The sequence below is a fragment of the Paraburkholderia sp. 22099 genome (genome assembly GCF_052045835.1).
In the GTDB taxonomy this organism is placed as follows: domain Bacteria; phylum Pseudomonadota; class Gammaproteobacteria; order Burkholderiales; family Burkholderiaceae; genus Paraburkholderia; species Paraburkholderia terricola.
Genome location: NZ_JBQEPU010000001.1, coordinates 172,060 through 287,402, shown reverse-complemented (window position 1 = coordinate 287,402; position 115,343 = coordinate 172,060). Strand labels below are relative to the sequence as shown.

Genomic DNA, 115,343 nt, shown 5'->3' with positions numbered 1-115,343 from the left:
GCGTGGTGTTGCCGTCGGTGTTTCCGGCCTTGCTGACGGGCTTCGCGCTGGCGTTCGCGCGTGCGCTCGGCGAATACGGCTCGGTGATTTTCATCGCCGGCAATGTGCCGATGAAGTCTGAAATCACCTCGCTGCTGATCATCACCAAGCTCGAGCAATACGACTACGCGGGCGCCACGGCATTGGCCGTGGTGATGCTGGTCGTGTCCTTCCTGATGCTGCTGTTCATCAATACCTTGCAGTGGTACTTGCAGCGCCGCACCGGGCGCGGCGGCGCGGGCCCGGCGCCGGCCTCGGCAAGCGTCGCGGCGATCGGCGGAGGTGTGCGATGAGCCGCCATTCCGCCGACGGCGCGCATCGTGTGAAGCGCGCGGATGGGACGGATCGGGCCGCCGTCGCCGTCGCGCCGCGCGCGCCGCTCAACGTCGCGCGCCGGCCCGATCCGGTGACCGAACCGCCGGTGGTGCGCTGGATCCTGACCGGCGTCGCACTGCTGTTTCTCGCGCTGTTTCTCGTCGTGCCGCTCGTCGCCGTGTTCTATCAGGCGTTGAACAAGGGGCTCGGCTTCTATCTGGAATCGCTCGCCGATCCCGATGCGCTGTCGGCGATCAAGCTCACCGTGATCACCGCGGCGATTGCCGTGCCGCTGAACCTCGTGTTCGGTCTCGCGGCTTCCTGGTGCATCGCCAAGTTCGAATTCCGCGGCAAGGCGCTGTTGACCACGCTGATCGATCTGCCGTTCTCGGTTTCGCCGGTGATCTCGGGCTTGATCTACGTGCTGCTGTTCGGCGCGCAAGGCTGGTTCGGCCCGTGGCTGCAAGCCCATGACGTGCAGATCATCTTCGCGGTGCCGGGCATCGTGCTGGCGACGATCTTCGTCACGTTCCCGTTCGTCGCGCGCGAACTGATTCCGCTGATGCAGGCGCAAGGCAACGACGAGGAAGAAGCCGCTCACGTGCTCGGCGCCTCGGGCTGGCAGATTTTCCGCCGCGTCACGCTGCCGAACGTCAAATGGGGTCTGCTGTACGGCGTGATCCTGTGCAACGCGCGGGCGATGGGCGAGTTCGGCGCGGTGTCGGTGGTGTCGGGCCATATTCGCGGCCAGACCGATACGATGCCGCTGCACGTCGAAATTCTCTACAACGAATACAACTTCTCGGCGGCGTTCGCGGTGGCGTCGGTGCTCGCGTTGCTCGCGCTCGTCACGCTGGCGCTCAAGCTGCTCGCCGAGCGGCATATGTCGGCGGAACTGTCGGCGGCGCGCGACGTGCCCGCGTATGCGGGGCCCGTCACGCCGGCGCCGGCTTCACAGCCTGCTTCACAGCCTGGTCCACAGCCTGGTTCACAGCCTGGTGCTGAGCCTGGCTCGCGGACCGCTTCACAGACCACCTCGCAATCCGTCAATGCATCGCAGCCACACCCGCTCAAGCAAGGAGAGCTGTAATGGGTATCACCGTTCGTAACCTGCAGAAGCGCTTCGGCGATTTCGTCGCGCTCGATAACGTCTCGCTCGATTTCCCGCCGGGCGAACTGGTTGCGCTGCTCGGGCCCTCGGGTTGCGGCAAGACGACCTTGTTGCGGGTGATCGCCGGGCTCGAATACGCGGACGGCGGCCAGGTGATGCTGCAAGGCCAGGACGTCGCGACGGTCGGCGCGCGCGAACGCGAAGTCGGCTTCGTGTTCCAGCATTACGCGCTGTTCCGTCACATGACGGTGTTCGAGAACGTCGCGTTCGGTCTGCGCGTGAAACCGCGCAAGGAGCGTCCCTCGGAAGCGGTGATTCGCGAGAAGGTGCACGAACTGCTGAAGCTCGTGCAACTCGACTGGCTCGCGCAACGGTATCCGTCGGAGCTGTCGGGCGGCCAGCGGCAGCGGATCGCGCTGGCGCGCGCGTTGGCCGTCGAGCCGAAGGTGCTGCTGCTCGACGAACCGTTCGGCGCGCTCGATGCGAAGGTGCGCAAGGAATTGCGTAGCTGGCTGCGGCGTCTGCATGACGATCTGCATATCTCGACCATTTTCGTCACGCACGATCAGGAAGAGGCGCTCGAAGTGGCCGACCGCATCGTCGTGCTCAATCGCGGGCACGTGGAGCAGGTGGGCAGTCCGCAGGACGTGTACGACCATCCGCAAACCTCGTTCGTCTACGAGTTTCTCGGCGCGGCGAACCGCCTGCACGGCAACGTCGATTCGAGCGGCTTCGTGGTCGACGGCGCGGCGCTGCCGGTCGCGATCACCGCGGGATTCAGCGGGCCGGCCTTCGCTTATGTGCGTCCGCACGATCTGCAGTTGTACCCGCAGGCGGCCGGTCATCGCGAAGGCATCGTCGTCGACGTGCGGCGCGTGGTGACGCTGGGCGGCTCGGTGCGGGTCGAACTCGCGGGCCGCGAAGGCAACCTGCTCGAAGCCGAACTCGATCGCGAAGCGTGGCGCGATCTGCAACTGGCGGTCGGCGATGGCGTGACCGCCGTGCCGCGCGCATTGCGCGTGTTTCCGGCGCAGTGAATGACGCCGTGAAGCCCGCGGTGAAGCGGGCAACGACCCCAGGCGTTTCGATCGAACTCAAATAGCTCACTCTGGCTGAACCGGAGACATACAGATGAACTTCCAGCAATTGCGCTTCGTGCGCGAGGCCGTGCGTCAGAACATGAATCTGACCGAGGTGGCGAACGTGTTGTACACGTCGCAGTCGGGCGTATCGAAACAGATCAAGGATCTCGAGGACGAACTCGGCGTCGACATTTTCATTCGGCGCGGCAAGCGTCTGACGGGGCTCACGGAGCCGGGCAAGGCGGTGCATCAACTGATCGAGCGGATGTTGCTCGACGCGGAGAATCTGCGCCGCGTCGCGCGCCAGTTCGCCGATCAGGACAGCGGCCACCTGGTCGTGGCGACCACGCACACGCAGGCGCGCTATGCGCTGCCGAAGGTGATCCGTCAATTCACCGAGGTGTTCCCGAAAGTGCACCTGGCGCTGCGCCAGGGCAGCCCGCAGCAGATCGCGCAGATGATCATCAACGGCGAGGCGGATATCGGCATCTCGACCGAGGCGCTCGACCGCTTTCCGGACATCGTCACGTTTCCGTGCTACTCGTGGCATCACGTGGTGGTCGTGCCGAAGGATCATCCGCTCGTGGGCCGTGAAAATCTGACGCTCGACGAAATCGCCGAATTCCCGATCGTCACGTATGACCAGGACTTCACGGGCCGCTCGCACATCGACCAGGCGTTCGCCAAGGCAGGCGCGTTGCCCGACGTCGTGCTGACCGCGATCGACGCGGACGTGATCAAGACCTACGTCGAACTCGGCATGGGCATCGGCGTGGTGGCGGCGATGGCCTACGATCCCAGGCGCGATACCGAACTGGTGGCGCTGGATACCCAGCATTTGTTCGAGGCGAGCACGACGCGGGTCGGTCTGCGCAAGGGTGCGTTCCTGCGCGCGTATGCGTATCGGCTGATCGAGATGTTCGCGCCGCAGTTGAACGAAGCGGAGATCGCCGCGCAATTGCGCGAGGCGGTGTGAGGTTGGCGCCGGATCCTTGAGGTCCGGCGCGAAGTGGCGCTGAATCGTTCGCGGGCGATGCGCGAGCGTTGGCGCCCAGCATCGCTAATCCAAAACGAACGGCCATCCGTTTTTTCACGCATCGCGGCGCGCGGCGCATCGCTTACAATCGCCGCCATGAATACTCCGACTTCCTCTTCCGCGACGCCTTCAAACCAGGGCGTCACACCGACGCTGCCGCGCATCGCCGTGCTCGCCACCGGCGGCACGATCGCCGGGGCCGCGGCGGACGCCGCCAACACTTCCGGCTACCAGGCGGGCGTGGTCGGCGTCGATCAATTGCTGGCGGCGGTGCCGGCTTTGTCCACGGTGGCGCGCATCGCGCCCGAGCAGATTGCCAGCATCGACAGCAAGGACATGGCGCTGCCGCTCTGGACCACGCTCGCGCAACGCATCAACGCGCTCCTCGCCGAAGACGACATCGACGGCATAGTCGTCACGCACGGCACCGACACACTCGAGGAAACCGCCTATCTGCTGCATCTGACCGTCAAGTCGGACAAGCCGGTCGTGCTGAGCGCGGCGATGCGTCCGGCGTCCGCGCTCTCCGCCGATGGTCCGCTGAATCTGCTGAACGCCGTGACGGTCGCGGCGCACGCGGGCTCGCGCGGGCAGGGTGTGCTGGTGGCCTTCAACAACAAGATTCACAGCGCGCGCGACGTGGTGAAGACGAGCACGTATGCCGTCGACGCATTCCACTCGCCGGAGATCGGCGCGCTCGGCTGGGTGCAGGACGGGCGGGTCGAATTCCAGCGCGGCGTGGTGCGTCCGCATACGCTCGCGACCGAGTTCGTGATCGGCGCGAAGTGGCCGCATGTGGAGGTCGTCGCGAGCTATGCCGGCGTCTCACGGATTGCCGTGGATGCGCTCGTTGCCGCCGGCGTGCGCGGCATCGTGGTGGCCGGCACGGGCAACGGCTCGATCCACGCGTCGCTGCAACAGGCGTTGGCCGATGCGGTCTCGCAAGGCGTCGCAGTGGTGCGCTCCTCGCGGGTGGGTTCGGGGCACGTGATGCGCAACGGCGCCGCCGCCGACGACGCGCTTGGTTTCGTCAGCGCGGGCTCGCTGAACCCGTACAAGGCCCGTGTGCTGCTGATGCTGGCATTGGCCGCGGGTGGCACGGGGCCGGTTGCGCTGCAAAAGGTCTTCGATACGTATTGATGCGGTAACGGTCACGGCCACACGCATGATCGTCCAATGAAAACGCGGCGCTCGAGTTGATGACTCGAGCGCCGCGTTTTTCGTTTTTACCGCTGCTTTTACCGCTGTTATTACCGCTTGCTGCAATGCTTACCGCAACCGCGGGTTACTGCGGCGGAATCACCAATACCTGACCCGGATAGATCTTGTCCGGGCTCTTCAGCATCGGCGTGTTGGCCTGGAAGATCACGTCGTTCTTCGCGCCGCTGCCGTAGTACTTCTCGGCGATCTTCCACAGATTGTCGCCGGGCACGACGGTATGAAACTGCGTGGGCGCCGCCGCGGGCGTGGTGACGGTCAGTTGGTCGTCCACCTTGTCGACGTTCTGCACGTTGCCGGCCGCGACGAGAATCTTGTCCTTGGTCGGCTGGTCGGCCGCCTCGCCGGATACGGTGACGGTGTGGCTCGTGCCGTCGTATGCGACTTGCAGGTTGGTGGCGTCCAGACCCTGGGTGCGGATATACGCGGCGATCGCGTCGCCCGCTGTTTTATTCAACGCCGCAAGGTCGGGCGCGGCAGGCGCGGCTTGTGCCGAGGTCGAGGCGGCGCCGAACAGTTTTTCGCCGGCTTCCTTGATGAAACTGAGAATACCCATGGATCACACTCCTAACGTGGCGGCGCAAGAATACTTTGCGCACGGGTTGTGCACTGGTTGCGAATCGGGCGAATGAAGCGGAAGACGCGCGCTGCGAAGAGCGGCACGGGATGCCTGAAACGCAAGCAGGCGGACTCAAGGAGTGTAGGAGAAAAGCGCGAAGCGATGTGTCAAAAAAGGTGCGCCGGGGTGCTTGCAGTTGCAAGCAAATGCAAGCAAGCGTGCAAGCGAATGCACAAGCGAGCGCACAAGCGGACGTGCAGCAAGCGGCGTGCATGATGCACCCCGCCGCGAGACATTGGCGGAAAAAGCATGACGATGATCCGACAGCCGGACACCCGACGACGACGTCTGACCGACCAAGGCTTCCCCGGCGCCGCCGGGTGCCGCTGCGGACCCCACTGTGCCGCTCTCAGCCCAGAGCGACACGCTTTGTCCGCTGCGCCGCGCATGTCGCGCGACGCAACGGACGCCCCACCTGCGATTGCCGTGACGACGAAGGCCAAGCCGACGAAGCCGCGGTCAAGGCAACCCGCGTGACGACTCAAGCAGCCTTCGCCGCGCTATCCGGCGCTTGCGCGACTTCGTAGTTCGCCATGATTTCCAGAGCGCGCACCATCGCCGAGTGATCCCATGCCTTGCCGCCGTTCGCCGCGCACACGCTGAAGAGTTGCTGCGCGCTCGCCGTATGCGGCAAGGCGATGCCGAGCTTGCGCGCGCCGTCGAGCGCGAGGTTCAAGTCCTTCTGATGCAGTTCGATGCGAAAGCCGGGATTGAACGTGCGTTTGGTCATGCGTTCGCCATGCACTTCGAGAATGCGCGACGAAGCGAAGCCGCCCATCAACGCCTTGCGCACGCGTTCCGGATCGGCGCCCGAGCGCGATGCGAACAGCAGCGCTTCGGCCACCGCTTCGATGTTCAGCGCGACGATGATCTGATTGGCGACCTTGCAGGTTTGACCCGCGCCGTTCTCGCCGATCAGCGAAATGTTCTTGCCCATCAGTTCGAACAAGGGCTTGGCCTGCGCGAACGCTTGTTCCGGACCGCCCACCATGATCGTCAGCGTTGCTTCGCGCGCGCCGACTTCGCCGCCGGACACCGGGGCGTCGAGGTAATCGACGCCGAGCGCATTGATCTTCTTCGCGAACGCCTGCGTATCGAGCGGGGAGATCGAGCTCATGTCGATCACCAGCTTGCCCTTCGTGAGACCGGCGGCGACGCCGTCGTCGGCGAACAGCACGTTGGCGACGTCAGGCGTGTCCGGCACCATGATGATGACGATGTCGGCGGCTTGCGCGACAGCGGTCGAATCGGCGACCACGGTGGTCGTTTTGCCCAGATCTTCCGGCACCGGGTACGCGCCGTTCACGAACAGCGAATGACCGCCCTTGATGAGGTTGCGCGCCATGTGCGCGCCCATGATGCCGAGGCCGATGAAACCGATCTTTGCCATGTGTCTGAATCTCCAGTGTTGTTGGGTCGCCCGGGGACTTCCTTCCGGGCGCGACGCGCCTGATCGTTCGATCAGACAGCGGCGTGGGCCGCGCCGCGCGCCTGCCCGGCCACGCTGCGCACCCAGCCGAGGCCGGCCGCCGTGGTGGTGCGCGGCTTGTATTCGCAACCGACGTAGCCGTCGTAGCCGAGCGAATCGAGCAGATCGAACAGGAACGGGTAGTTGATTTCGCCGGTGCCCGGTTCGTTGCGCCCCGGGTTGTCGGCGAGCTGGATGTGCGCGATGCGCGCCAGGTTCTTCGTGATCGTCGCCGCGAGTTCGCCTTCCATCCGTTGCATGTGATAGATGTCGTATTGCAGGAACAGATTGTCCGAAGCCACGGCGTGGATCACGTCGAGGCCTTCGGCGGAACGGTTCAACGCGAAGCCGGGGATGTCGTAGGAATTGCACGGCTCGACCAGCAGCCTGATGCCGGCCTTCTTCAATTCACCCGCGGCAAAGCGCAGGTTCTCGACGATGGTCGAGCGCGCCTTGTCCGCGTCCACGCCGGCGCTCGGAATGCCGACGAGGCAGTTCAGTTGCGGCACCTTCAAGGCACGTGCGTATTCGATCGCGCGGCCGACGCCTTCCTGGAACTCGCTCACGCGATCCGGCAGACACGCAATGCCGCGTTCGCCGGCTTCCCAGTTGCCCGCGGGCAGGTTGTGCAAGACGAGTTTCAGGCTGTTCTGCTGTAGACGTTCGCTCAGCTCAGCGATCTGATACGGATAGGGGAACAGGAATTCGACGGCGTCAAAGCCCGCGTCCGCGGCGGCCGCGAAGCGGTCGAGGAACGGGACTTCGTTGAAGAGCATGGTTAGATTCGCTGCGAATTTCGGCATGATGCGGGGGTCTCGCTGGTCGGTCAGTGGAATGACTTCGTGAGGCGCTTTCACAGCGTCGGGTCGCTACGCTGCGAAAGCCCTCATGTGATGCAAAGTCGGGAAACTCAGTCGGCGATGCTGATCGCGGTCGGTGCGTCCTCGCGCGTCGCGGCCAGTTCCTCGAACTCGTTGATCGCGTCGATCTCGGTGCCCATCGAAATGTTGGTCACGCGTTCCAGAATCACTTCGACGATTACCGGCACGTTGAACTCGGAGAGCATCGCCTGGGCCCTTTGCAAGGCGGGCTTCAGTTCTTCGGGCTTGAACACGCGGATCGCCTTGCAACCCAGGCCTTCGGCCACCGCGACGTGGTCCACGCCGTAGCCGTTGGTCTCTGGCGAATTGATGTTCTCGAAACCGAGCTGCACGCAGAAATCCATGTCGAATGCGCGCTGCGCCTGGCGGATCAGGCCGAGGTAGGAGTTGTTCACCACCACGTGTACATAGGGCAGATTGAATTGCGCGCCGGCGGCCAGTTCCTCGATCATGAACTGGAAGTCGTAGTCGCCCGAGAGCGCGACGATCGGACGTTGCGGGTCCGCCGCGCGCACGCCGAGCGCGGCCGGAATCGTCCAGCCGAGCGGACCGGCCTGGCCGCAGTTGATCCAGTTGCGCGCCTTGTAGACGTGCAGGAATTGCGCGCCCGCAATCTGCGACAAACCGATCGTGCTCACGTAGCAGGTGTCGCGGCCGAACACCTGGTTCATCTCTTCGTACACGCGCTGCGGTTTCATCGGCACGTTGTCGAAGTGGGTCTTGCGATGCATCGTGCGCTTGCGTTGCTGGCAATCGGCAACCCACGCGCCGCGGTCCTTCAGTTTGCCGGCCGCCTTCCATTCCTTCGCGACTTCGACGAACAGTTCGAGCGCGGCCTTCGCGTCCGACACGATGCCGAGGTCCGGGCCGAATACGCGGCCGATCTGCGTCGGCTCGATATCCACGTGCACGAACTTGCGGCCTTTCGTATAGACCTCGATGCTGCCGGTGTGACGATTCGCCCAGCGGTTGCCGATGCCGAGCACGAAGTCGGAGGCGAGCATGGTCGCGTTGCCGTAGCGGTGCGAGGTTTGCAGGCCGACCATGCCGGCCATCAGCGGATGATCGTCGGGTATCGCGCCCCACGACATCAGCGTGGGGATCACCGGCACGCCGATGGTTTCGGCGAACTCGACCAGCAGATCCTCGGCGGCCGCGTTCAGCACGCCGCCGCCCGAGACGATCAGCGGCTTGTCCGAGTCGTTCAGCAAGGTGAGGGCGGCTTCGATCTGCTTGCGCGTCGCCTTGGGCTTGTAGACCGGCAGCGGCTCGTAGGTGTCGATGTCGAATTCGATTTCGGCGAGCTGCACGTCGATCGGCAGATCGACCAGCACCGGGCCGGGACGGCCCGAGCGCATCAGGTGAAACGCCTGCTGGAACACGCGCGGCACCAGCGCCGGCTCGCGCACGGTGACGGCCCATTTGGTGACGGGCTTGGCGATCGATTCGATGTCGACGGCCTGAAAATCTTCCTTGTACAGACGCGCGCGCGGCGCCTGGCCGGTGATGGCCAGGATAGGAATGGAGTCGGCCTGAGCGGAGTACAAACCGGTGATCATGTCGGTGCCGGCGGGGCCCGACGTGCCGATGCACACGCCGATGTTGCCGGGCTGGGCGCGCGTATAGCCCTCGGCCATGTGCGACGCGCCTTCGACGTGACGCGCCAGCACGTGGCTGATATTGCCTGCCTTGCGCATGGCCGAGTAGAACGGGTTGATCGCAGCGCCCGGAACGCCGAATGCGGTGTCGATGCCTTCTTTCTCGAGCACCAGCACGGCTGCGTCGACGGCTCTCATCTTGGCCATGAATGTCTCCTGAATGTCTGTGGTCTGTGGCGGGCGCAATTCGCGGATGAAGCTGCAACGAATTTGCGAATCAAGCGTTGTCGAATGCACTTTAGGCCTGACCAAAAGGTTTGATAAGATCAGTTCGGGTCGCTTATTTCGAAACAAAAAGTATGGAATGGCGCGAGGCCGGCAGGAGACAGACATGGACCGCTTCAAGCAGATCGAAACCTTCGTGCGCGTGGCGGATGCGGGCAGCCTGGCCGCCGCCGCGCTGGAAGAGGGCGTGTCGCCGGTGATTCTCGGCCGCCGGATCGACGCGTTGGAAAAGCGCCTCGGCGTGAAGCTGATGTACCGCTCGACGCGCCGTCTGGTGGTCAGCGAGGAAGGCGCCGCGTTTCTGGAGCGCTGCCGCGGCCTTCTCACCGAATGGGACCAGGCGGAAAACGAGCTGAGCGCCGGACGGCGCGCGGTGAACGGCCATCTGATCGTGTCGGCGCCGGCCGCGTTCGGGCGCAAGCACGTCGCGCCGCTCGCCCCGGCCTTTATCGCCGACAAGCCGGAATTGCAGGTGTCGTTCAACCTGACCGACCGTGTCGTGGATCTGGTGCGCGAGGGCTACGACCTGTCGATCCGGATCGGCGGGGCGGTGGATCCGAACTTCGTCGCGGTGAAGCTGGCGTCGAACCGGCGCGTGGTGTGCGGCACGCCGGAATATTTCCGCCAGCACGGCAAGCCGAAAACGCTCGAGGATCTGCCGCGCCACAACTGCCTCGCCTTCAATCTGCAAGGGGGACAGAACCGCGGCTGGTACTTTCGCCGCAACGGCAAGCTGGTGACCGTGCGGGTAGGCGGCTCGCTCGACTGTAACGACGGCGAGCTGCTGCATCGCTGGGTCTCGGAAGGGCTCGGGCTCGGCTGGCGCTCGACGTGGGAGATCCAGCAGCAACTCGCGCGCGGCGAACTGGAAACCGTGCTGGACGAATTCGCGCTGCCCGATTACGACATCCTCGCGGTGTATCCGCAGCAGCGTTATGTGCCGGCGAGGGTGCGCTATTTCATCGATTATCTGAAAGAGGTGTACGCGAGCGAGGATTACTGGAACCGTCCGGCCTATTGACGGATGGCTCCTGCCTCGGGTTTGCGGCGCTAAACCGTTGAAAACACACCTGATTCGCGCGCCACAATAACGGGATATCTTGCAGCCCGGCCCCATTCGGGTTACACTCTTCGGCTTCTCACTTGCCACACCGGTTCCGACGCCCGGGTGGCTTTAATCCACAAGTCCACAGGAGTGTGTATGCGTCATTATGAAATCGTCTTTATCGTGCACCCCGATCAGAGCGAGCAAGTGCCCGCCATGATCGAGCGCTACAAGACCACGATCACCTCGCACGGTGGCCAGATCCACCGTATCGAAGACTGGGGCCGTCGCCAACTGGCCTACATGATCGAGAAACTCGCGAAGGCTCACTACGTCTGCATGAACATCGAATGCGACCAAACCACGCTCGACGAGCTGGAGCACGCATTCAAGTTCAACGACGCCGTTCTGCGTCACCTGATCGTCAAGATGAAGAAGGCCGAAACCGGCCCGTCGCCGATGATGAAGGAAGTGCAGCGCGAAGAAGCCAAGAAGTCGGCTGCCACGCAACCGTCCGAAGCGCAGGCTTAAGACACACTATTTAAGCTACCAGAACAAGCGTCGCTCTCGTCAAAGGGCTCATGAACCGGCTGCAACTCACGGCCAGCGTCGTCGAACGCGAACCGGTGCGGTACACCCCCGCCGGCGTTCCGATTGCAGGCTGCACGTTGCACCACCGCGCGGAAGTCGTCGAAGCCGGCATCACCCGGCAAGTCGAACTGACCATGCAGGCGGTAGCCGCGGGCGAGGCGAGCGGTAAGCTGGAAAGCTGCCAGATGGGCGTGGAAACGCTCTTCACAGGCTTTCTGGCGAAAAAGCACCGCAACGCAAGAACTCTGGTATTTCACATCACAGCATTACAGGACATTGGAAAGGACTGAACATGGCCCGCCCGACTGGTAAGAAATTCGACAAACGTCGTCAGCAACAAAATCCGCTCTTCAAGCGCAAGAAGTTCTGCCGTTTCACGGCAGCCGGTGTCGATCACATCGACTACAAGGACCTCGAAACGCTGAAGGACTTCATCGGCGAAAACGGCAAGATCACGCCGGCGCGTCTCACGGGTACGAAGTCGCACTATCAACGCCAGCTGGACACGGCAATCAAGCGCGCACGTTTTCTCGCGCTGGTGCCGTACACCGACCAGCACAAGGCCTAACCCGACGACGCGATAAGGAGCATCCGCATGCAAATCATTCTTCTGGAAAAAGTCGTCAATCTGGGCAACCTGGGCGATATCGTGAAGGTCAAGGACGGTTACGCACGTAACTTCCTGATCCCGAACAAGCAAGCTCGCCGTGCAACGAAGGAAGCCCTGGCTGAATTCGAAGTGCGCCGCGCCGAACTGGAAAAGACCGCCGCTGAAAAGCTGGCTGCCGCTCAGGCTCAAGGCGAAAAGCTGGCAGGCTCGACGATCCAGATCGGCCAGAAAGCCGGCGTGGACGGCCGTCTGTTCGGCTCGGTGACGAACGCGGACATCGCCGAGGCGCTCGGCAAGCAAGGCTTCGCGGTGGAAAAGGCGCAAGTGCGTCTGCCGGAAGGCCCGCTGAAGATGGTCGGCGACCATCCGGTCCAGATCTCGCTGCACACCGACGTTGTCGTCGATGTGACGGTGTCGGTTCTGGGCGAGCACGTCTAAGCATCGTCTGACATCTGCCAGGACGTTGTGCTGGCAAATGGGATAGGAGGCAGGGGCCGGGTGACCGGCCCCTGCCTTTTTTATGCCCGTTTTTCGATGTCTCGAAGTATCGGTTTTTAGATTTCCCTCGGCACGCATTTACCCGATAATTCCTCTCCATGAACGCACCGTCCAAAGATCCCCAACTCGAGTCGCTGAAAGTCCCGCCGCATTCGATCGAGGCCGAGCAATCGGTGCTGGGCGGCCTGCTGCTCGACAACGCGGCTTGGGACCGCATCGCCGACTTCTTGTCGCAGAGTGATTTTTACCGCTACGACCACCGCCTCATTTTCGAGCACATCGGCAAGCTGATCGCAGCGACGCGGCCGGCCGACGTGATTACCGTCTATGAAGCGCTCGGCACCGCGGGTAAAGCTGAGGAGGTCGGCGGTCTCGCGTACCTGAACGCGTTGGCGCAGAACACGCCGAGCGCGGCCAATATTCGCCGTTACGCGGAAATCGTGCGCGATCGCGCCGTGCTGCGCCGGCTCGTTTCGGTGGCCGACGAAATCTCGGCCGACGCATTCAACCCCCAGGGTAAGGAAGTCCGGCAATTGCTGGACGAGGCCGAATCGAAGGTGTTTTCGATCGCCGAGGACGGCGCGCGCGGCACGCAGGGTTTCCTCGAAATCGGACCGCTGCTGACGCAGGTGGTCGAGCGGATCGACACGCTCTATCACACCGCCAATCCGAGCGACGTGACCGGCACGCCAACCGGCTTCGTCGACCTGGACCGCATGACCTCGGGCATGCACGGCGGTGAGCTGATCATCGTCGCGGGTCGTCCGTCGATGGGTAAAACGGCGTTTTCGATGAATATCGGCGAATACGTGGCGGTCGAATACGGCTTGCCGGTCGCGGTGTTCTCGATGGAAATGCCGGGCTCGCAACTCACCATGCGTATGCTGGGTTCGGTCGGCCGGCTGGATCAGCACCGCATGCGAACCGGGCGCCTGACCGACGAGGATTGGCCGAAGCTCACGCACGCGGTGCAGAAAATGAGCGAGGCGCAGATTTTCATCGACGAAACCGGCGGCCTGAACCCGATGGAACTGCGTTCGCGCGCGCGCCGGCTGTCGCGCCAATGCGGCAAACTCGGCCTGATCATCATCGACTATTTGCAACTGATGAGCGGCTCTTCGACCGGCGAAAACCGCGCGACCGAGATTTCCGAAATCTCGCGTTCGCTCAAGAGTCTCGCCAAGGAACTCGACGTGCCCGTGATCGCACTGTCGCAGCTCAACCGCGGTCTCGAGCAGCGCCCGAACAAGCGGCCGATCATGTCGGACCTGCGCGAATCCGGCGCCATCGAGCAGGACGCGGACGTGATCCTGTTCATTTACCGGGACGAGGTTTACAACCCCGACAGTCCCGACAAGGGCACGGCGGAGATCATCATCGGCAAGCAGCGGAACGGTCCGATCGGTCCGGTGCGCCTCACGTTCCACGGCCAATATACGAAGTTCGATAACTTTGCGGGTGCGCAAAATTTCTACGGCGAGTGACGCCCAGGAAGTAAAGCGACAACTCACGCGCCTGTTGTAACGGCGCTTTCACAAGTGCGGCATCCACCCCGGAACGGTACAATATGGCGGTTTTATGTCAGCCATTACGTGACCAATTTCCGGGATCCCAATGTTCGGTCGATTCATGCCCACCGAGGGCAAGTTCTTTGAAATTTTCAATGCGCACGCAAAGTGCATCGTCTCGGCGAGCCACGAACTCGAGCTGCTGATCGACAATCTGCAAGACGCCGAGACCCATAAGCAAAACGTGCAGAAAGCCGAGAAGGCTGCCGACAAGCTCACGCACGAAACCATCGACCTGCTGCACAAGACCTTCATCACGCCGCTCGACCGCGACGAGATCCACAAGCTGATCACCACGATGGACGACATCCTCGATCTGATGGAGGACGTCGCCACCGCCATTTCGCTGTACGACGTGCAGGCGGTGACCTCGGAAGCGAGCCAACTGGCGCACATCTGCACGGCGACCTCCGAGCGCGTGCAGTTCGCCGTCAGCCTGCTGTCGGACATGAAGCAGGCGAGCCAGATTCTGAAGGCGTGCGAGGAAATCGACCGTCTGGAATCGGAAGCCGACCGCGTGCTGCGCTCGGCCATGTCGAAACTCTTCCGCGAAGAAGACAACGTCAAGACCCTGATCAAGCTGAAAGCGATTTACGAATTGCTCGAAACGATCACGGACAAGTGTGAGGACGTAGCGAACATCATCGAAGGCATCGTGCTGGAAAACGCATAATGCAATCGATACAACTCGCTATCTGGGTCGTCGCCGGCCTGGTCGCCGTCGCACTGATTTTCGACTTCATGAACGGCTTTCACGACGCGGCGAATTCGATCGCCACGGTCGTCTCCACCGGCGTGCTGAAGCCGCAGCAGGCGGTGGCCTTCGCGGCGGCATTCAACGTCGTCGCGTATTTCGTGTTCCATCTGAAAGTGGCGGCCACCGTCGGCAAGGGCACGATCGATCCGAATATCGTCGACCATTACGTGATTTTCGGCGCGCTGGTCGGCGCGATCGGCTGGAACGTCATCACCTGGCATTACGGCATTCCGTCGAGCTCCTCGCATGCGCTGATCGGCGGGCTGGTGGGCGCGGCGCTCGCCAAGTCGGGCTGGGACTCGCTCAATTTCGACGGCTTGATGAAGACGGTGACTTTCATCTTTATCTCGCCGCTGCTCGGTTTCGTGCTGGGATCGTTCTTCATGCTGGCGGTGTCGTGGCTGTATTTCCGCACGCCGCCGAGCAAGGTCGACCGGCGTTTCCGGCGCCTGCAACTGCTGTCAGCGGGCTTATACAGCCTCGGCCACGGCGGCAACGACGCGCAGAAAACCATCGGCATCATCTGGATGCTGCTGATTGCAACCGGCTATGCGTCGTCGATCGCGGAAGCGCCGCCGCTATGGGTGATCGGCGGCTGTTATCTGTCGATGGGCCTCGGCACGCTGTTCGGCGGCTGGCGGATCGTCCGCACAATGGGCCAGAAAATCACCAAGCTCAAGCCGGTCGGCGGTTTTTGCGCGGAGGCGGGTGGGGCGATCACGCTGTTTACCGCCTCGGCACTCGGCATTCCGGTGTCCACCACGCATACGATCACCGGCGCGATCGTCGGTGTGGGCGCCACGCAGAAGTTGAGCGCGGTGCGGTGGGGCGTGGCCGGCAACATCGTCTGGGCGTGGATTTTGACGATTCCGGCTTCCGCTGCCCTTGCCGCAGCCGGCTGGTGGCTCGGCCACCACTTTCTGTAAGCGCGGGGCGGTCTCGCCGCCTTCCGCGCAATTCACATACAGCGCTTTGAAGCGCGCCGTTCAGATCAGCGGCGCGCTGGCTCCGTCCATCGGGACGATCGCGCCTGTCACATAGCTCGCGCGGCGGCTCGCCAGAAACAGCGCGACGTCGGCGATTTCTTCCGGCTTCGCAAAGCGTCCGAGCGGCACTTTCGCCTGGCCGCGCGCGAGCGCCTCCGTGTTCTCGATGCCTTGCTGCGTCGCTTCCAGGTTGACCGCTTCCTCGACGCGTTCGGTCAGCGTGGAACCGGGGTTGATCGCGTTGATGCGGATGCCGTAGCGCGCGTAATAGTGAGCGAGGCCGACGGTCGCGAGCATCAGCGCGGCATTCGCGGCGCCGCCGGCGATATGGATATCGCTGGGAACCTTGCCGCCCATGCCGATGATGTTGACGATCGTGCCGGGCGCCGCGCCGCTGCCGGTTTTCACGCGCTCGGCCATGCGGCGCAACACTTCCTGCTGCGGATAGATGTAGGGGAAATACTTCGCTTCCATGGTGGCGCGGAACGCGTCGGCGTCGAGCGTTTCCGGGTCATAGCGGCGGGCGGCGCCCGCGCTGTTGATCAGCACGTCGATCGGGCCAACCGCGGCGCTGACTTCCTCGACGATATCGGCGGCGCTGTGCGGCTCGTGCAGATCGGCGCGGGTGCGGTGCACGTGCAGACCCTCCTGTTTCAACTGCTCGTAAGCGCGCGCCAGATTGGCGGGGTCGCGCGAGACGATCGCGACCCTGGCGCCCTCCAACGCGAATGCGCGGGCGCAGGCAAGCCCGATTCCCTTGCTGCCGCCCGTGATCAACACCACCTTGTCTTTCAGCCCGAGGTCCATTGTTACCACCCGCTGTCGGAAGAAATATCGGTGACGATAGCAGATCGGCGGGCGAGGCGTGATGCGTTGGCTCGTGGTGCGGCGCGCTGTGCATGGTACTCGGCTCTCCTCCGGTTGCGCGATGCACAGCCGAGTTGCGTTGCCGCCTTTAGAAGTTGCCGTTGGCGAAACGGGCGATGGGGTCGTCGTTGGTTTGCGAAGGAGCGGGGGTGCCGCGCGAGGCCGTCGAGGCGCGCATGATCTGTACGTCGCCGCCATTGGCACCCGCTTGCTGGGCCTGGCGGGCGGCCACCGAAGCGGGCGGCGGCGGTTCGAACGCATCGGCGGCGGCGTCGATCGGGTCAGGCGTCCGGCTGCCCGATGTCTGCTGGCCAGTGCTTGCGGTGCTTGCAGTGGTCGCCGGTTGCGTCGCCGAGCCCCCGGCGGCGTCGTAGACACCGGCTTGAGCCGCGGGAACAGCCGCCGGGGATACCGCGCCTGCCGCTCGCGCCTGGATCTGCGCGGCGCTCATGCCGGGCGGCGGCGGTTCGAACGCGTCAGCTTGCGGCGCTGGCGCTGCTGTCACGACTGCGGCGGCCGATTGAGCGCCCGCGCTCGATGGAGCACGAGACGCCGTCGCGATGCGGCTCGCCTGTTGCGGCGCGGTGGCGCCGGCCGCGTAAGCCGGTGAAGTCTGCGTTGCCTTCGCCGGCGCGGCCGCCGGGCCCGTCGACGCCATCGACTCGCCCGGCATGACGCGCTCGGGCTGCGGCGCCGAGGCTTGATAGTTCGGCGTATCGAACGGGGTCGGTTTCGCGGCCGGCGCGGCCACGCGACGAATACCGTCGAAGCGCTTGGCCCAATACGGATTGGTCAGGTAATCGAGCCGCACGGTGCCGCCCGTCGACGGCGCATTGACGAAGCGCAGCTTGCCGACGTAGATGCCGACGTGCGAGTGCGCGCGCCCCGTCGTATTGAAGAAAATCAGGTCCCCCGGCGCGATTCCGTCCGGCTCGATCGATTCGCCGCGCCCGCTCATGTCGGCGGTGGTCCGCGGCAGATTCACCGATGCGGCACGCGCGACCACGTAGCGAACCAGGCCGCTGCAATCGAAGCCGCTATCCGGCGTATTGCCGCCCCAACGGTAGGGGATGCCGACGAGACTCATCGCCTGGATCGAGATTTCCTCGCGGCCCACGCTGTGATCGACGAAATTCGGGAAGCCCGCGGGCGGCGCGCGATAAGCGCCATTCGCGACCGCCACCGACGAACCCGACCCGCGCGACGTCTTCTGCGGCGCGCCGGCACAGGCGGCGAGCAGCACAACGGTCAGCAGCGAAAAGGCGAGTCGGCGCATGAGGACGACCGAGCGGTAAACGCTCGTTTAATGGCAAACGATGTCGGGATGGTAGCCCGCACTGCATGGCTGCGGCAAGAATTCCTGATGAATTACTTGAAGTTCGTGCGCTAAGTGTGGCCAGAACCGAACGCGCGGCGCATGAAAAAGCCGCGTCCGGAATGCTCCGGACGCGGCTTGGATGTCACGCCAATGCGCTGAAACTTAAAGAATTTCCGACGCGTAGTCGGCGAGACGGGAGCGTTCGCCGCGCGCCAGCGTCACGTGGCCGCTGTGCGCCCAGCCCTTGAAGCGGTCGACCACATAGGTCAACCCCGAACTGCCTTCCGTCAGGTAAGGCGTGTCGATCTGCGCGATATTGCCGAGACAGATGATCTTGGTGCCCGGACCCGCGCGCGTGACCAGCGTCTTCATCTGCTTCGGCGTCAGGTTCTGCGCCTCGTCGATGATCAGATACTTGTCCACGAACGTGCGGCCGCGCATGAAGTTCATGCTCTTGACCTTCAGGCGCGAGCGGATCAGTTCCTGAGTCGCGGCGCGGCCCCATTCGCCGGCGGCATCGTCGGTTTTCTGCAGGACTTCGAGGTTGTCGTCGAATGCGCCCATCCACGGCTGCATCTTTTCCTCTTCCGTACCCGGCAGAAAGCCGATGTCTTCGCCGACCGGCACCGTCGCGCGCGTCACGATGATCTCGTTGTAGCGCTTGTCGTCGAGCACCTGCGCGAGACCGGCCGCGAGCGCGACCAGCGTCTTGCCGGTGCCCGCCTGACCCAGCAGCGTGACGAAGTCGATTTCCGGATTCATCAACAGGTTGAGTGCGAAGTTCTGCTCGCGGTTGCGCGCGGTGATGCCCCACACGTTGTTCTTATGATGACCGTAATCGCGCAGGGTCTGCAGCAGCGCCGTCTTGCCGTTCAGTTCGCGCACCAGCGCATGAAACGTCGGCTCGCCGTTCTGCGGTTCCAGATAAACGAACTCGTTGACCAGCATCGAGGCGCACAGCGGCCCCGTCACACGGTAATAGGTGGTGCCGGTTTTCGTGTCCTGCCAGCTCTCCATGCCCTTCGCGTGCCTGGTCCAGAAATCCTGCGGCAGCGCACGGATGCCGGAGTACAGCAGATCGCTGTCCTCGAGCACCTGGTCGTTGAAGTAATCCTCGGCGGGCAGGCCGAGCGCATGCGCCTTGATGCGCATGTTGATGTCTTTCGACACCAGCACGACCTGACGGTCCATCCGGTCGCGCTGCAACGCTCGCACGACGCCGAGAATCTGATTGTCGGCCTTGCCTTCCGGCAGGCCTTCGACCGGCTCGATGGCGGTGAGCTTGGTCTGGAAATACAGACGCCCGGACGCCTCGCGGCTGCCCAGACGCGCCAGCGAAATGCCGTCGGACATGTTGCCGGCGTTCGCGACCAGCGCGTCCAGCGTGCGGCTCACCTGGCGAGCGTTGCGCGCGACTTCCGACATGCCCTTTTTGTGGTTGTCGAGCTCTTCCAACGTCATCATCGGCAGATAGACGTCGTGCTCCTCGAAACGGAACAGGCAGCTTGGATCGTGCATCAGCACGTTCGTGTCGAGCACGAAGAGCTTCTGCATTTCGAGCGTGCCGGTGGCGGCGCCGCGCTTCTTGCCGGTGCCGCGCGTGCCTGGCGCCGTGACGGCGGGCGCGCTCGCGGCAGGCTGTTTCGCGCTCGGCGCGCGCGCGACGACCGGCTGTGCTTCGGCCGCGGGTGCAGCCGGCTCCGCCTGCGGACGAGCGGCGGGAACCGGTTGCAGCAACGCGGCCTTCTGCCGCGATTTCCGGCCGGGCGCCGGCGCGGCTTGCGCGGCTGCGGCGGACGAAGCAGGGGCAGCCGGCGACGCCGGCACGGGCCGCAAGGTGGTCGCGGCATTGGCGGCATGCGCCATCGGCGTGGCGACATTGGCGCGGCCGTAATCGGCCGGCTCCGCGTTGTCCCCGTCGCCAGCCTGTTTCTTCGCGGCGGAGCGCGCCGGCGTGGCGGCCTTGGCCTTGTATTCGTCAGGCGGCAGGAGATTGCCGAGCTTGCTGGGGGGGGTAGGCAAAGGCATGGTTTCCCTCGAAAAAGTCGGGTCACATATCGTGCGCCGCCTGTCGCATTCTGCCGGTGCGCGTGAGTGCGCACGCAGTTTGCGCCCGGAGGCGCGCATTCGGTCTAGAGATGCCGGTTCGCCTGGTCTTCGATCGGCTCCTTAACGGAAACGCGCGGCCGAGTGAACGAACGGCCGCGCGCAATTAAAAAAGCCGCCGCCCCGGCGTACGGGGCAAGCGGCTCGCCTACGGTCATCGCGTTGCGCCTCACGACTTCGACAAGACCACTGTCAAGTCCGGCACAGCCGCGGAAGGAATGGGGTGGACAGGCACTCATTGCGGCCCAATATAACGCGCCTCACAGCGCTTGTACAGCTTCCAGAATGTCGTCGACATGCCCTGGCACCTTCACGCCGCGCCACTCCTGGCGCAGCACGCCTTCAGCGTCGATCAGGAACGTCGAGCGCTCGATTCCCCGTACTTCCTTGCCATACATTTTCTTCATTTTGATGACGTTGAAGAGCGCGCACAGCGTTTCTTCAGGGTCCGAGATCAGCGGGAAGGGCAGTTCGAGCTTGGCCTTGAAGTTGTCATGCGAGCGCAGGCTGTCGCGCGACACGCCGAGAATTTCGGCGCCGGCCTTCTTGAACTTCGGATACAGATCGCGGAATTGCAGACCTTCGGTCGTGCAGCCCGGCGTGTTGTCCTTCGGATAAAAATACAGCACCACCTTCTTGCCCCGCAGCTTGGACAGCGTGATCTCGCCGCCGGTAGCGGGGGCGGTGAAGTCGGGGATGGGTTGGTCGACTGCGATGGGCACGAGGTTCTCCGGTTGTTATGGCCGGCGCCGAATGGATGATTGCTGGCGGCGTCGGCCTGGCATCGATGCTTGTGGGGGAAAGTGAACCGCGGCGCGGGCACGTTTTCGCGCGGCGCTCAGGGTCGTCGGAGCCGGCTGCTGGTCGGCCAGTCAGGAGGGCTGGACGATCAACTCGCCGGAGCGGCCTGGAATTTCGCCCCACGTGACAGGGTACGTGGGCAGCGTGCCGCGGTCTAGCGTGGCGTGGTAATCACCCATGGTCGCAAAGGTATGGCCTTGCGCGCGCCAGCCGTCCAGCAGCTGCTCGAAAATCGGGGCGAGCTTTTGCCCTTCGAGTTCCGCGTGCAGCGTGAACACCTGATCGTGCGGATTGTTCTCGGTATGCTTCAACATCCATGCGGCGACGTTGTGCTCGTCGACGCCGTCCACGCCGAGCACTTCGTCGAGCGTGGGCAGCGTGGTGGGCATCTGCACGTGTGCAAGCGTCTTGCCGCCCACCACCGGCAGATACGGCGAATGGCCGCGACCGTCGGACGCGTAGCGCATGCCCCAGGCGTCGATCTGTTCGAATGCGTGGCCGTTCATTTGCCAGCCGGCCGCGCCGTGCGTGACGGGCGGCGTGCCGAACACCTCGATGAAACGGTCGTGGCTTTTCTGCATTTGCGCCGCGGTCCACGCGCGGTCTTTCGAACGCACGTTGTCCTGCCAGTACACGTGATCCCACGTATGAATGCCGCATTCGAAGCCGGCTTCATGAATCGCGCGCATTTCCGCCGACGCCCGCGCGCCGATGTCGGGACCGGGCAGCAGCACGCCGTACATCAGTTGCCGGATGCCGTAGTGCTCGACCACCGAGGTGCGCGACACCTTCTTCAGAAAGCCCGGCCGCAACACGCGGCGCATCGCCCAACCGGTGTGATCGGGCCCGAGGCTGAAGAGGAACGTGGCGCGCGCCTTGAAGCGGTCGAAGATGCGCGCGAGATTCGGCACGCCTTCGCGAGTGCCGCGCAGCGTGTCGACGTCGATCTTCAGGACGATACGAGCCAAGGATCGGCCTTATTGCTGTTCGACGAGCGCGCGTGCTTCCGCGACGTGGCCGCGATACGCTTCGAAAATCTTGCGCAGCGCTTCGTCGAAGGTCGACTTGGGCGCCCAGTTGAGTTCCTGCATCGTGTTGTCGATCTTCGGCACGCGGTTCTGCACGTCCTGGTAGCCCGCGCCGTAGTACGCGCCCGACGATGTCTCGACCAGTTGCACTTTCTTCGCGGTCTCGGCGTACTCCGGGAATTCGGCGGCCAGCGTCAGCATCTTGTGCGCGAGTTCGCGCACGGAGAAGTTGTTGGTCGGGTTGCCGATGTTGTAGATCTTGCCCGTCGCCACCCGGTTCTTGTTCTCGATGATCTTCATCAGCGCGCCGATGCCGTCGTCGATATCCGTGAACGCGCGCTTTTGCGCGCCGCCGTCCACGAGACTGATGTTCTCGCCGCGCACGATATGGCCGAGGAACTGCGTGACCACGCGCGAGCTGCCTTCCTTCGGCGTGTAGATCGAGTCGAGTCCCGGGCCGATCCAGTTGAACGGACGGAACAGCGTGAAGTTGAGGCCCTCCATGCCGTAACCCCAGATCACGCGGTCCATCAACTGCTTCGAGCACGCGTAGATCCAGCGCGGCTTGTTGATCGGGCCATACGACAGTTGCGATTCTTCGGGATCGAACTGCTCGTCCGCGCACATGCCGTAGACCTCGGACGTGGACGGAAACACGAGGTGCTTGCCGTACTTGACGGCCGAACGCACGATCGGCAGGTTCGCCTCGAAATCGAGCTCGAACACGCGCAGCGGCTGCTTCACGTAGGTGGCGGGCGTGGCGATCGCGACCAGCGGCAGGATCACATCGCACTTCTTGATGTGATACTCGACCCACTCCTTGTTGATCGTGATGTCGCCTTCGAAGAAGTGCATCCGCTCATGATTGAGGAGGTCGCCCAGACGCTCGGTTTGCATGTCCATCCCGAAGACTTCCCAATCGGTGGTTTCGAGAATGCGTTTGGACAGGTGATGGCCGATGAAGCCGTTCACACCCAGAATCAGGACTTTTTTGGCGAAACCTTCGGTTTTCATGAGTGACGGGGAGTTTGGATGAGCTGGGCGAATTCGGCCGGCGTGAGAACGGTTTCGTGGCCGTCGTGCTGGTGCCGCAATTCGTGGATGGCGATTGCGCGACCGTCGCCGCATATCGCGAAAACGGCATTATCGCTTACGTGCAGGCCAGGGGGCAAATCCGAGCGGAGCGCGCCCGGCACGGCCAGACGCGCGCGAGCGACGATGAAACGCCGCCCGCCGAGGTCGGTGAAAGCGCCGGGATAGGGCGGCGCGACCGCGCGGATCAGGTTGTAGACCTGCTGCGCGGGCTGCGTCCAGTCGATGCGGCCGTCTTCCGGCTTGCGTCCGCCGTAATAACTGCCTTGCGACAGATCGTTCGGCAGATGCGGCGCTTCCCCCGCCAGCAGCGCCGGCAGTACACGCCACAGCGTTTGCTCGGCGGCGACCGTGACCTTGTCGAATACTTGCGCGGCGGTGTCGTCGGGCAGGATCGGCACGGGCGTTTGCGCAATGATCGCGCCGGCGTCGGGCTTCGCGGCCATTTCGTGCAGCGTCGCGCCGGTCTCGGTTTCACCGTGGATCACCGCCCAGTTGGTCGGCACGCGGCCGCGGTATTTCGGCAACAGCGAGCCGTGCATGTTGTAGGCGCCGCGCGCGGCGAGCGCGAGCAGGTCGACCGGCAACATGTGGCGATAGTAGAACGAGAAGATGAAGTCCGGCCGCGCGGCGCTCACCGCGGCGCGCAGTTCCGGGCTCTTCGGATCCGCCGGCGTCACGACCGGAATGCCGTGCTCGGCCGCCACCGTTGCGACGCTGCCGAACCAGATGTTTTCGCTCGGGCTGTCTTCGTGCGTGACGACCAGCGCCACTTCGACGCCGCGCGCGAGCAGCACCTGCAGGCAGCGCACGCCGACGTTGTGATACGCGAATACGACGGCGCGCGGTTTCATGGATTGGGTCCCTGATTGACTGGCGCCGATTGCACGGCCTGCACGACCGTTTGACGCGGCGCCTCGCTCACGGCGGCGCCGTCGCGCTGCTCGAGAATGGTCTGCACCAGATAGCGCGGACGCGCGCGCACCTGCTGATAGATCCGGCCGATGTATTCGCCGAGCAGCCCCAGCGCGAAGATGATCACGCCGAGCAGGAAGAAGGTGATGGCGAACAGCGTGAACACACCTTGCACTTCCGCGCCGATGATGAAGCGGCGAATCAGCAGCAGCACGAAGAGCGCCGCGGACCCGAGCGACAGGATCACGCCGATGAACGACAGCCACTGCAGCGGCACCACCGAAAAGCCGGTGACGAGGTCGAAATTCAGGCGGATCAGCGAATACAGCGAGTACTTCGATTCGCCGGCGAAACGCTCTTCGTGCGCGACTTCGATTTCCACCGGATTCTGCGCGAAGGTATACGCGAGCGCCGGAATGAACGTGTTGATCTCGCCGCAGCGATTGATCGTGTCGATGATGTGACGGCTGTACGCGCGCAGCATGCAGCCCTGGTCGGTCATCTTGATGCGCGTGATGCGCTCGCGCAGGCGGTTCATCGCGCGCGAGGCCTTGCGGCGCCACAAACTGTCCTGGCGTTGCAGGCGAATCGTGCCGACGTAGTCGAAGCCTTCGCGCATCTTGTTGACCAGCTTGCCGATTTCCTCGGGCGGGTTTTGCAGGTCGGCGTCGAGCGTGATGACGATCTCGCCGCGCGACTGCTCGAAGCCCGCCAGAATCGCCATGTGCTGACCGTAGTTGCCGTTCAGCAGGATCACGCGGCTCGTGTCGGGCCGCGCGCGGAACTGCTCGGCGAGGAGAGCAGCGGATTTGTCGCGGCTGCCGTCGTTGATGAAGATCACTTCATACGACGTGCCGAGCGCATCGAGCGCCGGGTAGAGGCGCGCGAATAGCGCGGCCAGCCCGGCTTCCTCGTTGTACACCGGAATGATGATCGACACTTCCGGCGTGACGGCGCGTTGTTCCGTATAAATCATTTCCGCTTATTTTCCGTATTGTTCGCAAATTTCATTGACCGCGCGGCAGACCCGCGCCACGTCGCCTTCGTTCATCAGCGTGAAGAGCGGCAGCGTGACGTTGGTCGCGCCGAAGCGCTCCGCGTGCGGGAACATCCCTTCCTTGAAGCCGCGCGCCCGGTACAGCGAGAACAGGTGGATCGCCGGATAGTGCACGCCCGAGCCGATGCCGCGCTCCTTCAACTGTCCCATGAAACCGGCGCGGTCGATCGAGAGTTGGTCGAGCGGCAGCGTGATCTGGAACATGTGCCAGTTGCTGTTCTCGAAGTCCGCGAACGGCAGGCCGACGCCGAGCTTGACCGCCGCGCCGCCTTCGAACCCGGCGAAATACGCGCGGACGAGTTTGCGGCGCTGCGCGAGAAAGCGCTCCAGATGCGGCAACTGCCCGAGGCCGACGCGCGCGGCGACGTCGGTCAGGTTGTACTTGCCGCCCAGCACGTCGCAATCCATGCCGTCGAAGCCGGTGCGGGTGATGCCTTGCAGACGGTACTTTTGCGCGAGGACCGCTTCTTCCTCGTTGTTCAGCACGAGCGCGCCGCCTTCGATGGTGGTCAGGTTCTTGTTCGCGTGAAAGCTGAACGAGACCATGTCGCCGAGCTTGCCGATGCGCTCGCCTTTCCACGTCGAGCCGAATGCCTGGGCCGCGTCCTCGACCACGCGCAGCTTGTGGGCGCGCGCGATGCCGTAGAGGCGGTCCATGTCGACCGGCAGGCCCGACAGATACACCGGAATGATCGCCTTGGTGCGCGGCGTGATGGCCTTTTCCAGCAAATCGAGGTCGATGTTGCGCGTGATCGGATCGATGTCGGCGAACACCGGCGTCGCGCCGGTTTCGTAGATCACGTTGCTGGTCGAGACCCACGAGGCGGGCGTGGTGATGACTTCGTCGCCTTCGCCCACGCCGGCGATGCGCAGCCCGATTTCGAGCGTCGCCGTGCCCGAGTTGAACGTGCGCACCGGACGGCCGCCGCAAAATTCGGAAAGCGCCGCCTCGAACTTCTGATTCTGCGGACCGGTGGTGATCCAGCCGGAGCGGAGCACGTCGGCGACGCCCTGGATCGTTTCTTCATCGATCTCGGGTTTGACGAACGGCAGGAACGGGAGTGTTGACTGGGTCATGAATGCATGGCTCGATGAAAGGGCGCAGCCTGAAACGCGAAAAGCACGACTGCGCAAATCCAGGGTGGCGGCTAAAAAGGGCGGTAACCGCACAGCATAACGCGGTCAACCTTACATTTTTCTTGGCCGACGTGACGCCCGGCTTACGGTATTTTGTGCCACGCATTCCCGCCACGGCAGCGCCGCGAGTTCGCGGAGCCCGGCCGGGCCGCGTTGCCGGCAACCTAGCTGCGCGCCAGCACCACCACACCGATCAGAATGATGCCGATGCCCACCAGCTTTTGCACCGACATCACCTCGCCGAACAGATACCACGCCGCGAACGCGTTGACGACGTAGCCGAGCGACAGCATCGGATAGGCGATCGACACGTCCACCCGCGACAGTCCCACCACCCAGACGACCACGCTGATCACATAGCAGGCGAGCCCGCCGATGATCGGCGGCTGGGTCGCGAGACGAAAGGCGATGGGCAGGATGTTCGCACGGCTGAATTCGAAGTGTCCAACGGCATTGGTTCCGGCTTTGAGCAGCAATTGCGCGCCGGCGTTCAACGTCACGCCGGCAAGGATGCAAAAGAGGGAAATCGGGTTCATCGAACGGTCTGATCCTGATATGGGGTCATTGTTGCGGTTTTTCCACCGGCGCCGCGGCATTCGGCGCCGGGGTGGGCGCCGCTCCAGCGGACGCCGCCGGCGGCTTCGCCACCACCACCCGGCGCGAATCGCGGGCGATCACCTGCATCGGCAGGCCTTGCTTCAGAAGCCGGTCGTAGATCGGCGGCGGGATCAGCGCGAGCGCGTAGCGCTCGGCCTTCCAGCGCTCGATCCAGGCGTCGATCGACGGCAGCCACTTGTGCGGCTCGACGGATATCCCGAACGCCAGTTCGTCGGGATGCTCGACCATGATCGTGGTGTGCCCGATGTAGAACGGCAACGTGTGATCGAGCACGCCGACCGAATAGAACGGCGTATCCGCCGGCAACTTCGCCATCTCGGCCTTGATCGCGGGCGCGAGCTGCGCGCCGGAACTCAGCCGGCCGAACACGTCGTGACCGGTGCCGGCGATCGTGCCGAGCAACAGCCACGCCGTGGCGAAGGTCACGATCGTGCCAAGGCTGCCGGCCCGGCTGCGGCGGTTCAGCCACAGCGCGGCGAGCGTCAACACGAACGCGACGGCGAGCGCCGCCAGCACCCAGCCGCGGTATTCGGCGTACAGCTCGGCCGGATTGCGCTCGCTGCCGAAGCGCGACAAAAACAGCGCGGCAAACGCGGCCGCCACAAGAAAGAGCGCATAGCCGGCCAGATGGCGGCGCAACTGGTCACGCGTGACGAGCGGCAGATACATGCCGATCACCAGCGCGATCGGCGGGGCGATCGGCAGCGTGTAGGACAGCAGTTTGGAATGCGACGCGCTGAAGAACAGGAAGATGAACGCTGTCCACACCAGCATCATCGTCACCGGGGCGAAGCCGTTCGGCTGGCGCGGCAGGCGCCATGCGTGGCGCACGCTCTGCACCGTGATCGAAAGCCACGGCAGAAAGCCCACCAGCAGCACCGGCACGAAGTAGTAGAAGGCTCCGGGGCGGTTCTGTTCGGGCGTCAGGTAGCGCCTGAACTGCTGAACGATGAAAAAGAAGTTGAGGAATTCCGGATTGCGCTGCTGCACCAGCACGAACCACGGCGCGACGATCGCGAAGAACACGATCAGGCCGCCGATCAGGTGCAGGCGCTTCCACATCGCCCAGTCGCGGGCGATCAGCGTATACAGCACGAGCACCGCGCCCGGCAGGATCACGCCGACAAGACCCTTGGAGAGCACGGCGAGCGCCATCGCGCCCCAGCAGACCCACATCCATGCCCGCGTGTGCGCGGTCGGCAGATTGGGGCGCTGCGCGAGCAGCAGCGCGCACAGCGTCAGCTCCATCCAGAACGACAGGCCCATGTCGAGCGTGTTGAAGTGGCCCATCAGGTTCCAGTACGGCGAAGTCGCCAGCACGATCGCCGCGAACACGCCGGTCGCCGCGTTGAACACCCGCGCGCCGGTGAAGCCGATCAGCAGCACGCCGGCGAAGCCGGTCAGCGCGGTATAGAGCCGCGCCTGCCATTCGCCGACGCCGAACCACGCGAACGTGAGCGCGTTCATCCAGGTTTGCAGCGGCGGCTTCTCGAAGTATTTGTAGCCGTTGTAGCGCGGCGTGATCCAGTCGCCGGTGACGAACATCTCGCGCGCCATTTCGGCGTAGCGGCCTTCGTCGCTCGGCAGCAGATGGCGCCAGCCGAGCGGCACGAACCAGATCACGGCGAGGGTCAGCACCAGCAGCAGGATCGTGGTGCGATTGAGCGCTAGCCTCGACGGCGTATCGTTCATGGATTCTCAACCTTTTTGGCGACGCCGCATGCGCGGCGACGCGATGTTGTTTGGAAATGGCGATCGGCGATGCCGGGGCCGACTGTCCGCGAGACGGCTGCGGGAGCGGCTGCATGACCGGCTGCATGAAGCGCCGCGGGCCGCCTGGGCGGCTCGCCGGCTACCGGCGAAGCGCCGGGTTCCCGCGGCGGTCGGCGCATCATCGGCTGTGCCAGTGCAAGGCGCTCACGCGGGCCAGGGCCCTGTTCTGGGCGCCGGTACGCCACCGATGGCGCAGCAGTGTACGTTATCGGCCGTGACGCGGCCAGGGCGACGAGGCCGTTCGGCCGCCCGGAACGCGTTGGATATCGCGCATGGCGGCGCGTGCCGGCATCACGATGCCACGAACGACGAGGCGCTGACGCAGGCGTCGCTAAGCTTCGATCAGCAACGCCGCCGCGACTTTGCGGCCTTCGGCCATCAGGATGTTGTAGGTGCGGCAGGCGGCCTTGAAGTCCATCGTTTCCACGCCGATGCGTTTGGCGGTCAGCGCGGCGGTCAGGCGCGGATGCGGGAAGCGCAGCCGCTCGCCGCTGCCGAACACCACCACTTCGGGCGCGGAATCCACCAGCATGGCGAAGTGCTCGGCGCTCAACTGGTCGAACGAGGACACGGGCCAGGGGATGACAGGCGCCTCCGGCAGCACGAGAAGGCTGCCCGAATGGCGCACCAGATTGATTTCGACATAGTCGGCGCCGTAACCGGTGACGGTGTTGAGGGCGCCGCTTGCGTCCTGATGTAATTTCAAATCGGTTTTCCGAAGTCGTCGTGAGACATCATGCGTGTTAGCGGCCTGACCGGACGCAGCCGGGCGAGGGCGAGTCGACGCGAATGGAAGATGCGAACGTGACAGAAGCGGCCGAAAAGCCTTGCCGTTGCGCCTGGCGCATTGCGGAAGTCGGCCCAAATCCGCTAAATTATAACTTTTTAGCCGCCTGGCGGCGCCCCCGCTCAAGTGCCGTCTCAGGCGCCGTCACAAGCTGCGCTGAGCACACGGGCGCGGCCAACCGGCTACCTGCCTCGGTTTTTGCTCCGCTGTTCGTCCGTATTTCGTCGGGTTCTCGTCTGTTTGCCGGTGTTTTGCCGGCGCATCGGCGCAATCCCCGCGGGCGCCACCCGGTCGAAAAGGCGGCCGATCCGCGTCTGACGGTCGTCGTCGGGCGCGCCGCGCCCGACGTCCCATATCGGCGAACTTGCCCGGCCCGGCGTCGCCGCCTCCGCTTGTTCGCCCCCAGGCTCATTAACCAGGATGAAGTGCCCGCCGTGAAACCGATTCTCAAATCCAACAAGTTGTTGAATGTCTGCTACGACATTCGCGGGCCCGTCCTCGAACATGCGAAGCGGCTCGAAGAAGAGGGCCACCGCATCATCAAGCTGAACATCGGCAATCTCGCGCCGTTCGGCTTCGAGGCGCCCGATGAAATCATTCAGGACATGATCCTGAACCTGCCGGGCTCGTCCGGGTATTCGGACTCCAAGGGTGTGTTCGCCGCGCGCAAGGCGATCATGCATTACACGCAGCAAAAGGGCGTGCACGGCGTCGAGCTGGACGACATCTACATCGGCAATGGCGCCTCCGAACTGATCGTGATGGCGCTGCAGGGGCTGCTGAACGACGGCGACGAAGTGCTGCTGCCCGCGCCCGACTATCCGCTGTGGACCGCCGGCGTGAGCCTGTCGGGCGGCACGCCGGTGCATTACATCTGCGACGAGTCGAACGGCTGGATGCCCGACCTCGACGACATCCGCGCGAAGATTACGCCGAACACGCGCGCGCTCGTCGTCATCAACCCGAACAACCCCACCGGCGCGCTGTATTCGGACGAACTGCTGCTCGGCCTGATCGAGATCGCCCGCCAGCACGGCCTCGTCATCTTCGCCGACGAGGTCTACGACAAGATCGTCTACGACGGCAAGGTGCATACGTCGGTCGCGGCGCTTTCCGAAGACGTGCTCACCGTCACGTTCAACAGCCTCTCGAAGAGCTACCGCTCCTGCGGCTACCGCGCCGGCTGGATGTTCATCTCGGGCCTGACCGGCGAGAACCGCCGCCACGCGAAAGACTACTTCGAAGGGCTCGGCATTCTCGCGTCCATGCGCCTGTGCCCGAACGTGCCCGGCCAGTACGCGATCCAGACCGCGCTCGGCGGCTATCAGAGCATCAACGACCTGATCGTGCCGAGCGGGCGCCTGTACAAACAGCGCCAACTCGCGTATGACATGTTGACGGCGATTCCCGGCGTGAGCTGCGTGAAGCCCGAAGCGGCGCTGTACATGTTCCCGCGCCTCGACCCGAAGATCTATCCGATCCAGGACGACCAGCAGTTCATCCTCGATCTTCTGCTGGAAGAGCGCGTGCTGCTCGTGCAGGGCACCGGCTTCAACTGGAAAACGCCGGATCACTTCCGCGTCGTGTTCCTGCCGAACGTCGACGATCTCGCGGACTCGATCAACCGGATCGCGCGCTTTCTCGACGGTTACCGCAAACGTCACACGGCCTAGCGCACAATAACGCGCATGGCGCGCCGCGCCGGCACCCGTTTCCTTTTAATCACCTACTCGAAAACACACGCTGCATGGAACCGATCAAAGTTGGACTGCTGGGCTTCGGCACGGTAGGCAGCGGCACCTTCACGGTACTGCGCCGCAATCAGGAAGAAATCAAACGCCGCGCGGGCCGCGGCATCGAGATCGCGCGCATTGCCGTGCGCAATCCCGCCAAGGCGAGCGCGGCGCTCGGCGGCGCGGCCGGCACGGTGGCGTTGACCGACGACTTCAACGCGGTGGTGGACGATCCCTCGATCGCCATCGTGGCGGAAATGATCGGCGGCACGGGCGTCGCGCGCGACCTCGTGCTGCGCGCGATCAACAACGGCAAGCACGTGGTCACGGCCAACAAGGCGCTGCTCGCGGTGCACGGCACGGAGATTTTCGAGGCGGCGCGCGCCAACGGCGTGATGGTGGCGTTCGAGGCGGCGGTGGCGGGCGGCATTCCGATCATCAAGGCGCTGCGCGAAGGGCTCACGGCCAATCGCATCCAGTACATCGCGGGCATCATCAACGGTACGACGAATTACATCCTCTCGGAAATGCGCGACCGCGGCCTCGACTTCGCGACCGCGCTGAAGGCCGCGCAGGAACTGGGCTATGCCGAAGCCGATCCGACCTTCGACATCGAAGGCGTGGACGCCGCGCACAAGGCGACGATCATGAGCGCGATCGCGTTCGGCGTGCCCGTGCAGTTCGACAAGGCTTATGTGGAAGGCATCAGCAAGCTCGCCGCAATTGACATCAAATACGCCGAGGAACTCGGCTACCGCATCAAGCTGCTCGGCATCGCGCGCCGCACGGATAAAGGCATCGAATTGCGCGTGCATCCCACGCTGATTCCCGAGAAGCGTCTGCTGGCGAATGTGGAAGGCGCGATGAACGCGGTCGTCGTGCATGGCGACGCGGTCGGCGCGACGCTCTATTACGGCAAGGGCGCGGGCGCGGAGCCGACGGCGTCCGCGGTGGTTGCCGATCTGGTCGACGTGACGCGCCTGCACACGGCGGACCCCGAGCATCGCGTGCCGCATCTGGCGTTCCAGCCGGACAGCCTGTCGAGCACCCCGATCCTGCCGATCGACGAAGTGACGAGCGGCTACTACCTGCGCCTGCGGGTCGCGGACGTGACCGGCGTGCTGGCCGACATCACGCGCATTCTGGCCGACACGGGCATTTCGATCGACGCGCTGCTGCAGAAGGAATCGGAGCAGGTCGACGCGAACGGCAAGGGCGAAACCGACATCATCCTGATCACGCACGAGACGGTCGAAAAGAACGTCAACGCCGCGATCAAGACCATCGAAGCGTTGAAGACCGTCGTCTCCCAAGTCACGAAGCTGCGCATGGAAGCGCTGAACTAGGCCGAACTATGAACTACCTCTCTACGCGCGGCGTCGGAGCCGGCGAGCGCCATACCTTTTCCGACATCCTGCTGGGCGGTCTCGCGAAAGACGGCGGCCTGTACCTGCCCGCCGAATACCCGCGCGTGACCGGCGACGAACTCACGCGCTGGCGTACGCTGCCGTATGCCGATCTCGCGTTCGAGATCCTGTCGAAATTCAGCGACGACATTCCCGCCGAAGACCTGCGCGCGCTCACGCGCAAGACGTACACGGGCGAAACGTACTGCCACGTGCGCGACGACGAAAGCGCCGCGCAGATCACGCCGTTGAAGACGCTCGGCGTCGAGAACGGTGCGCCGCTGTCGCTGCTGGAACTGTCGAACGGTCCGACGCTCGCGTTCAAGGACATGGCGATGCAGTTGATCGGCAACCTGTTCGAGTACGCGTTGGCGAAGCACGGCGAGACGCTGAACATTCTCGGCGCGACCTCGGGCGACACCGGCAGCGCCGCTGAATACGCGATGCGCGGCAAGCAGGGCATTCGCGTGTTCATGCTGTCGCCGCATAAGAAAATGAGCGCGTTCCAGACCGCGCAGATGTACAGCCTGCAAGACCCGAACATCTTCAACCTCGCGGTCGAAGGCGTGTTCGACGATTGCCAGGACATCGTGAAAGCGGTCTCGAACGATCATGCGTTCAAGGCGAAGCACAAGATCGGCACGGTCAACTCGATCAACTGGGCGCGCGTCGTCGCGCAAGTCGTGTACTACTTCAAGGGCTACTTTGCCGCGACGAAGTCGAACGACGAACGCGTGTCGTTCACGGTGCCGTCGGGTAATTTCGGCAACGTCTGCGCGGGTCACATCGCGCGCATGATGGGTTTGCCGATCGAAAAGCTGGTGGTCGCCACGAACGAAAACGACGTGCTCGATGAATTCTTCCGCACCGGCATCTACCGCGTGCGCAAGGCGGTGGAGACGTATCACACCAGCAGCCCGAGCATGGATATTTCGAAGGCGTCGAACTTCGAGCGCTTCGTCTTCGATCTGCTGGGCCGCGATCCGGCGCGCGTGCTGCAACTGTTCCGCGACGTCGAGGAGAAGGGTGGTTTCGACCTCGCGGCGAGCGGCGACTTCGCGCGCGTGAAGGAATTCGGTTTCGTGTCGGGCCGCAGCAGCCACGACGATCGCGTGGAAGCGATCCGCGACGTGTTCGAGCGTTACGACACGATGATCGACACGCATACGGCCGACGGCCTGAAGGTGGCGCGCGAGCATTTGCAGCCCGGCATTCCGATGATCGTGCTGGAAACCGCGCAGCCGATCAAGTTCGGCGAGACGATCCGCGAAGCGCTGCTGCGCGAGCCGGAGCGTCCGGCCGCGTTCTCGGGCCTGGAGGCGCTGCCGCAGCGTTTCGAGGTGCTGCCGGCGGACGCGCAGCGCGTGAAGGACTACATCGTGGCGAACACGGGCGAGTAAGCACGGGCGAGCGTGAGCTTCGCGGCTCACGCAGCTTCGTCCGATGCTGGCACGGCGCTCGTCGCGAATCGTCGCGGCGGACGCCGACCACCGAACAACCCCGCCATCGCGCCAAGGCGCCCATGCCGCCGCCATCGACCGCTACAATATTCTTTTCACCCGCGGCTTCGAAACCACCGATGTCCACCACCACGCCCCGCGCGCCGATGCTCGCCACCGCCGAAGCGTTGGCGACCTTGCTTGGCGCCGCCAGCCCGATCGCGGGCACCGAGACGATCCCCACGCTCGAAGCGCTCAACCGCGTGCTGTCCGCCGACGTCACCTCGCCGCTGGACGTGCCGCCGATGAACACCAGCGCAATGGACGGCTACGCGGTCCATGCCGCGGATCTGACGGCGCACGGCAACCGCCGCTTGCCGGTGTCCCAACGCATCCCGGCCGGGCACGCGCCACAGCCGTTAAAACCGGGCACGGCGGCGCGCATCTTCACGGGCGCAACGGTGCCGCCGGGCGCCGACGCCATCGTGATGCAGGAACAGGCTGAAGCCGCCGGCGAGGAAGTCACGCTCCTGCACAGCCCCCAACCCGGCGAATGGATCACGGCTCAAGGCGCGGACATCCGCAGCGGTTCCATCATTCTCCCGGCAGGCACGCGGCTCACGCCGCAGGCCTTGGGGCTCGCGGCGTCGGTAGGCTGCGCCGAACTCCAGGTGCGCCGCCGCGTGAAGGTCGCTGTTTTTTTCACCGGCGACGAGCTCACCATGCCGGGCGAGCCGCTCAAGCCGGGCGCGATCTACAACTCGAATCGCTTCACGCTGCGCGCGTTGCTGGAAAAGCTAGGCTGTGAAGTGACCGACTACGGCATCGTCGCCGATCGGCTCGACGCCACGCGGGCCACGCTGCGCGAAGCCGCTCAGGCGCACGACCTCATTCTGACCTGCGGCGGCGTGTCGGTCGGCGAGGAAGATCACGTGAAGCCGGCTGTCGAGGCGGAAGGGCGCCTTGCGATGTGGCAGATCGCGATGAAGCCGGGCAAGCCGCTCGCGTTCGGCGCGGTGCGCCGGGTGGCGGGACCGGCGCCGGAGAATGCGGGCGGGTTGGCTCGGACTCAGGCTTCGGCTTCGGTTTCGGTTTCGGTTTCGGTTTCGGTTTCGGCTTCGGCGCAAACGCCGGCATCGGCTTCAGCGGAAACCTTTTTCATCGGCTTGCCCGGCAACCCGGTCTCCAGCTTCGTCACGTTCCTGCTGTTCGTGCGGCCGTTCATCCTGCGTCTGGCCGGCGTGCAGACGGTCGCGCCACGAGCGCTGACATTGCGCGCCGATTTCACGCAGAGCAAGGCCGACCGCCGCAACGAGTTCCTGCGGGCCCGCATCAATCAGGCCGGCGGCCTCGATCTGTTTCCGAATCAAAGCTCGGCCGTGCTGACTTCGACCGTCTGGGGCGACGGCCTGATCGACAATCCGCCGAACCACGCGATCAGCGCCGGCGAGACCGTGCGCTTCATCCCCTTTTCCGAATTGCTGAACTGAGGCCGGCAAAAAGCCGGCGGTATCCGATGAAGATTCAACTCCGCTATTTTGCGAGCGTGCGCGAAGCGCTCGACACGGCCGACGAAACGGTCGATGTGCCCGACGGCATCGCGACCGTAGGCGACGTGCGCGCGTGGTTGCGCGTGCGCGGCGGCATCTGGGCCGACACGCTCGCCGAAGGCCGCGCGCTGCGAATGGCCTGCAACCACGTGATGACCGGCGCCGCCACGCGTATCACCGAGGGCTGCGAAGTCGCGTTCTTTCCGCCCGTCACCGGCGGCTGACGCGCCGGAACGCCGCTCACCGCATAGGAGCCAGAGATGCCCGTTCGAGTCCAGACGGAAGATTTCGACCTCAGCGCCGAGGTCGCCGCGTTGCGCGCGCGCAATCCGAAGGTCGGCGCGGTCGCGTGTTTCGTCGGCACGGTGCGCGATCTGAACGACGGCAGCGCGGTCGAAACGATGGAACTGGAGCATTACCCCGGCATGACGGAGAAGTCGCTGGAAGCGATCGTCGTGAGCGCGCGCGAGCGTTGGCCGGGTATCGAGGTGCTGATCGTGCATCGCGTCGGCAAGCTTTATCCGCTCGACCAGATCGTGCTGGTGGCGACCACCGCCGCGCATCGTGGGGACGCCTTCGCGTCGTGCGAATTCGTGATGGACTATCTGAAGACCCAGGCGCCGTTCTGGAAGAAAGAGAAGACCGAGGCCGGCGAACGCTGGGTCGACGCCCGCGTGGCCGACGACGCCGCGCTGGCCCGCTGGGGCATCGAATCGGGCAATCAGGCCGAGGATTGAACCCTTAGCCCGCGCGCGTCATTCGTCGCGCCCCTCGTCGGGCCCCTCGTCGCGCCCCCGGCCGATGATCCGCGTGGGAAATGGCTCGCCGCGCGGGCGGGCGGCGTGCTCGTCGCCATCGTCGCGAGGACGCTTTGGCGCCACCCGCTCCAGCAACGCCTGCTGTTCCGCCGGAATCTGGTAGTCCCAGCCGAAGCGGCTCAGTTGCAGGCTCTGCGCAATCCGCAGCGCCGGTTCCATGAAGCGGACCGCCGCGGCCGGCTGGTAGCGCGACTCGACCGTATCCAGAAACAGATACAGCCAGCGGCTGAAGTGCTGGGGCTCGACGCCCTCGAGCGGCTGATGCGCCTGCTGCACGTTGCCGCGGTACTGCTTCGCGCCCAGCACGAGGCTCGCCCAGAACGTGCACATTTTCGGCAGATGGTCGTCCCAGCGGCCCGCCAGCGTCGCTTCGAACACCGGACCCAGCAGCGGATCGGCGCGCACGCGGTCGTAAAAGCCGTAGACGAGTTCGCCAATATTCGCGTCAGTGGGTTCGGCGGCGCGCTCGACAACCGGCGCGGCGGGGAAGGACGGGTTCATGCTGGTTTCCAGAAAATGCGGTGCTTCGTCGCGGCCCGCCATACGCGCCGTCGAATGGCGGAGAATCGCTCGCGGCGTAGTCAGACGAAACAAAGTAAATCGGCAATTTCCGCTTATCGGGCGAACGGCTTATGCGGAAAACGCTACCATTACTGCCGAACGACAAACTCCGCGCAGTCAGCGCAGAATAACAAACTATGCGTAGCGCCTGCATGTTATGACCAGGCGACGGCACCGGCAACCCTTGCATCCACGCGGTTATCCCCGGATCGCGGCTTGCGCTCACCGCGGCACCTGCACTTATGAGACTCACCGACTATACGGATTACTCCCTGCGCGTCCTGCTGTATCTCGCCGTCCGTCGCGAGGGACTATCGACGATTCAGGACATTTCGAATGCGTACGGAATCTCCAAGAACCATTTGATGAAGGTCGTGCAGCAACTCGGCGAACTCGGCTGGGTCGAGACCGTGCGCGGACGCAACGGCGGCCTGCGGCTCGCCGAGCGCTCCATCGGGCTGAGCGTGGGCGAGGTCGTGCGCGCCACCGAAAGCGACTTCGCGCTGGTCGGCTGCCTGCCGGATCAGCACGGCGAGCGCCGCGACTGTGTCATTACAGCGCAGTGCCGGCTGCGAGGCGCGCTCGAAGCGGCGCGCAACGCCTTCCTCGCGGAACTCGACCGCCATACCATCGGCGACATGGCGCAGCCGCACGGCGCGCTCGCCGCGCTGCTCGGCCTGAGCAACATCATTCCGATCGTGCCCGCCGCGCCGACGGAAGAGAGCCCCACGCCGCTGACGTGAAGCCGGCGGGGCGATTTTCCGTCGCATCGAGCGTTAAATAGTTGCCGCTGAATGCAGAAACCCGCTTGAAACCTGCCTAAAACGCCTCATTTTGGTGGTAATCGAAATTGGAGGTCTCTTGATGAGAATCGACAAACTCACCACTAAATTCCAGGAAGCGCTGGCGGATGCGCAGAGCCTGGCCGTCGGCCACGACAATCAATACATCGAACCGGTTCACGTTCTGGCGGCGCTCGTCGCGCAGCAGGACGGCTCGGCGCGCTCGCTGCTCTCGCGCGCCGGCGTGCACGTACAGGCGCTGCAAACGGCGCTCGCCGATGCCATCACGCGGCTGCCGCAAGTGCAGGGCACCGACGGCAACGTGCAGATCGGCCGCGAACTCACCGGGCTGCTGAACCAGGCCGACAAGGAAGCGCAAAAGCTCAACGACACGTTCATCGCGAGCGAGATGTTCCTGCTCGCGATCGCCGACGACAAGGGCGAGGCCGGCCGCCTCGCGCGTCAGCACGGCTTGTCGCGCAAGTCGCTGGAAAGCGCGATCGCCGCGGTGCGCGGCGGCTCGCAAGTGCACAGCCAGGACGCCGAAAGCCAGCGCGAAGCGCTGAAGAAATACACCATCGACCTGACCGAGCGCGCGCGGGCCGGCAAGCTCGATCCGGTGATCGGCCGCGACGATGAAATTCGTCGTTCGATCCAGATCCTGCAGCGCCGCACCAAGAACAATCCGGTGCTGATCGGCGAGCCGGGCGTGGGCAAGACCGCGATCGTCGAAGGTCTCGCGCAGCGTATCGTCAACGGCGAAGTGCCCGAGACGCTCAAGGGCAAGCGCGTGCTGTCGCTCGATATGGCCGCGTTGCTGGCGGGCGCCAAATATCGCGGCGAGTTCGAGGAGCGGCTGAAGGCCGTGCTGAACGACATCGCGAAAGACGAAGGGCAGACCATCGTCTTCATCGACGAAATCCACACGATGGTCGGCGCGGGCAAGGCCGAGGGCGCGATGGACGCGGGCAACATGCTCAAGCCGGCGCTCTCGCGCGGCGAACTGCATTGCGTGGGCGCCACCACGCTCGACGAGTATCGCAAGTACATCGAGAAGGACGCCGCGCTGGAGCGCCGCTTCCAGAAGGTGCTCGTCGACGAGCCGACGGTGGAAGCCACCATCGCGATCCTGCGCGGTTTGCAGGAGAAGTACGAGCTGCATCACGGCGTCGATATCACCGATCCGGCGATCGTCGCGGCGGCCGAACTGTCGCATCGCTACATCACGGACCGTTTCCTGCCCGACAAGGCGATCGATCTGATCGACGAAGCCGCGTCGAAGATCAAGATGGAAATCGACTCGAAGCCGGAAGAGATGGACCGGCTCGACCGTCGCTTGATCCAGTTGAAGATCGAACGCGAAGCCGTCAAGAAGGAAAAGGACGAAGCGTCGCAAAAGCGTCTGCAACTGATCGAGGAAGAAATCGAGCGGCTCGATCGCGAATATTCCGATCTCGAGGAAATCTGGACGGCGGAAAAGGCCGCGGTGCAGGGCAGCGCGCAACTGAAGGAAGAGATCGACCGCACGCGTGCGGAAATCACGCGCCTGCAACGTGAAGGCAAGCTGGAGAAGGTCGCTGAATTGCAGTACGGCAAGCTGCCGGGTCTCGAGGCGCAATTGAAGGAAGTGACCCAGGCCGAAGCGAAGGAGCAGAACAACCCGACCCGTCCGCGGTTGTTGCGCACGCAGGTCGGCGCGGAGGAAATCGCCGAAGTCGTGTCGCGCTCAACCGGCATTCCGGTGTCGCGCATGATGCAGGGTGAGCGCGAAAAGCTGCTGCAGATCGAGGAAAAACTGCACGACCGCGTGGTCGGTCAGGATGAGGCGATCAGCGCGGTGGCCGATGCGATCCGCCGCTCGCGCGCGGGTCTCGCGGACCCGAACCGGCCGTATGGTTCATTCCTGTTCCTCGGGCCGACCGGTGTGGGCAAGACCGAGCTGTGCAAGGCGCTGGCGGCGTTCCTGTTCGATTCGGAAGATCATCTGATCCGCATCGACATGAGCGAGTTCATGGAGAAGCACAGTGTCGCTCGCCTGATCGGCGCGCCGCCGGGCTACGTCGGCTACGAGGAGGGCGGTTATCTGACCGAAGCGGTGCGCCGCAAGCCGTACAGCGTGATCCTGCTCGACGAGATCGAGAAGGCGCATCCCGACGTGTTCAACGTGCTGCTGCAAGTGCTCGACGACGGCCGCATGACCGACGGCCAGGGCCGCACCGTGGACTTCAAGAACACGGTGATCGTGATGACCTCGAACCTCGGTTCGCAGGTGATCCAGTCGATGGTCGGCGAATCGCAGGAAGCGGTGAAGGACGCGGTCTGGGAAGAAGTGAAGCTGCACTTCCGGCCCGAGTTCCTGAACCGGATCGACGACGTCGTGGTGTTCCATGCGCTCGACCGCTCGAACATCCAGTCGATCGCGCGGATTCAACTGCAGCGTCTGCATGAACGGCTTGCCAAGCTCGACATGCAACTGGTGGTGTCGGACGCGGCGCTCGAACACGTCGGCAAGGTCGGCTACGATCCGCTGTTCGGTGCGCGGCCGTTGAAGCGCGCGATCCAGCAGGAGATCGAGAACCCGGTCGCGAAGCTGATTCTCGCCGGCAAGTTCGGTCCGAAGGACGTGATTCCGGTCGAACTGGAAAACGGCGAGCTGGTGTTCGAACGCGTCGTGCATTGAGCGACGCGAGTGCGCGGGGGAACGGCTGCGAAACGGCGGCAAATCGGCGCCGATTCGAGCCGTTTCCAGCCGGCGCGACATTAAAAAAAACGGCAACGAAGGTGACTTCGTTGCCGTTTTTTTATATTTGCCACGCGTTTGCTGCTCAGACAGCGCGAGTCGTGAGGCGAACAGCAGGGTAAAGCGCTTAGGCGGTGCCCTTGCCGAACAGCGCCGTCAGCCCGCCAAGCGCGCCGAGCACGGTGGTGGCGTTCAGCTTGCCCTCGGCCGGCACTTCGCCGTCAGGCGTGGCCGCATTGACGACATGCGGCAGGATCTGCGAGAGCAGGCCGCTGACCTGATCGGGCTGCACGCCGGCTTTCGCCGCGAGGTTGGTGACGGTTTCAGAGCCGAGCACGCCTTGCAGCGCCTCGGCGGCGATCGGCTGGTTCTCGCCGTTGCTGACCCACGACGACACGATGTCGCCGAGGCCCTTCTCCCGGAATCGCTCGATCAGGCCGTTCAGGCCGCCCGGCTGGTTGTTGACGAATTCGAGTGCGGCTGCGACCAGCGCTTGCTGGCCGCCGCCTTCGGGCGATTTACCCATCAGGGAACCGATGGTGTCGAGTAGGCTCATGACGGTCTCTCTTGAATGCCGACGCGTGCTCGACGGGTCGGCGGGTGAAAACGCCGCGCGGTTGCGCGGCGCCGTTGGGGGCGTTACGCGCCGCCGGAGGCTGCCGCGGCCGATGCAGCCTTGCTCTTCCTCGCCTTCTTTTTGGAGGTCTTGGCGCCGGATGCGTCGTCCGGCGCGCTAGCCGCGGCTGCCGGCGCGGAAGCGGCCGCGGCTTCGGACGCCGCGGCCTTGCTCTTCTTCTTCGACTTCGACGGTTTCGCGCCGGATGCCTCGGCAGGCGTAGCCGGCGCGGTGCTCGCGGCCGTGGCCGGCGCGGCGGTAGTGGCTGCCGGCGTTGCCTTGGTGCTCGCGGCGCCGCTCGACTTCGTGGCGGGCTTCGCGCCGGTAGGCGGCGCGGACGAGCCGTTGATGGTCAGACCGGCCCCTTCGAGATTGACCACCGATTTGCTGCCGATGCCCTTGACGCGCGCGGCGAGATCGTCGGCGTCCTTGAACGGACCGTTTTTGGAGCGTTCCTCGATGATCGCCTTCGCATGCGCCGGGCCAATACCCTTGACCGATTCGAGCGCCGCCTGGTCGGCGGAATTTACCTCGACGGCCGCCGCGAATCCGGCCGATAGCGACAACGCCAACGCAACGCAAAGCATCAAAAGCTTCTTCAGCATGGCAAGCACTCCATTGAGGGCAGAAAAGTCAACCGGGGAACGGGCGGCGCATGCTGTTAGCGGGCGCCGCGCTTAAGCATAGGACAAATGCGCGCCCTTATTTGCGAACGCCGACGAGTTATACCGATCGATTCGTGACAAGTAAATCAGTGCGGACAATCTTTAAACCTTTTGCCCACCGATTAGGCTCTTGTGAGCTTATCGATCAAATACATCGAAAAGAAAATATGCCGGCGCCGACAAATGACAGCGTCGCGCGCTTGACTTAAAGTGCACTCGAAGTCCTAACCTGAGTACCGTCATGTCAAAAGCACTCACCATCGGGCAGGTCGCACAGACCATCGGCGTCTCCACCCATACGCTGCGCTACTACGAACAGGCCGGCCTGATACGGGCGGTTGGGCGAACGCAGGCGGGGCATCGCCTGTATTCGCCGGCCGATCTCGACTGGCTGAAGTTCGTGATGCGTCTGAAGGCGACCGGCATGCCGATCGCCGGGATGCAGGCCTTCGCGGCGTTGCGCGCGGAAGGCCAGCCTACGATGGACGCCCGCCGCCAGATGCTGGCGGCGCACCGGGACGCGGTTTTGGCGCGGATCGACGAGTTGCAGAGCAACCTCGGCGCGATCATCGACAAGATCGCCTACTACGAGGCCGCGATCGATGCCGCCGCGCAGGCGTCCACCGGGTGCGATCCGACACGACAGACCGACGCAACTCGATCGCCTTCACATTCGGAAAAGGACTCGCCATGGAACACGCAGAAAACGACCGCTACACCCGAGGCTGGAACAAACTCAAGGAAATCGACGGCTCGGCCGGCGAACAGGTGATCGCCGCGCTCGCGCCGATCGCGCCGGATTTCGGACGTCTGCTGCTGGAGTTCGGCTTCGGCGATATTTACAGCCGGCCGCAACTCGATCTGCGCGCGCGGGAAATTGCAACGATCGCGTCGCTGGCCACGCTCGGCTGTGCGCAACCGCAGTTGAAGGTGCATATCGAGGCGGCGCTGAACGTCGGCTGCACGCGCGAGGAGATCGTCGAGGTGTTCATGCAGATGGCGCTGTATGCGGGCTTTCCGGCGGCGCTCAATGCGCTGTTCGCGGCGCGCGAGATTTTCGAGCGTCACGATCGGACGAACGGGGCGGAATTGCCGGAAGGAACGCGAGTGGCGGAGGAGGCGCGCGCCGCTTGAGATTGCCGCGTGGGCGGGCGCGTGGCCGAGGCAGCGCGCCGCTTTGGATTGCCGGATGAGCGGGCGGCTGCTTCATGTAGCCGCTTCAGATAGCCGCTTCAGGTAGCCGCTTCATGTAGCCGCTTCAGACCGCCGCTTTTTATCGCCGGCTCACCGCTCGCCAGTACATCAGCAGGCCGATGCCCGCAATCGCCAGGCTCGCCGTATTCGCCACCCAGAAACCGCGCGCGCCGGTCAGCCATGACGGCGTGAAGCCGCCCACGTTGAAGCCGAGCAGATAGCCGCCGCCGAGTCCCACGCCCCACAACGCGAGCGCATAGATGACGGTCGGCACGACCGCCACCTGATAGGCGCGCAGCACGAACGCGGTGGTGATCTGCAAGGCGTCGAACAGGTGATAGCCCACGACGATCAACACCAGCGGCAACGCCGCCGCCGCGACCTGCTTATTCGTCGTATAGCCTTCGATGATGTACGGCCGCAACACCAGCACGATCGCGCCGTAACAACTGGCGATCGCGACGGCCATGATGATGCCGTGCCGCGACAGCGTGCGCGCCGCTTCCGGGCGATGCGCGCCAAGCGCCTGGGCGACCAGCGTCGACGAAGCAATGCCGATCGCGAGCGGCGTCATGTACAGCACCGCGCCGATGTTGCCGGCGATCTGATGGCCCGCGAGCGTCGTCGTGCCGAAACGCGCGATGAAGAGCGCCATGAAGGTGTACGAGGTGACTTCGATCAGATACGACAGGCCCATCGGAATGCCGAGACGCAACTGCGCCGCCTGGCGCCGCCACACCGGCCAGCAGAAGCGCTCGAAGATCCCGAATGGCGTGAACACGTCGACGCGCGTCAACACCAGCATGCCGACGGCGGCAAGTCCCCAGTTGATCGCGGTGCTGGCGAGCGCGCAGCCGGGACCGCCCATCGCCGGCACGCCGAGCCCGCCGAAGATGAACCACGTATTGAGCGGAACCTTGAGCAGCAGCGCGCCGATTTGCAGGATCATCACGAGCCGCGGCTTGCCGACGCTATTGGTCAGCGAACTGTAGACGCGAAACGCAAGGCTCGCCGGCAAGCCGAACGACAGGATCCGCAGGTACGCGATCGTGCGCTCGTGCAGCGCTTCGGGCACCCGCGCGAGACGCAGCATCGGCCCCGGAAAATAGAGAATCAGAAAACCGAGCACGGTCAACGCAAGCGCGAGCCACAGCGCCTGGCGCACTTCCTCGCCGATTTCCGCGTAGCGGCGCGCGCCGTACAACTGCGCGGCAATCGGCTGGAGCGCGGTCAGAATGCCGGTCAAGCCGATATAGACGGAAATGTAGATCGACGAGCCGAGGCCGAGCGCGGCCAGATCGACGGCCGAATAACGGCCGACCATCGCCGTGTCGATCACGCCGAACGCGATGATCGCCAGTTGGCCGATCAGCACGGGCCATGCGAGCTCGGCGATTTTCCGTACGTCGGCGAACATGCTCAGCCGGGATTCTTGCGCCAGCCGCGGCGTTTGACGACCGGCGGTTTCGGGCGGTCGATACGCACGTAAAGGCGAAAGCGTTCGTCGCGGTCGGCCACGCGGCGGCCTTGCCACACCAGCTTCCAGACGAAGTTCGACATCGCGCTCGGCTCGCCGAAGTCCTGCGTGTCCTGGCGCAGGATCACGTCACAGTCCTGGTCGAACGAGAAGTGCATGTCGCCGAAGTAGGCGAAGGTCGCAATCTGCGCATTGCCCAGACGCACCGGCGAGATGCAGGTGTAGTCCTCGGGCAGATGGCTCGCGATCTGCTGGGCGACATCCTTATAGGTCCGGCTGTAGTTGACGACCGGCAGCCACAGCGTCATCAGCAGGACCCACATCAGCGTCGTGCCGGCGCTCGAGAGCACCACGCTGCGCCACAAGACTTTCGGATGACGCGCGAGGCGCCATTGCACCAGCACGAACCAGCAGACTGTCACGGCGACGGCGCACACGAACGACAGGATCTTGAACTGCGGTGCGAAACCCGGCGCGAGGCGCGCGAGGTTGCGCGCGAGCGGATACGGAAAGCCGGTCAGCCCGGCGATGTACACCAGCCACACGAAGCTGCCGAGGATCGTGAAGCTCAGAAGCGCGAACCAGTCGATCGCGTTGATCGCGCCGCGTTTGAGCGTGGGCAATGCGAAGGTGGCGAGAACCGCGAGCGCCGGCAGCAGCAGCATGTAGAGCCGGTTCGACTGATGGCTTTGCAGCACGACCAGCACCAGCAGTGGTCCGATCACCGAGAGCGGAATGGCCACGTGCGGGGCGCGCCGCAGGCCGGACCAACTGAACCATGCCCACAGCGCCAGCGGCCAGGCGGGCCACGTGAAGAGCGGCAGGTTCTTCAGCGCGTACGCGGTCACCGAGCCGGGCGGCCCGGCGAACGCGTTCAGGCTGACGTGCAACCATTGATGCAGATACCAGACGGCGTCCTCGGGAAACGCGGCGAGCGCGGCGATCGGCCACGCGATCGACAAGGCGAGCGCCACCGGCAAGCCGGCCAGCAGCAGCCAGCGCGAGCGCGCCTCGCGCACGATCAAGGTCATCGAGAGCGTGCCGAGCAGCAGCGCGCCGACCAGCACCGGGCTGCTCGCCAACGTGACGAGACCGAGCGCGAGGCCCCAGATCAGCGCGCCTTGAATCGGCTTGTCGATCATGCGCACCAGTCCGTACACGAGCATCGCGATGCCGACGAACTGCGCCAGTTGGGGCGTGGTTTCGTGGCCGCGTTCGGCGAGGCCGAAGCAGGCGAGCAGGATCAGCAGCGCGCCGTCGGCGAGCGTGCGGCCGTAGTCGCGCGGTTCCGGCTCGCCGCCGAACGCATATTTGAATGGCTGCACCTCGGCGCGCCGGCCGAGCAGATAGGCGGCATACCAGACGAACGCGCAGCCCGCGCAAAACAGCAGACCCGTGAACACACGCGACGCGTTGCTCGCGTCGACCCACGGCGCGAGCGCGCGGATCGCGCTGGCGCCGAGCCAGTAACCGAGCGGACCGTCTTCCGTCAGGTACTTGCCGACCAGATTCGGCAGCAGCCAGTCGTGGACACCGCCGTTGGCCATCGTCCACATGACGCCGAAGCCGGCTGCGTCCTCGTTCTTCCACGGATCGCGGCCGAACAGACCGAACGACGCATAGACGATACAGATGGTGAGCAGCAGCCAGCGCGGCAACGCACTGGTCGCGGAGGCAGTGAGGCGAACGACAGGTCTCATGCGGTGTGTGGGTAACGGGTAAGCGGTGCAGCCGGGACCGGACGGAATGTCCGGCTGGAATGGCCAATTTGGAGCATCCGGCATTGTAGTCGTGCCGTGCGATGCGCGTCACGGCCGGTAACGGCTCGCAACGTGGGTGGGTAAGCTGTAACAACACCGGCACGGAAGAGCCGGGACGTGACGAACATGCACCCTGGATGAAGCGGCAGCTTCGGCTCCGGCGACAAAAAAGGGCAGCTCGCGCTGCCCTTTTTTGCTGCTGCGTGGCCGGTAAAAAACCGGCGACGAGGCGGTATTACTTTGCTGCTGCCTTGCCGGTAGCGCGCGTGCCGAACTTCTTGTTGAACTTCTCGACGCGGCCTGCCGTGTCCATGATCTTTTGCTGGCCGGTGTAGAACGGATGCGATTCCGACGACACTTCGATCTTGGCGAGCGGGTAGGTCTTGCCGTTGAACTCGGCGGTTTCACGCGTCTGGATGGTGGAGCGCGTCACAAACTTGAAGTCGTTCGACATGTCGATGAACAGGACTTCGCGGTAATCGGGGTGAATGCCTTCTTTCATGGTCTTTCCTTTGATCTGGCGGTAGCCAACCCGCGTGCAGCCGCTATGAGCGCGGACCGCATCTAGGCGCGAGCCACTTGCCTATGGTCGAAAAACGGCGATTATGCCAGAAAATCAGTCGCTTGACGACTTTCCCGCAGCTTTTCGCCGGCAGTGAGAAGCGCTCAGGCGGGACCGAACGTCACGCCGACGCGCGCCGGATCCTGCCGGTAATAGCGCGCGAGCAGCCGGTAGAGTTCCGGATATTCCGCCTCGAAGGCCTGCGGCTTCACGAACAGCGCCTCGCTGCAAACGGCAAAGAATTCCGATGGATGATCCGCCGCATACGGATCGATCAGGCAGTCGCGCTCGAAACGCGCCCAGCGGCGCTCCGGCACCGCGTCGACTTTGGCGCAGAACTGGTCGTAAGCATGGTCGAACACGTCCGCCCAGGCCTCCGAATCGAGCGGCGCGTGCCAGCGGCGCATGAGCGGCGGGTGGCCGTCCGCCTCGCCGGTCAGCATGTCGATCTTGTGCGCGAATTCGTGGATCACGACGTTATAGGCCTCCGCGCCGTCCGTCATCTGCGCGTCTTCCCACGACAGCACCACCGGTCCGCCTTCCCATGCTTCGCCGCTGGCGTCCTGTTCGACCTCGTGCACCACGCCGTCTTCGTCCTCGACGGTCTTGCGGATCACGAACTCGCCTGGATAGACGATCACGCCGACCCAGCCGCGGTACAGATCGAGGCTCAGGTTCAGCACCGGCAAACAGGCTTGCGCGGCGATCGAGACGGTCATCGCGTCGGTGAGTTCGAGCTCGTGCGCGGTCGAAAACTCCTTTTGCGCGATGAAGAGGCTCGTGAGCTCACGCAGACGCGCGAGGTCGGGCGCCTCCAGGTGTGCGAGAAACGGCAGGCCGTCGAGCGTGGCTTGCCACAGCGCGTCGTCGATCGCGTAGTCGCGGAGCGCGCGGTGGCGGCGGCGCGCGCCCAGCCATTGAGTGAGTTTCGAAAGCATGGCCTGATGAACCTTTAGTCGATCTGTCTTTGCCATGCGGCAAAGAGGCCGCCGCATATCGCCACGCCGATCAGGAAGTAGAAGCCGTCCAGCGAGGCCAGGAAGCTGGCCTGCCGCGCGACGCTCCGGCTGATCTCCACCAATGCGAGCGAGTGCGCCTCGGATGCCGAACGGCCGGCGGCGGCGAAGCTTCTCGTCAACGCGGCAAGCGAATTCTGGAACACCGGATTGTACGGATTCACGAACTCCGCGAGGCGAGCGTGATGCAGCGCCTGCCGATGCTGTTCGACGATGATCGCCGAGGCCGTCGCGAACGAGATCGTCAACTGGCGGACGATGTTTTTCAACCGGTAGCCATGCGTGAATTCTTCGATAGCGAAGATTCTAAACGTCAGATTGGCGACCGGCAGCACGATGAACAGCAACAGCAGGCCGCGTAGCAGGAGCGGTGCGAACAGCGCCGACTCGCCGACGGCCGGCGACATGCGCGTCATCCATGCCGCGGTCAGCGCGGCTACCGCGAACCCCGACACGATGATCCACTTCTTATGCGGCAACAGCTTCGCATAACGCAGATAGACGAACAGCGCGCTCGCGGAAATCAGCGAGGTCACGCCGACGAGTTGACCGGTGTTGTCGACGGGATAGCCGAGTCCGCCCTCGAGGAAGCGCGAGATCAGATAGCCGAGCACCGTCGAGATGTAGTAATAGAACATGTACAGCACGAGTCCGGCCTGGAACACCTTTTCGCGCAGCGCGTGCAGTCGCACGAGCGGCGAGGGGTGGTGCCACTGGTGATACGCGAACCAGCCGAGTGCGACCAGGCCCGCGACCGTCAGCAGGATCAGTTCGGGCGACGCGCTGAACAACTGGAAGCGCACTTGCTGCATCACGATCTGCAGCGCGCCCTGCGCGAATGCGAATACGATGTACGGCCAGAAATGCGCTGAACCGCGTTCGTCCGGCAGGCGGTTGCCGGAGTCGGGCAGCGCGAGCAAAGCCAGCACGGCGAACAGCAGGCCCACCGGCGCGGTGCATGCAAAGAGCGCGCGCCAGCCGAAATGCGCGATCAACTGGCCGCCGATCAGCGGCGCGAGCGCGCTGCTCAGGACGATCAATATAAGAAACGCGCGGGTGGCCGCGGGCCGCTGCCGCGGCGTGAAGCTCATCTGGATGAGGATGCGGCACGTGCCCATCATCGGGCCGATGAAGTAGCCCTGAACACCGCGCACCAATGCGAGTTCGATCGACGATTCGCACAGCGTCGCGGCGAGTGCTCCGGCGGCATAGAGCAGCATGCAACCGGCCACGTAGCGACGATAGCCGAAGCGCTCGACCCACCATTGCTGCTGGAGGATGCCGAGCACGGCCGCGATCGCATAGGCGCTCGACGCCCACACGAGCTCGTCGGGCGAGGCGTTGATGCCGCCCGCGATATAGCTCGTGAAAAACGAAAAGATCGCATTGTCGAAGTAGTCGAGGCCGGTGACGACGGCCAGCACCCAAGGAAAAAAATCGCCGCGCAGCTTGTCGACGCTGAACAGCGGCGCGCGGGGCGATGCCGAACTCACGATTGTCCGCCGGACTTGCGCGCGCCCTTGGGCTTCGCAAGCAGCGCATCCGAGGATTTGGCGCGGGCGCTGCGGCGTTGTTCGAGGAGCGCGTCCGCATTTTCGCCGGCGAGGCGCCGTTCCAGATAGTCGAGGTCAGGGCTCAGTTCGGCGCGCAGCTTCTGCGCTTCCTTGAGGTCGCGGCGCATGGTTTCGATGCGCGCGTCGAGCGCCGCGACCTGCTGTGCGATGGCGTCGCGAATCTGCTGGAGCGATTCGGTCGAAAAACGGTGGCCGCCCTCGACGGGTTCGAGCGGGCGCTTCAGCATTTCAGTGATGCCGTGCAGCGAGAAGCCGAGGGAGCGCAGACGCAGAATGCGGCCGAAGCGCTTCAGGTCTTCGTCGTCGTACAGCCGGTAGCGGCCCCCGCTGCGCGTGGGCGAGACGAGGCCGCGTTCCTCGTAGTATTTCAGCGTGCGCGGCGTGACGCCGAGGCGTTCGGCGGCTTCGCGCACGGTGAGCAGGGCGGATGAATCCTTCGGCATACGCTTGAATGAACGTAACGGGGTGCTCGTATTGTACTGCAACGTGTACGTTCACGTGCAGGTTGCCAGGCTGCACGTCCTTTTGAGCGCGGGCGAAAAAAAGCCGCTCGTTTTTCGACGAGCGGCTTTCTGAAGGAGGCGGCATGTCTGCCGCGACTGTTGCTGCGCGAGGCTTTAGCTGCCGCCGCCGCGCCGCATCATGTCGAAGAATTCGGAGTTGCTCTTGGTCTGGCGAATCTTGTCGAGCAGGAATTCCATCGACTCGACTTCGTCCATGTCGTGAATGAACTTGCGCAGCACCCAGATCTTTTGCAGAACCTCGGGCTTGATCAGCAGTTCCTCGCGGCGCGTGCCGGACTTGTTCAGGTTGATCGACGGGTAGACGCGCTTTTCAGCAAGACGGCGCTCGAGGTGCACTTCCATGTTGCCGGTGCCCTTGAACTCTTCGTAGATCACGTCGTCCATGCGGCTGCCGGTTTCGATCAGCGCGGTGCCGATGATGGTGAGCGAGCCGCCTTCCTCGATATTGCGCGCGGCGCCGAAGAAGCGCTTCGGACGCTGCAGCGCATTCGCGTCGACACCGCCTGTCAGCACCTTGCCCGAGGCCGGCACGACCGTGTTGTATGCACGCGCGAGACGCGTGATCGAGTCGAGCAGAATCACCACGTCGTTCTTCATTTCGACGAGGCGCTTGGCTTTTTCGATCACCATTTCGGCGACCTGCACGTGACGCGCGGCGGGCTCGTCGAACGTGGAGGCGATCACTTCGCCGGCCACCGAACGCTGCATTTCCGTCACTTCTTCGGGGCGTTCGTCGATCAAAAGCACGAACAGCACGACGTCAGGATGATTCTGTTTGATCGCATGCGCGATGTGCTGCAGCATCACGGTCTTGCCGGACTTCGGCGAAGCCACCAGCAGGCCGCGTTGGCCCTTGCCGATCGGCGCGATCATGTCGATGATGCGGCCCGTGACGTTTTCCTCGCCACGCATTTCACGTTCGAGCAGCAGCACCTTGTTCGGATGCAGCGGCGTGAGGTTCTCGAACATGATCTTGTGCTTCGAGGCTTCCGGCGGCTGGCCGTTGACCTTGTCCACCTTTACCAGCGCGAAATAGCGCTCACCGTCTTTCGGCGTGCGCACTTCACCTTCGATCGTGTCGCCCGTATGCAGATTGAAGCGGCGGATTTGCGACGGGCTGATATAGATATCGTCCGTGCTGGCGAGATACGAGGTTTCCGGTGAACGCAGGAAGCCGAAGCCGTCCGGCAGCACTTCGAGCGTGCCGTCGCCGAAGATCGTGTCGCCCGTTTTGGCTCGTTTTTTTAGAATGGCAAACATCAATTCCTGTTTGCGCAGGCGGTTCGCACTTTCGATCTCGAGGCCATTGGCCATCTCGATCAATTCGGACACGTGCAGAGTCTTAAGCTCGGATAAATGCATACGGAGAACCCGCAGGAGAAGGTGCGACGAAATGAAATCTGGGAGGAGAGTGAGCGGAACCGCTCAAGGACTTACACGTCTTCACGACGTTTTGCGGATTCTAGCATAGCACACGCCAACTTCCGTCAGCGCGGCGACATGGCATCTTTCTCGTTGAGCGTGTTGTCGGTAGACAACACGCTCAATAGCGGCGCGGGGCGGTCTGGAGAGACTTGCCGCGTGCTGATGCGCGCCGCTTTACAGGTTGCCGTCGAGGAACGCGGTGAGCTGCGACTTCGACAATGCGCCGACCTTCTGCGCGGCGACTGCGCCATTCTTAAAGAGGATCAGCGTGGGAATGCCGCGCACGCCGAACTTGACCGGCGTCGATTGATGTTCGTCGACGTTGATCTTGGCGATTTGCAGGCGATCGGCGTAATCCTTCGCGACTTCGTCGAGGATCGGCGCGATCATCTTGCACGGACCGCACCATTCAGCCCAGAAATCGAGCAGCACGGGTTTATCGGATTTCACGACGTCCTGTTCGAACGATGCGTCGCTAATATGCTTGATTTGTTCGCTCATTGTATGAATACCTCTATCGGTTCGAGGCCCGCCTGAATTGCTCGCCACGATACGTCAAAACCCAAGGAAACTTCTGTTCGCTTTGCCGCAATCGGAGCCTTGCCGACACAGCCCGGAAAACGCGAAGACCCGGTTCCCGAATGTGCGGAAGGCGCGCGGTTGCGGGTCATCCGAATAGCAGTTTAGCTTAATTCGCTATGCGTTGCCGGGGGCGATAGTACTCGTCAGGGGCAGTGGGGCCGACGACGGCTGCCGATGAAGTGCCACCCTCTTTCACTAGCCACGACATCCCCCATCTGGTGACGCTTGCGGCAAACATCAAGTGGCGTCGACGCCCGTCGTGGGCAGAGCGATACGTGATGCAAAGCTCGCGATTCGACGTGCCAATGCGGCTTTGGCCGTATTAACAGTCGCGCGACGATCCAAGCGGTGATAGAATGTTTCGTGACGGGCCTCCTCGCATGGAGGGATGGTCAATCTGGTCAGGTCGGGAACGAAGCAGCCACAGCCGTTTTCCACCAGTGCCGAGGGTCGGGCTCGTCACCTTCCTTTTTCTGTCTTCCTCTGCCTTACCCCCAACTCCGGTTTTGTCCCAGCGTTTCCGCTGTGCGAATTGCATGCCGTCATGCCGTGGTAGCGTCGTCCGCGCACTTCATCTATTTTTTTCTATCGGTCCGTTAGCCACTTTCAATGCGGCGGCAACGTGCGTTCGCATGCCGTCTGATTCGGTTTTGCACGGCATCGTTACTGATACAATTTCCAGATGACCTATCAAGTTCTCGCACGCAAATGGCGGCCGAAGGATTTCGCTTCGCTCGTCGGACAGGAGCACGTGGTGCGCGCGCTCACGCACGCGCTCGACGGTGGCCGTTTGCACCATGCCTATCTGTTTACCGGTACGCGCGGCGTCGGCAAAACCACGCTGTCGCGCATCTTCGCCAAGGCGCTGAATTGCGAAACCGGCGTGACCTCCACGCCGTGCGGCGTGTGCCGCGCGTGCCGCGAGATAGACGAAGGGCGCTTTGTCGATTACGTGGAAATGGACGCGGCGAGCAATCGTGGCGTCGACGAAATGGCGGCGTTGCTGGAGCGCGCGGTGTATGCGCCGGTCGATGCGCGCTTCAAGGTCTACATGATCGACGAAGTGCACATGCTGACCAACCACGCGTTCAACGCGATGCTGAAGACGCTGGAAGAACCGCCGTCGCACGTCAAGTTCATTCTCGCCACAACCGATCCGCAGAAGATTCCCGTTACCGTGCTGTCGCGCTGCTTGCAGTTCAATCTGAAGCAGATGCCGGCCGGCCATATCGTCTCGCATCTCGAGCGCATTCTCGGCGAAGAGAAGGTGCCGTACGACGCCCAGGCGCTGCGCCTGCTCGCGCGCGCGGCCGACGGTTCCATGCGCGACGCGCTCTCGCTGACCGATCAGGCGATTGCCTACTCAGCCAATCAGGTCAATGAAGAAGCCGTGCGCGGCATGCTCGGCGCGCTCGATCAAAGCTATCTGATACGCCTGCTCGACGCGCTGGCGGACGGCGACGGCGCCGCGGTATTGTCGGTGGCCGACGAGATGGCGCTGCGCAGCCTGTCGTTTTCGACGGCGCTGCAGGATCTGGCGAGCCTGCTGCACCGTATCGCGTGGGCGCAGTTCGCGCCGGCATCGGTGCTGGACGAATGGCCTGAAGCAGGCGATTTGCGCCGTTTCGCCGAAGCGTTGAGCGCGGAGCAGGTGCAATTGTTCTATCAGATCGCGACGATCGGCCGAAGCGAACTGGGGCTCGCGCCCGACGAATACGCCGGCTTCACGATGACGCTGCTGCGCATGCTGGCGTTCGAGCCGGCGCCTACGGGCGGCGGTGGCGGCGTGGCCGGTGCCGCGCGTCAGGCGGGCGCGGGCGGCGCGCGGCGCGCCGGCACGCCGGCAGTGGCCGCGCAGCGCGGCGCGGCAGGTTTGCCGGCAACGGCTGCCGCAGCGGTCACGCAGCCGGACGCGCGGGAAACGGCGAGCGCTGACGCGGCGGTCCGTGACTCGCAGGTTTCGGGTGAGATGACGGAAAAGGGCGCCGTCTCTCGCGTGTCCACTAAAAGTGCGGCGCCTGCCGACGAAACCATCGCTGCCGTTCAGGCGCAACCTGCGATGGGCGGCACGCAACCCGTGCATGCGAATTCCGCCGAAGGCACTGTAACGGCGCCAGAACCGAAAAATATTGCCGAAGCGACGGACGTCGATGAGTCGGCGCCGGTTTGTGATCCAGTGAACTCAGCGCCAGCGCCTATAGCGGACGGCGCGAATGCCGAGTCAGCGGCAGCGGCGGCCGACGTAACACCCGCGGCGTCGGCACCCGTGGCAACCGGCGCCAGTTCGGCGGCAGTTGCGCCGTTGCCCGAGGGGATAACCACCGCATCGACACCTACGGCAAATGACGCCAGTTCGGTGGCAAACGTTGTGCCGGTGCCCGAGGTGACGCCAACGGCATCGACCCCTATGCCAACCGATGCGCCGGTGTCCGAAATCGCGCCTGCTGCGCCCGCACCCATGGCAACCGGCGCCAGAGCGGCGCCAGCGGCTGACGCGACACCCGCGGCCCAGGCATCCGCGCCCACTCAGCCCACCGCAGCGCGAGTGTTGGCTCCGTGGGAAGACGCGCCTGCCGAGCCGGCAGTCAACCAACCGCCTCGAGCAGCCGGCCCCGATAACACGACGCCCGCGTCCGCGCTCACCGCACCGGCCGCAGCCGCCGCCGGAGGCACGGAGCAAGTCGCGGCGGCAGCGGCGTCGCAAGAACAGGAACCACAAAGCGCAGCCGATACGCCACCGCGCCGCGCGGGCGGTGCGAGCGCCGCACTCGATGTCTTGCGCAGCGCGGGTCTGAAAGTATCGTCGGACCGTGGCCGCGCCACCCCCGCAGCGTCCGCGAAGCCCGCCGCTTCAGCCGCGCCCAAACCCGCCGTGCCGCGCGTCGTCGTTCCCGTGCCGACGCCCGGCGCCGCGCGTCGCGCGCCGCAAGATGCCGCGCCGGCTGCACGCGCGCCGTCGTCAGCGGTGCCGGCCCAGCGCAACGGCACCGGACAGAACGGCGTCGAGCGGAACGGCTCGCCGATGCCGCCGTGGGACGACATGCCTCCCGACGATTACCTGCCGCTCACGGCAGCGGACGAAGGCTATTACGGATTGCCTGACGACGATTACATGCCGGTATTCGACAGCGGCCCCGACGACGTCCGCGTGAACGCCGCACCCGCACCGGCGCCGGAGGTCGATGAACGTCCGCTGCCGCCCGCCGTGCCGCTCGATCCGCTGGGCTTCAAGGGCGACTGGCCGGCGCTCGCCGTCGACCTGCCGCTCAAGGGCATTTCGTATCAGCTCGCGTTCAATAGCGAACTGATGGCGCTCGAAGGCAACACGCTCAAACTCAACGTGCCGGTGCCGCAGTACGCGGAAGCCTCGCAGGTCGCTAAACTGAAAGCGGCGCTCGCCGAAAAGCTCGGCCACAATGTCGACGTGCTGGTCGAGGTCGGCGCGGCGCGCCGCACAGCGGCCGCGCACGACGCCGCCATGCGCGCGCAGCGTCAGCGGGAAGCGGAGCGCGAGATCGGCGCCGATCCGTTCGTGCAGTCGCTGATCCGCGAGTTCGGCGCGAGCATCGTGCCCGGCTCGATCCGTCCGATTACGCCGGACGCGGGTCAGAACGGCGCGCCGCCGGCCCACTGATTCGCCTCGCCCAATAACACCGAAGCGCCCGAGCGCGCCCGATTCACCGAACTTCACGCTATCACGAAGGAGCACGTCCATGATGAAAGGCCAACTCGCCGGGCTGATGAAACAAGCCCAGCAGATGCAGGAAAACATGAAGAAGATGCAGGAGCAACTCGCGCAGATCGAAGTCGAGGGGCAGTCGGGCGCCGGTCTCGTGAAGGTGACGATGACCTGCAAGAACGACGTGCGCCGCGTGTCGATCGACCCGAGCCTGCTCGCCGACGACAAGGACATGCTGGAAGACCTCGTCGCCGCTGCATTCAACGACGCCGTGCGCAAGGCCGAAGCCACTGCCCAGGAAAAAATGGGCGGCATGACCTCGGGCCTGCCGCTCCCGCCGGGCTTCAAGCTGCCGTTCTGAACCGCGGCGCTCGACGCGGCGCGCGTGGCTGCGGTCATGCCGCGCCGCTGCGTAAGCTGAACGCGAGCCGCGCGCGCTTGCCATGCGCGCCGGCGCGCTTGGGGCGATGCGGCGCGCCTGTCGGGCACGCAGTCAGGAATCTCGACGCAGCGGACGCAGAAACGAAAGCAGTAGAAGCAACCCAGGCAGCTTAGGCAACGCAAGCAAACCAGACCCTCACCGAGTCAACCGCATACCGCGTAACACCCACTTCGACGCCGATTCCGCATGAAACAACCTTCCGCCTTGTCGGCGCTCGTCGAAGCGCTGCGCGCGCTGCCCGGTGTCGGGCCGAAGTCCGCGCAACGCATGGCGTACCACCTGATGCAGCACGACCGCGAGGGCGCCGAAAAGCTCGGCCGCTCGCTGCTGTTCGCGACCGAGCATCTGCAGCACTGCGAGAAGTGCAACACGTTCACCGAGGCGCAAATCTGCGAGGTCTGCCTCGATGCCGAACGCGATCCCACACTGCTGTGCGTCGTCGAAACACCCGCCGACCAGATCATGCTCGAACAGACGATGACCTATCGCGGTCTCTATTTCGTGCTGATGGGACGCTTGAGCCCGCTCGACGGCATCGGCCCGAAGGAGATCCATTTCGACCGGCTGGTCAAACGCGCGTCCGACGGCGTGGTCAAGGAAGTCGTGCTCGCGACCAATTTCACGAACGAAGGCGAAGCCACCGCGCACTACCTCGGGCAGACGCTCAAGGCGCGCGGTCTTGCCGTCACGCGCCTCGCGCGCGGCGTGCCGGTCGGCGGCGAACTCGAATATGTCGACGCCGGCACGATCGCCCGCGCGATGCTCGACCGTCGTTCGATGTAGCACGAGGCGCTCGCCGCCGCCGCACGCAGCATCAGGCGAGGCGAGGCATCGCCGCCTGATGCGCTCCACCACCGCACACCTCGAAGACAGAAGAAAGGAGACACATGAGCGTCACCCCTGAATCAGACACGAGCGCCGCGCATGAAGGTCAACCCGATCAAGCCACCCGACCCGGCCCACTCGCCGGCGTCAAGGTGCTGGAACTCGGCACGCTGATCGCCGGCCCGTTCGCCGCGCGCTTTCTCGGCGAATTTGGCGCGGACGTCATCAAGATCGAGGATCCCAAAGGCGGCGATCCGCTGCGCAAGTGGCGCAAGCTCTATCCCGAGGTGGGCGGTACGTCGCTGTGGTGGGCGGTGCAGGCGCGCAACAAGAAATCCGTCACGATCAATCTGAAGGCCGAAGAGGGCAAGGAGATCGTGCGGCGCCTGGCGAAAGAAGCGGATATCGTCGTCGAGAATTTCCGGCCGGGCTTGCTGGAGAAACTCGGGCTCGGTTACGACGTGCTTTCCGCGGAAAATCCCGGCCTCGTGATGGTGCGTCTATCCGGCTACGGTCAGACCGGGCCGTATCGCGACCGGCCCGGCTTCGGCGCGATCGCCGAATCGATGGGCGGCTTGCGTCACATTACCGGCTATCCGGATTTGCCGCCGCCGCGCATCGGCATTTCGATCGGCGATTCGATCGCCGCGCTGCACGGCGTGATCGGCGCGCTGATGGCGCTGCATCACAAACAGGTGAACGGCGGCAAGGGGCAAGTGGTCGACGTCGCGTTGTACGAGGCCGTCTTCAACATGATGGAAAGCGTGGTGCCCGAGTACGGCGTGTACGGCATGGTGCGCGAGCGCACCGGCGCATCGTTGCCCGGTATCGTGCCGTCGAATACGTATCCGTGCCGCGACGGCAGCATCGTGATCGGCGGCAACAGCGATCCGATCTTCAAGCGGCTGATGGTGGCGATCGAGCGCGACGATCTCGCGAATGATGCGGCGCTCGCGCACAACGACGGCCGCGTGCCGCGCACCCAGGAGATCGACGGCGCGATTGCCGCATGGCTCGCGACGCGCACCATCGACGAAGCGCTCGCGGTGCTGAATGCGGCCGACGTGCCGGCCGGCCGTATCTACAGTGTCGCGGACATGTTCACCGATCCGCAGTACATGGCGCGCCAGATGATCCAGCGCTTCAAATGGCAGGACGGCCAGGACATCACGCTGCCGTCGGTCACGCCGAAGCTCTCGGAAACCCCCGGCGAAACGCGCTGGCTCGGTCCCGAACTGGGTGAACATACCGATGAAGTCCTACAGTCGCTAGGTTATGATGCTGACCACATTGCAAGCTTGCACGCGCAACAGATCGTTTGAATGAGCGCGTGCCCGGCAAGGCCCGCCGCGCGTGACCAGCGATGGCGTGCGCAACTTGCCGCACGCGGTGACGCAAAGCCGAACGCGGGCATGGCGCCCACGAACGCCGCGGCAAGAAGAGAAAAAAGCTGAACAACGAAAGCTGGAGACTACTCGACATGCAACGCAGAACCTTCCTCGCCGGAACCGCCGCGCTCGCTGGCGCCACGCTCGCCACCACCGCGCCGCTCGCTTTCGCGCAGGGCAAACCTGAAACCACCAAGGTGGCGATCGCCGTCGGCGGCAAGAACCTGTTCTATTACTTGCCGCTCACCATTGCGGAGCGCCGCAACTACTTCAAGGAAGCAGGGCTCGACGTCGAAATCTCCGATTTCGCCGGCGGGTCACAAGCGTTGAAGGCAGCGGTCGGCGGCAGCGCGGACGTGGTGTCCGGCGCGTTCGAGCACACCTTGCTGCTGCAGGCGCAAAAGCAGTCGTTCCGCGAATTCGTGCTGCAAGGGCGCGCGCCGCAGATCGTGCTCGCGGTGTCGAAGAAGACGATGCCGAACTACAAATCGATCGCTGATCTGAAGGGCAAGAAAATCGGCGTGACCGCGCCGGGTTCGTCGACTTCGATCATGGCGAGCTTCGTGCTCGGCAAGGCGGGGCTCACCGCGAAAGACGTCGCGTTCATTGGCGTCGGTGCGGGCGCCGGCGCGATCGCCGCGTTGCAGTCCGGCCAGATCGACGCACTCGCCAATCTCGATCCGGTGATGACCAAGCTCGAGCGCACCGGCGAGATTCGCGTCGTGTCGGACACGCGCACGCTCGCCGACACGCGCAGCGTATTCGGCGGCGACATGCCGGCAGGGTGCCTGTACGCGTCGCAAAGCTTCATCACGAAGAACCCGAACACCACGCAGGCGCTCACCAATGCGATGGTGCGCGCGCTCAAATGGCTGCAAACGGCAACCGGCACCGAGTTGATCAACACGGTGCCGGAAGGCTATCTGCTCGGCGACCGCGCGGTGTATCTGGACGCGTGGCAGCACGTGAAGGAAGCCATGTCGCCGGACGGGTTGATGCCCACGGACGGCCCGGCGACCGCGCTGAAAACCTTGCAGGCGTTCGACCCGAACGTGCAAGGCAAGCCGATCGATCTGTCGAGAACCTGGACCAACGACTTCGTCAAGAAGGCGTTGGCCACCGTCAAGGCATAAACCAGGGGCAGGGAGGGACGAGCGCGACACGCGCCGCGTTCGTCCCGAGCAAGCGGCCCCTGACTGTCGACGTCACAAACCGAAACCGATCCTCGAAGCGAGCCGAACGATGACCGTTGCCGCCCTGGCGCTCGAAAACATCACCTGCACGTTCGCCGCGCGCGACAACCGCGCGCAGCGCTATACGGCCGTGAAGGACACCACGCTGCGCATCGCGCCGGGCGAGTTCGTCTCCGTGGTCGGCCCGACCGGCTGCGGCAAGTCCACGCTGTTGAACGTCGGCGCGGGCTTGCTGGGGCCGTCGTCGGGCACGGTCAGCGTGTTCGGCGAGCCGCTCAAGGGCATCAACCGGCGCGCCGGCTACATGTTCCAGGCCGATGCGCTGATGCCGTGGCGCTCCGCTATCGACAACGTCATGGCGGGCCTCGCGTTCCAGGGCGTGCCGCCGGCCGAAGCGCGCGACAAAGCGGACGAGTGGCTCAAGCGCGTCGGCCTCGGCGGTTTCGGCGACCGCTATCCGCATCAACTGTCGGGCGGCATGCGCAAGCGCGTCGCGATGGCGCAGACGCTGATTCTCGATCCCGACATCATCCTGATGGACGAGCCGTTTTCGGCGCTCGATATCCAGACGCGCCAGCTAATGGAAAACGAGCTGCTCGATCTGTGGGCGGCCAAACGCAAAGCCGTGCTGTTCATCACGCACGATCTCGACGAGGCGATCTCGATGTCGGACCGCGTGGTGGTGCTCTCGGCCGGGCCGGGCACGCATCCGATCGGCGAATTCACGATCGATCTGCCGCGTCCGCGCGATGTTGCCGAGATTCGCGCGCATCCGCGCTTCGTCGAATTGCACGCGCAGATCTGGAGCGTGCTGCGCGATGAGGTCCTCAAGGGTTACCAGCAGCAACTGACCGCGGTTTAACCGCGCGTTCAGCGCTTCGCGCCGTTGCGTTCGGCATTTGCGCTTATCGCTAATCAATCGTCCAAGGCAAATCGAGACATGTGGAAGACGTTGCGCCCGAACCGGGCGAATCTGGTGATCTGGCAATGGCTGCTGCTCGTGCTGTGCTTCGCGCTCTGGTACGTGCTGACCAGCCCGACGCTGCTGCCGGCGTTCTATTTCGACGACCCGAACAAGGCCGCGTTCTTCTTCGGCGAGCCGCAAAAGGTGTTGCAGCGGATCTGGGAATGGTTCACGGGGGGCGAGATCTATCTGCATCTGTGGATCACGCTCGTCGAGACGGTGCTCGCGTTCGCGCTCGGCACCGCGTTCGGGCTCGGCGTCGGCTTGTGGCTCGCGCTCTCGCCGCTCGCGAGCGCGCTGTTCGATCCGTACATCAAAGCCGCCAATTCGATGCCGCGCGTGATTCTCGCGCCGATCTTCGGGGTGTGGTTCGGCCTCGGCATCTGGTCGAAGGTGGCGCTCGGCGTCACGCTGGTGTTCTTCATCGTGTTCTTCAACGTCTATCAAGGCGTGAAGGAAGTGAGCCCGGTCGTGCTCGCCAACGCGCGCATGCTCGGCGCGAACCGCAAGCAGTTGCTGCGCTTCGTCTATCTGCCGAGCGCGATGAGCTGGGTGTTTTCCAGCTTGCACACCTCGGTGGGACTGGCGTTCGTCGGTTCGGTGGTGGGCGAGTATCTCGGCTCGGCGCGCGGCGTCGGCTACCTGATTCTGCAGGCCGAAGGCACCTTCGATATCAATACCGTGTTCGCGGGGATTCTCGTGTTGACCGCGTTCGCGCTGATTCTCGATGCGCTTGTCGGCATCGGCGAGCGGCGCTTGATGAAGTGGCAACCGAAGACGGGCGATACGGAGAAGTTGTAAGCGCTCGAGGGCGGGGCGCTGACAGGCGCGCCGGCCTCGACGAGCATCGCACTCAACCAGCACGCGGCTGAACAAGTGCAAGCCACAAAAAACGGCGCGCGGTTCGCGAGCCGCACGCCGTTTTCCTTTGCCGCCTGGACGGCCGCCGAACGAAACACCGCTCAACCACGCGACACCTACGGCGTAATCACCACCTTGCCGATCACGCGACGCTCGGCCATATCGCGCAATGCGCGGCCGGTATCCTCGAGCGAATAGCGCGCCGACACGTACGGCTTGAGCTTGCCCTCGCGGATCCAGCCGGTCATCTGCTCGAACGCGGCGTGATTGCGCTGCGGCTCGCGCCTCGCGAAGTCGCCCCAGAATACGCCGACCACGCTCGCGCCCTTGAGCAGCGTCAGATTGAGCGGCAGCTTCGGGATCTCGCCGTTCGCAAAGCCGACCACGAGATAACGCCCGCGCCAGCCGATGCTGCGAAACGCCGGCTCCGCATAGACACCGCCGACCGGGTCGTAGATCACGTCCGGGCCTTTGCCGTCGGTGAGCGCCTTGATGCGCTCGCGCAGGTCCTCGGTGCCGTAATTGATGGTGGCGTCCGCGCCATGCTTCACGCAGACGGCGAGTTTCTCGTCGCTCGACGCCGCCGCGATCACGCGCGCGCCGAGCGCCTTGCCGATCTCGACCGCCGCCAGCCCGACGCCGCCGGCCGCGCCCAGCACCAGCATCGTTTCACCCGCCTGCAACGCGCCACGATCGACCACCGCGTGATGCGACGTGCCGTAGGCCAGCGTGAACGCGGCGGCCAGTTCCAGATCGACATCGTCCGCGAGCGGCACGCACGCGTCGACCGGCGCGAGCGCCTGCTCGGCGAAGCCGCCCGAACCGGTGAACGCCACCACGCGCGAGCCCGGCTTGAACCGCGTGACGTCGGCGCCGACCGCCCGCACGATTCCCGCGACTTCCGAGCCGGGCGTAAAGGGCAGAGGTGGTTTGAACTGGTATTTGTTTTCGATGATCAGCACATCGGGAAAATTGACGGCCGCGGCTTTGACGTCGATCACGACGTGGCCGGGCGGCGGCTGGAGGTCCGGCAGATCTTCGACCACCAGGCTTTCCGGTGGCCCGTATTGCTTACAGCGAATCGCGCGCATCGTGTCTCCGTATCGATCAGCGTCCCGCAAGGGGACTTGCTTCGGGGCGTTGCAATCCTATCGAGTGTAAAACAATCCGCACGACCGTACGGTTGTGGCGCCGGGCACGCGTTCGCAACGCGATCCAAGCCGGCTCAAACCTGGTTTAAACCCGACCCGAGACCGCCCACCCTAGACAATCCGCCCGTGCATTGCAGACCGGGCGCGGTGTCGTTCGCGCGTCTTCTTTCCTCGGTTACAATCGCCGCATGCGAATCCTACTCAGCAATGACGACGGTTATCTGGCGCCTGGTCTTGCCGCGCTTCATGAAGCGCTCAAGCCGATCGCGGATGTCACCGTGATGGCCCCCGAACAGAACTGCAGCGGCGCGTCGAATTCCTTGACGCTGTCACGCCCGCTCTCGGTGCTGCGTTCGGCGAACGGTTTTTACTACGTGAACGGCACGCCTACGGACTCGGTGCACATCGCGCTCACGGGCATGCTCGACCATACGCCGGACCTCGTCGTTTCGGGCATCAACAACGGCCAGAACATGGGCGAGGACACGCTTTATTCGGGCACCGTCGCGGCCGCCACCGAGGGCATCATGTTCGGCGTGCCGGCCATCGCGTTCTCGCTGGTCGACAAGGACTGGGTGCATCTCGAAGACGCGGTGCGCGTCGCCGCCGAGATCGTCGCGCATTACCTCGCGCAGCCGCTGCCGGGGCATCCGCTGTTGAACGTCAACATTCCGAATCTGCCGTATGAGCAATTGCGTGACTGGCAGATCACGCGTCTGGGCAAGCGGCATCCGTCGCAGCCGGTGATCCGCCAGACCAATCCGCGTGGCGAGCCGATCTACTGGATCGGGCCGTCGGGCAGCGCGCGCGACGCGAGCGAAGGCACGGATTTTCATGCGGTCGCCAACGGCCATGTGTCGATCACGCCGTTGCAGCTCGATCTGACCCACACGCAAATGCTGCCCGCCGCGCGCGACTGGGCGCGCGCCGGCAGCGGCGCTTCATGACGAACGAGCGCGCGAAGCGCTTTCCGCTCGGCCTCGAGGACCTGGTGCGCGAACCGCGCCGGCCCGAAGGCCGTCCGGGAGAAATCCGCGCGGCGGCATTCGCCGCGAGCGCGGCGCTCAACGCTCGCAAGCCGTCGGCGAAAAACGCGTCATCCGCTTCGTCGGTGAAAGGCGCTCAGGCCATGCCAGTTCAAGCCAGGACGCCCGAGGCGCAAGCTCCGGCCCAGGCGAAGTCGGCGGTCAAGGCGCAGGCCAGGCCGCCAGCTCAGCCTCAAGCAAGGGGGCCGGCCCACACCGCGGTCAAACCTCAGTCCAAGCCGCAGCTTCAATCGCAACCCAAACCCCTGGCGAAAGCCGCCGCGCAAATCCTCGCACCGCGCACCGCGCCCAACGGCGTGCCGTCGAGTAAGCCCGCCGCCAAACTCAACGACCGCGCCGCCGCGCCGAGCGTCGCCTTGAACGGCGCCCTGGCGCTGACTTCGGAACGGGTTCGCGAACGGATGGTCGAACGCCTGCGAGCGAACGGGGTCACCCATCCGCGCGTGTTGAACGCGATGTCGGTGGTGCCGCGCCACATGTTCGTCGATCCGGGGCTCGCGGCCCAGGCGTATGAAGATGCCGCGCTGCCGATCGGCCACCACCAGACCATCTCGAAGCCCTCGGTCGTCGCGCGCATGATCGAACTCGCGGCAGCCGGCCGCGCGTTGAACAACGTGCTGGAAATTGGCACCGGTTGCGGCTATCAGGCGGCGGTGCTGAGCCAGGTCGCGCGCGAGGTGTATTCGATCGAGCGCATCAAGCCGTTGTCCGAGCGCGCGAAGATAAACTTGCGTCCGCTGCGCATTCCGAACATTCGGCTGCACTACGGCGACGGACGATTGGGCTTGCCGTCGGCGGCGCCGTTCGACGCGATCGTGATCGCGGCGGCCGGGCTCGACGTACCGCAGGCCTTGCTTGAACAACTCGCGATCGGCGGCCGTCTGGTCGCGCCGGTCGGCTCGCAGGAGGGGCACAGCCAGGTGCTGACTCTCGTCGAGCGCCTCGGACCCGCGCAGTGGCGCGAGTCGCGGCTTGATCGCGTTTTCTTTGTACCCTTAAAATCCGGAGTGATTTGACACCGATGAGTATGTTGCGCGCGATGCAAAGAACCACACTGAATGTCCCCATGACCGTAACCCAGCGTAGCGTGTGCGTGCTCGCCTTGTCCCTGTTGATGACGGCCTGTGCATCCCGGCTCGATCAGGCGCCGGTCGTCGACCGCTCCGGTGGCGGCGTGCTCGGCACGCAGGCAGCGCAGCCGGCCGTGCCGCTCGGTCCGCCGCCTCCGGGTTACTACCGCGTGAAGCCTGGCGATACGCTGTACCGGATCGCGCTGGAGAACGGTCAGAACTACCGCGATATTTCGGCGTGGAACAATCTCACCAACCCGAATCAGATCGAAGTCGATCAGTTGCTGCGGGTGGTGCCGCCTGGTGCGAATACCGCGGCCTTGACGCCGGGCGTTGCCACCGCGCCGATCGGCAACAGCGGCGCCGTGCAGACCGCGCCGCTCAGCAGCACGCCGCCGTCGAGCGCCGCCGCGGCGCCGCCGATCTATGGTTCCGGCGCGAATAACGCGGCGCTCACGCCGCCGGCCACGCCCGGCGCGGCCAGCGACTCGACGGCCGGCGCAAGCGGCAACGTCGCATTCTCCTGGCCGGTGCGCGGGCCGCTCCTCGGCACGTTCAACGATTCGACCAACAAGGGCGTCAACATCGGCGGCGCTGCCGGCGACGCTGTCAAGGCATCGGCGGACGGACGTGTGGTTTATGCAGGAAATGGGCTGCGTGGTTACGGCAATCTCATTATCATCAAGCATGACGCAACTTATCTCACCGCATATGCACACAACCGCTCTTTGATGGTAAAAGAGGGGGACGCGGTGACGAAGGGGCAGAAGATCGCTGAGATGGGGAATAGCGATTCCGACCGTGTGATGTTGCATTTCGAAGTTCGCCGGCAGGGTAAGCCGGTCGACCCACTGAAGTATTTGCCGCCGCAATAGAGCGATACGACCATGCCGAAATCGAAGCGCCGCCTGCCGCAAGCCGAATCTGAGACGATCAGCCGTGCCACGTCCGCTTCGGTGGAGGAAAGCAGCGCTTCGGAAGCGGAAGACGAGATCGCGGAAGAGCGCGAACTCGACGATCGCCAGGGCGGCGCGGAGGAAGCCGTCGACGCCCGCGAAGGTGCGAGCGAGGTCGTGCCGGACGCCGACGATTTCCGCGCGCTCCTGCAAGCCGAGTTGACGGCCGACACGATCCAGCATTACCTGAACCGGATCAGCGTCAAGCCGCTCCTCACCGTCGAGGAAGAGCAGAAGTATTCGCGGCTCGCGAAGGCGGGCGAGTTCGACGCCCGGCAAGTGATGATCGAGCGCAATTTGCGGCTCGTCGTCAGCATTGCGAAGGGTTATCTGAACCGCGGCGTGCCGCTGCTCGATCTGATCGAAGAGGGCAACCTCGGCTTGATGCACGCCATCGAGAAATTCGACCCCACGCGCGGCTTCCGATTTTCCACTTACGCCACGTGGTGGATCCGTCAGAGCATCGAGCGCGCGATCATGAACCAGGCGCGCACCGTGCGTTTGCCGGTTCACGTGATTCGTGAACTCAATCAGGTGCTGCGCGCCAAGCGCCATCTCGAAAAGAATTCGATGAATTCGGGCGAGGCGGCCGAGCGCCGCGACGCCAGCATCGACGACATTGCCTATCTGACCGGCAAAACCACCGACGAAGTCACCGACATTCTCGCGCTCAACGAGCACACCGCGTCGCTGGATGCGCCGCTCGACCTCGATCCGGCGAGCAGCCTGCTCGATCTGCTGTCCGACGACCAAAGCCAGTCGCCGGACGCCGAAGTGCAGCATCGCGAACTGGAAACCCTCACGCGCGCATGGCTCGCGCGCTTGTCGGACAAGCATCGTCATGTGATCGAGCGCCGCTTCGGGCTCAATCACATCGAACCCGCCACGCTCGAGGAACTGGCCGACGAAATGGGCCTCACGCGCGAACGTGTGCGCCAGATCCAACAGGAAGCGCTCGTGCGGTTAAAGCGCTTCTTCGCCTCCAACGGCGTTCGCAAGGACGCCGTTCTCTAACCTGATGACACCGATTCTTGTTTTCGACATCGAGACGATTCCCGATGTCGCCGGCATCCGCCGCCTCGAAGATCTGCCCGCCACGATGAGCGACGCCGAAGTCGCCGAGCACGCGTTCGCCGCGCGCCGCGAAAAGACCGGCAGCGATTTCCTGCCGCATCATCTGCAAAGGATCGCGGCGATTTCCTGCGTGTTCCGCGACAACAACGGTTTCCGGGTGCGCTCGCTCGGTACGCTCGCGGACGGCGAGGCGGCGCTGGTGCAGTCGTTTTATCGCGTGATCGAGAAGTACACGCCGCAACTCGTGTCGTGGAACGGCGGCGGGTTCGACTTGCCGGTGCTGAATTACCGGGCGCTCGTGAACGGTATTCCCGCCTACCGTTTCTGGGATCTCGGCGAGGACGACCGCGAGTTCAAGTGGAACAACTACATCAGCCGCTACCACGCGCGCCACACGGATCTGATGGACGTGCTCGCGATGTATCAGGCGCGCGCCAACGCACCGCTCGACGCGCTCGCCAAGATGTGCGGCTTCCCCGGCAAGATGGGCATGGACGGCAGCCAGGTGTGGCATGCGTACCAGCAAGGCCGCGTCGAGGAAATCCGTAATTATTGCGAGACCGACGTCGTCAATACGTACTTGCTCTATTGCCGCTTCCAGTTGATTCGCGGCGCGTTTTCGGCTGAAGAGTATGCTGACGAAATCAATCTGGTCAAAAATGCGCTGGCGCTGGAAACGGCGCCGCAATGGGCCGAGTATCTGGCGGCATTCGAACAGTAATCCGCTTTCGGGCAGGTGACGAAGCGGTTCGGCGCACGCTAATCACAATAGAAGCGCCTGGCGCGCGTCATGCCCGTCCTTGCCGTGCCGGGCCGCCGCAACCGCGGTTGGCAACCGCGGCGCTTCGTCTACAATCTCGCCTTTCCCCAAAGTTTGTCAGGAAGTCGCAGGTGTCCCGAACTGCCCCCCATCGTCGCTCGCCCAAGCGCCCGTCCAAGTACCACAAGGCCCCCGCTTCGGCGCCGGCGCCCGTCATTACCGGTCACGAGCCGATCATCGAAATCGTCTCGCTCGATATGGAAGCGCGCGGCGTCGGCCGCGTCGAAAGCGAGGACGGCACGCCCGGCAAGGTGATTTTCGTCGAAGGCGCGTTGCCCGGCGAACGCGTCAGCTATGCCACGCATCGCAGCAAGCCGAAGTTCGAGCAGGCGGAAGTGGTGCAGGTGTTCCGCGAAAGCGTGATCCGCACGACGCCGAAATGCCGCTACTTCGATATCTGCGGCGGCTGTTCGATGCAGCATCTGGATATTCGCGCCCAGATCGCCGTCAAGCAGCGCGTGCTCGAGGACAATCTTCAACATCTCGCGAAGGTGCGCCCGGAAACGGTGTTCCGGCCGATTCACGGACCGTCCTGGGGTTATCGCTATCGCGCGCGTCTGGCCGTGCGTTATCTGCCGGAAAAAGGCGGCATGCGCATCGGTTTTCACGAGAAGAAGAGCAGCTACATCGCCGACATGAAGACCTGCGAGGTGCTGCCGCCGCACGTCTCCGCCATGCTCATGCCGCTGCGCTTCATGGTCCGCAAGCTGTCCATCTACGACCGCATGCCGCAGATCGAGGTCGCGGTCGGCTCATCGGTCACCGCGCTGGTACTGCGCAATCTCGAGCCGCTCACCGCCGCGGACGAACAGGTGCTGCGCGATTTCGCCGACGAGCACAAGGTGCAGTGGTGGCTGCAGCCAAAGGGGCCGGACACGGTCACGCCGTTTTATCCGCTCGACGCGCAGCTCGACTACACGCTGCCGGAATATGGCATCCGCATGCCGTTCAAGCCGACCGACTTCACTCAGGTGAATCACGCGATCAACCGCGTGCTGGTGAGCCGGGCGCTGCGGCTGTTGGCGCCGGCGCGTACCGACCGCGTGCTCGATCTGTTCTGCGGAATCGGCAACTTCACGCTGCCGCTCGCGCGGATTTCGAAGGAAGTCGTGGGTATCGAAGGCAGCGAGGTGCTGACTTCGCGTGCGCTCGCCAATGCGGAATTGAACGGCGTGGCGGGGCATACGTCGTTCGCCTGCCGCAATCTGTTCGAAGTCACCGCCGACGACATGCGCGCGCTCGGCCACTTCGACAAATTCCTCGTCGACCCGCCGCGCGAAGGCGCACTGGCGGTCGCCAAGGCGCTCGCGGAAATCGCGCAGAGCGGCAATGGGCCGCTGCCGGGTCGCATCGTCTATGTATCGTGCAATCCGGCGACGCTCGCGCGCGACGCCGGCCTGCTCGTGCATGAAGCCGGCTATCGGCTGGTGGGCGCGGGCGTGGTGAACATGTTCCCGCACACGTCGCATGTGGAGTCGATTGCCTTGTTCGAGCGGAACTGAGCGAACTCGTTGCCGGCCTGCGCTGGATGCAAGCCGGCGGCGGTCTTTGCGCCAGCACAAACAAAAACGCCACGACCGAAGTCGTGGCGTTTTTGTTTCCCGCTAAATTCCGGGTGTCGGGCGCTTAGAACTGCCACCACGATTTTTCCTTACCCGGCCTTGCATGGCCCGTGATGTACGGGCTGTCCGGGAAGGTGCCGGCGAGAATGCGTTTGGTGTCGTCGGCCAGTTGCGGCTGGTTCAGCCTCTGGTACGAGAGCATCATGATGTGCAGCGCGTCTTCAATAGCCGGTGCGTTCTTGTATTCCGTCAACGCCAGTTGCGCGCGGTTGATCGCGGCGACATAGGCGCCGCGGCGGTAGTAGTAATCCGCCGCGTGAACTTCGTGCGACGCGAGCGCGTTCACGATATAGCGCATGCGTTGCGCGGCGTCCGGCGCATACTTGCTGTTCGGATAATGGTCCACGACGACCTTGAACGCGTCATACGACTGACGCAGCGACTTGGGATCGCGCTCGCTCATGTCCTGGCCGGAGAAGCGGCCGAACAGACCCAGGTCGTCGTTGAAGTGGATCATGCCCTTCAGGTAGTACGCGTAAGCGATGTCCGGATGATCCGGGTGCAACTGGATGAAGCGGTCGATCGCCTGGTCGGCGGCGGCGTTTTCGTTGTCTTTCCAGTTGCAATACGCAACGTTGATCTGTGCTTGCTGTGCGAAGTGGCCGAACGGATCGCGGCCCTGGAGCATTTCGAAGTACTTCGCGCACTTGCCGTAGTCACCACCGGTCAAGGCGTCGTTCGCCTCCGTATATAATTTGTTGTTGTTCCACGTTGCCGTTTCGTCGGTCTTTTCCGGCAGGCCGTGACAAGCCGCGACAACGACGACCGCCGCGGCACACGCAATGTATCCGGCCACTTTCCGGGCCGCCTTCTTGATGGCCGCCAAATTGATCGCCGCTTTAGTGATGGTGTTCAAGGCTCGCATTTTCCAGTCTAGCTTTACGTCCAGGTGACCCAGACTCAATGACCCGCTCAAATACTCCAGGCGCCGCAACCGGCGCCGGGAATAGCAACGAAGATTATAGCGTAAGCGCTGACCCCTCCGACGCGTTGGGCGTCGATTCCCTCGACGACGATCTGGGCACCGATGCGCTTGCCGCCGCCGGCGCGCAAAGCCTGGTGCCGACCGTGGCGAGCCCCGTGGCGGACGAGTCGCCGCGCAGCGTCGTGGTGCCGGACGAACTGGCCGGCGAACGCCTCGACAAGGTGCTGGCGCGGGTATTTCCCGAGTTTTCCCGCAACCGCCTGCAAAGCTGGATCGAAGCCGAGCGGGTGCGTATCGACGGCAAGCCGGCGAAGATTCGCCAGCCGGTGCCGCTCGGCGCCACCATCGAACTGGTGCCGGATCTGCTGCCCGAGCAACTCGCGTTCACGCCCGAGCCGGTGCCGCTCGACATCGTGTACGAGGACGACACGCTCGTGGTCATCAACAAGCCCGCCGGCATGGTGGTGCACCCGGCGGCCGGCAATTGGGGCGGCACGCTGCTGAATGGTCTTTTGTACCGCTATGGCGACGCGGCCGCGGGCTTGCCGCGCGCGGGCATCGTGCATCGCCTCGACAAGGAAACCTCCGGGCTGATGGTGGTCGCGCGCACGCTGGAGGCGCAGACCGACCTCGTGCGCCAGTTGCAGGCGCGCACGGTGAAGCGCCGTTACCTCGCGCTGGTGTGGGGCAACATGCCGGAAGAGGGCACGATCGACGCGCCGATCGGCCGCGACCCGCGCGAACGCACGCGCATGGCGGTCGTGACGGGCGCATCTGGCAAACCGGCACGCACGCATTTCCGGCGCGTCGATACGGCGATCTGGCAGCGGCAGCCGGTTACCGCGATTCACTGCGACCTCGAAACCGGCCGCACTCATCAGATTCGCGTGCATTGCGCGCATATCGGCCATCCGCTGCTCGGCGATCCGGTGTATGGGCGCGCACGCGGCAAGCGTTCGGTCACGCCGCTGCCGGACGGCTTCGCGCGCCAGGCGCTGCATGCATGGCGGCTCGGTCTGGTTCATCCGCGAACCGGCCGCACGATGCAGTGGCGCGCCGACGTGCCGGAAGACATGGCGGCGCTGTCGGCGGCGCTCGGTCTCGGCCGCGACGATGCAGGCGAATTCGACGGGACGTACTATGAGGAAGAGGGCTATGAAGCGTCGCTCGACGAGGATGCCGACGAAAACGGCGAACTCGAGCACGACGCCGACGAACACGACGAGGACGGTCACGCATGAGCTTGCCGGCGCTGAGCTTTGACGATGTTGTGCAACCCGCATGGAATGTGTCGCCGCGCGTGCGCGCGCTCGTCACCACGCGCGACGGCGGCGTGAGTCGACCGCCGTTCGGCCGCTGGCGCAACGGCGCCGACCAGCCAGGCGGCCTGAATCTGGGCCTGAAATCCGGTGACGATCCGGCCGCGGTCGCCGCCAATCGCGAGCGGCTGCTGCGCCTCGTTGGCGTCAGCGAGGCCGCGTGGCTCCAGCAGATTCACGGCGCCGACATCGTGCGCGCGGAAGACGCGCTCGCGCAGGCTCATGCGAGCGGCACGCCGACGCGGGCCGACGCCAGCGTCACCGATCGCGCGGGCACGGTCTGCGTAGTCATGGTCGCCGATTGCATGCCGGTGCTGTTGTGCGACGAAGCGGGGCGCGCGGTGGGCGCGGCGCACGCGGGTTGGCGCGGGCTGGCGGCGGGCATCGTCGAACAGACCGCGCGGCGCGTGGCCGAACTGGCCGGCGTGCAGGCCGGTGCATTGCACGCATACCTCGGTCCGGCGATCGGACCCGATGCGTTCGAGGTCGGCCCTGATGTGCGTGACGCCTTCATGAACGGCGTCGACGGCACGCAACGCGAGGCCACCGCGAACGCGTTCGTCGAGCATCCGCAAAACGCGGGCAAATATCTGGCCGATCTCGCGGCGCTCGCGCGCTTGCGGCTGCAGCGGCTCGGGGTGACGCGGATCGTCGGCGGTGACCTTTGCACGGTCACGCAACGCGAACGTTTCTACTCGTATCGCCGCGATCGCGAGACGGGCCGCATGGCGGCGCTCATCTGGCTCGACGGTGAGGCGCAGACGATCGCCGACTAGCCCTGCGCGTGAGCGCGACTGGCACGCTCGCTGCCAGTGCAACGTGACCGAAGTCCCGCGTCCACGCGTGGCATGCGAGGCGCCTCGGTTATTCAACTGCTGAGGCGCGAACCGTGGCATCGAATGGCGTTTCGCACGTTGAGCACGATCATGAAGCCGTGCCGCCAGCGACCTCTGCGCGGCTCTCCCACCGTCCCTGGCAGCATGCGTATGCGGGTTTGTTCCGACGCGCGGCGCGCTTTTTTGCTGCGCTGCCGGAATTCGCCGCACTGCGCAAATCCGCCGCTGAAAGTTGGTTCGGGCGAATGGATAAATGCCCATAAACTCATGCGGCATAGGAGGTTTTTTCGCTTGCGGCCATGCTCGTTGATTCATGACGCAAAAGCGCGATCTGCTACACAGGGAAAACGATAATTAAAAAACTATCGCACTGCGGCAAAATCGGGAACAAGCATTGACATGCCTTGCGATGGGGAGCAAGAATGTTCCTCACGAGCTCCTCGTACATAGGACAGGGCGTGACGAGGTCGCGAGCAATCGCCCACGTGCGCATGAACCTGCCTCTCAACCCGTCCGCAAGGACTTACCGGTCAAAAGCAGGTATGGCAGCATCACATTCCTCAGCTTCCCCCAGCACGGACTCCCCGAAGGAGAAAACGCAGCAGGCCGGTACGAGCGGCGCTGCGCCGGCCGCCGGCATGCAGCAATTATTCAACGCGTGGATGAACGCATGGCGTTCGCTCGGCGCGGCCCCCGGCGCGAACGGCACGCCTTTCGCGGTGCCGCAAATGCCGTCCATGCCGCAGATGCCGTCCTTTCCGGGCATGCCCGACTTCAGCAAGCTGGCGGCGGGAACGATGCCGTCAATGCCTTCATTCGCCGGTCTCAACATACCGAGCGCCGCAATTCCCTCGGAGCGTCTGCAGAAACTGCAAGCCGACTATTCGCGTGAAGCGATGGAACTGCTTCAGCAGGCCGCCACTTCCACCAGCAAGGCTCCGGAACTCAAGGACCGCCGTTTCAGTTCCGACGCATGGAGTTCCACGCCGGCCTATGCGTTCACGGCCGCCTGGTATCTGTTGAACGCGCGTTATCTGCAGGAAATGGTCGACGCGCTCGAAGCCGATCCGAAGGTGCGCGAGCGCATCCGTTTCGCCGTTCAGCAATGGACCGCCGCGGCGTCGCCGAGCAACTTCTTCGCACTCAATCCCGAGGCGCAGAAAACCCTGCTGGAAAGCCAGGGCGAGAGCTTGCGGCAGGGCGTGATGAATCTGCTCAACGACATGCAGCGCGGCAAGATCTCGCAGACCGACGAATCGCGTTTCGTGGTCGGCGAAAATCTCGCGAACACCGAAGGTTCCGTGGTGTTCGAAAACGAGCTGATGCAGTTGATCCAGTACAAGCCGCGCACGGCCACCGTGCGCGAGCGGCCGCTTCTGATCGTGCCGCCTTGCATCAACAAGTTCTACATTCTCGATCTGCAGCCGGAAAATTCGCTGGTCGCTCACGCGCTGGATTCGGGGCACCAGGTGTTTCTGATTTCGTGGCGCAATGCGGACGCATCCATCGCGCATAAGACGTGGGACGACTATATCGGCGAGGGCGTGCTCACCGCGATCGGCACGGTCAGCCAGATCAGCGGCCGCGAGCAGATCAACACGCTCGGTTTCTGCGTGGGCGGCACGATGCTCGCCGCGGCACTGGCGGTCGCCGCGGCACGCGGCGAACATCCGGCCGCGTCCATGACGCTGCTCACCGCCATGCTCGATTTCTCCGACACGGGCGTGCTCGACGTATTCGTCGACGAGGCGCACGTGCAGATGCGCGAGCAAACCATCGGCGGCAAGAACGGCGCGCCGCCGGGGCTGATGCGCGGCATCGAATTCGCCAATACGTTTTCGTTCCTGCGCCCGAACGATCTGGTGTGGAACTACGTGGTCGACAATTACCTCAAGGGGCGCACGCCGGTGCCGTTCGACCTGCTCTACTGGAACAGCGATTCGACCAGCTTGCCGGGTCCGATGTACGTCTGGTATCTGCGCAATACGTATCACGAGAATCGTCTGCGCGAGCCGGGTGCGTTGACCACCTGCGGCGAGCCGATCGACCTCTCGAAGATCGACGTGCCCACCTTCATCTACGGTTCACGCGACGACCACATCGTGCCGTGGCAAACCGCCTATGCATCGGTGCCGCTCCTGAGCGGGCCGATGAAATTCGTGCTCGGCGCGTCCGGTCACATCGCGGGCGTCGTCAATCCGCCGGCGAAGAAAAAGCGCAATTACTGGACGCTGGAAGGCGACCTCAAGACCCTTCCCGAAAGCCCGGACGAATGGTTCGACGCGGCTACCGAGGTCCCCGGCAGCTGGTGGCCCGAATGGACCACCTGGCTCGATCAGTATGGCGGCAAGAAGGTGAAGCCGCGCGCCAGCCTCGGCTCGGCTGAGTTTCCGGTAATCGAGCCGGCGCCTGGGCGTTATGTGCGGCAGCGGGAGTAGGGCTTTTGCGCGGGCTTGGCGCGCCCGCCCGGCGCTTTCGCGGTGCGAGGAGCGTCGGTTCGACTCGGCAAGGGCGTGGGAACAACCAGATTTTTAACTTGACGGGCTGCGGCGCATTCGGCCGACGTGCCCGGAGGACATGGAAATGACTGATGTTGTGATCGTATCGGCCGCTCGTACGGCAGTAGGCAAATTCGGTGGGTCGCTGGCGAAGATCGCCGCGCCCGATCTGGGCGCCGCGGTGATCCGCGCCGTGCTCGAGCGGGCTGGTCTGAAGCCCGAGCAGGTCAGCGAGGTCATCCTCGGTCAGGTGTTGACGGCGGGCTCGGGCCAGAACCCGGCGCGTCAGTCGCTGATCAAGGCGGGGCTGCCCTCGGCCGTGCCCGGCATGACGATCAACAAGGTGTGCGGCTCGGGCCTGAAGGCCGTGATGCTCGCAGCCAACGCGATCATCGCGGGCGACGCGGACATCGTGATCGCCGGCGGTCAGGAAAACATGAGCGCGGCGCCGCACGTGCTGCCGGGCTCGCGCGACGGTTTCCGCATGGGCGACGCGAAGCTGGTCGACTCGATGATCGTCGACGGCTTGTGGGACGTCTACAACCAGTATCACATGGGCGTGACGGCGGAAAACGTCGCCAAGGAACACGGCATCACGCGCGAGCAGCAGGACGCGTTCGCGGCGCTGTCGCAGAACAAGGCGGAGGCCGCGCAAAAGTCCGGCCGTTTCAACGACGAAATCGTGCCGATCGAGATCCCGCAACGCAAGGGCGAGCCGCTGCGTTTCGCGACGGACGAGTTCGTGCGTCACGGCGTGACGGCCGAGTCGCTGGCGAGCCTGAAGCCGGCCTTCTCGAAGGAAGGCACGGTCACGGCGGCCAATGCGTCGGGCCTGAACGACGGCGCCGCGGCGGTGATCGTCATGTCGGCGAAGAAGGCGGAAGCACTGGGCCTCACGCCGCTCGCGCGCATCAAGGCTTATGCGAACGCGGGCGTCGATCCGAAGGTGATGGGCATGGGCCCGGTGCCGGCGTCGCGCCGTTGCCTCGAGCGCGCGGGCTGGTCGCCGGCCGACCTCGACCTGATGGAAATCAACGAGGCGTTTGCCGCGCAGGCGCTCGCCGTGCATCAGCAGATGGGCTGGGACACGTCGAAGGTCAACGTGAACGGCGGCGCGATTGCGATCGGTCATCCGATCGGCGCGTCCGGCTGCCGGATTCTCGTCACGCTGCTGCACGAAATGCAGAAGCGTGACGCGAAGAAGGGTCTTGCGTCGCTGTGCATCGGCGGCGGCATGGGCGTGGCGCTGGCGGTCGAGCGCGCCTGAGAGGCGCGTCCATCGATGCCGGATATGGCGCGGTAAGCGCGGTAAGCCGGCATCGAGCATGAGCGTTGCCGCGCGTCACATTGCAGCAGGCGGCATTGCCGCAGGTGGCGCGCGTTCAGCAGTGGCCTCGTCGGCCGGTCGCCCGGCGGCAGCGGAGATGAAGCAAGGACGAGGGAAGAGGCAGCCGGTCGGCGCCTCGAAAACGATAATGGAGTGTAGGTTATGACACAGCGAATTGCGTACGTAACGGGCGGGATGGGCGGCATCGGCACGAGCATTTGCCAACGGCTGCACAAAGAGGGCTTCAAGGTCGTCGCGGGTTGCGGCCCGAACTCGCCGCGCCGCGTGAAGTGGCTCGAGGAGCAGAAGGCGCTGGGCTACGATTTCATCGCGTCCGAAGGCAACGTCGGCGACTGGGAGTCCACCAAGGCCGCGTTCGACAAGGTCAAGGCCGAAGTCGGCGAGATCGACGTGCTGGTGAACAACGCCGGCATCACGCGCGACGTGGTGTTCCGCAAGATGACGCATGAAGACTGGACGGCGGTGATCGACACCAACCTCACGAGCCTCTTCAACGTTACCAAGCAGGTGATCGACGGCATGGTGGAGCGCGGCTGGGGCCGCGTCATCAACATTTCGTCGGTGAATGGCCAGAAGGGCCAGTTCGGCCAGACCAACTACTCGACCGCGAAAGCCGGCATTCACGGCTTCACGATGTCGTTGGCGCAGGAAGTGGCCACCAAGGGCGTGACGGTCAACACCGTGTCGCCCGGCTACATCGGCACCGACATGGTCAAGTCGATCCGCCCGGACGTGCTGGAAAAGATCGTCGCGACGATTCCGGTGCGCCGTCTCGGTCAGCCGGACGAAATCGGCTCCATCGTTGCGTGGCTCGCCTCGGACGAATCGGGTTTCTCCACGGGCGCGGATTTTTCGCTGAACGGCGGTTTGCATATGGGCTGAGTCACGGCGCGCCGCTCACAAGGCAGCGCGCTTCGGCTCGGATGGTTCCGGCGGCGTCTCGCCTGCGCAATGACCCGATTGCGCAGCCGGCAAGACGCCGTTTTCGCGCGCAACTCGCGCTCAAAGGCGTTACATGACTACTACTACAAAGAAAACAGCCGAACGACTGATCAAGAAATATCCGAATCGTCGGCTCTACGATACCGAGACAAGCACGTACATCACGCTGACGGACGTCAAACAGCTCGTGCTCGATCAGGAGGATTTCAAGGTCATCGATGCCAAGAGCAACGAGGACCTGACGCGCGCCATCCTGTTGCAGATCATTCTGGAAGAGGAGAGCGGCGGCTTGCCGATGTTCTCATCGTCGATGCTCTCGCAAATCATCCGTTTCTACGGTCATGCGATGCAGGGCATGATGGGCACCTATCTGGAGAAGAACATCCAGGCCTTCATCGACATTCAGGCGAAGCTCGCCGACCAGTCGAAGAATCTGTACGAAGGCAAGGCGATGAATCCCGAGGTCTGGTCGCAGTTCATGAACATGCAGGCGCCGATGATGCAGGGCATGATGACCAGCTACATCGAGCAGTCGAAGAATATGTTCGTGCAGATGCAGGAGCAGATGCAGAACCAGGCGAAGACGATGTTCGCCACGTTCCCGTTTCCGCCGGGTGGGCCGGGCAATGCGGCTGCCGCGCCGGGCGCGCCGGCCAATCCGCAAAACAATCCGGAGCCGGAGAACAAGTGAGGGCGTGAGCCGGACCAATCGGCGGCCGGCGGGCGTCGATTGCGCGCAGCGCGCCCAGCCGCGCCGCGCGATTGCGCGGCCATCGGCACGGTACAATAGCGGGTTGATTGCGCGGGGCGTCGCGGAGTGTTTCTCGCAGGTGGGTCGCTCGTGACCCTTGAACCTCGCTTACCTCGCCGCGCCGTCCCCATTGTCGCCATCGCCACCGCTATACGCCGGACCCCACCTATGTCGCAAACCCGTTCCCCCGCCACGCCGACGCCTTCCGTTCCGAAGGTCGGATTCGTCAGCCTCGGCTGTCCTAAAGCTTTGGTCGACTCCGAGCAGATCATCACGCAGTTGCGCGCCGAAGGTTACGAAATTTCCGGCACTTACGACGGTGCCGACCTCGTGGTCGTCAACACGTGTGGCTTCATCGACGAAGCAGTGCAGGAAAGCCTCGACGCGATCGGCGAGGCGCTCAGCGAAAACGGCAAGGTGATCGTCACCGGCTGCCTCGGCGCGAAGAAAAGCGCGAGCGGCTCAGGCCTGATCGAGGAAGTGCATCCGAAGGTGCTGGCCGTGACCGGTCCGCACGCGGTGGGCGAGGTGATGCAGGCGGTGCACAACCATTTGCCGAAGCCGCACGATCCGTTCGTCGATCTGGTGCCGGCTGCGGGCGTGAAGCTCACGCCGCGCCACTACGCGTACCTGAAAATTTCCGAAGGCTGCAACCACCGCTGCACGTTCTGCATCATCCCGTCGATGCGCGGCGACCTCGTGTCGCGCCCGGTCGCCGAGGTCATGCTCGAAGCGGAGAATCTGTTCAAGTCGGGCGTGAAGGAACTGCTGGTGATTTCGCAGGACACGAGCGCCTATGGCGTCGACGTGAAATACCGCACCGGTTTCTGGAACGGCAAGCCGATCAAGACGCGCATGACCGATCTGGTCGGCGCGCTCGGCGAACTCGCCGCGCAATACGGCGCGTGGGTGCGCCTGCATTATGTGTATCCGTATCCGAGCGTCGACGAAGTCATTCCGATGATGGCCGAAGGCCCGTATAAGGGCCACGTGTTGCCGTATCTCGACGTGCCGTTCCAGCACGCGCATCCCGAAGTGCTCAAGCGCATGAAGCGTCCGGCCAATGCCGAAAAAGTGATGGAGCGCGTGAAGGCCTGGCGCGCGGCATGTCCCGACCTGACGATCCGCAGCACGTTCATCGCCGGCTTTCCGGGCGAGACCGAGGAGCAGTTCGAAACGCTGCTCGATTTCATCCGCGAGGCGGAACTGGATCGGGTCGGCTGCTTCGCCTATTCGCCGGTCGAAGGCGCCACCGCCAACGAACTCGACGGCGCGTTGCCCGACGAAGTGCGTGAAGCGCGCCGCGCGCGCTTCATGGAAGTCGCCGAGGAAGTGTCGGCGAAGCGCATCGCAAGGAAGGTCGGCAAGACGCTGAAGGTGCTGGTCGACGAGATCAACGCCGACGGCGGCATTGGCCGCACCGCGGCGGATGCGCCGGAGATCGACGGCGTCGTGTATATCGCGCCGACCGCGAAGGCGTCGAAGCGCTACAAGGTGGGCGATTTCGTCTCGGTGAAGATCACCGGCGCCGACGGCCACGATCTGTGGGGCGAGGTATAAGCGATGACGGCAAGCCTTCATATGCCGGGAACCCATACCCCGGACATCCTCGCGCTCGGCGAGGCGATGATCGAATTCAACCAGTCGGCGAAAGACCAGCCGAACTATCTGCAAGGCTTCGGCGGCGATACGTCGAACTTCTGCATCGCGGCCGCACGGCAGGGCGCGCGGACCGGCTTCGTGTCCGCGGTCGGCAGCGATCATTTCGGGCGTTTGCTGATCGATCTGTGGGAGCGCGAGCAGGTGGACACATCGCTCGTGCGCGTCGATGAACGCGCGTCGACCGGCGTGTATTTCGTCTCGCACGGTCCCAACGGCCATGCGTTCGACTATCTGCGCGCCGGCTCCGCCGCGAGCCGCTACGCGCCGCACGATCTGCCGCTTGAGGCGATCGCCGCGGCCAAGGTCGTCCATCTTTCCGGCATCAGCCTTGCGATCAGCCTGAGCGCTTGCGACGCGGCGCTGGAAGCGATCGCGCATGCGCGCGCGAACGGCGTGCGCGTGAGTTTCGATACGAACCTGCGTCTGAAGCTGTGGCCGCTCGCGAGAGCACGCGCGGTGATGCTCGAAGCGATCCGTCAGACCGACATCTGCCTGCCGAGCTGGGACGACGTCACCGAACTCACCGGCTTGACCGGGCGCGACGAGATCGTCGATTACCTGCTGTCGCACGGTCCGCGCGTGGTCGCGCTCAAGCTCGGCAAGGACGGCTCGTACATCGCGACGCCCGACGAACGGCGTGTGGTGCCGGGCCACCTCGTCAGCGCGGTCGACGCAACCGGCGCGGGCGACTGCTTCGGCGGCGCGTTCATCGCGCGCCTCGTCGCGGGCGACGATCCCTTTGAAGCGGCGCGTTATGCGAACGTCGCCGCCGCGCTGTCGACGCAAGGTTATGGCGCGGTTGCGCCGATTCCTTCGCGGGCCACGGTCGAACACATCCTGGCGGGCTGATCGCAACGTACCGCGACGTGCGGCCCGCCAAGGCACATTCATCTCGGAGACTGAAGAGGAGCGAGCGATGCAACGGGACGTAGTGGTGGTGAGCGGTGTGCGTACCGCAATCGGCGGTTTTGGCGGCAGCCTGAAGGATTTTCCGCCGACCGATCTCGGCGCACGCGTCGTGCGTGAAGCGCTGGCGCGCGCGAGCGTTTCGGGCGACGAAGTCGGTCACGTGGTGTTCGGCAACGTCGTGCATACCGAAGCGAAAGACATGTATCTGGCGCGCGTGGCCGCGATCAACGGCGGTGTCGCGCAGCATGCGCCCGCGTTGACGGTGAACCGCCTGTGCGGTTCGGGCTTGCAGGCGATCGTGTCGGCCGCGCAAAGCGTGCTGCTCGGCGACGCCGACATCGCGATCGGCGGCGGCGCGGAAAACATGAGCCGCGCGCCTTATTCGATGCCCGCCGCGCGCTTCGGTCAGCGCATGGGCGACGCGCGCCTCGTCGACATGATGGTCGGCGCGCTGAACGATCCGTTCCAGTCGATCCATATGGGCGTGACCGCCGAAAACGTCGCGCGCAAATACGACATTTCGCGCGAGGCGCAAGACGCGCTCGCGCTCGAATCGCATCGCCGCGCGGCCAATGCGATCACGAGCGGCTACTTCAAGGAACAGATCCTGCCGATCACGATTGCGTCGAGGAAGGGCGACGTCGTGTTCGACACGGACGAGCACGCGCGCATGAACGCCACGCCCGAAGACTTCTCGAAGCTCAAGCCGGTGTTCGCGAAGGAAAACGGCACGGTCACGGCCGGCAACGCATCCGGCATCAACGACGCCGCGGCCGCCGTCGTGCTGATGGAACGCGGCGTGGCCGAGCAGCGCGGCATCAAGCCGTTGGCGCGCCTGGTGTCGTATGCGCATGCCGGCGTCGATCCGGCTTATATGGGCATCGGCCCGGTGCCGGCCACCCGCAAGGCGCTGGAGCGAGCCGGGCTGACGGTCGCCGACCTCGACGTGATCGAGGCGAACGAAGCGTTTGCCGCTCAGGCGTGCGCGGTCAGCAAGGAACTCGGCTTCGATCCGGCCAAGGTCAATCCGAACGGCTCGGGCATTTCGCTCGGCCATCCGATCGGCGCGACCGGCGCGCTGATCACCGTCAAGGCGCTCTACGAATTGCAACGGGTGGGCGGCCGTTACGCGCTCGTCACGATGTGCATCGGCGGCGGGCAGGGCATCGCGGCGATCTTCGAAAGAATCTGAGGTTCGGCGGGAATGCGCGGAACGCATGCCGTCACAGGTATCGGGCAGTGTCAGCAATAAGTCAGCAATAAGGAAGAAACGGATGCGGGAATTGGAAGCGATGTCGCGCGCGGTGCGTCGGCGCGGTTGGACGGCCGCACAAGGGCACTTTCTTCGGCGCGTGCTCGGTGCCGCCGCCTTGCTGTGTGCGGGCGCGGCGGCTTGGGTGCCCGCGCAGGCATGGGCGGAAAGCGACGCCGTCAAGGAACTGGCGGCGCCTGCGCCGATTCAGTTGCCGCTCAAGCCGAGCCCTGAATTCGCCAGATTTCCGCGCTACGCCGGCATGCTGGGCGCGCGTCAGATCGTGCTGCGGCTCGGCGCGAAAACCGACGATCCGTCCGGCGTGCACGGCGAGTATCAGTACACCGATAGCGGCGAAGTGATCCTGATCGCGGGCGACCGCGACGGCGACACGCTCGAAGTCGAGGAGTCGAACGACGGCACGCATATCACCGGCAATTGGGTCGGCAGGTTCGCCGCCGACGGCTCGGTGGCGGGCGAGCGGATGAACGTCGACGATTCCGATCCGCAGCCGTTCGATCTGAAGCGGCTGGCAGCGGGGCAGGCGGTGCCGGCTGCCGGCGCGCCGGCGATCGCGGCGAAGAAGGCCGCCGCGGCGCCGCGAGACCCAGTCGGCGGCGCTGCGGCTCCCCCCCATGGCGCTTCGGCGGCTGCAGCCGGCGGTCACCCCGTGGGCGGCGTCAGCAACCTGCAAACCGGCGAGTGAAGCCACTGCCGCGCGAGCCGGACGGCTCGCGCGCTCAAGCTCAGGCGACATGCCGCCGGCTCGTCTACTCTTGCGGGTACGGCGCGCGCGGCCCGACGCGGCGCGCCTCCATCATTTTTGTCAGCTTCTAATTCGATCTCACCATGACGCAATCCAAACTCAAACGCGCTCTGCAAACCCGCATCGTGCATGCCGAGGACCAGCTCACGCCGGGCTTCGAGTCGTTCTCGATGCCGGTTACGCGGGCCTCGACGGTCGTGTTCCCCGACCTCGCCACCATGCGCGCGCTCGACTGGAAAAACGACGCGCAGTGGCGCTACGGCCTGCACGCCACGCCGACCTCGCTCGCGCTGGCGCAGCGTCTCGCCACGATCGAAGGCGGCAATCACGCGCTACTGCAGCCCTCGGGTCTGTCGGCGATTTCGAATGTGTATTTCGGTCTCTGCAAGGCCGGCGACGACGTGCTGATCCCCGATAACGTCTACTCGCCGAACCGCGACCACGGCGATTGGCTGGCGCGCGATTTCGGCGTGACGGTGCGCTACTACGACCCGATGATAGGAGCGGGCATCGCCGCTCTGATCCAGCCGAACACGCGCCTGATCTGGCTCGAAGCCCCCGGCTCGGTGACGATGGAAGTGGCCGACGTGCCCGCCATCACCGCCGTGGCGCGTGCGCGCAACGTCGTCACCGCCATCGACAATACGTGGTCGGCCGGGCTTGGCTTCAAGCCGTTCGAGCACGGCGTCGACATTTCGGTGCAGGCGCTCACGAAGTATCAATCGGGCGGCGGCGACGTGCTGATGGGCGCGACGATCACCGTCGAGCGCGACCTGCACCTGAAGCTGAAGGCGGCCCGCATGCGCATGGGCATCGGCGTGTCGTCGGACGATTGCTCGCTGATTCTGCGCAGCCTGCCGACCATGCAACTGCGCTTCGCCCAGCACGACCGCGCGGCGCTCGGCCTCGCCAACTGGCTGAAGACTCGGCCCGAGATCGCCGCCGTATTGCATCCGGCGCTCTCCGATTGTCCGGGCCACGAGTTTTTCAAGCGCGATTTCACGGGCGCGGGCGGCTTGTTCTCCGTGGTGTTCGACGGCCGGTATAGCGCGGCGCAAATCGATACGTTCTGCGAGTCGCTCGAACTGTTTTCGCTCGGCTGGAGCTGGGGCGGCGCGCACAGTCTCGCGATGCCTTACGAGGTCGCGTCGATGCGCGCCGAAGGGCAGTGGCCGCACCGCGGCACGCTGGTGCGTTTCTACATCGGCCTGGAGGAAGAAGCGGATTTGCGCGCGGATATCGAACGTTGTCTGACGGCGCTTGGGTAGACTTCCGACGCTCTCGGCCGGTCGTCGAGCAACCCCATCGGGATGTGTTCCCGATGGGGTTTTTACTTTGTCGATATAGCCATCGAGCCTGGCCGTTCGGCTGAATGTTCAACCTTCCATCACGCCGCTACGATGGCGCGCATCCTGACTAACGGTTGCGGCACGATCGTGAGCTTCGATGAATCTTTTCTTCTGGATGCGCTTCTGATGCTGGCCGTCATCGCCACGGCCAGCGCAGCACATCGGCATTAGAACAGGCGCAGCAGCCCGTCCAGTCCCACGAAATTGAAGGCCACGCTGGCCGCTTCGCGCACCACGGGCTTCGCGCGGAATGCAACGGAAAGTCCCGCTGCGGCCATCATCTTCAGATCGTTCGAGCCGTCGCCCATCGCGATCGCGCGGGTCGGCTCGATGCCCAGTTGAGCACAGGTCTCGCGCAACATCGCTGCTTTCACGTCTGCATTGACGATCTCGCCGATTACCTTGCCGGTCAGCTTGCCGTCCACGATTTCGAGCGTGTTCGCACGCGTGAAGTCGAGGCCGAGACGGGCCTTCAGCTTTTCGGTGAAGAACGTGAACCCGCCCGACACCAGCAGCGTTTTCAAACCGGCGGCCTTCGCGCCTGCAAGCATCTGCAGCGCACCCGGCGAGAGTTGCAGCCGTTCTTCGTAAACGCGCTCGAGCGCGCTTGCGTCGAGGCCCTTGAGCAGCGCCACGCGGCGCGTCAGGCTTTCGTTGAAGTCCTTGATCTCGCCGCGCATCGCGGCCTCGGTGATCGCGGACACTTCCGCTTTCAGTCCGCAGAAATCGGCGATTTCGTCGACGCATTCGATCGTGATCAGCGTCGAATCCATGTCCATCGCGACCAGCCCGAAGTCTTGCAACTTGCGGCCCGCTTCGACGAACGCGTAGTCCAGTTGATGCGTGCCGCAATACACGTCGAGGTCGGCGCGCTGCGCTTCGCTTGCGCCGGCGATGCGGATCGCGTTCGAGTCGATGGCGGCGGCATGCGAACCGCGCGCGAGCGCGACGAGCGTTTTGTGATGATCGGCGGAAAGAGGCGCGGGACTTTGGATGACGAGGTTCATTGGCGACGCGAGTGACGCAGGAAAGGACGGGCGCGCGGCGCGCGCGGAAAATCCCGCTATTGTAACGGTTCGACGAGGTGCGCCACGGCGGCCCGCCTATGCAATCCCTCGGCAGCCGGGTCATACTGACGAGCCAACGCAGCCAACGCAGCCAACGCAGCCAACGCAGCCAACGCAGCCAACGCAGCCAACGCAGCCAACGCAGCCAACGCAGCCAACGCAGCCAACGCAGCCAACGCAGCCAACGCAGCCAACCATGCCCGCAGCGCTTGCACGCGTCGAGCCTGTCTGTCGCCGCGCATCGCGCGCGGTAGGTTGCGCACGGCAGACAGCGGCGCGAGTAGCGTTGCGCAAACCAGGCGCAAAATCAAAACCACGACAAGCACCGGAGACAACGCATGCCCCCCGCGACCACCAGCGACGCAGCCGCCCTCGCGCGCGACTTCGACTTGCGCCGGCTCAGTCCCGAGTTTTACGCAAACCCCTATCCGGTCTACCACGCGCTGCGCACGCACGAACCGGTCAAGCGCATGCCCGACGGTTCGCTGTTTCTGACGCGCTTTCGCGACGTTCAAGCGGTCTACCGCGATCCGAAAACCTTCAGTTCCGACAAGACCGTCGAATTCAGGCCGAAGTACGGCGACTCGCCGCTTTACGCGCATCACACGACGAGTCTGGTGTTCAACGATCCGCCGCGTCATACGCGGGTGCGCAAGCTGATCGCCGGCGCGTTGACGGCGCGCGCGATTGCCGCGATGGAGCCGGGGCTCGTGCGTCTCGTCGACGGCTTGCTCGATGCCGCCGCCGAACGCGGCCGCATCGATCTGATCGGCGAATTCGCGTCGGCGATTCCGGTGGAGATCATCGGCAATCTGCTCGACGTGCCGCATACCGAGCGTGCGCCGTTGCGCGACTGGTCGCTGGCGATACTCGGCGCGCTCGAACCGTCGCTCAGCGACGCGCAACTCGAACGCGGCAATCGCGCGGTGAGCGAATTCGTCGACTATCTGCGCGGCTTGGTGGCGCAACGTCGGCGCGAGCCGGGCGACCCGCTGCACGACGTGCTCACGCGTCTGATCCAGGGCGAGGAGGGCGGCGAGCAGTTGTCCGAAGCCGAATTGCTGCAGAACTGCATCTTCATTCTGAACGCGGGGCATGAGACGACGACCAATCTGATCGGCAACGGCCTCGTCACGCTCGCCGAGTGGCCCGAACAGCGCGCCGCGTTGCTGCGCGAGCCGTCGCTGATCGAATCGGCGGTCGAGGAATGTTTGCGTTTCGAGAGTTCGAACCAGCTCGGCAACCGCATCGCGACGCTCGACGCCGAAATCGGCGGCGTTCCCGTGGCGCGCGGCACGCCCGTCACGCTGTGCATCGGCGCCGCCAATCGCGACCCGGAGCAATTCGCGGAGCCGGACCGCTTCGATATCCACCGCGCTCCGAACCGGCATCTGGCGTTCGGCTTCGGCATTCATCAGTGCGCCGGGCTGTCGCTCGCGCGGCTCGAGGCGCGCATTGCCATCGGACGCTTCGTGCAGCGCTTTCCGGCCTATCGGCTGCACGGCGAGCCGACGCGCGGCGGTCGCGTGCGGTTTCGCGGCTTCGCCGAAGTGCCGGTGGAACTCGACCCGACGGCACGCCGAACGCCGTAGCTTTTGCCGACGCGGCGCAAGACTTACAGCCGATGCGCGGCGCGCCCGGCATCGCGGCGTCCCGCGTCAGCGCAAAACCCGTGGCACGCTTGCTGCTTCACGTAAAGACCTGGGCCTTGGGGAGCGCACGATGGCACACATGATCTGGAAGGGCGCAATCAGCTTCGGCCTCGTTCACGTGCCGGTGCAGTTGTACCCGGCAACGCAGTCGGAGAAGGTCGGCTTCAATCTGCTGGATAAGCGCACGATCGACCCGGTCGGCTACAAGCAGATCAACAAGCGCACCGGCAAGGATGTGACGCGCGATAACATCGTGCGCGGCTTCGAGTACGAAAAGGACAAGTACGTCGTGCTCTCGGACGAGGAGATTCGCGCGGCGAATCCCGAGTCGACGCAGACGGTGGACATCCTTGCGTTCGTCGACGCCGCCGACATCTCGTTCCTCTTTCTCGACACGCCGTACTTCCTCACGCCCGATCGCAAAGGCGAAAAGGTCTACGCGTTGCTGCGCGAAGCGATGAAGGCGTCGGGCAAGGTCGGCGTGGCGAGCGTCGTGCTGCATAACAAGCAGCATCTCGCCGCGCTGATTCCGCTCGGTCCGGTCCTCGCGTTGAACACGCTGCGCTGGGCCGCCGAAGTGCGCGACTTCGACCAGTTCAAGCTGCCGGCCGAAGGCGTGAAGGCGGCGGGCGTCAGCGCGCGCGAACTCGACATGGCGAAAAAATTGATCGACGACATGAGCGACAAGTGGGATCCGTCGCAGTACCACGACACCTTCCGCGACGACATCATGGCGCTCGTCGATCGCAAGATTCGCGCGGGCAAGACCGAGGAAATCACGGAAGTCGAAACGCCGCGCGAGTCGCGTCAATCGGCGGACATTCTCGATCTGTCCGACCTGCTCAAGCGCAGCCTGGGGCGCGGCAAGGGCAAGCCGGCGTCCGGTGGACGCAAGCGTGCCGCGGACGATGAGGAAGCTGAGGCCAATGACGAAGAGGCCGACGAGGATACCGATGCCGGCGCCACGCCCGCTCGCAAGAAGCCGAAGACGACGCGCGCGACGCGCGGCGGCGGCACTCGCGCCGGCGGCCGTTCCAGCGCCAAGACCGCGCCGGCGGCCCGCAAACGCCGCGCGGCCGCGTGAGCACGGAGCGCCCGATCCTGGAGGTTAGAAAGAGGAACCGCGAGAGGAACCGCGCCACCCAACCCGCGATGACGTCATCCCCATGAACGACAGGCTCGATCTCTACAACCGCAAGCGCCGCTTCGACGAAACGCCGGAGCCCGCGGGCACGAGCGCGCGCAAGCGCGCCGGCCGCAAGACGAGTGCGCGCGAGTCGAACGAGGCGCTGTCCTACGTGATTCAGGAGCATCACGCGCGGCGGCTTCACTACGACTTCCGGCTCGAACTGAACGGCACGCTGCTGTCGTGGGCGGTGCCCAAGGGGCCATGTCTGGACCCGTCGGTGAAGCGGCTCGCCGTGCATGTCGAGGATCATCCGGTCGAGTATGGCTCGTTCGAAGGCGAGATTCCGCCTGGCAACTACGGGGCGGGCACCGTGATCGTGTGGGACCGCGGCACCTGGGAGCCGGTCGGCGGCGCGGCCCAGGCGGCCAAAACCTACGCGGCCGGCAAGCTCAAATTCATCCTGCACGGCGACAAGCTGCACGGCGGCTGGACGCTGGTGCGCAGCCACATGCGCGGCAGCGGCGACAAGGAGCAGTGGCTGCTGATCAAGGAGCGCGACGACGAAGCGCGCGATGAAAGCGAGTACGACATTCTGAAGGAGCGACCCGGCAGCGTGCTCGATGGAAGCGCCCCGGCGCAGAAGGGCGCGAAGACGGCGAAACGCGCGTCCGCGGCGAAGGAAGCGACGAGCACGAGCCGGACCGTCAGGAGCGCCGCCGCCAGGACCGCTTCATCGAACCGCGCGAGCCGCGGCGATCCGAAACGACCCGACATCGTGGCGACGCGCAGCGCGCAGTCGCTGCGTGAGCTCGCCGTGTCGCCGTCGATCGAAGGCGCGGTCGAGGCGAAGCTGCCCGCCACCTTCAAGCCTCAACTGGCGACGCTGGTCGACAGCGCGCCGCCCGGCGATCAATGGTCGTATGAGATCAAGTTCGACGGCTACCGCGTGCTGGCGCGCATCGACCACGGCACGAAGGGCGGCGCGGTGAAGGTATTCACGCGCGCGGGCAACGATTGGACCACGAAGTTCAGCAAGCAGGTCAAGGCGCTCGAACAGCTCGACCTCGAAACCGCATGGCTCGACGGCGAGGCGGTGGTGCTGGACGAGAACGGCGTGCCGAGTTTTCAGGCGCTGCAGAACGCGTTCGATTCGAACCGTCCGCAGGACATCACCATCTATCTGTTCGACGTGCCTTTTCTGAACGGTTACGACTTGCGCGGCGTGCCGCTGCAACAGCGCCGCGCGATCCTGCGCGCGTTGCTGGAAGGCGTCGACGACAACGTGCTGCGCTTCTCGAACGATTTCGAATTCAGCGCCGAGGACCTGCTCAAGAGCGCATGCGACATGGCGCTCGAAGGCATCATCGGCAAGCGGCGCGACAGCGGTTATATGTCGGGACGCTCGTCCGCGTGGATCAAGCTGAAGTGCCGGCGCCGCCAGGAGTTCGTGATCGGCGGCTATTCGGAACCGTCCGGCAGCCGCGCGGCGTTCGGCGCGCTGCTGCTCGGCGTTCACGACAGCAAGGGCAAGCTGCAATACGCCGGGCGCGTCGGCACGGGCTTCGACGCCGCGTTGCTGCGTTCGGTGAAGAAGGAGCTCGACGCGCACGAAACCCAACGCATGCCGTTCGCGGCCCCGCCGCGCGAGCGCAGCCGCACGCCGGTGCATTGGGTCGAACCCGTGCTCGTCGCCGAATGCAACTTCGCCGAGTGGACGAGCGACGGCATCGTGCGCCAGGCGTCGTTCGTGAGTCTGCGCAACGACAAGCCGGCGAGCCAGATCGTCAAGGAAGCACCCCGCAAAGGAGCCGACGTGCAACAGCAAACCGATACCGTGTCCGCCGCCGCGCCGAAGAAACGCGCGGCGCGACGGGCCGAAGCAAACGCCGTGTCCGAGCCGGATGACACGCGTGCGAAGCAGGCAGGAAAAACCTCCGGCGCCAAAACCACGGCCGCTAAAACCTCGGCCGCCGAAACCTCGGCCGCCAAAACCGCAGCCGCCAAAACCGCCACGGCGAAATCGAAAGCCGCCTCGACTGCCTCCGAAGTCGCCGGCGTGCGCGTCTCTCATCCCGATCGCGTGATCGACAAAAGCACCGGCACGCGCAAGATCGACCTCGTGCGGTACTACGAATCGGTGGCCGACTGGATGCTGCCGTATCTGCGGGACAGGCCGGTATCGCTGGTGCGCGCGCCCGAGGACATCGGCGGCGAGCTGTTCTTCCAGAAGCACAGCCAGAAGCTGTCGATCCCGAACATCACGCAGCATCCCGGGCTCGACCCCGGCCATCCGCCGCTGATCACCGTCGAAACGATCGGGGCGCTGGTGGGCGCCGCGCAAATGGGCACCGTCGAGTTTCATACCTGGAATGCGGTGGCGTCGAACATCGAGAAGCCCGATCGCATGGTGTTCGATCTCGACCCCGACGCGTCGCTCGGCTGGGAGCGGATGATCGAGGCCGCGCAGCTCACGCGCTCGCTGCTGGAGGAGCTCGGTCTCACGTCGTTCTGCAAGACGAGCGGCGGCAAGGGACTGCATGTGGTGGTGCCGCTCGCCAGGCAGGCCGGCTGGGACGAAGTGAAGGGCTTTTCGCAAGCCGTCGCGCAGCATATGGCGGCCACGCTGCCGAAGTACTTCAGCGCGAAGATGGGCGCGCAGAATCGCAAGCAGAAAATTTTCGTCGACTATCTGCGCAACAACCGCGGGTCGAGCACGATCGTCGCGTTCTCGGCGCGCGCGCGGCCGGGCATGGGCGTCTCTGTGCCGCTGTCGTGGGACGAAGTCGCCAGCACCACGGCCGGCGATCAATGGAATATCGAGAACCTCCACGAGCGGCTCGCCGACCTCGCAGGCGACCCCTGGGCGGACTACCCGACGACGCGTCAGCGGATTACCGCGGCGATGAAAAAACGTCTGGACGGCGCGAAGTGAGCGCGCTGCCGCCGTCCTCATTCCGTCCTGATTCCATACGCAAAGGAGCAAGCCATGAAGACCGCACCGCAATCGTCGGACGGCGACAAGCAAGCCGATCCGCATGCCCGAAAGCATCCGCGTTCGTTGGAGGACGTGGCCGCGCCGCTACCGCATGAAACCGATCAGAGCCCGGAATCGCAGCACGAGGACGATCCGCGGCGCGTCGGCAAGCAGGCGCATCGCGACATCGAACGGGGACTGCGGGATACCGACCGCCGCGGCGGCGGCGACTATCAGCAAAAGACGCAGAACGACGTGCACGCCGATGTGAATTCCGAGGGCAAGGCGGGAGGCGGCGGGCGCGGCAAGCGGTGATCCCTTCAGCGAACTCCGCCGCTCGGCTCGGCATCCCAATACGGCGGATCGCCGAAATGCGCCGCGAGGAATTCGATGAACGCAAGCGTCTTCGGCGGCACGAACGCGCGGCTCGGATACACCGCCCAGATCGCCACTTCCTCGGCGAGCGGATACGCGTCGAGCACGCGCACCAGTTCGCCGCTGCGCAGATAGGGCGCCACGTCCCAGGTCGATTTGAGCGCGATGCCGAAACCGGCCAATAGCGCGTCGCGAATCACCTCGCCGTTATCGGTGACGAGCCGACCGCTCACGCGCACGTCGAGCGGGCCGGCGGGCGTCATGAACGCCCAGTCGCGCTGGTCCGACAGGATCATGCATTCGTGCCGCGCGAGATCCGACGGATAATGCGGCGCGCCGCGCGCGGCCAGATAAGCGGGCGCCGCGCACAGCACCCGGCGGTTGACCGCCAGGCGCCGCGCCACCAGCGACGAATCCTTGAGCACCCCGACGCGGATCGCCACGTCGATTCCCGCGTCGACCAGATCGACCAGATGATCGGTCAGCCGCAAATCGACGCTCACGCCGGGATAGCGGCGCAGAAATTCGCTGATTACCGGCGACACGTGCTGCCGCCCGAACGAGGACGGCATCGACACTCGCACGCGCCCCTGCGGTTCGGCCTGCGCGCGGCCCACCGAGGCGCGCGCGGCGGCGGCCGCGTCGAGCAGCGTCTCGGCGCGCGTCATGAACACTTCGCCGTCCTGCGTGAGACTGATGCGGCGGGTGGTCCGGTGCAAAAGCCGCGCGCCCAGCAGCTTTTCCAGTTGCGCGATGCGCGAACTCGCGACCGCCGCCGACAACCCGAACTCACGCCCCGCCGCCGACACATTGGCGAGCAGGGCGGCGCGCACGAACAACGCGACGTCGAGCAGATCGAGCCGTTCGCGTTCAGTGGAAGGTGCATGGGCGGATGGAGCAGGACGATTCATTCTTCTGAAATTCAAAAAGATGTTTCAGTCATTATGACGGTTTTATAAAAATAAGAAGGCGCCTAGGATGACGCCGATGGGATCGGTTGCCGTCGCCGTCCCCGATTCTCAAGCGCATCTTCATCCGAACCAACAGGAGCTTCTTATGAAAGCCGTAGGTCTCTATCGCTACTTGCCGATCGATCAAGCCGAAGCGCTGGTCGATGTCGAAATCCCGCAACCTCAAGCCACCGGCCGCGACCTGCTCGTGAAGGTCGAGGCGATCTCCGTCAATCCGGTCGACACCAAGGTGCGCGCGCCGAAAGACACGGTCGAAACAGCGCCGCGCATTCTCGGCTGGGACGCCGCCGGCACCGTGGTCGCGGTCGGACCGGAAGTCGCGCTGTTCAAGGTCGGCGATCCCGTGTTCTACGCCGGCAGCATCACGCGGCCGGGCGCGAACAGCGAGTTCCATCTGGTCGACGAGCGCATCGTCGGGCGCAAGCCGGCGTCGCTCGATTTCACGCACGCGGCGGCGCTGCCCCTGACCGCGATCACCGCGTGGGAAGCGCTGTTCGATCGCCTCGGCGTGTCGCCGCAAGGCGCGGATGAAGGCCGCACGGTGTTGATCGTCGGCGGCGCGGGGGGAGTCGGCTCGATCGGCATTCAATTGGCCAAACAACTGGCGAAGCTGAAGGTGATCGCGACGGCCTCGCGTCCCGAGTCGGCGAAGTGGGCGACGGAGCTGGGCGCGGATCACATCGTCGATCACTTCGGCGACATGCCCGCGCAGTTGAAACAGCTCGGCATCGGGCAGGTCGATTACGTGCTGATATTCAACGACACCGACCGCCATTTCCCGGCCGCGGCCGAGGTCGTCGCGCCGCAGGGCGGCATTTGCACGATCGTCGAAAACAGCCGGCCGGTGCCGGTCGAACTGTTGAAGGCGAAGAGCGCCGCATTCCATTGGGAGTTCATGTTCACGCGTTCGATGTTCGACACGCCCGACATGATCGAGCAGCACAAGCTGCTGACGGAAGTGGCGCGTCTCGTCGACGCCGGGACGTTGCGCACCACCGTCGGCCAGCAGCTCGGCAAGATCGACGCGCAGAATCTGCGCCGCGCGCATCGACTGCTGGAAGACGGCCGCGCGATCGGCAAGCTGGTGCTGACGGGCTTCTGAAGCGTCGCGATCGGCCGCAAAAAACGGCTTGCCGCAAGGGGGTTAACACCCGATCCGCGCGCAGCGCGCGCGGCGTCGCTTGGCGTTAGACTGGCGGGGCATCATGCAAAAACAGTTGCGTGTCTCGCGGCCCGGCTGGTGAATGCGCAAGCACCCATCGACCCGGCATGAACCTGCGCAGCCACGATGCTTCGCTCAGGCGGTAGCACCCACGCAGCACTCACGCGAGCGCGCAGCGGCACAACAACGAGGTGACAGTATGAGCTACCGCTTCAAACTCTCCGCCGTTTCAGTTGTCGCTTCTCTCGCTTGCGCGTTCGTGCCGGCGGCCCATGCGGCCACGCCGATCACGGTGACGTCGCAGTCCGCGCCCGACGGTCCGATCCGCTACACGGTTCGCGTCACGTCGAAACAGTTCGGCAATTCACAGGAAACCCGCACGATCCGCTCCGGCGAATCGGACGACTTCACGTGGAAAACCGTACCGCCGGGCGGGCCGGTTCCGGTGAGCGATGCGTGCCCGAGCTATTCGTCGCTGCCACTCGACACCAACGGCGCGATGATCCGTCAGACGCAGATCCGCTTCGCGCCAGTGGTGGCGAGCGACGGCACCGCAACCGTGCAACTGAGCTTCCAGGCGCGCACGCCGCGCGGCGTGAAGTCGGTGACGAGCGGCGGCAAGACGCTCCAATGTCCGAACGACGTGGCCGTCAGCCAGATTCTGCGCTTTACGATGCCGACCAACGGCAGCACGAAGAAGCTCACGCTGGCCGACGGCACCGAAGTGACGGTCAGCGCGAAGCGTTGAGGCCCCGTCCGCGGCGAGCCGCATTCAGCGCCGCGCCGCGGCGCGCTCCACCAGCCGCGACGACAGAAACCGGTGCTCCGCCGAAAAGAGCCGCCGGTACGTGAGCAGCACCGCGCCGACCGTCCCGAGGGCCGACGCGGCGGCGATCAGAAACATGATCACGATCTGATAACGCACCGCCTGCAACGGCGACTGGCCGGCCAGCACCTGGCCCGTCATCATGCCGGGCAGGCTCACCACGCCGACCACGGCCATCTGGTTCAGCGTCGGCATCATGCCCGCGCGCACCGCCTGGCTCGCCGGCGCCCGCGCCGCTTCCCAGCGCGTCGCGCCGAGCGCGAGCGCCATCTCGACGCGGTCGCGCCGCGCGGTCAGTTCCTCGGTCATCCGTTCGATGCCGAGCGAGACCCCGGTCAGCGTATTGCCGAGGATCATGCCGAGAATCGGAATCGCATACTGCGGCTCGTACCACGGATGAATGCGGATCACGACGAAGAGGCCGATCGCGGCGACGAGCCACGAACTGAACCCGATCGACAGCACGCTATCCGCGCGCTGTCCGGCATAGGAGCGGCTGCCGCGCTGCGCGCCCGCGAAGCCGGCGATCAGCGTCATCACGATCATCAGCGGCAACACCACGAACCAGTGGCTGTAGCGGAACACCCAGCCGAGCACGTAGCCGATCGCGAGCAACTGCACGACGGTGCGCAGCGCCGCCCACGCGAGCTTGCGTTCGAGATCGAGCTTGAGCGCCACCGACACCGCGCCGTTCACGACGATCAGCAGCGCCGCGATCGCGAGGTCCCAGAGACTCAGGGTTTGCAAGGTCATTGGCGGAACGCCTCCTGCGCGGGCGTGACCGTGGGTTCGTCGAGCATGCCGGCGCGCATTGTCAGACGCCGCTCGCTCATGCGCGCGGCCTGGGCCGGATCGTGCGATACCCAGATCGACGCATGCCGGCCGGGATCGGCATCGAACCAGGCGCGCACCAAACCCTCGATCGCATGCGACGACTCCGGGTCGAGCGACGCGGTGGGCTCGTCGAGCAGCAGCACTTCCGGCGCAAGCTGCAACACGCGAATCAGCGCGACGATCTGCGCCTCGCCGCCGGACAGTTCGCTCGCGCGCTTGTCGAGAAAATCGTCGCCGCGGCCGGCCGCTGCCACGAGACTTGCCGCTCGCGCGCGATCGAAGCGCACGTCGCGATAGGTGCGCAACTCGAACGGGTAGCGCAGATTGTCTTCAACGCTGCCGTCGAGCAGCGCGGGCCGCTGGCGAATATAGGCGACGTTGCGCCGGTAACGCGGAATCGCCGCGCGTTCGACTGGCCTGCCATGCCACACGATGCGCCCCGCATCGAGCGGATCGAGCAGGGCGAGGGCGCGCAGCAACACGCTCTTGCCGGAGCCCGACGGCCCCGTGATCGCGACGCGGTCGCCCGCATGCAACGCGAAGGTGGTGGGCTGCAGCAGCGTCTGGCCGCGCAAGGCGTCGCGCCGGACGATGCCGTCGGCGAGCACGAACGGAACATCGGTCATGAGTCGTAGGGTGGAGAGTGGGCGTCATGTCGAAGGCCATCGTTCGGGCACACTACGTGCTGGGCGAAGGGCAACGCAGAAAAAATAGCGGAGCCCCCTCGATGGCAGCGTGGAGCACGACCGGAAGACGGATCGGGAAAATCATCGCATGGCTGCTGGCGATCATCGTCATTCTGATTGTCGCGCTGACAGTTTTTCTCCTGACGTTCGACTGGAACCACGCGCGGCCTTACGTCAACGACAAGGTCACGCAGGCGATCGGCCGGCCGTTCGTCATCAACGGCGATCTGAAAGTGGGCTGGCGGCATCCGGTCGGCGAGACCGGCTGGCGCGGCTGGGTGCCCTGGCCGCGCTTCTCGGCGACGAACATCACGGTGGCCAACCCCGACTGGGCGAAACAGCCGCATTTCGCCACGCTCGACGAGATCGACTTCCAGGTCAAGGTGCTGCCGCTGCTCACCCGCGACATCGTGATTCCGGCGATCAATCTGGTGAATCCTTCCGTCGATCTGGAACGGCTGCTCGACGGGCGCAACAACTGGACCTTCAAACTGAAGCCGCGCGAGCCTTCCGAGTGGAAGCTCGATCTGCACGATATCGCGTTTGAGAAGGGCAACATCGCACTGTCCGACCAGCAGAAGAAGATCGACGTGCAGACGGTCGTCGATACGCTCGGTCAGCCGATTCCGCTCGGCGAGGCGATCCGGCAGCAGGAAGCGGCGTCGCGCCGTGCGTCGGCCGAGGCGGTCGGCAAGTCGGGCGCGAACAAGCTCTCCGCGCAGGCCAATGCCCAGGCGGCGTCCGAGGCTTCGGCGGCCGCGTCGGCGGCCGCGTCGGGGGCTGCGTCGACCGACATCAAGGCGTCGGGTGCGACGGCGGCCACGGGCGCTTCGGGCGCGTTGATCGCGGGCGGTTCGAAGGGCGCGAGCCAGGCGGCGAGCGCGGGCGTCGGCGCAAGCGCTAACGCGGAAACCAGCGCCGCCGCGGCGGCCTCCGCGCCGGCCTCGAGCGCCAGTGAAGCCGGCGACGCGGGCGGCGCGAAACCGCAGATGCCGTCGTATGCGATCGGCTGGACCGTCAAGGGCACCTACAACAAGACGCCGGTGGCGGGCAGCGGCAAGGTGGGCGGCGTGCTCGCGTTGCAGGACGCGAACCGGCCGTTCCCGGTGCAGGCCGACGTGAAGGCGGGCGATCTGCATATCGGTCTGGTGGGCACGGTCACCGATCCGGCGCATCTCGCCGCGGTCGATCTGCGCCTCTGGCTGCAAGGCAACAGCATGTCGCGGCTCTATTCGCTGACCGGCGTGACCTTGCCCGACACGCCGCCTTATGCGACCGAGGGGCGTCTCATCGGGCAGTTCAAGCAAAGCGGTAACGTCTTCAAGTATGAAAACTTTACAGGCCGGGTGGGCGGCAGCGATCTGAACGGGTCGCTGATCTATACGGCGCGCGAGCCGCGTCCGCTGTTGCAGGGCGAAGTGGTGTCGCATCTGCTGCAATTCTCGGATCTTGCGCCGGTGATCGGCGCGGACTCGAACGCGAGCAAGGCCAGGCGCGGCGATGCGAAGATGCAGCCGGCAAACAAGGCGCTGCCGGTCGAGGAATTCCACACCGACCGCTGGAAGGCGATCGACGCCGACGTGAAGTTCACGGGCCGGCGCATCATCAAGAACGTGGACCTGCCGATCACGGACCTGTACACCCATATCGTGATGACCAACGGCGTGCTCTCGCTCGAACCGCTCAAGTTCGGCGTGGCGGGCGGCTCGCTGGCCTCCGACATTCATCTGGACGGCAGCGCGATGCCGCTCAAGGGCCGCGTGTCGACGTCGGCGCGGCATCTGAAGCTCAAGCAGTTGCTGCCGAACTTCAAGACGATGCAGAACGCGCTCGGCGAAATCAACGGCGACGCCGCCTTGACCGCAACCGGCAATTCGCCGGCCGCGCTAGCGGCGACCTCGAACGGCGAGGTGAAGGCGCTCGTCACCGACGGCACCGTGAGCCGCCTCCTGATGGAAGCGGCGGGGCTGAACGTGGCGAACGTCGTGTATGAAAAGCTGTTCGGCAATCGCGACGTGAAGATCAATTGCGCGGCCGCCGATTTCGTCGCCACCAACGGCGTGCTCGATTCGCGCGTGTTCGCGCTCGATACGGGCGACGCGGTGATCGACATCGACGGCAAGGTGAATCTGCGCGACGAGTCGATGGACCTTGGCGTGCATCCGCATACCAAGGGGTTCCGGGTGTTTTCGTTGCGCTCGCCGCTCTATGTGAAGGGGACCTTCAAGGACCCGCACGTGGGCGTGAATCCGGCCGCGCTGGCGCTGCGCGGCGGCGCGGCGGTCGGGCTCGGTCTCGTCAATCCGTTCGCGGCGCTGATTCCGCTGCTGGCGCCCAGCAACAACAAGCCGCTGCCTTGTGCGCGCTTGCTCGCGCAGGTGCGTCAGGCGCCGACGGCGCCGCCGCCCGGGGTCAAGCAGAAGCCCAAGGCCGCCATTTCGCTCGAGGGCGCGCCGGTGAATAAATCATCAGGGGAAGCTTCGTCGCCTGCCGCGACCGGCAAGAAGCAGCCGGCGGTCACGGCGCCGGCGAGCGCGGTTGAATACAAGGGAAGCTGAGACCCACGCCGCTTGCGAACCGACAGCGGCGTTGCCAAGGACGAGCGGGTCGATGTGAAAAAGGCCCCGGGAACAGGCCTGTAAGAGGCCTGTAAGAGGCCTGTATGAAGAACCTGCCTCGGCTACCTCAGCGAGCGCGGAGCGGCGTCTCCAGCGGCATCTTGCCGACGAACCCCGCGACGGGCACCGATGCGGGTAGCGCCGAACTCCGTCAGGATCTTGCCGCGAGCCCGGCTGGCAAACACCAGGAAGCCGAAGCCGTCGGCCTCGTACCAGTAGCCGCCGTTCTCCAGTCCGTCGAGCGGTTGTTCCAACGCGTTGGTGATGGATTCGATACAGCGCCGCCGCAACTCGGCCGGCGCGGGATAAGGCGGTTGCGCACCGCGCACGCTGCACAGGAGCACATCGAGTCCGGGCAGTACGTGTGCATAGAGCACCGGTTCGTCTTGCGCGCGAGCACGCGCAATCTTGGTGTCGAGCTGGCCGAACGGCTTGAAATGCCGTAGTACCGCGAGGAACGACTCATCGCCGTCCACCTTCGCGCGTCTACGCTTTTTCGGGAAGGACATAAAAATTCGCCTGAAAAAGAATTGCAAGAAACGCAGCGTCCTCATGCGACAACTCCCGGCTTCGCGCGCCGCACGTCGATCTTTTATAGCATACGACAAGGCTGGATTCACGATGATTCGACGTCTGCGCCGTATCACCTTCTCCCGCACGAATCATGCCGAACCGCCTCGCCGCGCGCTTTCGCTTCCTAGCACATCTGTTTCCATCATAGACGCACGAGGCGCCGAAAAAACATCTCACACCAATAAAAAAGTCGTTTTTGTGTGGGCCGGGCGCCTCTTGCGGCTACGTTGAAATATCTCTAAATCACGCCGATAATGGCCCGTCCGGCCGCGTCGCACTCGCCGCTCTGGCGGGCGCGACGGGTCCTCCTGAGTTGCCGCGGCTTGAATGACCCTTCGCGACCCTTCGGGCGAACATGAAACTATTCACCAAGGGGCTGCTGCTGATTGCGGTGCCGAGCGTGGTCGAACTGGCGCTTCTCGGCTTCGTCTTCGATACCCAGGAAGAGACGGCGCAGGCCGCGCGATGGGTCGCCAACAGCAAGCAGATCCTTTATCAGTCGTCGGCCCTCGTCGATCCGTTGCTGCGTCAGGCCGCGCGCGTGCGCACCGGCATGGCGGTCGGCGATCCGTCGTTCATCGACCGGCATACGGTATGGATCGATCTCGGCGACCGTCTTCAGAAACTCGACGCGCTGGTCGGCGGCACGCCGCAGCAGGTCGAGCGAGTACGCAAGATGCGGCAGGCGGTCGACGCCTATCGCGCCCAGGCCGTGATGATCTCGCAGGCGCTGCACGAAGGGCGCGGCGTGGCTTCGTTCGCTGCGTTCGAAACCGGCGCGCTGCCGCGCCAGGTCGCGGTGTTTCGCGACGAGCTTGCCGCGTTCGGCAACGAGGCGTCGCGGCTCGACGCCGAACGCGGCGCGGCCCTCGCGCGGCGCCGCGAGCGCCAGCAATACGCGCTGATCGCGGCGGTGCTGGGTTCGATGCTGATCTGGGCGGCCACGGCGGTGGTGTTCGCGCGCAACATCGGCCGGCGGCTGGAAGTGTTGACCGATAACGCCGAGCGGCTGGGCAACGGGCGGCCGCTCGCCGCGCCGCTGTCGGGCAACGACGAAATCGCCGCGCTCGACACGGTGCTGCACGAGACCGGCGCGCGTCTCGCCGAGGCCGACGTGCAACAGGCCACGCTGAAGGCGCGGCTCGAGGCGCGCGCGAAGGAACTTGCGGTGGTCAACGAGGAATTGCGCCAGGAGACGCAAGACAACGAAATGTTCATCTACAGCGTGTCGCACGATCTGCGCTCGCCGCTGGTGAATCTGCAAGGCTTTTCGAAGGAACTTCAGGTGTCGTGCGACGAGCTGGACAGCATCGTCGATGCCGCCGGCTTGCCGGAAGCCGAGCATCGGCGCATGGCGCATATTCTGAAAGGGGACGTGCGCGAGTCCTTGCAATATCTGCGCACCGCGGTGACGCGGGCCGCGGCGATCATCGACGCGCTGTTGCGGATTTCGCGCGCCGGCCGGCTCGAATACCATTGGCAGCGGGTGAGCGTCGGCCGCGTGGTGGGCCGGGTGGTGGATGCGCTGGAAGGCGCGATCGGTCAGCGCGCGGCGTCGGTCACCGTGCGCGAGTTGCCGCCCGTGTGGGGCGACCCGACGGCGATCGAACAGATATTCAGCAACCTGATCGGCAACGCGCTCAACTACCTCGATCCGGCGCGTACCGGGCGCATCGAGATCGGCGCGCTGGAGCCCGATCCGGTCGATGCGACCGACCCGCGCGCGGTGCGCATGCGCACTTACTACGTGCGCGATAACGGCCTCGGCATTCCGGCCGCGTATATGTCGAAGGTGTTCCGCGCGTTTCAGCGTCTGCACGGCGACGTCGCGAACGGCGACGGCATCGGTCTCGCGGTGGTGCGGCGCATGGTGGAGCGGCACGGCGGGCGCGTGTGGGTGGAGTCGGCGGAAGGCGCGGGGTCGACCTTCTTCGTCGTGTTGCCCGAGCAGCCCGCGCGCGCCTGATGCGAGACGGGTCGCGGCAACGGGACACACCGCGGAAACGCCATGAACATAGATACGGATCGTTAGCACGGAGGGCGTATGAGTCACGGGGAAACGGTCGGCATCGTGCTGATCGAGGATGACGACGGCCATGCCACGCTCGTCGAGCGCAATCTGCGCCGTGCCGGCGTTTCGAACGGATTCCTGCGCTTTCGCGACGGCCAGCAGGCACTCGATTACTTTTTCGGCCCCGCGCCGGCCGAGGCCGCCGCCAGCGGCGCGGGCGGCGGCGCCTCCGAGCCCGCGGCGAGCGCTTATCCGTCGCGCGACGATCTGACGAATTTCGTCGTGCTGCTCGACCTGAAGATGCCGCGAGTGGACGGCTTCGAAGTCTTGCGGCGTCTGAAAGAGTCGCCGCGGACCGCCGCGGTGCCGGTGATCGTTCTGACCACCACCGACGACCCGCGCGAAATCGCCAGGTGCTACGAGCTCGGCTGCAACGTGTACATCACCAAGCCGGTCGAATATGACGCGTTCATCGAAGCCGTGCGCCGGCTCGGCTTCTTCCTGCAGGTCGTCAAGCTGCCGCCGGGCCATCGTTTCGCGGCGCCTTGAGGTAACGTTCATGTGAGCCGCACAGCCGCCGCTGGAAGTCACCTGAAAGTCACCCGAAAGTCGCTCGTGACAACATAACCACCAGACCTAGCCTAAAAGAAGATTCGCATGATCGAAGACGTGTCCACGCTGCCCGCCGCCTATGTGCTGGTCGTCGATGACGACGAAGGCATTTTGCGGCTCGCGCGCAAGTCGCTGGAGCGCGCCGGCTGCCGGGTAGCGATCTGCGCCAGCGTCGAGGCGGCCCACGAGCGGCTCGGCGCGGGCGGCCCCGATTTGCTGGTGCTCGACTATCAGCTCAGCGGACCGGAAACCGGACTCGACTTCTTTCGCCGCTTGCGCGCCGAAGGCGTGCGGATTCCCGCCATTCTCGTGACCGGCTTCACCGACGAATCGCGCGTGATCGAAGCGCTGCGCGCGGGCGTCTCCGACGTCGTGCCCAAATCCGGCGAATACCTCAATTACCTGCCCGAGGCGGTCGAGCGTGTGCTGTCGCAAGTGCGTTTGCAAAAAGCGTCGGACGAAGCCTTGCTGTTGCGCGACCGCGAACAGCATTACCGCACCTTGTCGGAGACGCTGCCGCATCTGGTGCTGACCTGCAACGCCGCGGGCGACTGCGACTTTCTCTCGAAGCAGTGGTTCGACTACACCGGCCTGCCCGACAACAGCTCACACGGCCTCGCGTGGCTAGATGCCGTGCATCCGGACGACCGCGAGGAAATCCGCCGCACGTGGCTCAACACGGTGGCGAACAACGCGGGCGACTACCGGCACGAACTGCGGATCCGTCGCCACGACGGCGAATACCGCTGGTTCGACGCGCGCGTGGTGGCGATGCGCGACGCCGAAGGCAAGGTCAGCAAATGGTTCGGCAGTTGCACGGACATTCATTCGCAGCGCGAGGCGATCGAGGAGCGCGAACGCCTGCTTGCCTCGGAGCAGGCCGCCCGTCAGATCGCCGAGGAAGCGAACCGCGCCAAGGACCGTTTTCTGGCGATGCTCTCGCATGAGTTGCGCACGCCGCTCACGCCGGTATTGGCGGGCGCGAGCGTGCTGGAGATGATTCCCGATCTGCCCGATCAGGCGCGTGCGAGCGTGCGCATGATTCGCCGCAACGTCGAGCTGGAGGCGCGGCTGATCGACGACCTGCTCGATCTCACGCGCGTGGCGAACGGCAAGCTGCGTCTGTCGCTGGAAACCGTCGACGTGCACGACGTGATGGACAGCGTGCTCGAACTTTTCCGCAGCGAGATCCAGGTCAAGCAGCAGGACGTGCACGTGCACAAGAACGCGAAGCACCATTACGTGCTGGCCGATCGCGCGCGCTTGCAGCAGATGCTATGGAACCTGATCCGCAACGCCGCCAAGTTCACGCCCGATGGCGGCCACATTTACGTGCGCACGCGCGACGAACGCATGCAGGTGCAGATATCGGTCGAAGACACGGGCATCGGCATCGAGCCGGAACAGATCGGCAAGCTCTTCAACGCGTTCGAGCAGGGCGACCAGAACATGACGCGGCAATTCGGCGGCCTGGGCCTCGGTCTCGCGATCACGAAGGCGTTGACCGATGTGCACGGCGGCACCGTCACCGCGCAGAGCCCCGGCGCGCATTGCGGCGCGACCTTCACGATCACGCTGCCGACCGCCGCTGCGCCGGCCGGCACGCCGTCCGTCGCCGTGCCTGACGAAGTGCATGCGGCCGGCCTGCTGAACATCTTGCTGATCGAGGACCACGTGGATACCGCCGAGGTGATGGCGCAACTGATTCGCAGCCTCGGCCACGAAGTCACGACGGTCGGCCGCGTGGACGATGCGTTGGCCGCCACGCAGTTGCAACGCTTCGATCTGGTTGTCAGCGACGTGGGCTTGCCCGACGGCACCGGCCTCGATTTCATCAAGGCGTTCCGCGAGCATTCGGATGCGCCGGCGGTCGCGTTGACCGGCTTCGGCACGGATGAAGACGTGCGTCGCTGCTTGAGCGCCGGCTTCACTTCGCATCTAACGAAGCCCGTTAATTTCGGCCAGTTGGAGACGATGATCGAGGGCGCGGTGAACCGAAAGGCGCAGCAAGGCGCTTAGGAGTTGCGCGTAGCGCCCGGTATGAAAGCGGACAGCGTGAAAAAAGGCCTGTTGCGACAAATCGCAACAGGCCTTTTTATTGGCGCCGCCCAATCGCGGGTTCGCGGCCTAGCGCGGCGAGTTCTTCAGCGAATCGCGGATTTCACGCAGCAGCAGCACGTCTTCAGGCGGGGGCGGCGGCTCTGCCGCTGCGTCCTCGGCCGGCCTGCGCAGATTGTTGATGAACTTGACCATCAGGAAAATGATGAACGCGAGAATGACGAAGTTGATGGCCACGGTAATGAACGAGCCGTAGCCGAACACCGCGACGCCTGCCGTCTGCAGATCTTTATACGACTCGGGGCTGCCCTTGAAGCTGGGCGGAATATCGCCGAGGCGAATGAACTTGTTGGAGAAATCGAGGCCGCCGGTGGCGACGCCGACAACCGGCATGATCAGGTCTTTAACAACGGAATTGACGATGGTGGAAAACGCGCCGCCGATAATCACGCCGACTGCCAGATCCACCACGTTGCCCTTGAGGGCGAATTCTTTGAATTCCTTGACCATGCTCATTGAGGTTCCTCCCGAGAATCGATAAACGAATCATACCAACGTCGGACGGATAGGCGAGTGCTTCGGGCAGGGAAAACGAGGCGCCGTTCTTTAGCCCGGAAACTGTGACTCGCCGTGGCGGGCGCGTTCGATATGCGCGGCAAAACTGACCGGATCGGTATTGGTGCCGCACAGCAGCACGCCCACCCGTTTGCCTTGCAGCTTTTCGCGTAGCGGTCCGAGCAAGCCCGCCGTGGCGGCGGCGCAGGCGGGCTCCACAGCCAGCTTGAGTTGACCGAACAAGGTCAGCATGGCCGCGCGCAACTGGTCGTCGGAAACGGTGACGAGATCGTCGATATGACGGCGGCACAACTCGTAGCTGTATTCCTCGGTATGCGGCGACATCAGCGAATCGGCGATGCCGTGCATCTGGCCCATCTTGACCGTGTGATTGGCCGCAAAACTCCTGCCCATCACGTCCGCGCCCTCGGGTTCGACGCCGTACACGTGCACGCGCGGATTCGCGAGCCGCATGGCCGTGGCGACGCCCGCGGCGAGACCGCCGCCGCCGATCGGCAGGATCACGGCTTCGAGGTCGGGCGTTTGCGTGACCCATTCATAGCCGAGCGTGGCCGAGCCCAGCACGGTGCGATAACCGTTGAACGGATGCACGAAATAGCGGCCTTCCTCGGCCTCGATACGGCGCACCAGTTCGAACGCCTCGGCGATGTTTTCCGCGAACACGATCTCGGCGCGATACTGCCGGCACAATGCCACGCGCGCCGGGTTGGCCGCGCGAAACAGCACGACCTTCGCGCCGATGCCAAGACGCATGGCCGCATACGCCACCGCCACCGCGTGATTGCCGCCCGACACGCAGGTCACGCCCGCGCTGCGTTGCGCTTCGTCGAGTGCCAGCAGGTTGGTGAACGCGCCGCGCGCCTTGAAGCTGCCGCCCGCTTGCAGCAGCTCGAACTTGAAGTTCACCACCGTGCCTTCCATCGACGGAAAGTCGAGCCTGTCGAACACCGGCGTTCGCGCGACCCACGGCGTCAACGCGAAGTGTTGCGTCGCGATGTCGTCGAGCGTGGGGATCGGCTCGCCGTCGATCGTGTGGTCGGTATGCAGTGGCGTGGCGGTGGACATGGCGAGGGCGCTCGTTCGTTTGGTATGGGTGAGACGGTGCGTGGCGGCGGACGGTTTCAGTGTGCGTGCGCCTCGACCGACATGCTGTGAATGAACTTGTGCAGGAAGCGCTCGCATGCCACGAGTTGATCGAGCGCGACGAATTCGTTGGCCTTGTGCGCCTGCTGGATGTCGCCGGGGCCGCACACGATGCTCGGAATGCCCGCCAGCGAAAACAGACCGGCTTCGGTGCCGTACGCGACCTTGCGTTTGTCCTGATCGGCGGTCAGGGCGCGCACGAGTTGCGTGATCGCCGCCTGTTCCGATGAATCGAGCCCCGGCGCCGCGGCGATCCTGGTGATCTCGATGGCCGCCGACGGATGCTCGCGCAGCATCTTCGGCAGCAGCGTTTCACGCGCGTACTGATCGATGCGCGCGAAGATCGGTTCGGGATCGAGCGTGGGCAGGTTGCGGAATTCGAACTGGAATTTGCATTCGGCCGGCACGGTGTTGATCGCATTGCCGCCGACGATCGTGCTGGTCTGCGCGGTGGTGAAGGGCACGTCGTACAGTTCGTCGAACGGACCTTGCTCGCGGAACTGATCGGCCATGTCGCGGATGTAGCAGATCAGGCGCGCGGCGTACTCGATCGCGTTCAAGCCCTTCGGCGTGAGCGACGAATGCGCGGCCTGGCCGCGCACGCAGCACTGGTAAGCGTTGATGCCCTTGTGCGCGACGATCGGGCGCATGCTGGTCGGTTCGCCGACGATGCAGCCGTCCGGCTTCACGCCGCGCTTCATCAGGTCCTGAATCATGAGCGGCGCGCCGGCGCAGCCCACTTCCTCATCGAACGAGAGGGCGAGGTGGATCGGCCTTGCGAGCTTCGCGCGCTGCATGTCGGGCACGAGCGCCAGCGCCGCGCCGATGAAACCCTTCATGTCGCACGTGCCGCGGCCATACAGTTTGTCGCCGCGAATTTCCGGCTTGAACGGATCGCTGTCCCATTGCTGGCCGTCCACCGGCACCACGTCCGTATGGCCCGAGAGCACCACGCCGCCGTTGGTTTCGCCGTCGTGCGCGGGGATCGTCGCGAACAGGTTGGCCCATTTGCCGCTCGCGTCGTGCGTGAGCGTGGCTTCGATGCCGGCCGCGCGCAGTTCGTCGCGCACGGTTTCGATCAGGCCGAGATTCGGGTTGCGGCTGACCGTGTCCATCGACACGAGACGGGTGACCCAGGGAAGCGAAACCGGCGACGAAGCGTTCTGTGCGGAAGCGGATAGGGAAGAGGGCTGCGCTGATTCAGCGACATGGGACATGACGGACTCCGGCATTTGAGTCTTTCGATCATATCCCAAAATATGCCCCTTTCGTGCGCCGCGGCGCGCGTTTGCGCGTTGCAACATGAGCAAAAACGCGGGACGTGGCGCGTATTTCCGAACTTCGCGCGATCGGCGCCGAAAGCGGACGTCAGCGCGCGGCGACCGGTGCCGCGGTGCCGCGGCTCGGCGCGCCGAGTGCGCGCAGCGTCTCCTTCACCGTCGCGACGCGTACCGCGAGATCGGGGCTGCGCGTTTCGATACGCAGCTTGTCCTGGCCCGCGAGCTTGATGTGCTTGTGTTTCTGCACCATCTCGATGATCCGCATCGCGTCGACCGGCGGGTTGGGGATGAACTGCAAACCAATCACGGCTTCGCCCGCGTCGATCTTCGAAATGCCCAACGGCTTCGCCGCGAGCCGCAGACGATGCGTCTCCACCAGCGCGTGCGCTTGCGGCGGCAACTTGCCGAAGCGGTCGATCAGCTCTTCCTGAATGCCGTCGATCGAATCGTTGTGTTCGCAGTTGGCGAGGCGCTTGTACAGCGACAGACGCTCCTGCACGTCGCCGCAATAGTCCGCGGGCAGAATCGCCGGCGCGTGCAGATTGATCTCGGTGGTCGCGGCGAGCGGCGCGGTGAGGTCCGGCTCCTTGCCTTCCTTGAGCGCCTTCACGGCGTCGTTCAGCATGTCGGTGTAAAGCTGGAAACCGATCTCGTGAATCTCGCCCGACTGCTTGTCGCCGAGCACTTCGCCGGTGCCGCGAATCTCCAGGTCGTGCATGGCGAGATAGAAGCCCGAGCCGAGTTCCTCCATCTGCTGGATTGCTTCGAGCCGGCGTTGCGCCTGCTTGGTCAGACCTTGCGGATCGTGCACCAGCAGATACGAATACGCCTGGTGATGCGAGCGGCCCACCCGGCCACGCAACTGATGCAACTGCGCGAGACCGAACTTGTCGGCGCGGTGAATCAGGATGGTGTTGGCGGTGGGCACGTCGATGCCGGTTTCGATGATCGTCGTGCACAGCAGCACGTTGGCGCGCTGCGCGACGAAGTCGCGCATCACGCGCTCCAGCTCGCGTTCGTGCATCTGCCCGTGCGCGACCGCGAGGCGCGCTTCGGGCACCAGGGCTTCGAGCATTTGCCGGCGATTCTCGATCGTCTCGACTTCGTTGTGCAGGAAGTAGACCTGGCCGCCGCGCTTCAACTCGCGCAACATGGCCTCGCGGATCACGCTGTCTTCCTCGCGGCGCACGAAGGTTTTGATCGCGAGGCGCTTTTGCGGCGCGGTGGCGATCACCGAGAAATCGCGCAGACCTTCGAGCGCCATGCCGAGCGTGCGGGGGATCGGCGTTGCGGTGAGCGTGAGCACGTCGACTTCCGCTCTGAGCGCCTTCAACGCTTCTTTCTGACGCACGCCGAAACGGTGCTCCTCGTCGATGATCACGAGCCCGAGCCGCTTGAACTGCACATCGGAGGAGAGCAGCTTGTGCGTGCCGATCACGATGTCGACGCTGCCTTCGTTGATCTGCTGGATGGCCGCGTTGACTTCCTTGGTCGACTTGAAACGCGACAGTTCGGCGATGCGCACCGGCCAGTCGGAGAAACGGTCGGAGAAGGTTTGCGTGTGCTGTTCGGCGAGCAGCGTGGTGGGCGAGAGCAGCGCCACCTGCTTGCCGCCCATCACCGCGATGAAGGCCGCGCGCAACGCCACCTCGGTCTTGCCGAAGCCGACGTCGCCGCACACGAGCCGGTCCATCGGCTTGCCGCTCGTCATGTCGCCGATCACGGCGGCAATCGCCGCGGCCTGATCGGGCGTTTCCTCGAAGCCGAAGCTCTCGGCGAACTTCACGTAATCCTTCGGTTCGAGCGCGAATGCATGGCCCTCGCGGGCGGCGCGGCGCGCGTACAGGTTCAGCAGTTCGGCCGCGGTGTCGCGAATCTGTTGCGCCGCCTTGCGCTTGGCCTTTTCCCACTGGCCGGAGCCGAGCGAGTGCAGCGGCGCGCTTTCCGGATCGGCGCCGCTGTAGCGCGAGATCACATGGAGTTGCGCGACCGGCACGTAGAGCTTGCTGTCGCCCGCGTATTCGAGGTGCAGGAACTCGGTTTCGCCTTCGCCGAGATCCATCGTGACGAGACCCATATAGCGGCCGATGCCGTGCTGCGAATGCACGACGGGATCGCCCACCTTCAACTCGGACAGATCGCGCACCATCGAATCGACGTTGCTCGCCTGTTCCTGGCGGCGGCGTCCCGCGCGGCGCGCGAGCGGGCCGTATAGCTCCGTCTCGGTGATGATCGCGATGCCGTCGACCGGCACGGCAAAACCGTTCGCGAGCGGCGCGACGCCCAGCGAGAAACGCTCGTCGCCGGTGAGCCAGTCCTGGAAGCTGTCGCTCGAAACGGGTTTCAGATGATTGTCGACCAGCAGTTGCAGCAGCGTTTCGCGACGGCCCGCCGATTCCGCGGCGAACAGCACGCGGTTCGGCGTGGTCTCCAGGTAGGCGCGCAAGGCCGCGACCGGATCGTCGGCGTGACGGTCGATCGCCAGATTCGGCAGCGGCAGCGACCAGCCGCCGCCGGCGTTGCCGGGCAGCGCGAGCCGCGCGAACGGCTTGGCGAACGTGAAGAAGTCCTCATCCGACAGAAAGAGACGCTGCGGCTCCAGAATCGGCCGGTCGCGATCGTGCGAGAGGAAGTTGTAGCGCTGCTTCGTGTCGTTGGTGAAGCGCCGGATCGCGGCGTCCAGATCGCCGACGAACGCCAGTTGCGCGCCTTCGGGCAGGTAGTGGAACAGCGTCGCGGTTTCGTCGAAGAAAAGCGGCAGATAGTATTCGATGCCCGCGGACGGCACGCCGTTGCCGATGTCCTTGTAGATCGACGCGCGGCTCGGATCGCCCTCGAAGGTTTCGCGCCAGCGGCTGCGGAATGCGGTGCGCGCGGCTTCGTCGAAGGGGAATTCGCGGCCGGGCAGGAGGCGCACGTCCTTCACCGGATAGAGGCTGCGCTGCGTGTCGGGGTCGAAGGCGCGGATCGAGTCGACCTGATCGTCGAACAGGTCGATGCGGTACGGCAAGGGCGAGCCCATCGGGAACAGATCGAGCAGCGAGCCGCGCACGCAGTACTCGCCCGGGCGCACCACCTGGCTCACGTGCTCGTAGCCGGCGAGCGTCAATTGCGCCTTCAGCCTCGCTTCGTCGAGACGCTCGCCTTGCGAGAACGCGAACGTGTAGCCCGCCATGAACGACGCCGGCGGCATCCGGTAGAGCGCCGTGGTGGCGGGCACGAGCAGGATGTCGCAGCGGCCCTCGCCGAGATCGTGCAGCGTGGCGAGGCGCTCGGAGACCAGATCCTGGTGCGGCGAAAAGCTGTCGTAAGGCAGCGTTTCCCAGTCGGGCAGCAAGCGCACGCGGGCCTCGGGCGCGAAAAAGCCGATTTCCTGCGACAGACGCTGCGCGTCGACCGCGCTTTCGCACACCACCGCCAGTAGCGGCACCTTCTCGCGATAGGCGAGATGGTAGCGGGCGATCAGCAGCGCGTCGGACGAGCCGTGCGTGCCGTCGAAGACGAAACGCTGGCCGGCCTTGACGAGCGCGACGGGCGGGGAGTATTGCGATGATGCGGCGATGTCTGGCATAGAAGAGAAAAGGCGGCCTTGGGCTCACACGTGACCGGCAAGTTTACGCGTGTCGGGGCGTGGATGCGAAGGACCTATTATAAAATCCGTCCTTTACTTTCACTTCGCGGCATCCGCACTCGTGACTTCCCGCCTATTTGCCCTGATTCCATGCGCCGGCACCGGCAGCCGTTCCGGCGCCGCGATGCCCAAGCAATACCGCACCGTCGCCGGCCGCGACATGCTGCATTTTTCGCTGGCGGCGTTCGACGCGTGCAGCGAGTTTGCACAAACGCTGGTCGTGATCGCCGCCGACGACCAGCACTTCGACGCCCGCCGCTTCGGCGGCTTGCGCTTCGCGGTGCGCCGGTGCGGCGGGGCGTCGCGCCAGGCGTCGGTGCTGAACGGGCTGCATGCGCTCGCGGAATTCGGCGCGCGCGACGACGACTGGGTGCTGGTGCACGACGCCGCGCGGCCGGGCATCACGCCCTCGCTGATCCGCACGCTGATCGGCGCGCTGAAGGACGATGCGGTCGGCGGCATCATGGCCTTGCCGGTGGCGGACACCCTGAAGCGGATCGACGCCGCCTCGACCGACGGGCGGATCGCCCGCACCGAGGCGCGTGACGGCTTGTGGCAGGCGCAGACGCCGCAAATGTTCCGCATCGGCATGTTGCGCGAGGCGATTTTGCGCGCGCACGCGGACGGTCACGATCTGACCGACGAAGCAAGCGCGATCGAATGGCTGGGCCATGCGCCGAAACTCGTGCAGGGCAGCTTGCGCAACTTCAAGGTGACTTATCCGGAAGACTTCGATCTGGCCGAGGCGATTCTCTGCCGGCCCGCATCGGCTTCCTGATTCGACGACTTCAAATTTCAATTACCGGACTCGACGCAGATGGATTTCAGAATTGGGCAGGGCTATGACGTGCATGCGCTGGTGCCGGGGCGTCCGCTGATAATCGGCGGCGTGACGATTCCTTATGAGCGCGGATTGCTCGGGCATTCCGATGCGGATGTGCTGTTGCATGCGATTACCGACGCTATTTTCGGCGCGGCCGCTATGGGCGATATCGGCCGGCATTTCTCCGACACCGACGCGAAGTTTGCCGGCGCGGACAGCCGGGTTTTGCTGCGCGAGTGTTTTGCCCGCGTGACGGCCGCCGGATTTTCCATTGCCAACGTGGACAGCAGCGTGGTGGCTCAGGCGCCGAAGCTCGCGCCTCATATCGAAGGCATGCGGGCCAATATCGCGGCTGACCTTGGCTTGCCTGTCGAGCGGGTCAACGTCAAGGCCAAGACCAATGAGAAGCTGGGTTATCTCGGGCGAGGCGAGGGGATCGAGGCGCAGGCCGTGGTTCTGTTGCTCAAGAATTGAGCCGCCGGGCAGGCCTTCAAACGAAGGGCGCGCGGCGGCGAAAGTAATCGCCGCGCCGCGCGTCGTCAACGCGTTTTTATTCCGCGGCAATGCACTGCGCCGCGGCATTGATCACCGCCGCAATACGCCCCACGTCGCGCAATTGAGTGGTGCTCATGCCTTCGGCCACCAGTGTGTCGAAATGCGATTTCACGCAGAAATGGCATTTACCGATAATCGACGCGGCCAGCGCATACATTTCAAACCGCCGCTTATCGACCCCGCCATGCGACGCATAGGCATTCATCCGTAATTGCGCCGGCTGCGATTTCAAATCCGCGTTATCCGTCATTTCCACATACGGATACCAGACGTTATTCATTCCCATCAACGCCGCGGCGGTCAGCGCGCCATTCGTTTCTTCCGGAGATAAAACCCCGGCGTTGCGAATCGCATTCACGATGACCGTGCTCTTCGCGGCGAACGCCGCCGCGAGCGCCACGCCGACCGCGTCGTTGCCTTCCAGCGAAGAGCGCGCAATCGTCCCGTCAAGATTCAGCCGAATGTCCTTGGCGTAGTCGGGCACGAGCGCCTTAATCGAAGATAAGAATTCCATTGGCATCTCCTATCAAGTTGTCGATAAAAAAGCCCGCGGCTTTTCCAAGCCTGGCGGGCTTCCGGCGCCACGGCTTACAGCGTTGCGCCGCCGACCGCGCGGTTGCACGGGCAGAGTTCGTCCGTTTGCAGGCCGTCGAGAATCCGCAGCACTTCTTCCGGGTTGCGGCCGACGTTCAGGTTGTTGACCGAAACGTGCTGGATCGTGTTGTCCGGATCGACGATGAACGTGGCGCGCAGCGCGACACCGGCTTCCTTGTCGCGCACGCCGAGCTGGTCGATCAGTTCGCCCTTGACGTCGCCGAACGAATAGTGGTTCAGCTTGCTCAGGTCTTTGTGCTCGCGGCGCCATGCCAGCTTCACGAACTCGTTGTCGACGCTGCCGCCCAGCAACACCGCGTCGCGCTCCTCGAAGTCCTTGGCCAGCTTGCCGAACTCGACGATTTCCGTGGGACAGACGAACGTGAAATCCTTCGGATAGAAATAGAGGATCTTCCACTTGCCCGGAAACGACTGCTCCGTGATCTCTTCGAACGCCGAGATGCCGTTTTCTTCGTGGTTGTTGAAGCCCGGCTTGGCAGCCGTGACGGTGAACGCTTCGAGTTTGTCGCCAACAGTTTTCATGCGAATGCTCCTTCGTGTGTTGGAAAAAACAGCATGTTTGAGGCTATCAGCTCGTCATCGCGAGCGCGTTGCAAGGTTTTCAACTATAGCTCTATTGAACTATCCGTTCAGTAGTTTTTCGCTAACAACCCGGATAGTTATTATTCAACGCGGATGACCGGCGGTTCCGGCAGCGCGCTTGGCTTGACGCGGTCAAACGCCTTTCGCGAGCGGGAACTCGATCGTCACCTCGAGCCCCGGTCCTGGCGTGCGATTGCGCAGCCGCAGCGCGCCGCGGTAGCGGCCCACCAGGCGTTGCACAATTGCCATGCCAAGGCCGGTGCCGTTCGCCTGGGTGCGCGCGGAATTCACACGATAGAACGGCCGTGTGACAAGCGCTAGCTGGTCCTCCGGAATACCTGGACCTTCGTCGACCACCGAAAGTTCGACCCGCGAGTGCGACACCCGCGTTTCCAGAATCACGTGCGGAATGCCGTCGCCGTCGCTCAAACCGTACTTGCGCGCGTTCTCCAGCAGATTGCCGACCACGCGCCGCATATCGGTTTCGTCGGCTTCGATCACCGCCGAGGGCGCGAGGCGCGTGATCAGCCGCATGCTGTCCTCGCTTTGCATCCGCGCGGCCAGCTCTCCCGCGATCACGGACAGGTCGACCGGTTCGGGCACCCGCTGCACCGGGCGCGCGTAATCGAGGAAGCGGCCGATGATCATGTCCATCTGCTCGATGTCGTCGACCATCGCGTCCTTGGTCGCCTGGTCGGACGGGCTCATTTCGGTTTCCAGCCGCAGCCGCGCGAGCGGGGTGCGCAGATCGTGCGAGATGCCGGCGAGCATCAGCGCGCGGTCGGCCTCGAGCTGTTCGAGGTCCTGCACCATCTGGTTGAAACTGCGATTGGTTTCGGCGGCGACGCCCATGCCGCGCTCCGGCAACGGCTCGGGCGACTGGCCGGAGCCGACCTTGCGTGCGGCCATGGCCAGCCTGGCGAACGGCCGGTTCACGAGACTCGTGATGAACGCCGCGCCGAACAGCGACAGCGCGAGCGCGAACACGCCCCAGCCGGCCCATTGCAGGCCCGTTGCGTTGTCGAGCTGGTCGCGGTCGAGCGCGACCCAGTAATCGTCGTCGTCGATCTTGAAGCTGATCCACACGCCCGGGATGTCGTTCACGCTCTGGGCAATGATGGTGTCGTCGCCGAGGCGCCCGCGAATGTCGTGTTCGATCAGCCGGTTTAGCGACTCGTCGGGCTGGAGCTTGTACTTGTCCGTGGTTTCGCGCGGATACACGCGGACCCCTTCGTTGCTTTCCAGATCCTGCAGCAACGCGCGCCGCAGGTCGGGATCGGAATAGAGGAGCGCGGTGCGCGTGAGCTTGACGATGGCGACCAGTTGCAACGCCACGCGCTGCGCGCGCGGCTCGCGTTCGATCACGCGAAAGCTCTGGAACCAGGCGGCGAGACTGACCGCGATCAACAGCGCGATCAACAGAAAGGTCCGCCAGAAAAGGCCGCCGAACGCGAGCGTCAGGAGGCGCCGGTCGATCCGCATGGGCCCTTCTTATCTGGAACTATCTTGCATGGGACCAGAGTAAGCGCTAAAGCGCCAACTCCAGTCGACACGGGAGGCGAGAACAAACTCAGGCTGCACCGTCGGGAATGAACACGTAGCCGAGACCCCAGACGGTCTGGATGAAACGCGGGCTCCCCGGATCGGGTTCGATCAGCTTGCGCAGACGCGAAATCTGCACGTCGAGGCTGCGGTCGAACACTTCATATTCGCGGCCGCGCGCGAGTTCCATCAACTTCTCACGCGACAGCGGCTGACGCGGGTGGCGCGCAAACACTTTCAGCACGGAGAACTCGCCGGTGGTAAGCGGAATTTCTTGGCCGGCCTTGGTGAGCGTACGGGTGGCGAGATTCAGCGCGAACTCGCCGAATTCGAACACTTCGGTGGTTTCGGACGGCGCGCCCGGCAACTCCGACGGCGACTGGCGGCGCAGCACCGCATGAATCCGTGCGACCAGTTCGCGCGGATTGAAGGGCTTGGGGAGATAGTCGTCGGCGCCCATCTCGAGACCGACGATACGATCGACGTCTTCACCCTTGGCCGTCAGCATGATGATCGGCGTGCGGTCGTTGCTGCCGCGCAGGCGGCGGCAGATCGACAGGCCGTCCTCGCCGGGCAGCATCAGATCCAGCACCAGCAGATCGAAGCGCTCACGCACCCACAGCTTGTTCATGGATGGCGCGTTCTCGGCAACATAGACGTTGAAGCCCTGTTCACCGAGGTAACGGCGCAGCAGATCGCGCAGGCGTGGATCGTCGTCGACGACGAGGATTTTCGAAGGGTTTTTGGTTTCCATGGTCGGCATCTTAGCGCGATTAGAAAGTGGTGCGCGGTTGCATCATTTATCGGGTTACAGTCAGTTACAAAATTTACCCGCCATGTGGCACGACGTAAAGCATCGACAGTTAGACTCCTTTACTGAATGCGGCTGTTCGGTGGATACTTCACTCGACTAAAACTCACGCGCCCGGCTCGTTACCGGGTTGTATACGCATTGAGGTAGCCGGTTGCCGCGCCACGAAGGGAACAACATGAAGGGAGGGGTTTGGCCGAATGTGCGTCTACGGGTGATTGCACTGGCGGTAGCCGGTACGATTGCAGGCTCACTGGCACCAACGCTCGCCCATGCCCAGCCTTCCGCCGACAGAGCTGCGAGTGAGCACGCGTCCAGACCCGCCAATCCGCGGGCAAACCGCCGCAACGCGAGTAACGCCGAACGCCCCGCCTCAGACGCGATGTTGCGCACCGCGATTCCTTCCGATCTCGATCAACATCGCCGCGACGGCCATATGACGCCCGACGAGCGGCGCCTCCTACGGCAGCATATCGAAGACGCCGTGCGCGAACTGTATAAGCGTTAGTCAGTTTATGTGACGGTCGCCGCCTGGCTGCCGCGCGGCTTTCACGTCAGGGTTCTCCAGCCCTTGGCCCGCGCGAAAAATTTCGTTGCACTTCTCTCGTCAACTTTGCCATCCGTTCTACCGTTGAGTGGCGAGGACGCGGCACCTGATCGCCTGCGCGATTGCTGTTACTTGACATTCCGCCAACCCGGATGACCGATGACCCAATTTCTCACAGGTGGAAATCGCCGCGGATGGTTTGCCATCGCCGTCATCACGTTGGCGGCGACGTACGGTTTGCAGACGGTGGCCGTCGCGCAGCAGAGCCCGCCTCGTGTCTCGCACGTCAAACATCGCACGCCGGCCCAGGCCTCCGCTGCGTCCGGCATTGAACAAAACATCCTTGCTGTGGACGACGCGCGCTTCTTCCTGACGCGCGTCGGCTTTGCGCCGGACAGCGCCGAGCTCGCGC

103 protein-coding genes and 1 other RNA gene (2 of these 104 only partly in view) are annotated in these 115,343 nt (G+C 64.6%); 62 read left to right on the top strand and 42 right to left on the bottom strand.

The window, feature by feature from the left end:
• The 5 genes from cysT to ACTJLC_RS01205 all read left to right on the top strand — a co-directional run.
• Positions 1-332, top strand: partial view of a sulfate ABC transporter permease subunit CysT gene (gene cysT, locus ACTJLC_RS01225; protein WP_083083583.1) — the end only. The gene continues 565 nt to the left of window position 1, outside the view; only the last 332 of its 897 coding nucleotides appear in the window; its start codon lies beyond the left edge, outside the window; its stop codon occupies positions 330-332.
• On the top strand, positions 329-1,444 hold the full coding sequence (cysW, locus tag ACTJLC_RS01220; RefSeq protein WP_440843191.1) for a sulfate ABC transporter permease subunit CysW: 1,116 nt from the start codon (positions 329-331) through the stop codon (positions 1,442-1,444). The genes cysT and cysW overlap by 4 nt, the downstream gene beginning before the upstream one ends.
• The gene (locus ACTJLC_RS01215) at positions 1,444-2,502 is read left to right on the top strand and encodes a sulfate/molybdate ABC transporter ATP-binding protein (protein WP_440843190.1); all 1,059 of its coding nucleotides are present in this window, start codon (positions 1,444-1,446) and stop codon (positions 2,500-2,502) included. Before cysW ends, ACTJLC_RS01215 begins: the two co-directional genes overlap by 1 nt.
• A 94-nt stretch (positions 2,503-2,596) precedes the next feature.
• On the top strand, positions 2,597-3,523 hold the full coding sequence (locus ACTJLC_RS01210) for a CysB family HTH-type transcriptional regulator (RefSeq protein WP_073426831.1): 927 nt from the start codon (positions 2,597-2,599) through the stop codon (positions 3,521-3,523).
• 156 nt (positions 3,524-3,679) lie between these two features.
• Positions 3,680-4,723 (top strand): asparaginase, encoded by a 1,044-nt coding sequence (locus tag ACTJLC_RS01205; protein WP_440843189.1) that lies wholly within the window; start codon positions 3,680-3,682, stop codon positions 4,721-4,723.
• A gap of 145 nt (positions 4,724-4,868) precedes the next feature.
• Here ACTJLC_RS01205 and lysM read toward each other — a convergent pair whose 3' ends face one another.
• From lysM to gcl, 4 genes are all read right to left on the bottom strand, one after another.
• On the bottom strand, positions 4,869-5,357 hold the full coding sequence (gene lysM, locus ACTJLC_RS01200; RefSeq protein ID WP_073426830.1) for a peptidoglycan-binding protein LysM: 489 nt from the start codon (positions 5,355-5,357) through the stop codon (positions 4,869-4,871).
• 544 nt (positions 5,358-5,901) lie between these two features.
• Complete coding sequence (locus ACTJLC_RS01195) at positions 5,902-6,810, bottom strand: 2-hydroxy-3-oxopropionate reductase (RefSeq protein WP_073426829.1); 909 nt, start codon at positions 6,808-6,810, stop codon at positions 5,902-5,904.
• Positions 6,811-6,881: 71 nt separating this feature from the next.
• A complete protein-coding gene (gene hyi / locus ACTJLC_RS01190; protein ID WP_440843188.1) occupies positions 6,882-7,691 on the bottom strand; it encodes a hydroxypyruvate isomerase in 810 nt (269 codons plus the stop codon).
• A 107-nt stretch (positions 7,692-7,798) separates the two neighbouring features.
• Positions 7,799-9,574 (bottom strand): glyoxylate carboligase, encoded by a 1,776-nt coding sequence (gene gcl, locus ACTJLC_RS01185; RefSeq protein WP_073426827.1) that lies wholly within the window; start codon positions 9,572-9,574, stop codon positions 7,799-7,801.
• 184 nt (positions 9,575-9,758) lie between these two features.
• On the opposite strand from gcl, the gene ACTJLC_RS01180 reads away from it, so the two are divergent.
• The 8 genes from ACTJLC_RS01180 to ACTJLC_RS01145 all read left to right on the top strand — a co-directional run bounded on the left by ACTJLC_RS01180 (position 9,759) and on the right by ACTJLC_RS01145 (position 15,647).
• Complete coding sequence (locus ACTJLC_RS01180; RefSeq protein ID WP_244744211.1) at positions 9,759-10,673, top strand: LysR family transcriptional regulator; 915 nt, start codon at positions 9,759-9,761, stop codon at positions 10,671-10,673.
• A gap of 180 nt (positions 10,674-10,853) precedes the next feature.
• Positions 10,854-11,228: a 30S ribosomal protein S6 gene (gene rpsF, locus ACTJLC_RS01175; protein ID WP_073426825.1), complete on the top strand. Its 375-nt coding sequence runs from the start codon at positions 10,854-10,856 to the stop codon at positions 11,226-11,228.
• Between the two features lie 50 nt (positions 11,229-11,278).
• On the top strand, positions 11,279-11,578 hold the full coding sequence (gene priB / locus ACTJLC_RS01170; protein ID WP_073426824.1) for a primosomal replication protein N: 300 nt from the start codon (positions 11,279-11,281) through the stop codon (positions 11,576-11,578).
• A gap of 2 nt (positions 11,579-11,580) precedes the next feature.
• Positions 11,581-11,856 (top strand): 30S ribosomal protein S18, encoded by a 276-nt coding sequence (rpsR, locus tag ACTJLC_RS01165; RefSeq protein WP_073426823.1) that lies wholly within the window; start codon positions 11,581-11,583, stop codon positions 11,854-11,856.
• A gap of 27 nt (positions 11,857-11,883) precedes the next feature.
• The gene (gene rplI / locus ACTJLC_RS01160; protein ID WP_073426822.1) at positions 11,884-12,336 is read left to right on the top strand and encodes a 50S ribosomal protein L9; all 453 of its coding nucleotides are present in this window, start codon (positions 11,884-11,886) and stop codon (positions 12,334-12,336) included.
• 158 nt (positions 12,337-12,494) lie between these two features.
• The gene (locus tag ACTJLC_RS01155; RefSeq protein WP_073426821.1) at positions 12,495-13,880 is read left to right on the top strand and encodes a replicative DNA helicase; all 1,386 of its coding nucleotides are present in this window, start codon (positions 12,495-12,497) and stop codon (positions 13,878-13,880) included.
• Positions 13,881-14,010: 130 nt separating this feature from the next.
• Positions 14,011-14,637 carry a DUF47 domain-containing protein gene (locus ACTJLC_RS01150; protein ID WP_073426820.1) on the top strand — a complete coding sequence of 209 codons (627 nt, stop codon included), beginning with the start codon at positions 14,011-14,013 and terminating at the stop codon, positions 14,635-14,637.
• Positions 14,637-15,647, top strand: coding sequence for an inorganic phosphate transporter (locus ACTJLC_RS01145; protein ID WP_073426819.1), 1,011 nt, complete (start codon positions 14,637-14,639; stop codon positions 15,645-15,647). Before ACTJLC_RS01150 ends, ACTJLC_RS01145 begins: the two co-directional genes overlap by 1 nt.
• Positions 15,648-15,707: 60 nt before the next feature.
• Here ACTJLC_RS01145 and ACTJLC_RS01140 read toward each other — a convergent pair whose 3' ends face one another.
• From ACTJLC_RS01140 to ACTJLC_RS01085, 12 genes are all read right to left on the bottom strand, one after another.
• Positions 15,708-16,514, bottom strand: a complete 807-nt coding sequence (locus tag ACTJLC_RS01140) for an SDR family oxidoreductase (protein ID WP_073426818.1) — start codon at positions 16,512-16,514, stop codon at positions 15,708-15,710.
• 148 nt (positions 16,515-16,662) lie between these two features.
• Positions 16,663-17,850, bottom strand: a complete 1,188-nt coding sequence (locus tag ACTJLC_RS01135; protein WP_440843187.1) for an NlpC/P60 family protein — start codon at positions 17,848-17,850, stop codon at positions 16,663-16,665.
• Between the two features lie 204 nt (positions 17,851-18,054).
• Positions 18,055-19,920, bottom strand: coding sequence for a PhoH family protein (locus ACTJLC_RS01130; RefSeq protein WP_244744209.1), 1,866 nt, complete (start codon positions 19,918-19,920; stop codon positions 18,055-18,057).
• Between the two features lie 338 nt (positions 19,921-20,258).
• Positions 20,259-20,720: a peroxiredoxin gene (locus tag ACTJLC_RS01125; RefSeq protein ID WP_073426815.1), complete on the bottom strand. Its 462-nt coding sequence runs from the start codon at positions 20,718-20,720 to the stop codon at positions 20,259-20,261.
• Positions 20,721-20,870: 150 nt separating this feature from the next.
• On the bottom strand, positions 20,871-21,767 hold the full coding sequence (locus tag ACTJLC_RS01120) for a polysaccharide deacetylase family protein (RefSeq protein WP_073426814.1): 897 nt from the start codon (positions 21,765-21,767) through the stop codon (positions 20,871-20,873).
• A 9-nt stretch (positions 21,768-21,776) separates the two neighbouring features.
• Entirely contained in the window at positions 21,777-22,841 is a 1,065-nt protein-coding gene (locus ACTJLC_RS01115) for a bifunctional UDP-4-keto-pentose/UDP-xylose synthase (protein ID WP_073426813.1), read from the bottom strand.
• Positions 22,838-23,773, bottom strand: a complete 936-nt coding sequence (locus ACTJLC_RS01110; RefSeq protein ID WP_083083589.1) for a formyltransferase — start codon at positions 23,771-23,773, stop codon at positions 22,838-22,840. Before ACTJLC_RS01110 ends, ACTJLC_RS01115 begins: the two co-directional genes overlap by 4 nt.
• Complete coding sequence (locus ACTJLC_RS01105) at positions 23,770-24,810, bottom strand: glycosyltransferase (protein ID WP_073426811.1); 1,041 nt, start codon at positions 24,808-24,810, stop codon at positions 23,770-23,772. The genes ACTJLC_RS01110 and ACTJLC_RS01105 overlap by 4 nt, the downstream gene beginning before the upstream one ends.
• Positions 24,811-24,816: 6 nt before the next feature.
• The gene (locus ACTJLC_RS01100; protein WP_073426810.1) at positions 24,817-25,968 is read right to left on the bottom strand and encodes a DegT/DnrJ/EryC1/StrS family aminotransferase; all 1,152 of its coding nucleotides are present in this window, start codon (positions 25,966-25,968) and stop codon (positions 24,817-24,819) included.
• 224 nt (positions 25,969-26,192) lie between these two features.
• Complete coding sequence (locus ACTJLC_RS01095) at positions 26,193-26,564, bottom strand: SMR family transporter (RefSeq protein ID WP_073426809.1); 372 nt, start codon at positions 26,562-26,564, stop codon at positions 26,193-26,195.
• A 25-nt stretch (positions 26,565-26,589) separates the two neighbouring features.
• Positions 26,590-28,338: a glycosyltransferase family 39 protein gene (locus tag ACTJLC_RS01090; RefSeq protein ID WP_083083590.1), complete on the bottom strand. Its 1,749-nt coding sequence runs from the start codon at positions 28,336-28,338 to the stop codon at positions 26,590-26,592.
• Positions 28,339-28,750: 412 nt separating this feature from the next.
• Positions 28,751-29,125: an Mth938-like domain-containing protein gene (locus ACTJLC_RS01085; RefSeq protein WP_083083591.1), complete on the bottom strand. Its 375-nt coding sequence runs from the start codon at positions 29,123-29,125 to the stop codon at positions 28,751-28,753.
• A gap of 506 nt (positions 29,126-29,631) precedes the next feature.
• Here ACTJLC_RS01085 and ACTJLC_RS01080 point away from each other — a divergent pair.
• The 6 genes from ACTJLC_RS01080 to moaE all read left to right on the top strand — a co-directional run bounded on the left by ACTJLC_RS01080 (position 29,632) and on the right by moaE (position 36,071).
• Positions 29,632-30,879, top strand: coding sequence for a pyridoxal phosphate-dependent aminotransferase (locus ACTJLC_RS01080; RefSeq protein WP_073426806.1), 1,248 nt, complete (start codon positions 29,632-29,634; stop codon positions 30,877-30,879).
• A gap of 74 nt (positions 30,880-30,953) precedes the next feature.
• The gene (locus tag ACTJLC_RS01075; RefSeq protein WP_073426805.1) at positions 30,954-32,285 is read left to right on the top strand and encodes a homoserine dehydrogenase; all 1,332 of its coding nucleotides are present in this window, start codon (positions 30,954-30,956) and stop codon (positions 32,283-32,285) included.
• Between the two features lie 8 nt (positions 32,286-32,293).
• Entirely contained in the window at positions 32,294-33,745 is a 1,452-nt protein-coding gene (gene thrC, locus ACTJLC_RS01070) for a threonine synthase (RefSeq protein ID WP_440843186.1), read from the top strand.
• A gap of 179 nt (positions 33,746-33,924) precedes the next feature.
• Positions 33,925-35,274: a molybdopterin molybdotransferase MoeA gene (locus tag ACTJLC_RS01065; RefSeq protein WP_440843185.1), complete on the top strand. Its 1,350-nt coding sequence runs from the start codon at positions 33,925-33,927 to the stop codon at positions 35,272-35,274.
• 26 nt (positions 35,275-35,300) lie between these two features.
• Entirely contained in the window at positions 35,301-35,558 is a 258-nt protein-coding gene (moaD, locus tag ACTJLC_RS01060) for a molybdopterin converting factor subunit 1 (RefSeq protein ID WP_310119680.1), read from the top strand.
• Between the two features lie 36 nt (positions 35,559-35,594).
• Complete coding sequence (gene moaE, locus ACTJLC_RS01055; RefSeq protein WP_310119679.1) at positions 35,595-36,071, top strand: molybdopterin synthase catalytic subunit MoaE; 477 nt, start codon at positions 35,595-35,597, stop codon at positions 36,069-36,071.
• Positions 36,072-36,089: 18 nt separating this feature from the next.
• Here the strand turns inward: moaE and ACTJLC_RS01050 are convergent, their stop codons facing one another.
• Entirely contained in the window at positions 36,090-36,653 is a 564-nt protein-coding gene (locus ACTJLC_RS01050; RefSeq protein WP_310316792.1) for a group III truncated hemoglobin, read from the bottom strand.
• 302 nt (positions 36,654-36,955) lie between these two features.
• Between ACTJLC_RS01050 and ACTJLC_RS01045 the strand changes: the two genes are divergently transcribed.
• Both ACTJLC_RS01045 and clpB read left to right on the top strand, forming a co-directional pair.
• Positions 36,956-37,456 (top strand): Rrf2 family transcriptional regulator, encoded by a 501-nt coding sequence (locus ACTJLC_RS01045; protein ID WP_073426801.1) that lies wholly within the window; start codon positions 36,956-36,958, stop codon positions 37,454-37,456.
• A gap of 121 nt (positions 37,457-37,577) precedes the next feature.
• A complete protein-coding gene (clpB, locus tag ACTJLC_RS01040) occupies positions 37,578-40,175 on the top strand; it encodes an ATP-dependent chaperone ClpB (RefSeq protein ID WP_073426800.1) in 2,598 nt (865 codons plus the stop codon).
• A 187-nt stretch (positions 40,176-40,362) separates the two neighbouring features.
• On the opposite strand, the gene ACTJLC_RS01035 is transcribed toward clpB, so the two are convergent.
• Positions 40,363-40,905, bottom strand: coding sequence for a YidB family protein (locus ACTJLC_RS01035; protein ID WP_412534834.1), 543 nt, complete (start codon positions 40,903-40,905; stop codon positions 40,363-40,365).
• Positions 40,875-41,456 (bottom strand): ComEA family DNA-binding protein, encoded by a 582-nt coding sequence (locus ACTJLC_RS01030; RefSeq protein WP_114162331.1) that lies wholly within the window; start codon positions 41,454-41,456, stop codon positions 40,875-40,877. The genes ACTJLC_RS01035 and ACTJLC_RS01030 overlap by 31 nt, the downstream gene beginning before the upstream one ends.
• 301 nt (positions 41,457-41,757) lie before the next feature.
• Here ACTJLC_RS01030 and ACTJLC_RS01025 point away from each other — a divergent pair, with 301 nt between their 5' ends.
• Entirely contained in the window at positions 41,758-42,288 is a 531-nt protein-coding gene (locus ACTJLC_RS01025; RefSeq protein ID WP_114162332.1) for a MerR family transcriptional regulator, read from the top strand.
• A complete protein-coding gene (locus ACTJLC_RS01020) occupies positions 42,207-42,650 on the top strand; it encodes a carboxymuconolactone decarboxylase family protein (protein WP_114162333.1) in 444 nt (147 codons plus the stop codon). The genes ACTJLC_RS01025 and ACTJLC_RS01020 overlap by 82 nt, the downstream gene beginning before the upstream one ends.
• Before the next feature lie 139 nt (positions 42,651-42,789).
• Here the strand turns inward: ACTJLC_RS01020 and ACTJLC_RS01015 are convergent, their stop codons facing one another.
• The 8 genes from ACTJLC_RS01015 to trxA form a co-directional block, all read right to left on the bottom strand.
• Positions 42,790-44,127 carry an MATE family efflux transporter gene (locus ACTJLC_RS01015; RefSeq protein WP_073426795.1) on the bottom strand — a complete coding sequence of 446 codons (1,338 nt, stop codon included), beginning with the start codon at positions 44,125-44,127 and terminating at the stop codon, positions 42,790-42,792.
• 2 nt (positions 44,128-44,129) lie between these two features.
• Positions 44,130-45,887, bottom strand: a complete 1,758-nt coding sequence (locus ACTJLC_RS01010; RefSeq protein WP_073426794.1) for an ArnT family glycosyltransferase — start codon at positions 45,885-45,887, stop codon at positions 44,130-44,132.
• A 295-nt stretch (positions 45,888-46,182) separates the two neighbouring features.
• Complete coding sequence (locus ACTJLC_RS01005; protein ID WP_073426793.1) at positions 46,183-46,449, bottom strand: type B 50S ribosomal protein L31; 267 nt, start codon at positions 46,447-46,449, stop codon at positions 46,183-46,185.
• Positions 46,450-46,613: 164 nt separating this feature from the next.
• Entirely contained in the window at positions 46,614-47,447 is an 834-nt protein-coding gene (locus ACTJLC_RS01000) for a M90 family metallopeptidase (protein ID WP_073426792.1), read from the bottom strand.
• 14 nt (positions 47,448-47,461) lie between these two features.
• Positions 47,462-49,018: an MFS transporter gene (locus ACTJLC_RS00995; protein WP_440843184.1), complete on the bottom strand. Its 1,557-nt coding sequence runs from the start codon at positions 49,016-49,018 to the stop codon at positions 47,462-47,464.
• Positions 49,015-49,542, bottom strand: a complete 528-nt coding sequence (locus ACTJLC_RS00990) for a MerR family transcriptional regulator (protein ID WP_114162335.1) — start codon at positions 49,540-49,542, stop codon at positions 49,015-49,017. Before ACTJLC_RS00990 ends, ACTJLC_RS00995 begins: the two co-directional genes overlap by 4 nt.
• A 174-nt stretch (positions 49,543-49,716) precedes the next feature.
• Positions 49,717-50,985 carry a transcription termination factor Rho gene (gene rho, locus ACTJLC_RS00985; RefSeq protein WP_006048863.1) on the bottom strand — a complete coding sequence of 423 codons (1,269 nt, stop codon included), beginning with the start codon at positions 50,983-50,985 and terminating at the stop codon, positions 49,717-49,719.
• 237 nt (positions 50,986-51,222) lie between these two features.
• Positions 51,223-51,549: a thioredoxin TrxA gene (trxA, locus tag ACTJLC_RS00980; protein ID WP_006048864.1), complete on the bottom strand. Its 327-nt coding sequence runs from the start codon at positions 51,547-51,549 to the stop codon at positions 51,223-51,225.
• 446 nt (positions 51,550-51,995) lie between these two features.
• Here trxA and ffs point away from each other — a divergent pair.
• From ffs to ACTJLC_RS00940, 8 genes are all read left to right on the top strand, one after another.
• Positions 51,996-52,094: signal recognition particle sRNA small type (ffs, locus tag ACTJLC_RS00975), an RNA gene on the top strand.
• A gap of 218 nt (positions 52,095-52,312) precedes the next feature.
• A complete protein-coding gene (dnaX, locus tag ACTJLC_RS00970) occupies positions 52,313-55,264 on the top strand; it encodes a DNA polymerase III subunit gamma/tau (RefSeq protein ID WP_440843183.1) in 2,952 nt (983 codons plus the stop codon).
• A 79-nt stretch (positions 55,265-55,343) separates the two neighbouring features.
• Positions 55,344-55,670 (top strand): YbaB/EbfC family nucleoid-associated protein, encoded by a 327-nt coding sequence (locus ACTJLC_RS00965; RefSeq protein WP_006048866.1) that lies wholly within the window; start codon positions 55,344-55,346, stop codon positions 55,668-55,670.
• 267 nt (positions 55,671-55,937) lie between these two features.
• Positions 55,938-56,534, top strand: a complete 597-nt coding sequence (gene recR, locus ACTJLC_RS00960; RefSeq protein ID WP_083083604.1) for a recombination mediator RecR — start codon at positions 55,938-55,940, stop codon at positions 56,532-56,534.
• Positions 56,535-56,638: 104 nt separating this feature from the next.
• A complete protein-coding gene (locus ACTJLC_RS00955) occupies positions 56,639-57,898 on the top strand; it encodes a CaiB/BaiF CoA transferase family protein (protein ID WP_440843182.1) in 1,260 nt (419 codons plus the stop codon).
• Between the two features lie 158 nt (positions 57,899-58,056).
• Positions 58,057-59,097: an ABC transporter substrate-binding protein gene (locus ACTJLC_RS00950; RefSeq protein ID WP_073426786.1), complete on the top strand. Its 1,041-nt coding sequence runs from the start codon at positions 58,057-58,059 to the stop codon at positions 59,095-59,097.
• Positions 59,098-59,206: 109 nt separating this feature from the next.
• Complete coding sequence (locus ACTJLC_RS00945) at positions 59,207-60,019, top strand: ABC transporter ATP-binding protein (protein WP_083083606.1); 813 nt, start codon at positions 59,207-59,209, stop codon at positions 60,017-60,019.
• 78 nt (positions 60,020-60,097) lie between these two features.
• Entirely contained in the window at positions 60,098-60,922 is an 825-nt protein-coding gene (locus ACTJLC_RS00940) for an ABC transporter permease (protein WP_073426784.1), read from the top strand.
• Between the two features lie 176 nt (positions 60,923-61,098).
• On the opposite strand, the gene ACTJLC_RS00935 is transcribed toward ACTJLC_RS00940, so the two are convergent.
• Positions 61,099-62,073, bottom strand: coding sequence for an NADPH:quinone oxidoreductase family protein (locus ACTJLC_RS00935; protein ID WP_310128968.1), 975 nt, complete (start codon positions 62,071-62,073; stop codon positions 61,099-61,101).
• A gap of 248 nt (positions 62,074-62,321) precedes the next feature.
• Between ACTJLC_RS00935 and surE the strand changes: the two genes are divergently transcribed.
• From surE to rlmD, 6 genes are all read left to right on the top strand, one after another.
• Entirely contained in the window at positions 62,322-63,080 is a 759-nt protein-coding gene (gene surE / locus ACTJLC_RS00930) for a 5'/3'-nucleotidase SurE (protein WP_310128966.1), read from the top strand.
• Entirely contained in the window at positions 63,077-64,195 is a 1,119-nt protein-coding gene (locus tag ACTJLC_RS00925) for a protein-L-isoaspartate(D-aspartate) O-methyltransferase (protein WP_440843181.1), read from the top strand. The genes surE and ACTJLC_RS00925 overlap by 4 nt, the downstream gene beginning before the upstream one ends.
• 5 nt (positions 64,196-64,200) lie before the next feature.
• Positions 64,201-65,124 carry a peptidoglycan DD-metalloendopeptidase family protein gene (locus ACTJLC_RS00920; protein ID WP_310129342.1) on the top strand — a complete coding sequence of 308 codons (924 nt, stop codon included), beginning with the start codon at positions 64,201-64,203 and terminating at the stop codon, positions 65,122-65,124.
• Between the two features lie 12 nt (positions 65,125-65,136).
• Positions 65,137-66,219: an RNA polymerase sigma factor RpoS gene (gene rpoS, locus ACTJLC_RS00915; RefSeq protein ID WP_073426779.1), complete on the top strand. Its 1,083-nt coding sequence runs from the start codon at positions 65,137-65,139 to the stop codon at positions 66,217-66,219.
• Between the two features lie 4 nt (positions 66,220-66,223).
• On the top strand, positions 66,224-67,000 hold the full coding sequence (locus tag ACTJLC_RS00910) for a 3'-5' exonuclease (protein ID WP_073426778.1): 777 nt from the start codon (positions 66,224-66,226) through the stop codon (positions 66,998-67,000).
• A 170-nt stretch (positions 67,001-67,170) separates the two neighbouring features.
• Positions 67,171-68,601 (top strand): 23S rRNA (uracil(1939)-C(5))-methyltransferase RlmD, encoded by a 1,431-nt coding sequence (gene rlmD / locus ACTJLC_RS00905; protein WP_073426777.1) that lies wholly within the window; start codon positions 67,171-67,173, stop codon positions 68,599-68,601.
• Positions 68,602-68,725: 124 nt separating this feature from the next.
• Here rlmD and ACTJLC_RS00900 read toward each other — a convergent pair whose 3' ends face one another.
• Positions 68,726-69,586 carry an outer membrane protein assembly factor BamD gene (locus ACTJLC_RS00900; protein ID WP_073426776.1) on the bottom strand — a complete coding sequence of 287 codons (861 nt, stop codon included), beginning with the start codon at positions 69,584-69,586 and terminating at the stop codon, positions 68,726-68,728.
• A gap of 38 nt (positions 69,587-69,624) precedes the next feature.
• On the opposite strand from ACTJLC_RS00900, the gene ACTJLC_RS00895 reads away from it, so the two are divergent.
• From ACTJLC_RS00895 to ACTJLC_RS00845, 11 genes are all read left to right on the top strand, one after another.
• Positions 69,625-70,887 carry an RluA family pseudouridine synthase gene (locus ACTJLC_RS00895; protein ID WP_083083611.1) on the top strand — a complete coding sequence of 421 codons (1,263 nt, stop codon included), beginning with the start codon at positions 69,625-69,627 and terminating at the stop codon, positions 70,885-70,887.
• Complete coding sequence (pgeF, locus tag ACTJLC_RS00890) at positions 70,884-71,741, top strand: peptidoglycan editing factor PgeF (protein WP_114162346.1); 858 nt, start codon at positions 70,884-70,886, stop codon at positions 71,739-71,741. The genes ACTJLC_RS00895 and pgeF overlap by 4 nt, the downstream gene beginning before the upstream one ends.
• A 698-nt stretch (positions 71,742-72,439) precedes the next feature.
• Positions 72,440-74,239, top strand: coding sequence for a class I poly(R)-hydroxyalkanoic acid synthase (gene phaC / locus ACTJLC_RS00885; RefSeq protein WP_440843212.1), 1,800 nt, complete (start codon positions 72,440-72,442; stop codon positions 74,237-74,239).
• 145 nt (positions 74,240-74,384) lie between these two features.
• Positions 74,385-75,566, top strand: a complete 1,182-nt coding sequence (locus tag ACTJLC_RS00880) for an acetyl-CoA C-acetyltransferase (RefSeq protein WP_440843180.1) — start codon at positions 74,385-74,387, stop codon at positions 75,564-75,566.
• 222 nt (positions 75,567-75,788) lie between these two features.
• Positions 75,789-76,529: a 3-ketoacyl-ACP reductase gene (locus ACTJLC_RS00875; protein WP_073426772.1), complete on the top strand. Its 741-nt coding sequence runs from the start codon at positions 75,789-75,791 to the stop codon at positions 76,527-76,529.
• Between the two features lie 133 nt (positions 76,530-76,662).
• The gene (phaR, locus tag ACTJLC_RS00870; RefSeq protein ID WP_073426771.1) at positions 76,663-77,280 is read left to right on the top strand and encodes a polyhydroxyalkanoate synthesis repressor PhaR; all 618 of its coding nucleotides are present in this window, start codon (positions 76,663-76,665) and stop codon (positions 77,278-77,280) included.
• Between the two features lie 228 nt (positions 77,281-77,508).
• The gene (gene rimO, locus ACTJLC_RS00865) at positions 77,509-78,900 is read left to right on the top strand and encodes a 30S ribosomal protein S12 methylthiotransferase RimO (RefSeq protein ID WP_440843179.1); all 1,392 of its coding nucleotides are present in this window, start codon (positions 77,509-77,511) and stop codon (positions 78,898-78,900) included.
• Positions 78,901-78,903: 3 nt separating this feature from the next.
• Positions 78,904-79,851 (top strand): sugar kinase, encoded by a 948-nt coding sequence (locus ACTJLC_RS00860; protein ID WP_440843178.1) that lies wholly within the window; start codon positions 78,904-78,906, stop codon positions 79,849-79,851.
• 67 nt (positions 79,852-79,918) lie between these two features.
• A complete protein-coding gene (bktB, locus tag ACTJLC_RS00855; protein ID WP_310119651.1) occupies positions 79,919-81,103 on the top strand; it encodes a beta-ketothiolase BktB in 1,185 nt (394 codons plus the stop codon).
• 82 nt (positions 81,104-81,185) lie between these two features.
• On the top strand, positions 81,186-81,869 hold the full coding sequence (locus ACTJLC_RS00850) for a hypothetical protein (RefSeq protein ID WP_440843177.1): 684 nt from the start codon (positions 81,186-81,188) through the stop codon (positions 81,867-81,869).
• Positions 81,870-82,012: 143 nt separating this feature from the next.
• A complete protein-coding gene (locus ACTJLC_RS00845; RefSeq protein ID WP_073426766.1) occupies positions 82,013-83,197 on the top strand; it encodes a cystathionine beta-lyase in 1,185 nt (394 codons plus the stop codon).
• A gap of 248 nt (positions 83,198-83,445) precedes the next feature.
• On the opposite strand, the gene serB is transcribed toward ACTJLC_RS00845, so the two are convergent.
• Complete coding sequence (gene serB, locus ACTJLC_RS00840; protein ID WP_114162351.1) at positions 83,446-84,285, bottom strand: phosphoserine phosphatase SerB; 840 nt, start codon at positions 84,283-84,285, stop codon at positions 83,446-83,448.
• Between the two features lie 398 nt (positions 84,286-84,683).
• On the opposite strand from serB, the gene ACTJLC_RS00835 reads away from it, so the two are divergent.
• From ACTJLC_RS00835 to ACTJLC_RS00820, 4 genes are all read left to right on the top strand, one after another.
• The gene (locus ACTJLC_RS00835) at positions 84,684-85,937 is read left to right on the top strand and encodes a cytochrome P450 (protein ID WP_310128952.1); all 1,254 of its coding nucleotides are present in this window, start codon (positions 84,684-84,686) and stop codon (positions 85,935-85,937) included.
• A gap of 130 nt (positions 85,938-86,067) precedes the next feature.
• Positions 86,068-87,081, top strand: coding sequence for a non-homologous end joining protein Ku (ku, locus tag ACTJLC_RS00830; RefSeq protein WP_440843176.1), 1,014 nt, complete (start codon positions 86,068-86,070; stop codon positions 87,079-87,081).
• Positions 87,082-87,163: 82 nt separating this feature from the next.
• The gene (gene ligD / locus ACTJLC_RS00825) at positions 87,164-90,058 is read left to right on the top strand and encodes a DNA ligase D (RefSeq protein WP_440843175.1); all 2,895 of its coding nucleotides are present in this window, start codon (positions 87,164-87,166) and stop codon (positions 90,056-90,058) included.
• Positions 90,059-90,112: 54 nt separating this feature from the next.
• Positions 90,113-90,415 (top strand): hypothetical protein, encoded by a 303-nt coding sequence (locus ACTJLC_RS00820; RefSeq protein ID WP_440843174.1) that lies wholly within the window; start codon positions 90,113-90,115, stop codon positions 90,413-90,415.
• 5 nt (positions 90,416-90,420) lie between these two features.
• On the opposite strand, the gene ACTJLC_RS00815 is transcribed toward ACTJLC_RS00820, so the two are convergent.
• Positions 90,421-91,386 carry a LysR family transcriptional regulator gene (locus tag ACTJLC_RS00815; protein WP_440843173.1) on the bottom strand — a complete coding sequence of 322 codons (966 nt, stop codon included), beginning with the start codon at positions 91,384-91,386 and terminating at the stop codon, positions 90,421-90,423.
• Between the two features lie 145 nt (positions 91,387-91,531).
• Here ACTJLC_RS00815 and ACTJLC_RS00810 point away from each other — a divergent pair, with 145 nt between their 5' ends.
• Complete coding sequence (locus ACTJLC_RS00810; RefSeq protein ID WP_440843172.1) at positions 91,532-92,548, top strand: zinc-binding alcohol dehydrogenase family protein; 1,017 nt, start codon at positions 91,532-91,534, stop codon at positions 92,546-92,548.
• 259 nt (positions 92,549-92,807) lie between these two features.
• Positions 92,808-93,356, top strand: coding sequence for a DUF6013 family protein (locus tag ACTJLC_RS00805; protein WP_073426757.1), 549 nt, complete (start codon positions 92,808-92,810; stop codon positions 93,354-93,356).
• Between the two features lie 24 nt (positions 93,357-93,380).
• Here the strand turns inward: ACTJLC_RS00805 and ACTJLC_RS00800 are convergent, their stop codons facing one another.
• Together ACTJLC_RS00800 and ACTJLC_RS00795 are read right to left on the bottom strand one after the other, a co-directional pair.
• Positions 93,381-94,187 (bottom strand): ABC transporter permease, encoded by an 807-nt coding sequence (locus ACTJLC_RS00800; RefSeq protein WP_083083625.1) that lies wholly within the window; start codon positions 94,185-94,187, stop codon positions 93,381-93,383.
• On the bottom strand, positions 94,184-94,894 hold the full coding sequence (locus ACTJLC_RS00795) for an ABC transporter ATP-binding protein (protein WP_114162357.1): 711 nt from the start codon (positions 94,892-94,894) through the stop codon (positions 94,184-94,186). Before ACTJLC_RS00795 ends, ACTJLC_RS00800 begins: the two co-directional genes overlap by 4 nt.
• 101 nt (positions 94,895-94,995) lie before the next feature.
• On the opposite strand from ACTJLC_RS00795, the gene ACTJLC_RS00790 reads away from it, so the two are divergent.
• Positions 94,996-97,512 (top strand): AsmA family protein, encoded by a 2,517-nt coding sequence (locus tag ACTJLC_RS00790; RefSeq protein ID WP_114162358.1) that lies wholly within the window; start codon positions 94,996-94,998, stop codon positions 97,510-97,512.
• A 122-nt stretch (positions 97,513-97,634) separates the two neighbouring features.
• Here ACTJLC_RS00790 and ACTJLC_RS00785 read toward each other — a convergent pair whose 3' ends face one another.
• Complete coding sequence (locus ACTJLC_RS00785) at positions 97,635-98,126, bottom strand: hypothetical protein (protein ID WP_073426753.1); 492 nt, start codon at positions 98,124-98,126, stop codon at positions 97,635-97,637.
• A 374-nt stretch (positions 98,127-98,500) separates the two neighbouring features.
• On the opposite strand from ACTJLC_RS00785, the gene ACTJLC_RS00780 reads away from it, so the two are divergent.
• From ACTJLC_RS00780 to ACTJLC_RS00770, 3 genes are all read left to right on the top strand, one after another.
• Entirely contained in the window at positions 98,501-100,111 is a 1,611-nt protein-coding gene (locus ACTJLC_RS00780; protein WP_114162359.1) for a sensor histidine kinase, read from the top strand.
• 78 nt (positions 100,112-100,189) lie between these two features.
• Positions 100,190-100,705 (top strand): response regulator, encoded by a 516-nt coding sequence (locus tag ACTJLC_RS00775; protein ID WP_083083629.1) that lies wholly within the window; start codon positions 100,190-100,192, stop codon positions 100,703-100,705.
• A 108-nt stretch (positions 100,706-100,813) separates the two neighbouring features.
• Positions 100,814-102,787 (top strand): hybrid sensor histidine kinase/response regulator, encoded by a 1,974-nt coding sequence (locus ACTJLC_RS00770; protein WP_083083630.1) that lies wholly within the window; start codon positions 100,814-100,816, stop codon positions 102,785-102,787.
• A 108-nt stretch (positions 102,788-102,895) separates the two neighbouring features.
• Here ACTJLC_RS00770 and mscL read toward each other — a convergent pair whose 3' ends face one another.
• From mscL to mfd, 4 genes are all read right to left on the bottom strand, one after another.
• Positions 102,896-103,342 carry a large conductance mechanosensitive channel protein MscL gene (mscL, locus tag ACTJLC_RS00765; protein ID WP_073426749.1) on the bottom strand — a complete coding sequence of 149 codons (447 nt, stop codon included), beginning with the start codon at positions 103,340-103,342 and terminating at the stop codon, positions 102,896-102,898.
• A 90-nt stretch (positions 103,343-103,432) separates the two neighbouring features.
• Positions 103,433-104,467 (bottom strand): threonine ammonia-lyase, encoded by a 1,035-nt coding sequence (locus ACTJLC_RS00760; RefSeq protein ID WP_073426748.1) that lies wholly within the window; start codon positions 104,465-104,467, stop codon positions 103,433-103,435.
• 56 nt (positions 104,468-104,523) lie between these two features.
• Entirely contained in the window at positions 104,524-105,762 is a 1,239-nt protein-coding gene (gene argE, locus ACTJLC_RS00755) for an acetylornithine deacetylase (protein ID WP_073426939.1), read from the bottom strand.
• Between the two features lie 151 nt (positions 105,763-105,913).
• Positions 105,914-109,396 carry a transcription-repair coupling factor gene (gene mfd, locus ACTJLC_RS00750; protein ID WP_114162360.1) on the bottom strand — a complete coding sequence of 1,161 codons (3,483 nt, stop codon included), beginning with the start codon at positions 109,394-109,396 and terminating at the stop codon, positions 105,914-105,916.
• Between the two features lie 121 nt (positions 109,397-109,517).
• Between mfd and ispD the strand changes: the two genes are divergently transcribed.
• Both ispD and ispF read left to right on the top strand, forming a co-directional pair.
• Positions 109,518-110,234, top strand: a complete 717-nt coding sequence (ispD, locus tag ACTJLC_RS00745) for a 2-C-methyl-D-erythritol 4-phosphate cytidylyltransferase (protein ID WP_114162361.1) — start codon at positions 109,518-109,520, stop codon at positions 110,232-110,234.
• Positions 110,235-110,273: 39 nt separating this feature from the next.
• A complete protein-coding gene (ispF, locus tag ACTJLC_RS00740) occupies positions 110,274-110,753 on the top strand; it encodes a 2-C-methyl-D-erythritol 2,4-cyclodiphosphate synthase (protein WP_073426745.1) in 480 nt (159 codons plus the stop codon).
• A 76-nt stretch (positions 110,754-110,829) separates the two neighbouring features.
• Here ispF and ACTJLC_RS00735 read toward each other — a convergent pair whose 3' ends face one another.
• From ACTJLC_RS00735 to ompR, 4 genes are all read right to left on the bottom strand, one after another.
• Positions 110,830-111,348: a carboxymuconolactone decarboxylase family protein gene (locus ACTJLC_RS00735; RefSeq protein ID WP_006048914.1), complete on the bottom strand. Its 519-nt coding sequence runs from the start codon at positions 111,346-111,348 to the stop codon at positions 110,830-110,832.
• 74 nt (positions 111,349-111,422) lie between these two features.
• Positions 111,423-111,971: a peroxiredoxin gene (locus ACTJLC_RS00730; RefSeq protein WP_073426744.1), complete on the bottom strand. Its 549-nt coding sequence runs from the start codon at positions 111,969-111,971 to the stop codon at positions 111,423-111,425.
• Positions 111,972-112,163: 192 nt separating this feature from the next.
• On the bottom strand, positions 112,164-113,513 hold the full coding sequence (locus ACTJLC_RS00725) for an ATP-binding protein (RefSeq protein WP_073426743.1): 1,350 nt from the start codon (positions 113,511-113,513) through the stop codon (positions 112,164-112,166).
• Positions 113,514-113,601: 88 nt separating this feature from the next.
• On the bottom strand, positions 113,602-114,336 hold the full coding sequence (ompR, locus tag ACTJLC_RS00720) for an osmolarity response regulator transcription factor OmpR (protein WP_006048917.1): 735 nt from the start codon (positions 114,334-114,336) through the stop codon (positions 113,602-113,604).
• Positions 114,337-114,562: 226 nt separating this feature from the next.
• Here ompR and ACTJLC_RS00715 point away from each other — a divergent pair, with 226 nt between their 5' ends.
• Together ACTJLC_RS00715 and ACTJLC_RS00710 are read left to right on the top strand one after the other, a co-directional pair.
• Positions 114,563-114,892, top strand: coding sequence for a hypothetical protein (locus tag ACTJLC_RS00715; RefSeq protein ID WP_073426742.1), 330 nt, complete (start codon positions 114,563-114,565; stop codon positions 114,890-114,892).
• Positions 114,893-115,090: 198 nt separating this feature from the next.
• Positions 115,091-115,343, top strand: partial view of a DUF1800 domain-containing protein gene (locus ACTJLC_RS00710; RefSeq protein WP_440843171.1) — the 5' end (the start) only. Its footprint extends 1,388 nt past the window's final position; 253 of the gene's 1,641 nt are visible here — the first part of the coding sequence; its start codon is at positions 115,091-115,093; its stop codon lies off the right edge, out of view.

Coding starts and splice junctions, on each gene's coding strand:
- pgeF (WP_114162346.1), top strand. CDS start 70,884: ATGAGCTTGCCGGCGCTGAGCTTTGACGATGTTGTGCAACCCGCATGG.
- ACTJLC_RS01105 (WP_073426811.1), bottom strand. CDS start 24,810: ATGATTTATACGGAACAACGCGCCGTCACGCCGGAAGTGTCGATCATC.
- ACTJLC_RS01050 (WP_310316792.1), bottom strand. CDS start 36,653: ATGAACCCGTCCTTCCCCGCCGCGCCGGTTGTCGAGCGCGCCGCCGAA.
- thrC (WP_440843186.1), top strand. CDS start 32,294: ATGAACTACCTCTCTACGCGCGGCGTCGGAGCCGGCGAGCGCCATACC.
- ACTJLC_RS00725 (WP_073426743.1), bottom strand. CDS start 113,513: ATGCGGATCGACCGGCGCCTCCTGACGCTCGCGTTCGGCGGCCTTTTC.
- ACTJLC_RS00880 (WP_440843180.1), top strand. CDS start 74,385: ATGACTGATGTTGTGATCGTATCGGCCGCTCGTACGGCAGTAGGCAAA.
- ACTJLC_RS01020 (WP_114162333.1), top strand. CDS start 42,207: ATGGAACACGCAGAAAACGACCGCTACACCCGAGGCTGGAACAAACTC.
- rpsR (WP_073426823.1), top strand. CDS start 11,581: ATGGCCCGCCCGACTGGTAAGAAATTCGACAAACGTCGTCAGCAACAA.
- ACTJLC_RS01180 (WP_244744211.1), top strand. CDS start 9,759: ATGGACCGCTTCAAGCAGATCGAAACCTTCGTGCGCGTGGCGGATGCG.
- ACTJLC_RS00935 (WP_310128968.1), bottom strand. CDS start 62,073: ATGCGCGCGATTCGCTGTAAGCAATACGGGCCACCGGAAAGCCTGGTG.
- ku (WP_440843176.1), top strand. CDS start 86,068: ATGGCACACATGATCTGGAAGGGCGCAATCAGCTTCGGCCTCGTTCAC.
- ACTJLC_RS00795 (WP_114162357.1), bottom strand. CDS start 94,894: ATGACCGATGTTCCGTTCGTGCTCGCCGACGGCATCGTCCGGCGCGAC.
- rimO (WP_440843179.1), top strand. CDS start 77,509: ATGTCGCAAACCCGTTCCCCCGCCACGCCGACGCCTTCCGTTCCGAAG.
- ACTJLC_RS01115 (WP_073426813.1), bottom strand. CDS start 22,841: ATGAAAACCGAAGGTTTCGCCAAAAAAGTCCTGATTCTGGGTGTGAAC.
- ACTJLC_RS00790 (WP_114162358.1), top strand. CDS start 94,996: ATGGCAGCGTGGAGCACGACCGGAAGACGGATCGGGAAAATCATCGCA.
- rpoS (WP_073426779.1), top strand. CDS start 65,137: ATGCCGAAATCGAAGCGCCGCCTGCCGCAAGCCGAATCTGAGACGATC.
- ACTJLC_RS01075 (WP_073426805.1), top strand. CDS start 30,954: ATGGAACCGATCAAAGTTGGACTGCTGGGCTTCGGCACGGTAGGCAGC.
- surE (WP_310128966.1), top strand. CDS start 62,322: ATGCGAATCCTACTCAGCAATGACGACGGTTATCTGGCGCCTGGTCTT.
- ACTJLC_RS00780 (WP_114162359.1), top strand. CDS start 98,501: ATGAAACTATTCACCAAGGGGCTGCTGCTGATTGCGGTGCCGAGCGTG.
- rpsF (WP_073426825.1), top strand. CDS start 10,854: ATGCGTCATTATGAAATCGTCTTTATCGTGCACCCCGATCAGAGCGAG.
- ompR (WP_006048917.1), bottom strand. CDS start 114,336: ATGCCGACCATGGAAACCAAAAACCCTTCGAAAATCCTCGTCGTCGAC.
- dnaX (WP_440843183.1), top strand. CDS start 52,313: ATGACCTATCAAGTTCTCGCACGCAAATGGCGGCCGAAGGATTTCGCT.
- cysW (WP_440843191.1), top strand. CDS start 329: ATGAGCCGCCATTCCGCCGACGGCGCGCATCGTGTGAAGCGCGCGGAT.
- ACTJLC_RS00850 (WP_440843177.1), top strand. CDS start 81,186: ATGCGGGAATTGGAAGCGATGTCGCGCGCGGTGCGTCGGCGCGGTTGG.
- ACTJLC_RS01030 (WP_114162331.1), bottom strand. CDS start 41,456: ATGCTGAAGAAGCTTTTGATGCTTTGCGTTGCGTTGGCGTTGTCGCTA.
- ACTJLC_RS01015 (WP_073426795.1), bottom strand. CDS start 44,127: ATGTTCGCCGACGTACGGAAAATCGCCGAGCTCGCATGGCCCGTGCTG.
- ACTJLC_RS01205 (WP_440843189.1), top strand. CDS start 3,680: ATGAATACTCCGACTTCCTCTTCCGCGACGCCTTCAAACCAGGGCGTC.
- ACTJLC_RS00920 (WP_310129342.1), top strand. CDS start 64,201: ATGAGTATGTTGCGCGCGATGCAAAGAACCACACTGAATGTCCCCATG.
- ACTJLC_RS00805 (WP_073426757.1), top strand. CDS start 92,808: ATGAGCTACCGCTTCAAACTCTCCGCCGTTTCAGTTGTCGCTTCTCTC.
- ispF (WP_073426745.1), top strand. CDS start 110,274: ATGGATTTCAGAATTGGGCAGGGCTATGACGTGCATGCGCTGGTGCCG.
- ACTJLC_RS00815 (WP_440843173.1), bottom strand. CDS start 91,386: ATGAATCGTCCTGCTCCATCCGCCCATGCACCTTCCACTGAACGCGAA.
- rplI (WP_073426822.1), top strand. CDS start 11,884: ATGCAAATCATTCTTCTGGAAAAAGTCGTCAATCTGGGCAACCTGGGC.
- ACTJLC_RS00965 (WP_006048866.1), top strand. CDS start 55,344: ATGATGAAAGGCCAACTCGCCGGGCTGATGAAACAAGCCCAGCAGATG.
- ACTJLC_RS01090 (WP_083083590.1), bottom strand. CDS start 28,338: ATGAACGATACGCCGTCGAGGCTAGCGCTCAATCGCACCACGATCCTG.
- ACTJLC_RS00785 (WP_073426753.1), bottom strand. CDS start 98,126: ATGAGGACGCTGCGTTTCTTGCAATTCTTTTTCAGGCGAATTTTTATG.
- priB (WP_073426824.1), top strand. CDS start 11,279: ATGAACCGGCTGCAACTCACGGCCAGCGTCGTCGAACGCGAACCGGTG.
- serB (WP_114162351.1), bottom strand. CDS start 84,285: ATGAACCTCGTCATCCAAAGTCCCGCGCCTCTTTCCGCCGATCATCAC.
- ACTJLC_RS00770 (WP_083083630.1), top strand. CDS start 100,814: ATGATCGAAGACGTGTCCACGCTGCCCGCCGCCTATGTGCTGGTCGTC.
- ACTJLC_RS00820 (WP_440843174.1), top strand. CDS start 90,113: ATGAAGACCGCACCGCAATCGTCGGACGGCGACAAGCAAGCCGATCCG.
- ACTJLC_RS00775 (WP_083083629.1), top strand. CDS start 100,190: ATGAGTCACGGGGAAACGGTCGGCATCGTGCTGATCGAGGATGACGAC.
- ACTJLC_RS01135 (WP_440843187.1), bottom strand. CDS start 17,850: ATGCGCCGACTCGCCTTTTCGCTGCTGACCGTTGTGCTGCTCGCCGCC.
- gcl (WP_073426827.1), bottom strand. CDS start 9,574: ATGGCCAAGATGAGAGCCGTCGACGCAGCCGTGCTGGTGCTCGAGAAA.
- phaR (WP_073426771.1), top strand. CDS start 76,663: ATGACTACTACTACAAAGAAAACAGCCGAACGACTGATCAAGAAATAT.
- ACTJLC_RS00990 (WP_114162335.1), bottom strand. CDS start 49,542: ATGCCGAAGGATTCATCCGCCCTGCTCACCGTGCGCGAAGCCGCCGAA.
- ACTJLC_RS01000 (WP_073426792.1), bottom strand. CDS start 47,447: ATGCTTTCGAAACTCACTCAATGGCTGGGCGCGCGCCGCCGCCACCGC.
- ACTJLC_RS00800 (WP_083083625.1), bottom strand. CDS start 94,187: ATGACCTTGCAAACCCTGAGTCTCTGGGACCTCGCGATCGCGGCGCTG.
- ACTJLC_RS01005 (WP_073426793.1), bottom strand. CDS start 46,449: ATGAAAGAAGGCATTCACCCCGATTACCGCGAAGTCCTGTTCATCGAC.
- lysM (WP_073426830.1), bottom strand. CDS start 5,357: ATGGGTATTCTCAGTTTCATCAAGGAAGCCGGCGAAAAACTGTTCGGC.
- ACTJLC_RS00910 (WP_073426778.1), top strand. CDS start 66,224: ATGACACCGATTCTTGTTTTCGACATCGAGACGATTCCCGATGTCGCC.
- ACTJLC_RS01065 (WP_440843185.1), top strand. CDS start 33,925: ATGTCCACCACCACGCCCCGCGCGCCGATGCTCGCCACCGCCGAAGCG.
- moaD (WP_310119680.1), top strand. CDS start 35,301: ATGAAGATTCAACTCCGCTATTTTGCGAGCGTGCGCGAAGCGCTCGAC.
- ACTJLC_RS00875 (WP_073426772.1), top strand. CDS start 75,789: ATGACACAGCGAATTGCGTACGTAACGGGCGGGATGGGCGGCATCGGC.
- ACTJLC_RS00735 (WP_006048914.1), bottom strand. CDS start 111,348: ATGGAATTCTTATCTTCGATTAAGGCGCTCGTGCCCGACTACGCCAAG.
- trxA (WP_006048864.1), bottom strand. CDS start 51,549: ATGAGCGAACAAATCAAGCATATTAGCGACGCATCGTTCGAACAGGAC.
- rho (WP_006048863.1), bottom strand. CDS start 50,985: ATGCATTTATCCGAGCTTAAGACTCTGCACGTGTCCGAATTGATCGAG.
- ACTJLC_RS01095 (WP_073426809.1), bottom strand. CDS start 26,564: ATGAACCCGATTTCCCTCTTTTGCATCCTTGCCGGCGTGACGTTGAAC.
- ACTJLC_RS01140 (WP_073426818.1), bottom strand. CDS start 16,514: ATGGACCTCGGGCTGAAAGACAAGGTGGTGTTGATCACGGGCGGCAGC.
- ACTJLC_RS00845 (WP_073426766.1), top strand. CDS start 82,013: ATGACGCAATCCAAACTCAAACGCGCTCTGCAAACCCGCATCGTGCAT.
- ACTJLC_RS01045 (WP_073426801.1), top strand. CDS start 36,956: ATGAGACTCACCGACTATACGGATTACTCCCTGCGCGTCCTGCTGTAT.
- ligD (WP_440843175.1), top strand. CDS start 87,164: ATGAACGACAGGCTCGATCTCTACAACCGCAAGCGCCGCTTCGACGAA.
- phaC (WP_440843212.1), top strand. CDS start 72,440: ATGCAGCAATTATTCAACGCGTGGATGAACGCATGGCGTTCGCTCGGC.
- ACTJLC_RS00900 (WP_073426776.1), bottom strand. CDS start 69,586: ATGCGAGCCTTGAACACCATCACTAAAGCGGCGATCAATTTGGCGGCC.
- clpB (WP_073426800.1), top strand. CDS start 37,578: ATGAGAATCGACAAACTCACCACTAAATTCCAGGAAGCGCTGGCGGAT.
- ACTJLC_RS00895 (WP_083083611.1), top strand. CDS start 69,625: ATGACCCGCTCAAATACTCCAGGCGCCGCAACCGGCGCCGGGAATAGC.
- ACTJLC_RS00925 (WP_440843181.1), top strand. CDS start 63,077: ATGACGAACGAGCGCGCGAAGCGCTTTCCGCTCGGCCTCGAGGACCTG.
- ACTJLC_RS01010 (WP_073426794.1), bottom strand. CDS start 45,887: ATGAGACCTGTCGTTCGCCTCACTGCCTCCGCGACCAGTGCGTTGCCG.
- recR (WP_083083604.1), top strand. CDS start 55,938: ATGAAACAACCTTCCGCCTTGTCGGCGCTCGTCGAAGCGCTGCGCGCG.
- bktB (WP_310119651.1), top strand. CDS start 79,919: ATGCAACGGGACGTAGTGGTGGTGAGCGGTGTGCGTACCGCAATCGGC.
- ACTJLC_RS00945 (WP_083083606.1), top strand. CDS start 59,207: ATGACCGTTGCCGCCCTGGCGCTCGAAAACATCACCTGCACGTTCGCC.
- ACTJLC_RS01155 (WP_073426821.1), top strand. CDS start 12,495: ATGAACGCACCGTCCAAAGATCCCCAACTCGAGTCGCTGAAAGTCCCG.
- ACTJLC_RS00860 (WP_440843178.1), top strand. CDS start 78,904: ATGACGGCAAGCCTTCATATGCCGGGAACCCATACCCCGGACATCCTC.
- ACTJLC_RS01145 (WP_073426819.1), top strand. CDS start 14,637: ATGCAATCGATACAACTCGCTATCTGGGTCGTCGCCGGCCTGGTCGCC.
- ACTJLC_RS01195 (WP_073426829.1), bottom strand. CDS start 6,810: ATGGCAAAGATCGGTTTCATCGGCCTCGGCATCATGGGCGCGCACATG.
- ACTJLC_RS01130 (WP_244744209.1), bottom strand. CDS start 19,920: ATGCCTTTGCCTACCCCCCCCAGCAAGCTCGGCAATCTCCTGCCGCCT.
- ACTJLC_RS00950 (WP_073426786.1), top strand. CDS start 58,057: ATGCAACGCAGAACCTTCCTCGCCGGAACCGCCGCGCTCGCTGGCGCC.
- hyi (WP_440843188.1), bottom strand. CDS start 7,691: ATGCCGAAATTCGCAGCGAATCTAACCATGCTCTTCAACGAAGTCCCG.
- argE (WP_073426939.1), bottom strand. CDS start 105,762: ATGTCCCATGTCGCTGAATCAGCGCAGCCCTCTTCCCTATCCGCTTCC.
- ACTJLC_RS00810 (WP_440843172.1), top strand. CDS start 91,532: ATGAAAGCCGTAGGTCTCTATCGCTACTTGCCGATCGATCAAGCCGAA.
- ACTJLC_RS00760 (WP_073426748.1), bottom strand. CDS start 104,467: ATGTCCACCGCCACGCCACTGCATACCGACCACACGATCGACGGCGAG.
- mfd (WP_114162360.1), bottom strand. CDS start 109,396: ATGCCAGACATCGCCGCATCATCGCAATACTCCCCGCCCGTCGCGCTC.
- ACTJLC_RS00730 (WP_073426744.1), bottom strand. CDS start 111,971: ATGAAAACTGTTGGCGACAAACTCGAAGCGTTCACCGTCACGGCTGCC.
- ACTJLC_RS00835 (WP_310128952.1), top strand. CDS start 84,684: ATGCCCCCCGCGACCACCAGCGACGCAGCCGCCCTCGCGCGCGACTTC.
- ACTJLC_RS01150 (WP_073426820.1), top strand. CDS start 14,011: ATGTTCGGTCGATTCATGCCCACCGAGGGCAAGTTCTTTGAAATTTTC.
- ACTJLC_RS01025 (WP_114162332.1), top strand. CDS start 41,758: ATGTCAAAAGCACTCACCATCGGGCAGGTCGCACAGACCATCGGCGTC.
- ACTJLC_RS00955 (WP_440843182.1), top strand. CDS start 56,639: ATGAGCGTCACCCCTGAATCAGACACGAGCGCCGCGCATGAAGGTCAA.
- mscL (WP_073426749.1), bottom strand. CDS start 103,342: ATGAGCATGGTCAAGGAATTCAAAGAATTCGCCCTCAAGGGCAACGTG.
- ACTJLC_RS01210 (WP_073426831.1), top strand. CDS start 2,597: ATGAACTTCCAGCAATTGCGCTTCGTGCGCGAGGCCGTGCGTCAGAAC.
- moaE (WP_310119679.1), top strand. CDS start 35,595: ATGCCCGTTCGAGTCCAGACGGAAGATTTCGACCTCAGCGCCGAGGTC.
- ACTJLC_RS01215 (WP_440843190.1), top strand. CDS start 1,444: ATGGGTATCACCGTTCGTAACCTGCAGAAGCGCTTCGGCGATTTCGTC.
- ACTJLC_RS01100 (WP_073426810.1), bottom strand. CDS start 25,968: ATGACCCAGTCAACACTCCCGTTCCTGCCGTTCGTCAAACCCGAGATC.
- ACTJLC_RS01110 (WP_083083589.1), bottom strand. CDS start 23,773: ATGAAACCGCGCGCCGTCGTATTCGCGTATCACAACGTCGGCGTGCGC.
- ACTJLC_RS00715 (WP_073426742.1), top strand. CDS start 114,563: ATGAAGGGAGGGGTTTGGCCGAATGTGCGTCTACGGGTGATTGCACTG.
- ACTJLC_RS00940 (WP_073426784.1), top strand. CDS start 60,098: ATGTGGAAGACGTTGCGCCCGAACCGGGCGAATCTGGTGATCTGGCAA.